Origin of the sequence: Winogradskyella sp. UBA3174 (assembly GCF_002364335.1) — a bacterium.
Taxonomy (GTDB): Bacteria; Bacteroidota; Bacteroidia; order Flavobacteriales; family Flavobacteriaceae; genus Winogradskyella.
Window position 1 is genome coordinate 1 of sequence record NZ_DEXW01000043.1, and the last position, 83,289, is coordinate 83,289.

General features: G+C 31.8%; 80 protein-coding genes, 6 tRNA genes and 1 other RNA gene. 59 read left to right on the forward strand and 28 right to left on the reverse strand.

Annotation, left to right across the window (positions count from 1 at the left end):
* A partial coding sequence (locus B2U95_RS07010; RefSeq protein WP_296314163.1) for a T9SS type A sorting domain-containing protein occupies positions 1-1,492 on the forward strand: 1,492 nt, incomplete at its 5' end.
* A gap of 1,279 nt (positions 1,493-2,771) precedes the next feature.
* On the opposite strand, the gene ssrA is transcribed toward B2U95_RS07010, so the two are convergent.
* The 3 genes from ssrA to B2U95_RS07025 form a co-directional block, all read right to left on the reverse strand.
* Positions 2,772-3,166: a transfer-messenger RNA gene (gene ssrA, locus B2U95_RS07015) on the reverse strand.
* Between the two features lie 91 nt (positions 3,167-3,257).
* A complete protein-coding gene (locus B2U95_RS07020; RefSeq protein WP_296314166.1) occupies positions 3,258-3,425 on the reverse strand; it encodes a hypothetical protein in 168 nt (55 codons plus the stop codon).
* A gap of 200 nt (positions 3,426-3,625) precedes the next feature.
* Positions 3,626-4,114 (reverse strand): hypothetical protein, encoded by a 489-nt coding sequence (locus B2U95_RS07025; protein ID WP_296314168.1) that lies wholly within the window; start codon positions 4,112-4,114, stop codon positions 3,626-3,628.
* Between the two features lie 132 nt (positions 4,115-4,246).
* On the opposite strand from B2U95_RS07025, the gene B2U95_RS07030 reads away from it, so the two are divergent.
* On the forward strand, positions 4,247-5,452 hold the full coding sequence (locus B2U95_RS07030) for an NAD(P)-dependent oxidoreductase (RefSeq protein WP_296314169.1): 1,206 nt from the start codon (positions 4,247-4,249) through the stop codon (positions 5,450-5,452).
* A gap of 48 nt (positions 5,453-5,500) precedes the next feature.
* Here the strand turns inward: B2U95_RS07030 and B2U95_RS07035 are convergent, their stop codons facing one another.
* The 9 genes from B2U95_RS07035 to B2U95_RS07075 are packed head-to-tail and all read right to left on the reverse strand — an operon-like array spanning position 5,501 to position 12,374.
* A complete protein-coding gene (locus tag B2U95_RS07035) occupies positions 5,501-7,378 on the reverse strand; it encodes a TlpA family protein disulfide reductase (RefSeq protein ID WP_296314171.1) in 1,878 nt (625 codons plus the stop codon).
* A gap of 49 nt (positions 7,379-7,427) precedes the next feature.
* Complete coding sequence (locus B2U95_RS07040) at positions 7,428-8,099, reverse strand: DUF1361 domain-containing protein (RefSeq protein WP_296314173.1); 672 nt, start codon at positions 8,097-8,099, stop codon at positions 7,428-7,430.
* Positions 8,087-8,494, reverse strand: coding sequence for a DUF2809 domain-containing protein (locus B2U95_RS07045; RefSeq protein WP_296314176.1), 408 nt, complete (start codon positions 8,492-8,494; stop codon positions 8,087-8,089). Before B2U95_RS07045 ends, B2U95_RS07040 begins: the two co-directional genes overlap by 13 nt.
* A gap of 13 nt (positions 8,495-8,507) precedes the next feature.
* Positions 8,508-9,131: a SanA/YdcF family protein gene (locus tag B2U95_RS07050; protein WP_296314178.1), complete on the reverse strand. Its 624-nt coding sequence runs from the start codon at positions 9,129-9,131 to the stop codon at positions 8,508-8,510.
* Positions 9,131-9,649, reverse strand: a complete 519-nt coding sequence (locus B2U95_RS07055) for a Coq4 family protein (protein ID WP_296314179.1) — start codon at positions 9,647-9,649, stop codon at positions 9,131-9,133. Before B2U95_RS07055 ends, B2U95_RS07050 begins: the two co-directional genes overlap by 1 nt.
* Positions 9,646-9,978 carry a hypothetical protein gene (locus B2U95_RS07060; protein ID WP_296314181.1) on the reverse strand — a complete coding sequence of 111 codons (333 nt, stop codon included), beginning with the start codon at positions 9,976-9,978 and terminating at the stop codon, positions 9,646-9,648. The genes B2U95_RS07055 and B2U95_RS07060 overlap by 4 nt, the downstream gene beginning before the upstream one ends.
* Position 9,979: 1 nt before the next feature.
* Positions 9,980-11,365, reverse strand: coding sequence for a DUF4153 domain-containing protein (locus B2U95_RS07065; protein ID WP_296314183.1), 1,386 nt, complete (start codon positions 11,363-11,365; stop codon positions 9,980-9,982).
* 55 nt (positions 11,366-11,420) lie between these two features.
* Positions 11,421-11,714 carry a winged helix-turn-helix domain-containing protein gene (locus B2U95_RS07070; protein WP_296314184.1) on the reverse strand — a complete coding sequence of 98 codons (294 nt, stop codon included), beginning with the start codon at positions 11,712-11,714 and terminating at the stop codon, positions 11,421-11,423.
* A 48-nt stretch (positions 11,715-11,762) separates the two neighbouring features.
* Complete coding sequence (locus tag B2U95_RS07075) at positions 11,763-12,374, reverse strand: hypothetical protein (protein WP_296314185.1); 612 nt, start codon at positions 12,372-12,374, stop codon at positions 11,763-11,765.
* Positions 12,375-12,482: 108 nt separating this feature from the next.
* Here B2U95_RS07075 and B2U95_RS07080 point away from each other — a divergent pair, with 108 nt between their 5' ends.
* Together B2U95_RS07080 and B2U95_RS07085 are read left to right on the forward strand one after the other, a co-directional pair.
* Positions 12,483-12,836 (forward strand): hypothetical protein, encoded by a 354-nt coding sequence (locus tag B2U95_RS07080; RefSeq protein WP_296314187.1) that lies wholly within the window; start codon positions 12,483-12,485, stop codon positions 12,834-12,836.
* Positions 12,799-13,227, forward strand: a complete 429-nt coding sequence (locus B2U95_RS07085; RefSeq protein ID WP_296314189.1) for a DUF1801 domain-containing protein — start codon at positions 12,799-12,801, stop codon at positions 13,225-13,227. The genes B2U95_RS07080 and B2U95_RS07085 overlap by 38 nt, the downstream gene beginning before the upstream one ends.
* A 248-nt stretch (positions 13,228-13,475) precedes the next feature.
* Here the strand turns inward: B2U95_RS07085 and B2U95_RS07090 are convergent, their stop codons facing one another.
* The 3 genes from B2U95_RS07090 to B2U95_RS07100 form a co-directional block, all read right to left on the reverse strand.
* Positions 13,476-14,021 (reverse strand): hypothetical protein, encoded by a 546-nt coding sequence (locus B2U95_RS07090; RefSeq protein ID WP_296314192.1) that lies wholly within the window; start codon positions 14,019-14,021, stop codon positions 13,476-13,478.
* 102 nt (positions 14,022-14,123) lie between these two features.
* The gene (kdsA, locus tag B2U95_RS07095; RefSeq protein ID WP_296314507.1) at positions 14,124-14,927 is read right to left on the reverse strand and encodes a 3-deoxy-8-phosphooctulonate synthase; all 804 of its coding nucleotides are present in this window, start codon (positions 14,925-14,927) and stop codon (positions 14,124-14,126) included.
* 141 nt (positions 14,928-15,068) lie between these two features.
* The gene (locus B2U95_RS07100; RefSeq protein WP_296314194.1) at positions 15,069-15,428 is read right to left on the reverse strand and encodes a hypothetical protein; all 360 of its coding nucleotides are present in this window, start codon (positions 15,426-15,428) and stop codon (positions 15,069-15,071) included.
* 193 nt (positions 15,429-15,621) lie between these two features.
* Here B2U95_RS07100 and typA point away from each other — a divergent pair, with 193 nt between their 5' ends.
* The 12 genes from typA (at position 15,622) to B2U95_RS07160 (ending at position 29,697) form a co-directional block, all read left to right on the forward strand.
* The gene (gene typA, locus B2U95_RS07105) at positions 15,622-17,424 is read left to right on the forward strand and encodes a translational GTPase TypA (RefSeq protein WP_296314196.1); all 1,803 of its coding nucleotides are present in this window, start codon (positions 15,622-15,624) and stop codon (positions 17,422-17,424) included.
* Positions 17,425-17,539: 115 nt separating this feature from the next.
* Entirely contained in the window at positions 17,540-17,779 is a 240-nt protein-coding gene (locus tag B2U95_RS07110; protein ID WP_296314198.1) for a uroporphyrinogen decarboxylase, read from the forward strand.
* 70 nt (positions 17,780-17,849) lie between these two features.
* Complete coding sequence (locus B2U95_RS07115) at positions 17,850-19,340, forward strand: hypothetical protein (protein WP_296314200.1); 1,491 nt, start codon at positions 17,850-17,852, stop codon at positions 19,338-19,340.
* Between the two features lie 99 nt (positions 19,341-19,439).
* Positions 19,440-19,637 (forward strand): hypothetical protein, encoded by a 198-nt coding sequence (locus tag B2U95_RS07120; protein ID WP_296314201.1) that lies wholly within the window; start codon positions 19,440-19,442, stop codon positions 19,635-19,637.
* 1 nt (position 19,638) lies between these two features.
* A complete protein-coding gene (locus tag B2U95_RS07125) occupies positions 19,639-21,021 on the forward strand; it encodes a class I SAM-dependent methyltransferase (protein ID WP_296314204.1) in 1,383 nt (460 codons plus the stop codon).
* 313 nt (positions 21,022-21,334) lie between these two features.
* Positions 21,335-22,507 (forward strand): sulfatase-like hydrolase/transferase, encoded by a 1,173-nt coding sequence (locus tag B2U95_RS07130; RefSeq protein WP_296314206.1) that lies wholly within the window; start codon positions 21,335-21,337, stop codon positions 22,505-22,507.
* 89 nt (positions 22,508-22,596) lie between these two features.
* The gene (locus B2U95_RS07135) at positions 22,597-24,042 is read left to right on the forward strand and encodes an MBOAT family O-acyltransferase (protein ID WP_296314210.1); all 1,446 of its coding nucleotides are present in this window, start codon (positions 22,597-22,599) and stop codon (positions 24,040-24,042) included.
* 2 nt (positions 24,043-24,044) lie between these two features.
* Positions 24,045-24,962 (forward strand): hypothetical protein, encoded by a 918-nt coding sequence (locus B2U95_RS07140; protein WP_296314213.1) that lies wholly within the window; start codon positions 24,045-24,047, stop codon positions 24,960-24,962.
* 157 nt (positions 24,963-25,119) lie between these two features.
* Positions 25,120-25,992, forward strand: coding sequence for a GNAT family N-acetyltransferase (locus B2U95_RS07145; protein ID WP_296314215.1), 873 nt, complete (start codon positions 25,120-25,122; stop codon positions 25,990-25,992).
* On the forward strand, positions 25,989-27,086 hold the full coding sequence (locus B2U95_RS07150; protein ID WP_296314217.1) for a DegT/DnrJ/EryC1/StrS family aminotransferase: 1,098 nt from the start codon (positions 25,989-25,991) through the stop codon (positions 27,084-27,086). The genes B2U95_RS07145 and B2U95_RS07150 overlap by 4 nt, the downstream gene beginning before the upstream one ends.
* Positions 27,087-28,394 (forward strand): O-antigen translocase, encoded by a 1,308-nt coding sequence (locus B2U95_RS07155; protein WP_296314220.1) that lies wholly within the window; start codon positions 27,087-27,089, stop codon positions 28,392-28,394. It begins immediately after the preceding gene.
* 13 nt (positions 28,395-28,407) lie between these two features.
* Positions 28,408-29,697, forward strand: coding sequence for an O-antigen translocase (locus B2U95_RS07160; RefSeq protein ID WP_296314222.1), 1,290 nt, complete (start codon positions 28,408-28,410; stop codon positions 29,695-29,697).
* Between the two features lies 1 nt (position 29,698).
* Here the strand turns inward: B2U95_RS07160 and B2U95_RS07165 are convergent, their stop codons facing one another.
* Complete coding sequence (locus B2U95_RS07165; protein ID WP_296314225.1) at positions 29,699-30,841, reverse strand: glycosyltransferase family protein; 1,143 nt, start codon at positions 30,839-30,841, stop codon at positions 29,699-29,701.
* Positions 30,842-30,965: 124 nt separating this feature from the next.
* Here B2U95_RS07165 and B2U95_RS07170 point away from each other — a divergent pair, with 124 nt between their 5' ends.
* Both B2U95_RS07170 and B2U95_RS07175 read left to right on the forward strand, forming a co-directional pair.
* On the forward strand, positions 30,966-32,057 hold the full coding sequence (locus B2U95_RS07170; protein WP_296314228.1) for a glycosyltransferase: 1,092 nt from the start codon (positions 30,966-30,968) through the stop codon (positions 32,055-32,057).
* Between the two features lie 13 nt (positions 32,058-32,070).
* Entirely contained in the window at positions 32,071-32,475 is a 405-nt protein-coding gene (locus B2U95_RS07175) for a sugar 3,4-ketoisomerase (RefSeq protein WP_296314231.1), read from the forward strand.
* On the opposite strand, the gene B2U95_RS07180 is transcribed toward B2U95_RS07175, so the two are convergent.
* The 5 genes from B2U95_RS07180 to B2U95_RS07200 are packed head-to-tail and all read right to left on the reverse strand — an operon-like array spanning position 32,461 to position 36,732.
* Entirely contained in the window at positions 32,461-33,402 is a 942-nt protein-coding gene (locus tag B2U95_RS07180) for a glycosyltransferase family 2 protein (protein WP_296314235.1), read from the reverse strand. The genes B2U95_RS07175 and B2U95_RS07180 overlap by 15 nt on opposite strands.
* On the reverse strand, positions 33,399-34,292 hold the full coding sequence (locus tag B2U95_RS07185) for a glycosyltransferase family 2 protein (RefSeq protein WP_296314240.1): 894 nt from the start codon (positions 34,290-34,292) through the stop codon (positions 33,399-33,401). Before B2U95_RS07185 ends, B2U95_RS07180 begins: the two co-directional genes overlap by 4 nt.
* Positions 34,293-34,310: 18 nt before the next feature.
* A complete protein-coding gene (locus B2U95_RS07190; protein ID WP_296314243.1) occupies positions 34,311-35,045 on the reverse strand; it encodes a class I SAM-dependent methyltransferase in 735 nt (244 codons plus the stop codon).
* 5 nt (positions 35,046-35,050) lie between these two features.
* Positions 35,051-35,734 carry a cell division ATP-binding protein FtsE gene (locus B2U95_RS07195; RefSeq protein WP_296314246.1) on the reverse strand — a complete coding sequence of 228 codons (684 nt, stop codon included), beginning with the start codon at positions 35,732-35,734 and terminating at the stop codon, positions 35,051-35,053.
* 17 nt (positions 35,735-35,751) lie between these two features.
* Positions 35,752-36,732: a class I SAM-dependent methyltransferase gene (locus B2U95_RS07200; protein ID WP_296314250.1), complete on the reverse strand. Its 981-nt coding sequence runs from the start codon at positions 36,730-36,732 to the stop codon at positions 35,752-35,754.
* A 180-nt stretch (positions 36,733-36,912) separates the two neighbouring features.
* Here B2U95_RS07200 and B2U95_RS07205 point away from each other — a divergent pair, with 180 nt between their 5' ends.
* Complete coding sequence (locus B2U95_RS07205) at positions 36,913-39,936, forward strand: tetratricopeptide repeat protein (protein ID WP_296314253.1); 3,024 nt, start codon at positions 36,913-36,915, stop codon at positions 39,934-39,936.
* A gap of 60 nt (positions 39,937-39,996) precedes the next feature.
* On the forward strand, positions 39,997-41,724 hold the full coding sequence (locus B2U95_RS07210) for a TonB-dependent receptor (RefSeq protein ID WP_296314256.1): 1,728 nt from the start codon (positions 39,997-39,999) through the stop codon (positions 41,722-41,724).
* An 88-nt stretch (positions 41,725-41,812) separates the two neighbouring features.
* Here B2U95_RS07210 and B2U95_RS07215 read toward each other — a convergent pair whose 3' ends face one another.
* The gene (locus B2U95_RS07215; RefSeq protein WP_296314260.1) at positions 41,813-42,508 is read right to left on the reverse strand and encodes a class I SAM-dependent methyltransferase; all 696 of its coding nucleotides are present in this window, start codon (positions 42,506-42,508) and stop codon (positions 41,813-41,815) included.
* 53 nt (positions 42,509-42,561) lie between these two features.
* Between B2U95_RS07215 and B2U95_RS07220 the strand changes: the two genes are divergently transcribed.
* The 5 genes from B2U95_RS07220 to B2U95_RS07240 all read left to right on the forward strand — a co-directional run bounded on the left by B2U95_RS07220 (position 42,562) and on the right by B2U95_RS07240 (position 45,934).
* Positions 42,562-43,056, forward strand: a complete 495-nt coding sequence (locus B2U95_RS07220) for a YkgJ family cysteine cluster protein (protein ID WP_296314262.1) — start codon at positions 42,562-42,564, stop codon at positions 43,054-43,056.
* Positions 43,057-43,108: 52 nt separating this feature from the next.
* Positions 43,109-44,005, forward strand: coding sequence for a hypothetical protein (locus tag B2U95_RS07225; protein WP_296314265.1), 897 nt, complete (start codon positions 43,109-43,111; stop codon positions 44,003-44,005).
* 225 nt (positions 44,006-44,230) lie between these two features.
* Positions 44,231-45,073 (forward strand): sterol desaturase family protein, encoded by an 843-nt coding sequence (locus tag B2U95_RS07230; protein WP_296314268.1) that lies wholly within the window; start codon positions 44,231-44,233, stop codon positions 45,071-45,073.
* A 165-nt stretch (positions 45,074-45,238) separates the two neighbouring features.
* Positions 45,239-45,382 carry a hypothetical protein gene (locus B2U95_RS07235; RefSeq protein WP_296314272.1) on the forward strand — a complete coding sequence of 48 codons (144 nt, stop codon included), beginning with the start codon at positions 45,239-45,241 and terminating at the stop codon, positions 45,380-45,382.
* 120 nt (positions 45,383-45,502) lie between these two features.
* Entirely contained in the window at positions 45,503-45,934 is a 432-nt protein-coding gene (locus B2U95_RS07240; RefSeq protein ID WP_296314276.1) for a hypothetical protein, read from the forward strand.
* On the opposite strand, the gene B2U95_RS07245 is transcribed toward B2U95_RS07240, so the two are convergent.
* Positions 45,931-47,214 carry an exo-beta-N-acetylmuramidase NamZ family protein gene (locus B2U95_RS07245; RefSeq protein ID WP_296314279.1) on the reverse strand — a complete coding sequence of 428 codons (1,284 nt, stop codon included), beginning with the start codon at positions 47,212-47,214 and terminating at the stop codon, positions 45,931-45,933. The two genes, B2U95_RS07240 and B2U95_RS07245, sit on opposite strands and share 4 nt — an antisense overlap.
* 8 nt (positions 47,215-47,222) lie before the next feature.
* Here B2U95_RS07245 and B2U95_RS07250 point away from each other — a divergent pair, with 8 nt between their 5' ends.
* Positions 47,223-48,455 carry an ABC transporter permease gene (locus B2U95_RS07250; RefSeq protein ID WP_296314281.1) on the forward strand — a complete coding sequence of 411 codons (1,233 nt, stop codon included), beginning with the start codon at positions 47,223-47,225 and terminating at the stop codon, positions 48,453-48,455.
* A gap of 169 nt (positions 48,456-48,624) precedes the next feature.
* Positions 48,625-49,605, forward strand: coding sequence for a PLP-dependent cysteine synthase family protein (locus B2U95_RS07255; RefSeq protein WP_296314283.1), 981 nt, complete (start codon positions 48,625-48,627; stop codon positions 49,603-49,605).
* Here the strand turns inward: B2U95_RS07255 and B2U95_RS07260 are convergent.
* Positions 49,602-50,441, reverse strand: a complete 840-nt coding sequence (locus B2U95_RS07260) for a helix-turn-helix domain-containing protein (protein ID WP_296314285.1) — start codon at positions 50,439-50,441, stop codon at positions 49,602-49,604. The genes B2U95_RS07255 and B2U95_RS07260 overlap by 4 nt on opposite strands.
* A gap of 97 nt (positions 50,442-50,538) precedes the next feature.
* On the reverse strand, positions 50,539-51,099 hold the full coding sequence (locus tag B2U95_RS07265) for a YbhB/YbcL family Raf kinase inhibitor-like protein (protein WP_296314510.1): 561 nt from the start codon (positions 51,097-51,099) through the stop codon (positions 50,539-50,541).
* A 174-nt stretch (positions 51,100-51,273) separates the two neighbouring features.
* On the opposite strand from B2U95_RS07265, the gene B2U95_RS07270 reads away from it, so the two are divergent.
* On the forward strand, positions 51,274-52,335 hold the full coding sequence (locus tag B2U95_RS07270) for a methyltransferase (RefSeq protein WP_339614605.1): 1,062 nt from the start codon (positions 51,274-51,276) through the stop codon (positions 52,333-52,335).
* A 278-nt stretch (positions 52,336-52,613) separates the two neighbouring features.
* On the opposite strand, the gene B2U95_RS07275 is transcribed toward B2U95_RS07270, so the two are convergent.
* Positions 52,614-52,742 carry a hypothetical protein gene (locus tag B2U95_RS07275; RefSeq protein WP_296314287.1) on the reverse strand — a complete coding sequence of 43 codons (129 nt, stop codon included), beginning with the start codon at positions 52,740-52,742 and terminating at the stop codon, positions 52,614-52,616.
* 503 nt (positions 52,743-53,245) lie between these two features.
* Between B2U95_RS07275 and B2U95_RS07280 the strand changes: the two genes are divergently transcribed.
* The 25 genes from B2U95_RS07280 to B2U95_RS07400 all read left to right on the forward strand — a co-directional run bounded on the left by B2U95_RS07280 (position 53,246) and on the right by B2U95_RS07400 (position 77,621).
* Positions 53,246-54,373: an FIST signal transduction protein gene (locus B2U95_RS07280; protein WP_296314291.1), complete on the forward strand. Its 1,128-nt coding sequence runs from the start codon at positions 53,246-53,248 to the stop codon at positions 54,371-54,373.
* Positions 54,367-56,097, forward strand: a complete 1,731-nt coding sequence (locus tag B2U95_RS07285) for a PAS domain-containing hybrid sensor histidine kinase/response regulator (RefSeq protein WP_296314293.1) — start codon at positions 54,367-54,369, stop codon at positions 56,095-56,097. The genes B2U95_RS07280 and B2U95_RS07285 overlap by 7 nt, the downstream gene beginning before the upstream one ends.
* Before the next feature lie 34 nt (positions 56,098-56,131).
* Complete coding sequence (locus B2U95_RS07290) at positions 56,132-57,403, forward strand: DUF2851 family protein (RefSeq protein WP_296314296.1); 1,272 nt, start codon at positions 56,132-56,134, stop codon at positions 57,401-57,403.
* Between the two features lie 13 nt (positions 57,404-57,416).
* On the forward strand, positions 57,417-57,644 hold the full coding sequence (locus tag B2U95_RS07295) for a PspC domain-containing protein (protein WP_296314299.1): 228 nt from the start codon (positions 57,417-57,419) through the stop codon (positions 57,642-57,644).
* A 3-nt stretch (positions 57,645-57,647) separates the two neighbouring features.
* Complete coding sequence (locus B2U95_RS07300) at positions 57,648-58,670, forward strand: potassium channel family protein (RefSeq protein ID WP_296314302.1); 1,023 nt, start codon at positions 57,648-57,650, stop codon at positions 58,668-58,670.
* Between the two features lie 95 nt (positions 58,671-58,765).
* On the forward strand, positions 58,766-60,361 hold the full coding sequence (locus B2U95_RS07305) for an alanine/glycine:cation symporter family protein (protein ID WP_296314303.1): 1,596 nt from the start codon (positions 58,766-58,768) through the stop codon (positions 60,359-60,361).
* 18 nt (positions 60,362-60,379) lie between these two features.
* Entirely contained in the window at positions 60,380-61,258 is an 879-nt protein-coding gene (locus tag B2U95_RS07310; RefSeq protein ID WP_296314306.1) for a ComEA family DNA-binding protein, read from the forward strand.
* A 13-nt stretch (positions 61,259-61,271) separates the two neighbouring features.
* Positions 61,272-62,438, forward strand: a complete 1,167-nt coding sequence (locus tag B2U95_RS07315; protein ID WP_296314310.1) for an acyl-CoA dehydrogenase family protein — start codon at positions 61,272-61,274, stop codon at positions 62,436-62,438.
* A 107-nt stretch (positions 62,439-62,545) separates the two neighbouring features.
* Positions 62,546-63,436, forward strand: a complete 891-nt coding sequence (locus B2U95_RS07320) for a tyrosine-type recombinase/integrase (RefSeq protein WP_296314312.1) — start codon at positions 62,546-62,548, stop codon at positions 63,434-63,436.
* A 73-nt stretch (positions 63,437-63,509) separates the two neighbouring features.
* Positions 63,510-63,812, forward strand: a complete 303-nt coding sequence (hpf, locus tag B2U95_RS07325; protein WP_296314314.1) for a ribosome hibernation-promoting factor, HPF/YfiA family — start codon at positions 63,510-63,512, stop codon at positions 63,810-63,812.
* Positions 63,813-63,926: 114 nt separating this feature from the next.
* Positions 63,927-64,000: transfer RNA gene (locus B2U95_RS07330), tRNA-Thr, on the forward strand.
* A 60-nt stretch (positions 64,001-64,060) separates the two neighbouring features.
* A tRNA-Tyr gene (locus B2U95_RS07335) sits at positions 64,061-64,142 on the forward strand.
* A gap of 157 nt (positions 64,143-64,299) precedes the next feature.
* Positions 64,300-64,372, forward strand: a tRNA-Gly gene (locus B2U95_RS07340).
* Positions 64,373-64,429: 57 nt separating this feature from the next.
* A tRNA-Thr gene (locus tag B2U95_RS07345) sits at positions 64,430-64,501 on the forward strand.
* A gap of 66 nt (positions 64,502-64,567) precedes the next feature.
* Complete coding sequence (gene tuf / locus B2U95_RS07350; protein ID WP_296314317.1) at positions 64,568-65,755, forward strand: elongation factor Tu; 1,188 nt, start codon at positions 64,568-64,570, stop codon at positions 65,753-65,755.
* Positions 65,756-65,819: 64 nt separating this feature from the next.
* Positions 65,820-65,892 (forward strand) — tRNA-Trp (locus tag B2U95_RS07355).
* A 59-nt stretch (positions 65,893-65,951) separates the two neighbouring features.
* Positions 65,952-66,146 carry a preprotein translocase subunit SecE gene (secE, locus tag B2U95_RS07360; RefSeq protein WP_296314320.1) on the forward strand — a complete coding sequence of 65 codons (195 nt, stop codon included), beginning with the start codon at positions 65,952-65,954 and terminating at the stop codon, positions 66,144-66,146.
* A 19-nt stretch (positions 66,147-66,165) separates the two neighbouring features.
* Positions 66,166-66,723: a transcription termination/antitermination protein NusG gene (nusG, locus tag B2U95_RS07365; protein ID WP_296314323.1), complete on the forward strand. Its 558-nt coding sequence runs from the start codon at positions 66,166-66,168 to the stop codon at positions 66,721-66,723.
* Between the two features lie 71 nt (positions 66,724-66,794).
* A complete protein-coding gene (gene rplK / locus B2U95_RS07370) occupies positions 66,795-67,235 on the forward strand; it encodes a 50S ribosomal protein L11 (RefSeq protein ID WP_296314327.1) in 441 nt (146 codons plus the stop codon).
* Positions 67,236-67,245: 10 nt separating this feature from the next.
* Positions 67,246-67,935 (forward strand): 50S ribosomal protein L1, encoded by a 690-nt coding sequence (rplA, locus tag B2U95_RS07375; RefSeq protein ID WP_296314330.1) that lies wholly within the window; start codon positions 67,246-67,248, stop codon positions 67,933-67,935.
* A gap of 19 nt (positions 67,936-67,954) precedes the next feature.
* A complete protein-coding gene (gene rplJ, locus B2U95_RS07380) occupies positions 67,955-68,470 on the forward strand; it encodes a 50S ribosomal protein L10 (protein WP_296314333.1) in 516 nt (171 codons plus the stop codon).
* A gap of 68 nt (positions 68,471-68,538) precedes the next feature.
* Complete coding sequence (rplL, locus tag B2U95_RS07385) at positions 68,539-68,913, forward strand: 50S ribosomal protein L7/L12 (RefSeq protein ID WP_296314335.1); 375 nt, start codon at positions 68,539-68,541, stop codon at positions 68,911-68,913.
* 120 nt (positions 68,914-69,033) lie between these two features.
* On the forward strand, positions 69,034-72,846 hold the full coding sequence (gene rpoB, locus B2U95_RS07390; RefSeq protein WP_296314336.1) for a DNA-directed RNA polymerase subunit beta: 3,813 nt from the start codon (positions 69,034-69,036) through the stop codon (positions 72,844-72,846).
* 69 nt (positions 72,847-72,915) lie between these two features.
* On the forward strand, positions 72,916-77,217 hold the full coding sequence (gene rpoC / locus B2U95_RS07395; RefSeq protein WP_296314339.1) for a DNA-directed RNA polymerase subunit beta': 4,302 nt from the start codon (positions 72,916-72,918) through the stop codon (positions 77,215-77,217).
* An 86-nt stretch (positions 77,218-77,303) separates the two neighbouring features.
* A complete protein-coding gene (locus tag B2U95_RS07400) occupies positions 77,304-77,621 on the forward strand; it encodes a DUF3467 domain-containing protein (RefSeq protein WP_296314341.1) in 318 nt (105 codons plus the stop codon).
* Between the two features lie 164 nt (positions 77,622-77,785).
* Here the strand turns inward: B2U95_RS07400 and B2U95_RS07405 are convergent, their stop codons facing one another.
* Both B2U95_RS07405 and B2U95_RS07410 read right to left on the reverse strand, forming a co-directional pair.
* A complete protein-coding gene (locus tag B2U95_RS07405) occupies positions 77,786-78,016 on the reverse strand; it encodes a (4Fe-4S)-binding protein (protein ID WP_296314344.1) in 231 nt (76 codons plus the stop codon).
* 142 nt (positions 78,017-78,158) lie between these two features.
* Positions 78,159-79,748: a peptide chain release factor 3 gene (locus tag B2U95_RS07410; RefSeq protein ID WP_296314347.1), complete on the reverse strand. Its 1,590-nt coding sequence runs from the start codon at positions 79,746-79,748 to the stop codon at positions 78,159-78,161.
* Positions 79,749-80,126: 378 nt separating this feature from the next.
* Between B2U95_RS07410 and B2U95_RS07415 the strand changes: the two genes are divergently transcribed.
* From B2U95_RS07415 to B2U95_RS07440, 6 genes are all read left to right on the forward strand, one after another.
* Positions 80,127-80,660 carry a DUF7507 domain-containing protein gene (locus B2U95_RS07415; RefSeq protein WP_296314349.1) on the forward strand — a complete coding sequence of 178 codons (534 nt, stop codon included), beginning with the start codon at positions 80,127-80,129 and terminating at the stop codon, positions 80,658-80,660.
* Between the two features lie 265 nt (positions 80,661-80,925).
* Entirely contained in the window at positions 80,926-81,450 is a 525-nt protein-coding gene (idi, locus tag B2U95_RS07420) for an isopentenyl-diphosphate Delta-isomerase (protein ID WP_296314352.1), read from the forward strand.
* Positions 81,447-81,857, forward strand: a complete 411-nt coding sequence (locus B2U95_RS07425; RefSeq protein ID WP_296314355.1) for a 6-pyruvoyl trahydropterin synthase family protein — start codon at positions 81,447-81,449, stop codon at positions 81,855-81,857. The genes idi and B2U95_RS07425 overlap by 4 nt, the downstream gene beginning before the upstream one ends.
* 8 nt (positions 81,858-81,865) lie before the next feature.
* Positions 81,866-82,837, forward strand: a complete 972-nt coding sequence (locus B2U95_RS07430) for a type I phosphomannose isomerase catalytic subunit (RefSeq protein WP_296314358.1) — start codon at positions 81,866-81,868, stop codon at positions 82,835-82,837.
* 72 nt (positions 82,838-82,909) lie between these two features.
* Positions 82,910-83,179, forward strand: coding sequence for a hypothetical protein (locus B2U95_RS07435; protein ID WP_296314360.1), 270 nt, complete (start codon positions 82,910-82,912; stop codon positions 83,177-83,179).
* Positions 83,180-83,194: 15 nt separating this feature from the next.
* A tRNA-Thr gene (locus B2U95_RS07440) sits at positions 83,195-83,268 on the forward strand.
* The last annotated feature ends 21 nt before the right edge of the window (positions 83,269-83,289 follow it).

An 83,289-nucleotide genomic window follows, 5' to 3' on the forward strand; every position in this document is an offset into this window, starting at 1 on the left:
GAGTCCATCAAGTGTGCAACAAGGTTCTACAGGGACTTTGACTGCTACTGTTGGTAATTATGGAAACAAAACTATAGTTGCAAATTCATTAAAAGCTACGATTAGTGTTGGTGCCAATACTGAAATTCTAGAAATTGCTCCAGGAAGCGGCTGGGATCTATTGAGTTTAACATCTGGTTCTGCAAACACAATACAATTAATAAACACAAGAGATTATGATCAGTTTGAGCTTGGCCGCATTTTGCTGACTGTAAGAGGTAATATGGTTAGTGAAGCCGATGTAATTTTAGGACATATTGTATATGTCACAGCGAAAAATCAATTGTTATGCGAAGATTGTCCTTCAGATTCAGCTCCACTAAATGCTAACCAAGGAAATGCTAATAGTACAAATGATTTTGATGTAGAATTGCCTCAAAATATGAATAACGCACAAACAAGTTTGGCTGTAACCTGTGATCAAGATTTAGATAGTTTGGTTTCTATGTTACCTAGTAAAGTGACCGTAACTACGACTGCAAAACCAGGCGACGATGCTTATTTTAATTTAACAATAAACGACAGTTCTGGTTTTTTATCTGGCACAGAGATACCTGCATGGTGCGCTGACCAAGATTTAGGCTTGGACAATAACGAAACAGCAAGTTTTGACGTGTACTCAAGTTACGATGAATTACCAGAAGGTAGATTTGAAAAACCAGAGAATTTTGATAAAGTAAATTGGTTATTAAACCAAACTATTATTGGTGAAGTAAGTCCTAACGGCTTAGGTGAATATACATTTGGTCATTTTCAGTATGCTATTTGGTTATTAATTGATGACTCTGTTTGCCAAGTTTGTACTTTTTTAACAGATCCTACAAGCACTTGGAATAACGATGGAAATGATATTGCACAGGCAGAAGAAATTAGAGATTTAGCATTAGCTCAAGGTGGCGGTTTTACACCAGATGTAGGAGAGTTATTGGCTATTGTACTTGTGCCTGAAGGAAGGCAATCTGTTATTATTGGTAAAGAGTTTGAAGAAGTTCCTTGTGACGATTGGTTGAATAAAACATTAGCCACTGAGACCAATGAAAGGTTATATATAGAAAATTGTGGTAGTTATTTTTGGGAATTAGATGGAGAAACTTACAAAAAGAGTGGTGTTTATAAACACGAAACTATAAATAATGAAGGTGACACACATACTACGTATTTAAATTTAACAATTGATAAAGAGAAATTCGTGATGTATCCAGTTCCTTTTAATCAAGAAGTATTTGCTAGTTATAATTTTTGTTATGATACTAATGTTAAAGTTGAAATACTTGATGTAAAAGGTACTTTAATCAGAAGTTATATTGATAGTAATTATATCAAAGGTAGCAAAGGTGTTATACGAATTGATTTATCTAATGAAGCTAATCAGTTGTATATTGTAAAACTTACAACAGCAGAAGAAATTTTATTTAAGAAAATCGTTTCATCTTCAACTCAACGTAGGAACTAATTACTTTAAGTTAATTAAGTTATAAGAGGCTGTCTGAAAAGACAGCCTCTTTTTTAATTGGAGTTACTACATTTACTTAGACAGATATGTTAAGACTGTTTAGCTTAAAGCAAATATATTGGAATAATAAAAATGAGTTTTTGTTACTCAATTTGAATCAGAAATATTATTATAATGTTTTCATTATTTTTTTGTTATCATTTAATTTGAATTAGTTAAAGAATTGAACAATTTGGTTATCAAGCCACAAAACGTATCAAAAAGGTAAACGAGACTTTGATTTGACTTTTATTTTTGAATGAACAAAAAACACATTATGGGAATCTTCAATATAAACTTTGGTTTTTTTCTTAAACTTGATGTTCAATAATAACTATTTAGATGATTTAGTAGATAAATTCCTTACTTATTAAATCGCTTAAAACTTGTTCTAATCTTAACAACCGCAATACTTTTTATCTCTTGTTCTTAATCGGATGATAATGATGATAATAATACTTCACAACTAAACCCACCGATTTGGATTCTAGGAACTTAGGCAAGAGTATTTGGTGACCTAGAAATAATCCAACCAGCTTTCAGATTTGCACAACACGATATTTGTAACATAGCATCTAATAAAGAATTTTGTTTAGCAGAAGCAATAGAAATGGGAAGCTCTGAAGTAAGTGAAACTATAACTGAAACAAATTATAGTTTCTCATATTCTTCATTAGGACAGACAACAAGTTTTAGCTTTATAAAAATATGAAACACAGAAATTGAATATTTGAATCCTACTGCAGGTTTGCCAAATCTAGCATTACAAAAGTAATAAATTTTAGTAAAAACTAAATTCTAAGTATTTGACACTTTACGAGTTTAACCTACTAGAACTTAACGAACGAATGGATGCTGTTAATCAGCATCGAGCTTTCATAGATAACTATTAACCAAAACAGAACGTTGCAACCTCTACGCAATAGATATGTTCTTTGTTGAGGTAGTTCTTGACGGTGAGCATAATACAGTTAAAGAATTAAGAAGTTTTAAAACTGGTTGTTTGTTGGATAAGTATTCTGTAAACTTTGATTAATCAACTTTTTTTCAAATCAGTCATAATCTTTTTTAATTATCACGGATGCAGGCAATGCAACAAATGCATCCGAAAAAACATCTTTATTTTTTCATTAAAAAAGTACGGATAATAAGGCAATAAATACTTTGTAATACAATAATCGTACAAATCAAAGTGTAAAAAACCTCAACTAATTGAAAAACAATTAACTAAGGTTTTTTAGAGTGGAGTCGGAGAGAATCGAACTCTCGTCCAAACAAGTAACGAAATAGCTTTCTACACGTTTATTCTTTTCTTGGGTTTTCGATTATAAGCTGGTTAAAGACAACCCATTTATAACTTATCTTTTTTAGTTTCACATATACATCAAAGCATTATATATGCTATATTAACTTTTACGATGCCTCTAATCGAACGCCGTTAATCAAGGCTTTCAGGAGACATTTAGCATTCCTACCTAGTAGGACGTGGCTTAATCTTACTATAATTCAGATTATGCAGCTAAAGCGTAGTTATTCTCGCCGTTTAAAATTTGGTCTAGCCTTTTACGTGTTTCAATGCCATTACACGACGTGCTTACCATCTAATTAATCTCGCTGTCAAAACCAGTCGACCCCATTAAAATGATAATTTCCTTTTGTTTAAAAAGGACTGCAAAGTTAGTAAATATTACACACTTCTAGTTAAATACTTCAAAAAGTATACCAGTTACATTGGTGGAGGTGGCGGAGGAATTAAGTTCTTTGAAGTCTTATTTTTAAAGGATTTAGATATCGGTTTGTAATCTTCTAAATAAACAATCATTTGAGAGGCTTTTCCAAACACCTTTTCAATTGTTCCGTTTTCATTTATAATAACATGTGTCGGATATGCCATTAATTTTAGTTTATTCTGAATTAAATCTCTTTGTTCTGCAATTACAGCATATGAAAACTGTTTTTTTCTAAAAAACTGTTCAACGCTTCTTTAGTGTCTAAAGCCAAACTCAAAAATTGAATAGCGTTATTATTTTTATATTCTGTAACTAGAGCATTTAATTCTGGGAATTCTGCAACACAAGGTGCACAAGCGATAAATCACGTTTTTAACACTGTGGTTTTTCCTTTTAAAGTTTCAATATTATGGATTGTACCGTTTAAACCTTGAGCTTTAAAATTAGGAAATACTAGGCCTTCCATTTTAAAATGTTCATAGATAACTGATGATGTGCTTTTAATAGTTGCTACAATAGGTTTATCAATATCTTCTGGTAGTTTAAATAGTTTGTAGTATGTGAAATCGTCTTCATACTTTAGTTCTATGGTAATATGCTTACCTGTAGTTAGTTTTTGAAGAAATAGGTCTTTTGTTATCTTATTATCATTTTCACCAATAGCTATAAAATCTAAAGTTAAATTAATTTTATAGTAATGGTAAGACCACCAGGTTTTGTAGTCTGTTACTATATCCTCAAAAGGAATTAAAGGTTTGTTAGTATTAATAATTTCACTTTGTGGTTTAGAAGTTTTATTGTCATTGCAAGAGTAACTGTTTATGACTAAAAGTAGTATTAATATTTTTTTCATTATAAATAAGTTTAAAACTAAATTATAGGACGAAATTGACTACGATTATAAAACTTTTTATATCTAAAAAATCTATTGGTATTACTCTTAAATTCCAATATCTTCGGGCAAAATTCCTAATCGTATAAAGCTATGAAATTCGCTATCATTAAAGAACGTAAAAATCCACCAGATAGACGTGTTGTGTTTTCACCAGAAAAACTAGCGGAAGCTAGAACACAATTTCTTGATGCGGAATTTATTGTAGAATCTTCGGATATAAGAATATTTTCTGATGAAGCTTATAGAGCTAAAGGTTTTAAGGTTACTGATGATGTATCTGATGCAGATGTAATGATAGGAGTTAAGGAAGTGCCTATTGAAAATCTTATTCCGAATAAAAAATATTTTTACTTCTCACACACTATAAAAAAGCAACCTTACAATAGAGGATTGCTCGAAGCTATGCTCAATAAAAATATTGAGATGTTAGATCATGAAACTATTGTTAAAGAGAACGGAGCCAGGCTTATTGGTTTTGGTCGCTATGCTGGTTTAGTTGGTGCTTATAATGGTTTTAGAGGATTGGGTTTGCGCGATGGATTATTCGTTTTACCTAAAGTAGAAACACTTGCAGATTTAGATGCTGTTAAAGCTGAACTCGATAAAATCACATTGCCAAATATTAAGATTTTACTTTCTGGTACTGGTAAAGTAGCCTTTGGTGCAAAAGAAATATTAGATCATTTGGGTCTTAAAGAAGTAGGTGATGCGTTGTATTTAACATCGCAATTTACTGAGCCAGTATATTGTATGGTAGATGTTATGGAGTACTCAAAAAGAACTGATGGTAAGGTTGGTGATAAGTGGGAATTTTATAAAGACCCTACAGATTACGAAAGTAATTTTATGCCGTATGCAAAAGAAACAGATTACTTTATAGCAGGCCATTTTTATGGGAATGGTGCACCTTATTTATTTAATAGAGAAGATGCTAAACATATAGATTTTAAGATCAACTTAGTAGCAGATATATCTTGTGATGTAGATGGTCCTGTGGCATCTACATTAAGAGCCTCTACTATAGCTGATCCATTTTATGGTTATGATGCTAAAACTGAAAGTGAAGTGGCTTTTGATGCTGAAAATGCTATTACAGTTATGGCTGTAGATAACTTGCCATGCGAATTACCAAAAGATGCGAGCGAAGGTTTTGGTGATTCGTTTTTAGAACATGTGATACCTGCCTTTTTTAATGATGATAAAGACCGTGTTTTAGAACGTGCACAAATGACCACCAATGATGGTAAACTTACCTCTAGATTTTCTTATTTGCAGGATTTTGTTGATGGAAAATAAAGAAAGGAAAACAAGTTTTTGCTTTTCTTTATTTTAAAATTGTTCTTATTATTTTAATAATTCTACCATAGTGTCAATTTCTGAAACAATTTTTTCAGCAGAACCACTAAAGCCTATAGATTTAAAGTTAATTCTTCCACTCGGCCCTATAATTATTTTTGTAGGTATACCAGTTATACCGTATTTATCCGCAACTAAGTGCTTGCTGCTATTTTCTTTTACAGGATCAATTAAAACATTAAAATCGTAGTTATTATCCTTAATAAACTTTAAGACTTTGTCTAACCTTTCTTCTCCATCTTCAAATGTATCTATAAAGAAAAATTCTACATTTTCGTCATCTTTATATTTAGTCACTACCTCTTGCATTCCTGGAAACGAAGCTATACAAGGCCCACACCAAGTAGCCCAAAAATCTAAGACAACAGTTTTACCTTTTAAAGAAGCTAATGTTACTTCTTTTCCTTCTAAATTTTTTAAAGTAAAATTTGGTGCTTCTTCATCCAAAAGTGACTTTCTTAAATTTTCAAATTCTTTGGCTTTTGCTTTTTCTTCAAACTCTGCTATCCTAGAGTCAACATCAATTTTAGGATCTACTTTTTTAGCAGCTTCTTTGAAGTAGGCTTTTATTTTTGAAGTGCTATTACCATTTTTAATAAATTTAGAGGCGTTTTCCATAGCTGTTTGGTTTTGATTGTCAGCTATTAAAAATTCAATATAGCGTTCATTCATCTCTGGGTTAGCACCTTTTTTTACTGCTATGGCTTGGTACTTAACTGCTTCTTTAATATCACCTTTTTTAAATGATATTAAGGCATAAGTATCTGCATACATATTATAAGTACTCTCTAAGCTATTTTTATATTGGTTAAGACTGTAAAACTCTGGCTTTTCTTTTAAGGCATTTTGTTCAGCTTTGGTTAATTCTAATGATTGTTTTGAAATAGTCGCTGCCATATCTAAATCCTCACCCTTTTCTGCTTTAGGCCAGGCAATAGAATTATAAAGTGATGCTTTACTTGTGTTGTCTTTAAACATTTCTGCATACATCTCAAAAGACTCCATATTACTAGCGTTATAACTTTCCATGGCTAGGGTCTGTATAAAAAAACTTGCGTCTTTAGAATTTAAAATTGAAGCCTTATTATCATTAAAAATTTTTTCTTTATCGGTAAGACTTTTTGCTTCATAAATATGACCGTATAATTTATTAACTGCTATATTACTGTAAGGATATTTTGCTGTAATTATGTCACCAATGCTATCTGCCTTAGGTTTATTTTTTACGGTGTTGTATAAGCTAGATAAGTTTTCGTAGTCTTTATATGATTTGTCTTTTTTATTTATTATTTCTGCTATGTAAGCTTCACTCAATATTTGTCCTTTTTCTACATCAACTTCTTCGGCTACATAAATATGATTAGTGATCCAGTCTTCATTTAATTCTGGACTTGTCTCTAAGAATTTTTCTAAAGTCATTAAAACGGCTTTAGGATCTACTTTTAAACCATAGTTCTCTCCATAAGTCATAGCGTAGAATTGTTTAGAAGCTTCTGCACTAGTATGGGCTTCTCCTTTCTCGTTAACAACAGAAAATAAGTAACCTTTTTCCTTATTATTATCGTATTTACTATCTACTTTAAAATTGAATGCTACGCCTGTAATACTATCTGGAACCGTAATAGTGGCATTATTCTTTTCAAAATTTACATCAAAAGGATAAGATCTATTTTTATGTAAGTTTGAATAAAAACTTTCCTCAAGATTACCACTACCATTATAAGTAATAGTAAATGGCTGATTTGAAGTTATATTTTTTGAAGAAAAACTAAAGTCTCCAATTTCTATAGTCTGTTCTGCTTTCGTTTCATTTTTACAAGAATAAAGTACGAATAATAGTAGTGTAATAAAACCAAATATTTTCATCCGATACATTTTTATTAAAAATTACGCTTAAAGATAAATAATAATTGTATCAATATATTGTCTTATCAGCAGAAAATAAATTCTTAAACATCCAAAAACCAACCACTAAAAACAGTCCAAAACCCAATGTAAACAGCCAAGCTTCTAAATTTTGGAAAGGTGAAATGATGATGGATATAATATCTGATATAAGATGTTGAGGTCCACTGACAATTTCCCAAGAATTATAGCGTAAAAAACGACCCAAATAGACTCCGAATCCACATAAAAACAAAATGATAGTTGTTACTGTTCCGATAGAAATACGTTTAAAACTTTTAGAAATTAAGTGTTGCATATCTATAATCGAGAGGTAGAAGAGGAGCAAACCGCTCAACGCAAAAGACAAAACAACTAAGACATCTAACCATAAGAATGAGTCGTTACCTAATCTTATATGTATAAGATCTGTTATAATATAAGGTGCATTTGGCAAAAAGGCTAACCAAGCGATAAACCATAATCCTAATTTGAATTTACTAAGATTTGGTTTTGTACTAAGATACATGGTTATGGAGTACGGAATTATGGCTAGAAAAACATTCCACACTAAAAACAGAAAGAAAAAGGACTTGTTTAGTTTCATTCTTACCATAAGAACAATAACACTAAAGGCTAATGCGACTGTAATTAGTGTTAATGTTTTAAACTTGGTTTGTATAAGTGATTTTAGTGTTTCCATGATCTTATATTTTGAGTGTTTTGAAATTTTTTAATTGACATTTCAGTTAATAAAACTGTGATGATTCCTAATGTATAGGCTAGTAGGTCGGTTAAACGAAATGTGCTTCCAAAAAGTAACTTAGCGGTAAAACTATCATGTAAATTAAAATAGGTTAAGAATGGTGTGAGTTGAAGCAGCTCAATACCATAAGCAATAAAGAGGACGATGAAAGCTGAAGCCCTCACTGATAGCCTTGTACATCCTCTTATAATTGCATATAGTAAAATTACCACGAGATAATCGCCAAATGTGTAGCGAATAAATCCTGTTTTTATAATGAAAGCGATTGCTAATTCTATTAAGAATAACGAATGCGCTAGTGTTAAGTAGTATTTATTAAAATGTAGTTTCATCTGATTTGCATTTTTATGGGATTGAGATGGGTTCTCCCAAAAATTTTGGTGAGACATTAAAGACTAAATCTAAGCTTGCTTTTGAGCGTGCTAAATATTCTCGCAGATGTGTTATTTTTCCTCTTATTGGATCTTTCGCATTAAAACCTATGGCATTAATGTTAAAATGACTGGCGAGATAAATAGCACGTTCGTTATGAAATTTTTGAGAGATTACCGTAATAGATGTTTGTCCAAATATTTCCTTAGCTCTAACCATAGAGTCTAGCGTTCTAAAACCTGCATAGTCTAAGAAAATCTTAGCTTCAGGAATACCTCTAGCAATTAAATCATTTTTAAAATCAGTTGGCTCATCATAGTCAGTTCTGCTATTATCGCCACTTATTAATAGGTAGTCTATTTTTTGTGCTTTGTATAAATCTACAGCAGCATTGACACGGTATTTATAATATTGTTTAATATTACCACTTGGAGCATATTTCCCTGTGCCTAAAACTAAACCGACTTTGTTTTTTGGAATTGAATCTGTATCACTGTAGATGTAGTCTTTAGATTTAAAACTCATCCAATGGTGGGTTATAAAGACACCTAAGGTTATAAATACAAAAATTAGAATTAATATTTTTAGTTTTTTCATTACGCGTATAGGTTAAGTTTTATTAATTCTGCTTTCGGAAATATGACACTTCTAAAGTCTGCTATAGATATGTTTAAAATTTTCTTATAATCGAAATGATGAAACGGGTTTGCAGACTTTCCTGTTTTGTAAGATTTATAATAGTAGGTATAGTAATCGGGTAGAATAGTCACTCCAAGAATTATAGCACCATATAAATACGGACTACGTTTGCCGTTGCCATAACAAAGACATTGTAATGCTATTTCATCTTCAACGTCAGTATTGTAACCACATAAAACATGGTAACAATCGTGACGCTCAACTTTAGGAATTAATTCAAAATTATTTTCGTCTAAAAATTCACCAAGGTGTCTTCCGAAAGTAGGTTCTGGTAGATTTAGTAAATCGTTTTTTGTAAGATTCCAAGACTCATGATTTTTAAACAAAGACGTGTATATGCGTTGCGAATGTTCAAAAAGCCAAATAATAAGTTGTTTTCGCAACGATTTTATTTTATTAAAGAATAGAGTGTTCATGGTAGATTTTTAATATCTGGGTTATTGTATTTTTTAATGGTGTGTTTGCGCTTTAAATCTTTTTTTAAATCGCGATTCCAAACTATCAAAGCCGTCGTGTAAAGCATACTGAAATAGAGAATAGCGAACGGATCGAGGTCAGATTTTATTATAAATGCAATACATATCCCAAAAAGGATGATGATGTAATACGGAAAGTAAATCCTAAAAGCCCACGCCTTATCTTTAGGGTCGCTTAATGACCAATAGATTGCCGATATGCTAATTCTGATTACTACAAAATAAATTAAACACGCAAATAAAAATCCGAAAATTGCTAATGCTACCATGCTATTTAGAACCTAGTTTAAAATTATCATATTGAAGTTCTTGCCAATCATTTGCTCTGAGTTCAGTAATGTATTTTCTATATTTCTTTATTACTAAACGCGTAGTATCGTCATCTAATGGTTTTGATTTCATCTGTTCTTTTAATAGAATTGTATTGTTGTTTGAAAGTTCAATCAGGTATTTAAAATCCATCGATTGCGCATAGTTTAAATTGTAATTGGTGATGTGATTATCCCAATTGATAGTGCTAGATATAATTAGAATAGCAAAAGCAGTTTGTGTATTCACTCTGAGCAAATACCAAATATTTTTGATATTGCTAATTTTTAAAAGCGTTGTAATAAGACCTACGATTGATAATATGAGATAGATGTGTACACCAATTCTCTTATAGGTTAAGCCGAAGTAATAGATATACTGACTATTTTTAGCTGCTATACTTAGTACGAGTAGTAAGTTTAGAATTATCCAAGTAATTGCTAATTTCTTTAAAGTGCTATTGGCTTTGTAAAAGTTTAAATCCCCTCTAAAAACATAGAGTAAAATAATTATGGCGATAACAATTGAAGCTATTAAAGCATTAATACCATTATGAACTTGCGCAGAAAATATTGACGCTCTTAAGTCTACGGTAGAAGTGAGGAATGATACATCTGTAATTAAGAACAGAACAATTAACAAATTAAGCATAGCAATTAGTATAATGCCTAATTGGTTCTCTTGCTTTAATTTTGGAATTGAAAATGTCTCACTCTTGTTTAAAATATTACCTGTTTGTAAATCTAATTCCGTCGCAGGTTCAACTTCTATAGGTTTATGAATATTTGAAAAAAGATAGTAGCCTAAACCTGCAAATAAAACCCATTGTATATTAATAAAACTAAAATCTATTTTTGAAATAAGGTCATTAAAAACAGGATTACCATTTTTATAAAGTCCAATGAAAATTATAAAAATGACTAAAGGAATTACAATGATTTTTATAAGATGAAAGTAATCTGTAGTGCTTTTTTCTTTAACAACTTTTTGCTGTTTATTTATAGAAAAATTACGATGAAAAAGTCCAGCAATAGTAGTGTAAAGTCCATTAAGCCAATTGATATAAATAGATGATTTGTTTTCAGAGAGTAAGCCAATTAATGTAAAGAATGAAACACAGTTTGCTATTATAGCCAATGAAGAGTCGTGAAAGAATACGGCAATACCAGTAATAACATAAAGTCCAGAATAAATTATTGTTTTCCTGTTCTTAAAATCATCTTTATTATTAATTAATAGTACAACGATTGTGAGTAGGCTAAATAATAATAGGTTGAGACCAATTGTTTTGCCATAGAATAGTGTGCTGAATAAAAATGCTCCGATGAATATTATTATTTTTTTCATAATTTATTATTTAAAAGTACTTTGTTTTTCAAAGTAAAAGATTAAAAAAATAGATTTAAGTTTTGTTTATTAATTTTTCTAAAGCGTTAATGTGTTTTTTAAATTCAGCTTTACCAAGCTTAGTAGTGCTATATCTTGTGTTAGGTTTTTTACCTATAAATTGTTTTTCTACTAAAATATATTCAGCTTTTTCTAGGGCTTTAGTGTGGCTTGCTAAATTACCATCTGTTGCTCCTAATAATTCTTTTAGCATATTAAAATCAGCATACTCATTCACCATAAGAACAGACATAATGCCTAGTCTTATTCTGTGATCAAAAAGTTTATTTATGTTGGTTATTATACTCAAAATTTAAATTTATGCTCAAAGTTACTGAAAACTGCGACTGAGAACTGTTTACTTGCTCACATCATATTTAAAATGCATCCAAGTGCCATAAATAATATGCATTATTCCAAAACCAATTACCCAAAGCCAGAAACCATATCCAGGATATATTGCAGCTATTAAACCCAATGCAATTTGAATAAAACCCAAATATTTAATATCACCAATACTATACTTTGAGGCATTTACCAATGCTAATCCGTAAAAAATAAGCATCAATCCACCTGTTTGTCCATATTTACCTTGACTTAATATAATCAGTGTATATAGTCCACCACTTGCTAGAGGTATTAGGAAATTAAATAATAAACGACGCGATGAGTTATCCCAAATTTTCTCACTATTTTTTTTAGCCTTTCTAGTTGTAAGAAAGATACCAGTAACAGCACTTAAGAAAGCAATTAGAAATAAAATAAGCATTACCGTTCTAAAAACCCAACCGTCTAAAATAAGTCTGCCATCGCTATATTCTATAACAATCCAATAAGCTGCAGCTGCACCAATTAAGGCGTAAACTCCTGCTAATATTCCAGATAAGCCACTTAACGAAATAAAACGAGACGATTTATTCATTAGATTTTTAATCTCGTTGATGTCTTTTAAATAATCCTCATTGCTCATAATAAAAAGTACTTTGAATTACAAAGTAAAATAAAATAATTGAATTGAGCAACTTTATTTTGCAGATATAGTTAAATTTATAATCTATGAACTAATATTTAAATTATTATGATTGGATTACTACTAATAATATTTAGTATCTCTGGAGGAGTCTTACTTGGATTAGCTACACTAGATAAATGGGATGGTGATAAAAACTTTTTTAATAAAATTGCTGGTGTGCTTGCTCCATTTCAAACTGTAATTGGTGGTGCACTAATTGTTTTAGCAATTATTACATTTAGAGGTCAAATACTTTTTAATGTTCTACGTATTTTAGGTGGACTTTTATTATTGACTCACGTATTTGTTAAAGTACCTGCTTTAGAAGAGAGTTTGCATAAAATTTCAGATAAATTAATGCCGTTTAAAGCTATAATAGGTATTGCACTTATTGTTGTTGGTGTATTGGGAATATTCTAAATTGATTTTGAATCCTGCTGAAGCTTACATATTAAAACAAGAAGAACCGTTTAGGTCTATGTTTTTTCATCTTCAAGCGATAATAGAAGCAGTAGCACCTAATACAGAACTGTTGTTTAAATGGCGAATCCCTTTTTATTACTGTAATGGTATTCCGTTATGTTATCTCAATCAGTCTAAAGACTATGTTGATTTGGCTTTTTGGCATTTCGATAAAATGAATGAGTTTACTGAGCATTTTGTAGATGCCAACCGAAAATCTATACGCTCATTACGGTACAAGGCTGTTGAAGATATTAATGATGCCGTGGTGGTTTATGTGATTCAGAAACAACTACAAATTAACACCAATCCGTTTAAGTTAATTTTAAAACCTAAAAGACGATCTTAAATTTTCAACTTTAATAGTGCTTCTGATTTCTACAGTAAGTTTTCTGTAAAAGTAATTGTTCTGACCTGTTTTGAATTTTGATAAAATTTGTCTACTCGAGGGAATTTTAAGATTGAAACTGAGTAGAATTTGTATCGAGAATAGAATTTGTTACTCTAATTGGTTCTCGATACGATTTTTCATCCCTCAAAATCACTCGAACTGAACTTGTAATATGCTTTTAATTTAAAAATTCAGAATCGGTTCGTTTAATTAGATATAAGGGATCTTCCAGATACTGTTTTGGTACACTTACCTCCATTTGCACAAGGTGTGCAAGTGCCTATACCCTCTTGACCTGCCGGAGTAATATCGTACTTTGGTATGCATCCTAACGGTTCTTGCGTACATTCTGAGGTTGTGCAAACTGTTGTTGCTGCAGCTCTCAAAATATTACTATCCTTACTTTTTTGCACATAAAAAGTCACTCTTTGCTTATCGCTTGTAAATAATAGATAAAAGAAATCTTCAATCCTTTCTAGTGAAACGTCAGTCATTCTTGTACTCTTGCCAGTAGTTACAAAAAGATTCTGGTTAAGTGAATTAATCAGATTATTTTTATCTGCCGTTAATACTGCAACACCGTCTTCTATTTTCCCAACTTCTACCCAATTCTTATAGGTATCTTCCGTAATTTCATTTTGTTGTATGTTCTCTACTTTACTTGCAGATGATTCTTCAGAATCACTTTCATTTGTACAGGATAAAGAAAGAAATAGCATTAAAACTAAACAGAACACTAAATACTTTTTCATAATTTGTTTTTTTGATTATGATAATAAAATTAAAAATTTAAATTAAAAATAATTTAACACTTAATTATTTGTTCGTCATGTGTTTAGGTGCTTATTTAGTTTTTATAATACGTTTATTGTTTTACGAATAGCTACTAAATTAGAAAGTAAACCTTCCAAATTATCTAAGTGCAACATATTAGCTCCATCACTTTTAGCATTTGCAGGATCGAAATGTGTTTCAATAAATAAACCATCAACATTATTTACAACACCAGCTCTGGCAATTGTTTCAATCATATCTGGTCGTCCACCAGTAACACCAATACTTTGGTTGGGTTGTTGTAGCGAATGTGTTACGTCTAAAACTGTTGGTGCATATTGGCGCATGGTTGGTATACCTCTAAAATCTACAATCATATCTTGGTAGCCAAACATAGTACCTCTGTCTGTAATCCAAGCTTGGTCATTACCAGCATCTTTTACTTTTTGTACCGCATGTTTCATGGCTTCTGGACTCATAAATTGTCCTTTCTTTAAGTTGACTACTTTGCCCGTTTTGGCGGCTGCCACTACTAAATCTGTTTGTCTTACTAAAAACGCAGGAATTTGTAAAACATCTACATATTCTGCAGCCATAGCAGCATCAGAAGCTTCGTGAATATCTGTCACTGTAGGTACATCAAAAGTTTCAGAAACCTTTCTTAATATTTTTAGTGCTTTCTCATTGCCAATTCCCGAAAAACTATCTATTCTGCTTCTATTGGCTTTTTTAAAACTGCCTTTAAAAACATAAGGGATATGAAGTTTATCTGTAATAGTGATAACTTTTTCGGCAATACGTAATGCCATATCTTCTCCTTCAATGGCACAAGGGCCACAAAGCAAAAAGAAATTATCGGAATCTGTGTGTTTTAATTTCGGAATAGTAATCAAAGCTTTAGACTTAAAAAGTTAAGCCACAAAGATAGTATTAATCTTTGTTCTTTTTTTAATACATATTTTGTTATGAAAAAGCGAATCAGTCTTCGTTCTTGGTTCTAAAAGCAAAGCGGTCTAGTATCTCTTTTAAAACACCTTTTTTATACTATTTCTAACAATCCAAAGTGACATTACAAAGTTGCCGATAACAAGCAGTCCTCCATAAAATAAAAAACGTTTAGAGGATTCTGTCCAATTCACAATATTTAGCAAGTCAGATAAATAAGCTAGAATTAAATAAGAGGATAGGCAGACAAATATAATTCCTAGAGAAAAATTCAGTTTTCTATTAGGCTTAATAAGTTGCCATATAAGAGGAATAGCAAATAATAGAATTGGATATGCAGAAATACCTTCATGTCTATTAATATCTGTAAACCAATAACTGATTACCGATAAAAAATAAAGGTATGGAACAAACTTTGTGTATTTACTAATGGAATTCATCTGTTATAATTTTAAAGGTTCAGATGTAAATAGCCCAATTAGCGGTTGGTTTTTAAGGATAGGCTTTTACTATTAATAAGTTCTACAACGTTAAGTTACGTATTCAAATTGCTAAACAATTAAATTATAACATATAATTAACGAAATGAGGATAATATGAGTTACCTTTGCGCGCTTAAAATCAGCATCAATTATGGCTAAGATTAAAAATATTGCAATCATTGCACACGTCGATCACGGAAAGACAACATTGGTAGATAAAATTATGTATCACTGTCAATTATTTCGCGAAAATGAAAATACTGGAGACCTAATTCTAGATAATAACGATTTAGAACGTGAGCGTGGTATTACAATCACATCTAAAAACGTTTCAGTTGTATATAAAGGTACTAAGATCAATGTTATTGATACTCCTGGTCACGCCGATTTTGGTGGTGAAGTTGAGCGTGTTTTAAATATGGCTGATGGTGTTTTGCTTTTAGTTGATGCCTTTGAAGGTCCAATGCCTCAAACACGTTTTGTACTTCAAAAAGCCATTGATCTAGGTTTAAAGCCTTGTGTAGTTATAAACAAAGTAGATAAGGAAAATTGTACGCCAGATGAAGTACATGAAAAGGTGTTTGATTTAATGTTTGAATTGGGTGCAGAAGAATGGCAATTAGATTTTCCAACAGTTTACGGTTCTGCAAAGAACAATTGGATGAGTGATGATTGGAAAGATGAAACTGACAATGTAGAGCCATTATTAGACATGGTTATTGAGCATATTCCTGAATTAAAAATTGTAGAAGGAACAACACAGATGTTAATTACATCATTAGATTTCTCTTCATTTACAGGTCGTATTGCCATTGGTCGTTTAACTCGTGGTGGTTTAAAGATAGGGCAGCAAATTTCTTTAGTAAAAAGAGATGGTTCTATTGTTAAAAACAGAATTAAAGAATTACATACGTTTGAAGGTCTAGGCCGTTTAAAAGTAGATGAAATACAAACAGGTGATATTTGTGCAATCGTAGGTTTAGAAGGTTTTGAAATTGGTGACACTGTTGCAGATTTTGAAAATCCAGAAGGACTTAAGACAATAGCCATTGATGAGCCAACAATGAGTATGTTGTTTACAATTAATGATTCACCTTTCTTTGGTAAAGATGGAAAGTATGTAACATCTCGTCATATTAAGGATCGTTTAACTAAAGAGCTTGAAAAGAATTTAGCGCTTAAAGTTGAAGAAACTGATAGTGCAGATAAATTCATGGTATTTGGTCGTGGTGTATTACACTTATCAGTTTTAATAGAAACGATGCGTCGTGAAGGTTATGAGCTTCAAATAGGACAACCACAAGTAATCATTAAAGAAATTGATGGTGTTAAATGTGAGCCTTTTGAAGAAATGACTATAGATTTACCAGAGAGCGTTTCGGGTAAAGCTATTGAAATGGTAACGATGCGTAAAGGTGATATGTTAAGTATGGAAGCTAAAGGTAACCGTATGGTATGTGAATTTTTAGTACCATCTCGTGGTATTATTGGTTTACGTAATCAATTACTAACAGCTACAGCTGGTGAAGCTATTATGGCGCACCGCTTTAAAGAATATTTACCTGTAAAAGGTGGAATTCCAGAACGTCAAAATGGATCTTTAGTATCTATGGAAAACGGACAAGCGATTCCTTATTCTATTGATAAATTACAAGATAGAGGTAAGTTTTTTGTTGATCCAGGTGAAGATATTTACGGAGGTCAGGTAATTGGCGAAAACTCTCGTGGAGATGATATGGCGGTTAACGTCACCAAAACAAAGAAAATGAGTAATGTACGTTCTTCTGGTGCAGATGACAAGGCTAAGATCGTACCTGCAATTAAATTTTCTTTAGAAGAAGCTTTAGAATACATTCAGAAAGATGAATACGTTGAGGTAACACCTAATCATATTAGATTACGTAAAGTCTTCTTAAATGAAGTAGATCGTAAACGTAATAAGCACATGTTATAACATAATTGTTTGTTAATCTGAACTTGCTTCAGAATCTAAACGATTAACGTTATTTATAATTTATAAAAAAAGAAATACTGAAAAGTGTTTCTTTTTTTTGCCTAAAATAAAAATTATGGAATTATTTGGAATCACAGCAACAGAGTATATTGGTTACTTAGCGTCATTAATGGTACTGATATCATTTACAATGAAGGATGTAAAAAAATTAAGACTTGTTAATATGACGGGATGTGTTTTGTTTATTACGTATGGTTTTTTAATGCCTACACTTCGCATAGGTTTACCAATAATTATAGCGAATGCAGCTATCTTTATAGTTAATATTTATTATTTGACTAAAAAGAAGAAATAAAAATTATGCTTTGATTAAATGATAACTGAATTTATTATTTTAAGCTATTGAAAATTATTATTTCATTCTAATGTTAGAAAACTTAAAGAAAATTATTTTTAAGGGCAGCCGTATTCATCCGCTATTAGTTGTTTTAGCATCAGGCTTATATCCACTTTTATATTACTATGATAAAAATTATGCGATTATAAATTCAAAACCACAATTCCTCTTTTTTGTGTTTTGCTATATAATTTTACCTATAGTTTTTTATTGTATCATCTTATTTGTTTGCATCAGTTTTAAATCATTACATAAGTTTAAAGGCTTAGTGCTCCCAATATGTAATAGTATTAGCTTTTTTTTACTCATCGTAATTACACTCTATGGTTTTGATACTATAAAAATTATAATTGCCCTTTTTTTAGGTTTGGTATTAGGAAAGTTGCTAGCGACTCACATTAATAAATTAGTTGTGTTTCAGTTTATTTTGGCTTGTCTAGTATTACCTAAGCTTATGCCAGATTTATACAGAGAATTGGTTTATTCTAAAGAATGGGCTATTCAACCTGATGATATTGACGTAGTTAAATTTAAGCAAAAACCCAATGTTTATGTTATTCAACCAGATGGCTATACCAATTTTTCTGATTTAAGTAATTCAATTTATAATTTCGACAATAGTGCATTTGAAACATTTCTAGCTAATGAAGGTTTTACTGCTTATCGTGATTACAGAAGTAACTATTCATCAACATTGAGTTCTAATAGCTCAATGTTTAATATGAAGCACCATTACTACGGTAATAAAACTTTAGGAATTAATCCTTCTCACAATAGTAGAGATGAGATTGTAAGTAGTAATCCGGCTTTAAGAGTATTTAAAAATAATGGTTATAAGACATTTCTTATGTTACAAGTGCCTTATTTACTAGCCAATAGACCAGCTATAGATTTTGACTACTGTAATATATCAATAGACGAAGTTTCTTATATTTCTAGAGGATTTAGTTTGCAAAAAGATTTATTAAAAGACACCAAAACAGCTATAACGACTAATAAAACAACTCATAATTTTTTCTTTATAGAGTCAATGCTTCCAAGTCATATTGTAACACATTATGATTCTTCAACCACTGTAGAAGACGAGAGAACACTTTATTTAAATAGAATTAAAGCTGCCAATACTTGGTTAAAGGAACTTGTAGAATTTATAACAAAGGAAGATCCTAATGGACTTGTAATTATTGCCGCTGACCACGGAGGTTATGTAGGTCTCGATTTTATGAAGCAAAACCAAACGAAACAAACCGATCCGTTACTTGTGAAATCGATGTTTTCTTCAGTTTTAGCAATCAAATGGACAAATGAAAAACACGAATATTTTGATAAGGATTTAAAGACGTCTGTAAATCTATTTAGAGTATTGTTTTCGTATCTAAGCGATGATAAAACATACTTAAAAAACCAACAGGAGGATAAGAGTTATCTTATCATTAGAAAAGGCGCACCAACTGGTGTTTATGAATTTATTAACGAGAATGATGAGACTGTATTTAAAGACTTAGAGCCTAAAGAATAGATGTATAAGATCTATTATTTTCGATGATGTCTCTTAAGTAAAAGTCACTCTTTTTTACAGTAGCGTCTAAGAAAGTTATATATTTACAAAAAAATTATAATGCATTTTCTTTATTTCGATCCAGGTTTAGGAGCCATGATAATACAGGCAATAATAGCAGCTGTTGCTGGCTTTATATTATTTTCTAAAAATGTTATGTATAAAATTAAGTTACTTCTAGGACTAGCCAAAGAAGATAAAGATGATGTTTTTGATGATATTGAGATTAAAGATTCTGATGTAGAAAACAAAAACTAAAGTGCAATCCAAAAACGCTCACTCTTCCTCTTTTAGAGATCCTTCAGGTTATATTTTTACAGATAACAATACCATTAAAAGGGTTATAAACCCTATATATTTTAAGCAATACAAAGCTTTAATGTCTTCTGGTTTTTTTGATAGCCTCATTAAAAATAAATTATTAATCAGTCATACTGAAGTTTCTAATACAGATGATGAAATAATTATTGAGCCAGAACAAATTTCATTTATAACGTATCCTTACGAGTGGAGTTTTAATATGTATAAAGAGGCTGCTTTGCTAACGTTAAAGATTCAGAAGTACTCTTTAGAACATGGGTTTTCATTAAAAGACGCTTCAGCATTTAATGTGACGTTTTATAAAGGTAAAGCTGTATTTATAGATACGCTATCTTTTGATTTTTATACAGAAAATTCACCTTGGAGAGCTTATAAACAATTTATAACACATTTTTTTGGCCCATTACTCTTAGCAAGCTATCATGGCTCGCAACAGCTAAAATTGTTGAGTAACTTTATAGATGGTATCCCAGTAAAAATGGTGAGCTCTATGTTGCCTTCTAAAACAAAATTAAGTCCATTGTTATATACCAATATTCACCTTTTGGCAAAATTAGAGGACAAGCATAATGAAGATTATGAGGGTAAAACAAAGACGGCTACCTTATCTAAAAAAGGACAACTAAATATTATTATGAGTCTTTATGACTATATAAAAAAGTTAGAGTTAAAAGAGACCTCAGAATGGGGAAATTATTATAATAAAACCAATTATACAGATTCAGCTTTTAAGACAAAAGCAACTGTTATTAATAATTGGATATCCGAAATAAAACCTTCTAACTTAATTGATATAGGCGGAAATGATGGCACATTTGTTAGGCAAATTAATTATCCGTATACCGAATCTTTAGTTTGTGATATAGATAATAATGCTGTTGATTTTAATTACAAAACAATTAAACGAAATAAAGAGGATAGAATGCTTCCTTTTGTTTTAGACGTTTTAAATCCATCTGCAGCTATAGGGTTAAATAGTAAGGAACGCTCATCTTTTTTAGAACGTATGGCGTCTTATTCTCCTGATGTTACTTTAGCTTTAGCAGTGATACATCACATGTCATTATCAGGTAATGTACCATTTAAAGAATCAGCTAAATTTTTTGCATCTTTTTCTAAATACCTAATCATAGAATTTCCAAAGCGAAATGACTCTTGGGTGCAACGCCTTTTAAAGTCTAAAGCCGATTTTGAAGATTACTTTGGTTTCTATACTATTGAGAATTTCGAAAGTGCATATAGCGAGCTATTTGTTGTAAAGGAAAAAATACATATCGAAGATTCGGATCGAGTTATGTACTTATTGGAAACTAAAAATTAGAAGACTGAAAGAATCGAACAAATCATATTTAAATAGTCAATATGGTTTAGCTATTACAGCAGCTTTATCAGCAGGTTTATACCCATTAATTTACTTATACACATCTAATCATACATTAATTGCATCTTGGGGTCAGTTACTTTACATAACTCTGCTATTTATTGTTTTGCCTGTAATTGTGTTTTTTGTTTTCTCAATGCTATCTAAGCAGGTATCTATTTTAAAAATATATAATTCTCAGATTTTATTGTTTTTAAACTTTTCTGTATTTACTGGTTTATTAGTTTATAGCGGTTACGGTTTGAAAAAGAAAATGTTACTATTAACTTTTTTTATCGCATTTGTTTTAGGCTTTTTGCTTTTTAAGTATTTAAAAAAAATTATAAAATTTCAATTTTTATTAGCTATTGTTGGCTTCATTTTTCTTATACCTATACTATTAAAATATACCTCATATAATAACGATTGGCAAAAGCAACCAGACGCTATAGAAGCTGTGAAACTTAAAAATAGACCAAACATTTATGTTATTCAGCCAGATGGTTATGTTGGGTTATCCGAAATAGGAGGAGATAATTATAGAAAGGAAAACAAAATTTTTAATTCATTTTTATTAGAAAATAACTTTAAACTTTATCCTAATTATAGGAGTAACTATTATTCGACATTAAGCTCTAATAGTTCTATGTTTATGATGAAGCATCACTATTACAATCGAAGAGCAGAGGTTGGTTCAGAACTTTTATTTGCAAGAGATGTTATTATATCAGATAATTCTGTTCTGTCAATTCTTAAAAAGAATAAGTACTCAACATCTTTAATTTTAGAGAATTCTTATTTACTTACGAGCAGACCTAAAATGGGATTTGATTTTAGTAATATAGATTATAATAATTTACCAGTAGTTTCAAGAGGTTTTGAATTTAAAAAAGATGTTCTTAAAGACTTACAATCTGCATTAAAAAAGAATAAAGAAGGTCCTCATTTTTACTTTATAGAAAGAATTCTTCCAGGTCATATTACTACTCAAAAATCGTCTTCAGGAGGTAAGCAGTTAGAGCGTTCAAAATATATGGAGCGTTTAGATGAAGCGAATATTTGGTTAACGGAAACGGTTAATCTAATTAATAAAAATGATACTAATGCATTAATTATTATTGTGGCAGATCACGGTGGTTTTGTGGGTTATGATTACTCTGGTCAATCGCACGAAAAACCAAAAAGTAGAGATAACACATTTTCAATGTTTTCATCGCTCTTAGCTATTAAATGGCCAGAGCATACAGATATAATTGATAAAGATATAAAGTCTAGTGTTAATTTATTTAGAACTATTTTTTCTGTTTTAAGTGAAGATAAATCGCTTCTAATAAATGCTCAAAGTAATGCAAGTTACTTAACGGTTAACGAAGGTGCTCAATTAGGTATTTATGAGGTGATTGACGAGGATAATAATGCGGTTTTTAAACCGTTTATAACAGATTAATTTATTCAACAGAAACATCTATCTGCTATAAGTTTTATTATAACCGTTAGTTGTTTTATATTTCACAGGTTATTTATTAAAGCGATTCAATGCTATTCAATTCTATAGATTTTGCAGTTTTTCTTCCTATTGTATTTATACTATACTGGTTCGTATTTAAAACCTTAAGATCTCAAAATGTTTTATTAATAGTTGCTAGTTATGTATTCTATGCTTGGTGGGATTGGCGCTTTTTAGGATTAATAGTTGCTAGTACATTAATAGATTATTGTATCGGCCTGGCTATTGATAAAGAAGAAAGAAAGACCTCGAAAAAATTACTGCTCACTTTAAGTGTTTCGCTCAATCTAGGTATTCTTGGTTTTTTTAAATACTACAACTTCTTTATTGATAATTTTAACGAAGCGTTTATGCTCTTTGGAAGAGTATTAGATCTTAATTATCTTAATATTATTTTACCAGTTGGGATAAGTTTCTACACATTTCAAACTATGAGTTACTCTATTGATATTTATAGAGAAAAAATAAAACCCACAACCAATCTCATTGCATTTGCTTCATTCGTTTGTTTCTTTCCGCAGTTGGTGGCAGGCCCAATAGAACGTGCTTCTAGTTTTTTACCTCAGGTACAAAAGCGACGTATTTTTGATTATTCAAAAGCAACAGACGGACTAAAACAGATACTTTGGGGATTATTCAAAAAAATGGTAATTGCAGATAACTGCGCAGTTTTTGTCAATGATATTTTCGAAAATTATGGAACCTATTCTGGAAGTACTTTGGTTTTTGGAGCCTTTTTATTTACCATTCAGATTTATTGCGACTTTTCCGGTTACTCAGATATCGCTATTGGTGTGTCTAGATTGTTTGGTTTTAATTTGAAGAAAAACTTTGCTTTCCCCTATTTCTCAAGAAACATTGCAGAATTCTGGAGACGTTGGCACATTTCGTTAACCACATGGTTTAAAGATTATTTTTATATTCCTATTGGTGGCAGTAGAGGTAGTAAATGGATACAATTAAGAAATACATTTGCCATATTTTTGGTAATAGGGCTTTGGCATGGTGCACACTGGAAATTTGTAGTCTATGGCTTTATAAACGCACTTCATTTTGTGCCTTATATCATACGAGGAAAAAATACCAAGTATACCACGTTAATAGCTAATAATAGATATTTACCTAATGCAAAAGAATTTTTTGGTATGTTTCATACCTTCTTGTTTTTAGTGTTTGCTAGAATATTTTTCAGGGCAGATTCTTTAACAATAGCTATTGACTATCTTAATACTATATTTTCGTCATCCTTGTTTACACTGCCCAGATTTCCGAATATGTCTGAGGCTTTAGTACTACTTATTCTTATTGCATCATTTTTTATAGTTGAATGGTTTGGTAGAGACAAAGAACATGCGTTAGAACAATTATTTTCTAAATCGAAGCGATTGTATCGAGTAGCATTTTATTACGCTATTGTAGTTTTAATATTCTACTTTAATGGTGAAGAACAACAATTTATTTATTTTCAATTCTAGGTATGAAAAAGTTTATAACACAAACAATTGCTTTCCTAGTACCACTACTAATTATTGTTGCTGTATTAGAAGCCACAATAAGACATATTCCTAATGATTATAGGTTCAAAAACACACAGATTCAATTAGATAAGGAATCTATTAAGACGATAATCTTAGGCAGTTCTCACAGTATGTATGGCTTTAACCCAGATTATTTTTCAGATAAGGCTTATAATTTGGGTCATGTGTCACAAACTATAGATTTAGATTATTATTTGCTCAAAAAGTATATTGAAGAATTACCACAATTAGAAACGGTCGTTTTGCGTTTGTCTTATACGACTCTACACGAGCAAATTGAAACAGGTTTAGAATCATGGAGATTAAAGGATTACAATCTTTATTACGATTTACATATTTCTAATAAATTGAAATATAAAAGTGAAGTACTAAGTGTTAAATTGAAGAATAACGTTGCTAGAATTAAAGACTATTACTTAGATAATACTAATATGATTACAGTAGAAAACACGGGTTGGGCTAGTTTTGACGAGCCTCATGCCAATAAATCTATTGATGTTTTAGGACCAATAGCTGCGAAAAGACATACAGCAGATGATGATGCATTAGTAATTGAAAATATTAATCATCTAGAAAATATAGTTAAGTTGTGTAACGAAAAAGGCATTGCTTTACTCTTAATTACATTGCCAGCACACCAAAGTTATGTAGCTCATTTAGATCAGTACCAACTAGAATTGGTCATCAGTTCAGGTGAGAAAATGAAATCTAAATACGATAATTGCATCTATTTAAATTTGTTAGAAGATCCAAATTTTAATGATGCAGACTTTTATGATGCAGATCACCCTAACGCTAACGGAGCAAAGAAATTAAGTATTTTAGTTGATGATTTAATTTCTAAACCTTTGAATTGATTTAAAAAAAATCAAAATTTGTACCTTCACACTATAGAACCAATTAAAAGTTATAATTATTTTTAAGATTCAGCCATATCAGAACAATCATAAGTCCCTTTGGGATGATTTTGTAAAGAAAAGTAATCAAGACACTTTTCTTTTTCAACGTGACTTTATGGACTATCACAGCGATAGATTTCGCGATTTTTCATTGATGGTTTATAAGAAAGAAAAGCTTGTAGCAGTAATGCCTATAAATAGAAATGGTGAGTTGGCATACACACACCAAGGTTTAACTTATGGTGGATTGGTGTGTGCAAAAGATCTAAAAACAATTGATGCTATTAGTGCATTCAGTAGTATTTTAAAGTACTTAAATAAGCAAAGTATCGCTAGCTTAACTATTAAAGAATTACCACATATTTATCTTTATAATCAGGTCAATAATCCGTTAAACTATCTATTGTTTAAATGTAATGCGGATTTGAAAAGAGTGGATATGCATTCGGTTTTAGATTTAAAGCACAAAAAATACTCTAGTAGCCGAAAAGAAGGCTTTAAAAGAGGTGCGAAGCACAATTTAAAAGTTAAAGAATCTAATGAATTTGATGTATTTTGGAATACCATTCTTATTCCGAATCTGCTAGGTAAACACAATGTTAAGCCTGTTCACAGTCTTGAAGAGATTACACTTTTAAAGTCAATATTCCCGCAACATATCAGACAATTTAATGTGTTTTATAATAATGAAATTGTTGGTGGTACTACAATATTTGAAACTGATAACGTTGCGCATTGTCAGTATATATCTGGTAACGCTGATAAAAATGAATTAGGAAGTTTAGATTTTTTACATCATTTTCTTATTGAAAACGTATTTAAAAATAAATCGTATTTTGATTTTGGAACGTCTAATATTAAAGAAGGAGAGCATATTAACGAAGGGTTACAATTTTGGAAAGAAGGGTTTGGTGCACGCTCTATAACCCAAGGGTTTTACGAAGTGCCAACACTAAATTATAAATTAATGGAAGATATATTGGTATGATTAAATTTTTAGATCTACATAAAATCAATCAACGCTTTCATACCGAATTTGAAGCAGCTTTTAAGCAATCTTTAAAGGAGTCTCATTATATATTAGGTAAAAACGTTACCAAGTTTGAGAATGCTTTTGCTAATTATTGTGGTACGCAATACTGTATTGGTACAGCCAACGGATTAGATGCATTAACCCTTATTTTAAAGGGATACATTCATTTAGGGAAATTAGAAAAAGGTGATAAAGTTATTGTGCCAGCAAATACGTTTATTGCTACAGTGCTTTCAGTTATTCATGCAGGTTTGGAGCCTGTTTTTATTGAGCCTAATTCACAGACTTATAATTTGTCATTAGAGAATATAAAACAACATTACACCTCAAAGATTAAGGTGGTTATAATGGTGCATTTGTATGGGCAAATAGCAGATGTGGAAAATATTTCTGAGTTTGCTAGGCAAAATAATCTATTACTTATTGAAGATGCAGCACAAGCACATGGTGCAGAATCAGTTACTGGTAGAACTGGTAATTTATCTAATGCCGCAGCATTTAGTTTCTATCCAAGTAAAAACTTAGGTGCGCTTGGTGATGGTGGAGCGGTTACAACAAATGATAGTACTTTAAATGATGCTATTAGGCTTTTAAGAAACTATGGAAGTAAAGAAAAATACAATAACCAGATTGTTGGTTTTAATAGCCGATTAGATGAAATCCAAGCGTCTTTTTTAAATATAAAACTATCCACTTTAGATTCAGATAACCAAAGGCGCAGACATATTGCAAAAACGTATTTAGACAGTATAATAAATCATAAAATACAATTGCCAAATTATAATGGTTCTAAGAATCATGTTTTTTATGCCTTTGTTGTAGAAGTAGATGATCGCGCTGATTTTAGTAAATATTTAGATAATAATGCAGTAGAGTGGTTAATACATTATCCAATCCCACCACACAAGCAAAGAGCCTTAGTATCATTTTCTCACTTAAATCTTCCAATTACAGAGAAGATTCATAAAAGAATTATAAGTTTGCCAATCAGTCCAGTAATGTCTAATGAAGATGTTCAGAATGTTATACAAGTTTTAAATAAGTATTAATTGAAACGTTTAATTCATTATATAAATACCGAAGTTTTAGTAAAGGCAGCACGTCTTAATACTGCTAATATTACGATTAAAATTATTACAGGTATACTTATTTCTAAGTTTATTGCGGTTTATATTGGGCCTTATGGTATGGCACTAATTGGGAATTTACGAAACTTTATGAGTGCTATACAATCTTTAGCTATAGCAGGTTTGTATAAAGGTGTTGTAAAGTTTATTAGCCAATGTAAAAATGATGCTTTAGAGCTTTCAAAAACTTTATCTACAGTCTTTTATTCAGGTTTTTTTTCATCTCTGATTTTGGCATTTCTCTGCTATTACAATGCAGAGTTTATTAATGATTTAATTTTTTCATCTAATTACAACTACACCTACATTATAAAAGTTTTGGCTATCGTGTTACCGTTTTATGCGTTAAACATGTTTATTTTTTCTATAATGAATGGCTTTTCTAAGCATAAAATTCTACTGATTATAAATATTATAGGCCAGGTTTTAGGGTTGCTGGTGACATTAGTACTCATAAAACAAGAAAATATTGATGGAGCATTAATAGCTATAGTAATAACACCAGCTTTAACCTTATTAATTACTATAGTTGGTATTTTGTATAGAAAGAACTTAGTCTCATTTATAAAAATATCTAATGTTAGCTTTTCTATTTTAAATAAATTAAGTCCTTACATGATTATGGCGTTAGTATCTTCTATTGCCTTACCAATTGTAACGATAATAATTAGAAATTATATCATTGATGAAATAGGAATTAAAGAAGCTGGTTATTGGGAAGCTATAAACCGTGTTTCAAACTATTATTTAATGTTTATTAATTCGTTATTAGCACTTTATATTTTACCTCGTTTTACTCAAATTAACACCAAAAAAGCATTTAGAAAAGAAGTCTTTGGTTTTTATAAAACGATAATGCCTCTGTTTGCAACTTTATTGTTAATTATTTATTTAACAAGATCATTGTTAGTACCGTTTTTATTTACCGAAGAGTTTACACCTGTAGAAGATTTATTTGGATATCAAATTCTTGGAGACTTCATTAGGGTATTGTCTATGGTGATTGCGTATCAGTTTTTAGCCAAGAAAATGTTTAGTCATTTTATTATACTAGAGATATTCTTGTTTGTAATTATGTATTTATCGAGCATTTATTTAATTGATATTTTTGGGCTAAAAGGAGCCGTTATGGGACATTGTATCAGCTATTTAATGTATTTCAGTATAATATTGTTAATCTTTGGAAGTTCTTTATTTGGTGTGCTAGGTGAAGAAACCACAGACGACTAATAAACCCTAATACGTGAAGCTTCCAAAATTTCTAAGTGGCAATATTGTACTAAAGATTACATCGCTTAATGCAGCTGTGATTAGTGTAAGACTTGTCGTTTCGTTTTTTGTACAAAAACTATTAGCTGCGATGGTCGGTGATGCTGGCTATGCTTTAGTAGGGCAGATACGAAACCTTACCGCTATGTTAACCAGTACGTCTACTTTAGGCGTTTTTAATGGAGCGGTCAAATATGTTTCTGAGTTTAGAGATAACAAAAGTGAACTTCAGAAAATATTTTCTACTATATCAGTATTCATTTTAATAGGAAGCTTCATTTCTGGTGCTATATTATACTTTTTTGCAGAACCACTATCTGTTAGTTTATTTAAGGATGAATCTTATGATTATGTTTTAAAAATATTAGCGCTCATTATTCCTTTTATTGCTGTAAACCGAGTTTTTAGCGGAGTCATTAATGGTTTGTCGGATTATAAAAGTTATGCAAAAGTTGAGTTGGTATCTTACCTATTAAGTACTGCAATTTTACTTTATGGATTATTCAATTTTAATTTAGATGGTGTATTGGTCGCCCTTGCTATTGCACCATTAATACAACTTATTATTTTATTAGTTGTTTTTGGTAAAAGACTTGTTCTATATGTACAACCTTCAAAACTAAAATTCTCTTTAATTTATAAAAATCAGTTGTTGGCATTTACGATAATGTCTTTTGTCTCTACTTTCTTACTTAATTATATTGAAATTGAACTAAGAAATCTCATCTCTAATGAAATTAGTTTAGGAGAAGCAGGAAACTGGACAGCCGTTATGTTTATTTCAAAAAATTATATGGTATTTGCCTCAGGACTATTTTCTTTATATGTGATACCAAAATTTGCAAGTATCCACAATAAAAAGGATTTTAAAACTGAAGTATTAAATATCTATAAAACAATTTTACCAATATTTGCATTGGGAATGTTAGTTGTTTATTTAGTTAGAAATTATATTATTCAATTTGTATATCCTGAATTCACAGGTATGGAGCCTCTGTTTAAATGGCAACTATTAGGAGATTTTATAAGACTATTAGCTTTGGTTTTAGCACATCAATTTTTGGCAAAACGTTTAGTAAAGAGTTTTGTAATAACTGAGATTATTTCTTTGGTTTTATTTTTTGTGCTTTCTCAGGTATTTATTCAATATTATGGGACAGAAGGTGTTGTAATAGCTCATTTTGTGCGCTACATTATTTACTTCATTATTGTTGTTTTTGTGGTTAGAGCATATTACAGTAATACAGATGATAGTAAAGCTTAGTCTAAGCGTTTACTTTCCAAGTTTCAAGATACTTTTTAGCACTTTTAATATAGTTGTGATGCGTGTCTATAAAGTCTTTGGCATTGCGAGAAATCTCAGTCACTTTATCTGGGTTCAAAATAAGCCACTCTAATTTTTTGGCGATTGTACTAGCATCTGGTAACGCATTTATCGCAACCGTATCTTCCTTTACATTATAATAGTCTAACCACTCTTTTTCTGCGCCAGTAAATACAACCTTCCCTTTTGCCATAGCTTCTAAGGCATTATAGCCTTGGTCATATGCATAAACCTGGTCCAGCAAAATATGAGCTCTATTATACGAGGTAATATAGTCTTTATAAGGCAAGCTTCTTATGGTTAATATTTCAACTTTATCTTCAAATTTCAATCTAATGATATCTAGAGCTTGTTCAAAAATATCATTTCCTTTCTTGTAATAATTGGTTGAATTAATACCATGAAAGATTATGATTTTACCGTTAACTTTTAACTCCTCAAATTCTAATTTAGTAGTGTTTATAGGGTTAGGAATTAAACCTAAATATTTAGGGTGATCTAGTAAAGGCATCTGATAATCTATATCAGATGCAATGACTCCTTTAATTGTCTTAAAAACATAATGATGAAGTGCTTCAAAATCTTTTTGCAAGTATTTTAAACCATAAGCACTCAGAAAAGTTTTGTCTTTTCCTTCTAGATAAGGTGTTAATATGGAATATCTAAATTCACCTTCAAAAGCATGTTTTATGCTAATATGATCTGTGCCACAGGACAGTAAGAATGTATCTTTATTCCAATTAGAAATCATTTCAAAAATATCTTTTTCAATAGTTGCGGTACAACCAAAAGGTGCTTCGTTTATAAACTGAACGATGTCAAAATTGCTGATTTTTGATTTAAAATTAATAATCTGCTTTTTGGAATGGAGTGACTCTAAATCAACTCCGCTTACTTTGTAAAGTAAATTTTTAAAATGCTTTAAAAAGCCACTACGATATTTCTTTGTTATAAGATAGTCAACGTCATAATTTTTAAAGCCATCCGCATTAGCAACAATTTTCACCTCATGGCTTAATTGTTCTAATCCTTCTTTCAAAGAATTATGCAACCTACTATATTCGCCAACCAATAAAATTTTCATTAGTTAATTTTTATTGTTTTATTCTGAGACATAGAACATCTTAATAATACTTCCAATAAGTGATAATATTTCAAATATAGATGTTTCATTTATATCGTTACATTTGCTTCAAAGATACTAGTTAATGACAAAAGCCAATAAAAAAAAGATTTGTATTGTTGCGTCTTCCTTAGGTAAAGGTGGTGCAGAGAAATCTTCGGCATTATTGTCTATCATCTTAAGTGATTTAGGTTACGAGATTTTTATAGTCACAGTTTTAGATCATATAGATTACGATTATAAAGGCAGCTTGTTTAACCTTGGTGAAATAAAGAAAAAAAATGACACCATATTTGGTAGATTTAATAGACTATTAATCTTTAAAAAATTCTTAAAAACAAACAATATAGACCTTGTTATTGACGGAAGAACACGCATACAAGCTTATAAAGAAATTATTATAAGTCAACTGGTTTATAAAGTACCAGTCATTTATGTGATTCATAATTATAATAGAGAGAAAGCATTTACAGCCTTTAGTTGGTTGAATAAAACGCTGTATAAAAATAAACCGATGATTGCTGTTTCTAAAGAAGCTGAAGCCAAGTTTAAGGACTTATATCAACTTAATAATACCAGAACTATTTATAATGCATTCGATTTTGATGCTATTGCAGTTAAAGCAAATGAACCTATAGATTTTGAAACTGAAAATTATGTTATCTTTTATGGAAGATTAGATGATGATCACAAAAATTTGAAACTTCTTTTTGAAGCTTATAAACTGTCAGATCTTCCAAAACATGATGTTAAGTTATTAATCTTAGGAAATGGACCAGACGAGGCGCAGTTAAAATTATATGCAAAAGAATTAGAGCTTTTAGATGTAATTGTATTTGAGGGATTTCAGAAAAACCCATATCCATACGTAAAGCATAGTTTGTTTATGGTTTTAACGAGTAGATTTGAAGGTTTTCCAATGGTAATACCAGAGGCATTATCACTAAGTATTCCTGTTGTTTCTGTAAATTGCAAGTCTGGTCCTAGCGAAGTTATTGTAAATGAACATAATGGATTATTAGTAGAAAACCATAAGCCTATAATTTTTGCAGAAGCCATGAATACAATTTATAATGATAAAGAATTATATCTAAAGTGTAAGCAGAATGCTAAAGCTAGTGTAGAACAATTTTCTAAACATAGAATTGCTGAACAATGGCAATCTTTATTAAAATGATAATACGATTTTTATGAATACGATTAACGATGTAAGTATAACTGAAATCCCTAAAGTACACGATGAGCGAGGTGTTTTGGCAGTGATAGAAAAAGACATTATCCCTTTTAATATAAAACGTGTTTACTATTTATACGATGTGCCAAGTGATAGTTTCAGGGGTGGTCATGCACATAAAGATCAGCAATCCGTAGTTATTGCTTTAAGTGGTAGTTTTGACGTTATTGTAGATGATGGTAAGTCGAAAAAGCGAATTATGCTGAACAAGCCAAATCAAGCCCTATATATTCCAACCAATATTTGGCGAGAAATAGACAATTTCTCATCTGGTGCTGTTTGTCTAGTTTTAGCATCTACAACCTATGATGAAAACGAATACATAAGAGATTACAAAGATTTTATTTTATCTGTAAGGTGAGTTGTATAATCGTTTTTTTAGTAAAATAAATTTCAACTTTTTAAGTCCAATTAAAACTGACTTTGGTAGCATTAAAAGAAATTTTAATTTTGAATTTAAGTTTTCAAAATCTATATCTTTTTTAAGTAACTTGTAGTTGGTATAATCACCCAATATTTTAGCTTCTAATGCAGCTGCATATCTATTCTGGTCTAAGTAGTGTTTTAAGGAATTATTGATGCTTTCATCTCCTTTGTGTTTATCCATCATTTTAATTAAATCAGGAATATTTTTAGTCAAAGACAAATGGTTATCCTTAGCATGAATCATTTTATGGGCTGTGACTTTAGCTGAAAATGCAATATCAAAATTTTTACCAATAGAAACCCAAAGGTCTATATCTTCTCCACAACCCAATTCTTTATCAAACATATAACCTTGGTTAATAATAGATTTTGGAATTACAACGGCAGATGTCCATAAAATATTATCAATAATACTTGTGTTAAAATAGTCCGCTACAATCCCAAAAAAGGGAGGTTCTACATTCTTAAATTTTGGTGAAGTCGTATAGCTATTAAAGAATTTCTTTACATACGATGTTGCATAAATCCCACAATCAGGAAACGATTCTATAAGCGATTCTAGTTCACTTAAGTGATTTGGTAGCCATATATCATCTCCATCTGATAATGCAACATAGTTAGCTCTTGCTTTTAGCATTCCGAAATTACGAGCTGCAGAAACACCTTGATTTTTAGTTGGTAATATGGTAATACGTTCGTCTTTGAAACTACGAAGAATTTCGAGACTATTATCAGTACTACCGTCATCTACGATTAGCACTTCAAAGTCAGTAAAATCTTGAGATAAAATACTATCCAAAGTTTGTGCAACAAAATGGGCTTTGTTGTAAACTGAAATTACGACAGAAAAAAAAGGAATCATATGTTGTTAGACATTGTGGTGCAAAGGTAGCCTAATTTATAAAATTGGAGTAATTTTAAATTGGGCTTAGCACCTAAGAGTTGTCTTTTAATTGCTGATTTAGACAGGTTAAAAACCCATGCGATAGGTATAGAAAGCCCCATTGATTTTGTTTTTTTATAAACCTCTAAGAGAGTGTTTTCAGTAGTTAAATCCCTATAATTTTCATTTAGTTGAACAACGGTGTCAACTGCTCTTTCTACTTTATTTAAAAACACAGTATTGGTGTCTAGGCCATTATGAATAACATTATTGTTAATATGAAATACGTTGATGTTATTTAATTTCATTAAGGCACCTAAATAATTATCATAACCATAACCATCATTTTCTATCTGAGAATTTATCTCTAAAAAAATCTGTTTTTTTATTAAGAAATTACCAGATATAATAATTTTATAGGGGTTTTTATTACGTTTTTTAGCCTCTACTTGTTCGTGGTTTTTACCATAATGCCATCGCAAAGAAAACTGCTTTTCCGGTGGAGATAAATTATAAAAATAACCACCATAAATAGTATCATAATTACTATTTAAGTATTTTGAATACGCTTGTAAAAAGGATGAGTTTTTCGGAATAACATCAGCGTCAAGGAATAGTAACCAATCGTATCTTGCCATATTAGCAAGAGATTGACGTGTGGTTATTCTCCCTTTATTTTCTTTGGATATAATATGTTCTGCATGTTTAATTGAGGAAGCTATAGCGCTGTTTTCTTCTACATATTTTGAAGAACCATCTTCATAACATAGGATTTCATATATTAATTTCGACACATCTAACTCAACTTTCAGAGCTTTAAGAAGTGCTGTAATATTATAGTTATATGTTGGGATTAAGATAGATATCACTTTGAAATTTCTAAGTATTTATTCTTGTTTTGTTGCTTTTATAAATGTTTCAGGTTTAAATCCATTATAAGAATTAGCCTCATTTTTAAATTCAACTAATTCCGTTTTAAAGCCTACAGATTGTAAACGTTTGTTTAGGACATCAGCAGAATATATACGTACATGGTCTTCTTGCCCAAAAGCAACCTTCCGATCTTCCTCAGAAATAATACTGTAGTCTTCGTAAATATCACCTTGCTTAAACGGAGTTTGTATAAAAGTGGAGCCACCTGGTGTTAAAATACGATACAACTCTTTCATCGCTTTTATATCATTTTCAATATGCTCTAAAACATGATAACATATAATAGTGTTAAATGTATTATCTACTGCAGAAATAGCTGTTATATCATAATGATAATCAGCTTCAAATTCTCCAGCAAAATCTGATGTGCAATAGTCTATAGATTTTATGTCTTTTAGTTTTGAAGAAAAGCGTTTTGGTGGAGAAAAGTGAAGTACTTTTCCGTTTAATGGTAACTCAGTAAGTGTTTGATATAAACGTCTCGTTCTAGATAAACTTCCGCAATTAGGACATAATAAGTCGCCATTAGCACGAGTCACAAAATGCTTTAGTTTATAATCACAAATATTACATTGTGCCTTATTACCAGTATATTTTGAGGCTATTATTCTTCTGAGAAAATGTTCGTTTTTTTGTAGAAATTTTTCAGGAATAATGCCTTTGGCTAATTTTTTTAAAGTTGTGTACACGTTAATTAGTTTTTTCGTTGTACAACTTCAAATACCTTATTCTCATCACATTTAAGCGTTTTGCTTGGATATTTTAAAAGCAAAGCATAATCGTGTGTAGCCATTAAAATAGTGTTACCATTTTTATTAATGTCTTGTAAGACTTCCATAACCTCAATACTTGTTTGCGGATCTAGATTTCCTGTAGGCTCATCTGCAAGAATAAGTTCTGGGTCATTAAGTAAGGCTCTAGCTATGGCGATGCGCTGTTGTTCTCCTCCAGAAAGTTCATGTGGATATTTAAAGCCTTTAGTTTTCATGGCAACTTTATCAAGTACTTTTTCGATCCGTTCTTTAATCTCGCTTTTTTCTTTCCAGCCAGTTGCTTTTAGTACAAATTCTAAATTTCCATTAATCGTACGATCTGGTAATAACTTAAAATCTTGAAAAACAATACCCAATTTTCGTCTTAAAAATGGAATGTCTTTTTCTTTGAGTGTTCTTAAGTCGTAATCTACAATAGAACCTTCGCCTTCAGTCAATTCTAGATCTCCGTAGAGAGTCTTCATAAAACTACTCTTTCCACTTCCTGTTTTACCAATGAGATATACAAACTCACCCTTTTGTATTTCTACATTAACATTAGAAAGTACCATACTATCACCTTGGTAAATGTTAGCATCTTTAAGTTTTAAAATTGAGTCAGACATATTTTAGCGTAGTAATTTTAAGCGTTATTAGGTTTGTATATACCAAAGATATGGTCACTTGGGTGTTTTTTCAAATAATTATCTTCATATTCAAATAAACGGTTTAGAATCTCTGCCTTTTCATCATTTAATTCAATAAAATGATGCGCAATATCTTTTAATGCTAAAGTTAAGATGTTGCCTCCATAACCAACCTCATAAACCGTAGAGTAATGCTTATGTAATGTTGGCATTATACTAGCTGAGTCGATACATTCAGAAGGATCTGCTAAAATCATTCGAGCTAAACCTGGTCCATAGACTTTGTTTTTGTATAAGTTAAGTTTATAACGTTTGCGATAGGGTTTTGGTATGCCTTTAAGCGCTTTGTTAATTGCTTTTAATTGGTGTTTAGGAAATTGTAGTCTTGTTGGACCAACATATTCATTAATAATTAAAAGCCCATCTGGTTTTAATAGTTGTTTAATATGGGTTCCTAAAAGAGATTCTATAGACTTAAAATGATGCAACGACGCTTTAAAGTAGACAATATCATAGGTTTCTTTTAAAGATGCTAAGTCATTGGCATCTTGTATTTCAAAGCGTATGTTATTTAAACCTTTTTCTTTAGCAATTTGCTTCGCTTTATTTAGACGCTTATCTGCAATATCTGTGCAAAGTATATCTTTAAAATTTGGATGTTTAGCAAAAGCCAATTCAGATGAACAGTCTCCACTTCCAAGAGATAACATTCTAATATGTTGTTGGTCATTTAAAAAACGCTTAACTGTAAAGTCTTCAATGTTAGTGATGCTTGTTCTTGTAATTAGTTTGTGCCAGCGTTCAGTAACTTTTGGTATTATCCACCAATTAGCAGCAGATATATTAGAATGATTGAAAGCCGTTTTTGCACGCGCTATGTCATTAAGGTTAAATTTAGAAGTAATAAAATTTAAACCACGTTGCTGTAACTTGGTATAGGTTTCTATAAAGTCATCTAACGTTATAATACGCTTCATATATATGTTCTTTCGATAGCGTAAAAATATTATTTAAATAGAGGTTATACTTTAAAATTAGATATTATTTATACAATCAATTTTAACATTTAGTACCTGTGTTTATAATTATAGAGAATTTCTATCGTTATAGGTTTTGTATTGAATTATATTTGAATCATCAATAATAAAACGAAACTAATGCTAGTACTAAAGAAACAATTCATCATCGTTTTTCTTATGTTTTCATTACTTGGTATTGCTCAGAAATCAGCAGTTTACACCAGTGATTTACAAGACTATCAGAAAGCATTAACCTTATACAATAACAAGCAGTATAAAGCAGCGCAGTCGTTATTTGACGATATTAAATATAACACGGAAGATGTTACAATTAAGTCAGATTGCGCCTATTATATCGCTAATTGTGCAGTACGTTTAAATCAGAATAATGCAGATGATTTAATCGCTGATTTTGTAGAAGATTATCCTACAAGCACCAAACGAAATACAGCCTATTTAGATGTTGCCGACTATTATTTTGAAAATGGTAAATATAGTTACGCGCGCAAATGGTATCAGAAAGTTGATGAGCTGAGTATAGCACGTTCTGAACGCGATCGCTATAATTTTAATTATGGGTACAGTTTGTATTCTACAAAAAGTGAAAAGCAAGCTACTAAATACTTAAACCGTGTTCTAAGTTCTAAGGAATACGGTTCGCAAGCCAAATACTATATTGGTTTTATGGCTTATGAGGGTGATGATTACGATAAAGCTAATGAGTATTTTGAACAAGTTAGCGATAACGAAAAGTATAAAGAGAAGTTATCGTATTACCAGGCTGATTTAAATTTTAAACTAGGAAAATTTGAAAAGGCTATAGAGCTCGCAGAAGAACAGTTGCCAAAGGCTAGAGGAGTTGAAGAATCTGAACTCTCTAAAATCATTGGTGAGAGTTATTTTAACCTTCAGAAATATGCAGAAGCTATTCCTTATCTAAAAGCTTACAAAGGAAAGAAAGGGAAGTGGAATAACACTGATTACTATCAATTGGGTTATGCGCATTACAAGCAAAACGGTTTTGAAGCTGCCATTTCTGAATTCAATAAAATTATAGATGGTAATAATTCTGTGGCACAAAATGCCTATTATCATTTGGGAGAAAGCTATATCAATTTAGATAAAAAACAAGAAGCTTTAAATGCGTTTAGGAATGCGTCTCAGATGGATTACGATTTGAAAATTCAAGAAGATGCATGGCTAAATTATGCTAAGATTAGTTATGAAATTGGTAATCCGTACCAATCTGTACCACAAGTATTGGCTGGTTATTTAGATAAATATCCTGAAACAAGTTACAGAGAAGAGGTAGAAACCTTATTAATAGATTCTTATATTACGTCTAAAAATTATAAAGAAGCTTTAGTGCTTTTAGAAGGAAAGAACAGTTTTGAAAATAAAGTAGCCTATCAGAAAGTTGCTTTTTTTAGAGGAGTTGAATTGTATAATGAAACGAAGTATAACGATGCTTTAGATTTGTTTAACAGTTCCCTTAAAGAACCAAGAGACCCTATTTTTGTAGCTAAGGCAACGTTTTGGAAAGCAGAAACTGAATATAATTTATCAAATTATAATGATGCTTTAATTGGCTTTAAGCAGTTTAATGGGTTGTCAGAAGCTTCAAGTTTACCAGAGAATGAGAATCTAAATTATAATTTAGCTTACACTTATTTTAAGTTGAAAGATTATGCAAGTGCCTCAACTTATTTTGAAAAATTTATAGACAAGAATTCGGATGATAGATTGCGTAGAAATGACGCATATTTAAGATTAGCAGATGGTTTTTTTGTGTCTAGCAACTATCAAAGTGCTATAAATGCTTATAATAAAGCAATTCAACTCAATGAAATTGAAACCGACTATGCAGCATTTCAAAGAGCAATGAGTCAAGGGTATTTGGGGAAAGGTTCAGCTAAAATATCAGAACTAAATACATTTATTGAAGGTTATCCTAAATCGGCTTTGCGAGACGATGCAATGTATGAGTTGGCAAACTTGTATGTAAAGTCTAATGATACAGATAAAGCAATGCAGATGTACGACCGATTAAATTCCGAACACAGTCGCAGTGCATTCACATCTAAATCACTCTTGCGCCAAGGTTTGGTGTATTACAATGGTAATGATAATGAGCGTGCTTTAACTAAATTTAAAAAAGTAGCTAAAGATTTTCCAGGTTCTGGTGAAGCTGTACAATCCGTCTCTACAGCACGTTTAATTTATATAGATTTAGGTCGTGTAGACGATTATGCGGCTTGGGTAAGAACATTAGATTATGTTGAGGTTACAGATGTAGAATTAGATAACACAACGTATTTAGCAGCAGAGAAACCCTATTTAGATAACGATACAGACAAAGCTATCCGTCAGTTTAATAAATATCTCAATCAATTCCCAAATGGTATTCATGCTTTAAAATCGCATTTCTATTTGGCACAGATGTATTATAAAAAAGACTTATTTGATAATGCGCAACCGCATTATAAATATGTTGTAGATGGGTCTAAAAGTGAATATACAGAACAGGCAACAGTTAAGTTGTGTGAGATTTATTTAACCAATTCAAATTGGTCTAAAGCCATACCAGCTTTAGAAAAGCTAGAAGCTGAAGCTGATTATCCTCAAAATGTATTGTATGCAGAATCTAATTTAATGAATGCTTTTTATCAAACGGAAGATTATAATAAAGCAGAAGGGTATGCTGAGAAAGTTTTAGCCAATTCAAACTTAGACAATAAGGTGAAAAGTGATGCACAATTAATTATTGCACGTTCAGCGATTAAAACAGGAAATGAAACCAAAGCAAAATCCGCTTATGCTGTTGTTGAGAAAATAGCAACTGGCAGTTTGGCAGCAGAAGCCTTATTCTACAATGCTTATTTTAAAAATAAAGATGGCAAATACAAAGCTTCAAATAGTACGATTCAGAAATTAGCAAAAGATTATAGCAGTTATAAATACTACAGTGCAAAAGGACTCGTTGTTATGGCAAAGAATTTTTATGCTTTGGGTGACGCGTTTCAAGCCACATATATTCTAGAAAGTGTTATTTCCAATTTCCCAGGTTTTGATGATGTTGTAACAGAAGCTAAAACAGAATTAAATAAAATTAAAGCTGAAGAAGCTAAAACAAATTCATCAATCGAAACTGACGATAACTAGAATCTCTTTAAAAAAAGAATCTAATAAATTGTCTAAATATTTTTAATCAAAATATTACTTATGAAAATCAAATTTCTAATTTTTATAATCACCATATCAAGTTCTTTCTTTTTTGTGAATGCACAAGAGCGCACAAAAGATACTATCGATGACCAAGTGGTAAATGTTATAAAACCATATACTCCTATAATTTCAGATGCCTTTAAAATAAAGGATACACCAAAATTGTCTGATTCTAATTCGGCTAAGAAGAAGGCAGTTAAGTATAATATCTTTTCAATACCTGTGGCATCAACATTTACGCCTGCAAAAGGAAAAGCAGCTACTGTAGATAAAGCAAAAACGGTTAAATTATATGACAACTATGCGTCATTAGGCTTTGGTAGTTATACAACAATTTTAGGTGAAGTTTATCTCAACCATGAGTTAAGTAGTAATGAAAATGTAGGTGGTTATTTTAGTCATCATTCTTCTGCTGGTGGAATTGAAGGTTTATTGCTAGATGACGATTTTACAAAAACAAGCTTAAATGCACATTACTCTCAAAAGCTAAGAGATTTTTCATGGAAAGTAGATGCAGGTTTCGATTTGCAAACTTATAACTGGTATGGGCTTCCTCAAAATTTCTTTGGACAAGCAGAGGCAGATATGATCGATCCTGGTCATTCTTTTACTAGTTTTAATGTAGGTGGGAAGCTAAGGTTTGAAGATGCTATAATAAAAGACGGTAGTGTTAGATTTAGACGTTTCGGAGACAACCAAGATTCTGGAGAAAACAGATTTATAGCAAAGGCTAATTTTGATATTCCTATCCGAGATGAGTCCATAAATACTGAAATTTTAATTGATTATATAGGTGGCAGTTTTGATAAAAATTTTAATGATGTAGGTGAAATTAATTACGGCAATGTCATCTTCGGTTTGGCACCTAGCTATCAATTAAAACAAGATGACTTAACAGTAGATTTAGGCTTAAAGTTAGTCTACCTTAATGATACCGAGTTAGGCGATAATAAATTTTTTATCTATCCTAATATAGAAGCATCTTACCGTTTAGTAGATGAAATTTTAATTGCTTATGGTGGTGTTAAGGGAGATTTAATTCAGAATTCATATTATGATTTTGTTAATGAAAATCCATTTGTATCTCCAACATTATTTATTGCTCCAACAGATCAAACTTATAGAGGATTTTTAGGATTAAAGGGAAAGCTTTCTAATAATGTAAGTTATAACGTTAAAGGAAATTACTACGCTGAACAAGGTAAAGCATTATTTAAAGCTAATGATGCGCAAACTTTTGCAACAGAAGATTATCAATTCGGTAATTCATTTGGTGTGGTTTACGATGATGTTACTACGTTTTCAGTAGCAGGTGAGTTAAACATAGATATTAATAGGAATTTTACTTTAGGAATTAAAGGAGAGTATTTTAATTACTCAACAGATACGCAGGCAGAAGCTTGGAATTTACCAGATGTTACAGGTTCTGTATTTTTAGATTTTCAAATTTCAGAGAAATGGTATGCTGGTGCTAGTGCCTTTTATGTTGGTGAACGTAAAGATCAGCAATTGTTAGTTGGTGCTTTGGTTTTTCCAGATCCAACACCTATAACGTTAGATAGTTATTTTGATGCTAATGCGCATCTGGGTTACAAAATAAATGATAAAATTTCTGCTTTTGCTAAGGTTAATAATATAGCCAACCAAGATTATGATCGGTTTTTAAACTTCCAAGTACAAGGTATTCAGTTTTTAGCAGGTGCTACGTATCAGTTTGATTTTTAATTCCTGCGAAAGCAGGAATCTCTTTTCTCTTTTTTTATTTAATGCGGAATCAATTTGAGATTCTGAATCAAGTTGAGGATAACAAATTTTATGACAGTTTAGCCAAATAATCAAAATGCGCACCATCCATAACTTTCTCGCATTGTAAACCGACAGTTAAACAAGCGGTTTTTAAAGTTTCAAAATCGAGGTAGAGCCACTTCATTGGTATTTCTTTTTCGCCTTTGTAGCTGAGGTAATAATCGAGTTCACCAGAATAACCACTATTAATATCTAACCACATACCACCATCGTCATCTTGGTACATGTATGAAATATCTGAAGAGTCAATTAGTAGTTGTCCATTAGGTTTTAAAAGTGACTTTAAATGCTTCAAATAGTTAGAAACCTGAGTTAATTCTTGAAAAATCCCTGTGCCATTCATTAAAAGTAAAATAGTGTCAAAGGTTTCGGTCTCTTCTAAAAGGGGTTTTAATTCAACATTTAAGACACCACGTTTTTTGGAAACTTCAACAGCTCCTTTAGAACTATCTATAGCTTTTACCTTAAAGCCTTTTTCTTGTAACCAAAGCGAGTGATTACCTGCGCCACAACCAACATCTAAAATAGATTCTTTAGCTAATTGCAATGCTTTTTGCTCAAGCTTTGGCATTTCATCATACCCTCTAAATAAATAGGGAAGTGGTAAGGTGTCTTCATCCGAAATATTGGTAGCAGTGATGAGGTCTTCAGAATAATGTCCTGATTGGTAATCTAATAATGCTTTCCCGAAAAGGTCTTTCATGTTTTGATATTAATTGAGTAGTAACCTAATACAATTTTTATTAATTTTACTTTATGCAAAATCAAATTAATAATATTTCAAAGCTCGCCAAAGATAAGCATAAGGAAAACAAAAGCTTTTTTACTAAACTTAAAAAAAAGCCACCAAAGCAATTAGATTATTTAATGCAAGAGTTGCATGAAGAAGAATTTAAGCGCACAGATTGTTTAGAGTGTGCAAACTGCTGTAAAACGACTGGGCCTTTGTTTACAGATAAAGATATTCAGCGGATTGCAAAGCATTTTAAAATGAAAGCGCAGCAGTTTATAGAAACGTATTTGCATTTAGATGAAGAAAATGATTATGTACTAAAATCTGTGCCGTGCACGTTTTTAGGTAATGATAATTATTGTTCTATTTACGATGTACGACCAAAGGCTTGTAGTGAGTTTCCGCATACAAATAGAAAGAAGTTTCAGCAAATTTCTAATTTAACCATGAAGAATGTAGCTATTTGTCCTGCAGCTTATAATATTGTTGAAGAAATGAAAAAGAGAATTCAATTGTAATTATGCTATGTTCGGAATAATTTTTGATACTAAATTATATAAAAAAACAGTTATGAAAAACGTCATGCTTGTTCTATTTACATTGTTGATTTCAGTTGTGAGTTATGCTCAGGAGTGGATGACTTCATTACCTATTGCTCAAGATTTGGCTTTGGTTCAAAATAAAATGGTACTTATGGTATGGCAAGAAACTACAAAATATCCGTATCCAGTATCTGTAAATGACGATAAGGGTAATACCATAATTATTAAAAATTTATTTGAAAATGAATATATAAGTCCTCTCATTTGGAAACATTTTGTGCCTGTTATTGTAAGTGAAGATAGGTATGGTGAAATGTATGACAAAATAAAAGGAAGACGACCAGTTAATTATATCGATAAATTTAATGATGATTCTATTAAAATTATGGATGTAAATGGTAATATTTTAAATAGGTCAATAGTTTATACAAATTTTATTAATATAACAGAGCTTATTGAGAATTATGCTTTAAATACAGTGTTAGTTACACCAGAGTTAACAGGTTATAGAAAGGAAAAGAATTTTTATTCGGCATTTTATTTGGCTTCAAAATATATGGATTTAGCGCTTTATTCTAGATCTAAAGTAAGATCTAAAGTAATTGGTTTAGGTAATATTTATATAAACGAGGCTAAGGGTTTTCTAAAAGATGAAAAAGAAGAAGACTTGCCTAAGTTAAGTCAGAGATTAGAATTGTTAGAACTACACCAATATTTAATTTATAATAAACCAAAAAAGGTGATTAGGCAACTAAAGCGCATGGAAAAAGACTCTATTATAGATGTTAATAGGCCTTATATTAATTTTTTGTATTTCACTGCATATGCATTACTAAAAGATAGGGAGAACATGAATGCATTTAAATCTAAAGTTTCTTCTGTAAATTTGAATAAAGCACAATGGATTATTAATCTTAATGATTAAGAAAAGTTAGCTTATGAAAAAAGTAATTTTATTTTCAATGATAATGACGGCTGTAAGTTGTTCTTTTGATGATGAGAATGTTATACCTAGATTTATTATATGGTCAATGGTATAGCGTAGATTTATGTCAAGAACAAAAATAGTTTGTTACTTAATTCATAATAATACTTATGAGGTCAATGGTAATAACATTATTACCATTTTTGGAGAATACGAACATTAGATATGGAAACAATTATTAATTATTTTGAAACCATTCCTTCATCACACAGAAGTTTAATTCTTGTTGGTGGACTTACATTTTTTTTGCTCTTAGAAAGTGGTTTACCTTTATTTAAGTTTAAGTATATAAAATGGAAGCACGCTTTACCTAATTTGTTTTTTACACTAACTACGATAGTTATCAATTTTACATTGGCTTTTTTACTTTTAGGTACTGCAGATTGGGTAAATGTAAATAATTTTGGTGTTATAAATTGGTTGCCAACAATGCCTTTATGGCTCTATGCTTTATTGGGTGTGCTGTTATTAGATTTCTTTGGTGCCTATTTAGCGCATTATGTAGAGCATAAAGTAAAACCACTTTGGATGGTGCATTTGGTCCATCACACAGATCATAATGTAGATACCACAACAGCAAATAGACATCATCCTATCGAGAGTTTAATAAGATTTTCGTTTACACTTCTTGGTGTATTTGTTATAGGTACACCAATAGCATTGGTAATGTTATACCAAGCCATATCATTAATATTTACACAATTCACACACGCGAATATTAAAATGCCAAAAGGCTTAGATAAAGCTTTAAGTTATTTTATTGTATCACCAGATATGCATAAAATTCATCACCATTACAGATTACCCTATACAGATTCTAATTTCGGAAACATATTTAGTATTTGGGATCGTATGTTTGGGACTTATATGTATATGAATCGTGAGGATTTGGTTTATGGTGTTGATGTTTTTCCAGATGAAGAAAAGAATAGTAGCATTAAAGAATTACTTAAGCAACCTTTTCAGAATTATGAAAAACCAACATTTTCTTCTAATATTGAAAGTTAGACTTATTGTTTTATTAGCTATAATATTAATGAGTTAATACAAATGTACACCATTAGGCTTTTTAGGCCACAGAGGTTTACTGCTATAAATTATCAGTCCCTATTTTAAACTCTTAACGTCAGAGATTATTAATAATTACCATGATGACGGTTTTAAAATTATTACATGGATGGTGAATCTGAACAAAATATGAGACGTTTGTTGCGTTGGGCAATAGAAGGCATTATTACAGACTACTCAGGTAAATTAAATAAATCAGAAGAAATTAAGTTTTCAACAATCTTATTAACAATTAAGTCGTTCCTCTAATTTTTATGTAGTTGATAGGTTTTCTTATTTGATTCAGTCAAATCCACTTATGTTTATTTCGGATTAATTAATTACTGTTGCGGAAATAACTAAACGTTTAACCTAATAATAACCGCTACATTGAAAAATTTGTTACGTATTTGCCTAGTAGTTATTCTTGTATTTTTATTGAGTTTTACACTCAACGCACAAGAGCATTATGCAAAACTCGAAAAGAATAGAAATATTCAAGCTAAAGGCTTAATTCACGAGCTAAATAAAACACGCGATACACTTACACTTAGAAGCGATAAAAAAATCAACTACCTCTATTCTATCAATCAAGAATATGGAAGAGAATTTGATTTTTATATAGATACTACCTATTATAGGCTTCCACTTAACAAGCTAACTAAAGGTAAACATGTATTAGTTGCTGTTCAATCACCTAAACGTATAATCTTTGTGGTTAGGGTTTTAAAAGATATTCCAAAAGAAAAGCCAGCAGAAGTAGCAAAAGAAGAAATTGTAGCAATAGAAACGGTTAAAGTGGTTGCTATAGGGAATAATTAATCATAAATCAAATACCCTTTACGCATTTTTTTATAAGCATCTAAACCGTCTTGCCAACTTTCTCTAATTTCTGCTTCACTAAGTCCAGATTCAATTTGTTGCTGTAATTTCGTGGTTCCTGCATGTTTAGTAAAGTTAGCGGTATTAAAAACCTTAGACTTATCAGTGGCATTATTATAAGCATCCATTATGTACTTTAGCGTAAAACGTCTATCTGCTTTTATCGAAGATAAATCAACACCATAGCAAACTTCATCCTTATGTTTTGGATACTTAGCACCAAAGTTTGCAACAGGAGTATAACTAAATTGATAGTGATTCTTATCTAAAAATGGTGCGCCATAGCGTTGAAACTGAAATTCAGTACCTCTACCAGCATTAATGTTTGTGCCTTCAAGCAAACCTAAACTAGGATATAATATTATAGCTTTGTCGTTTGGTAAATTTGGAGAAGGTCTTATAGGTAAGCTATAAGTACTATCATGATTATAGTTTCTCATTTCAACAATAGTAATGTTACAAGTCATACCATTGTTTAACCAAGCTTCACCATTAATCATTTTTGCATATTCACCAATTGTCATTCCATGGACTAGAGGAATAGAATGCATGCCTAAAAAACTACTATATTCTTTTTCTAAAACAGGACCATCAATATAAGAGCCATTTGGGTTTGGACGATCTAAAATTAAAAGGGGTATATTATTTTCTGCACAAGCTTCCATTACATAGTGTAATGTAGAAATGTATGTGTAAAACCGTATACCAACATCTTGTATGTCAAAAATCATTATATCTAAACCTTTAAGCTTTGCATTGGTGGGTTTTTTATGTTTTCCATGCAGTGATAAAATAGGTAAATCTGTTTTGGTGTCTTTCCCATCTTTAACAAGTTCTCCTGCATCAGCATTACCTCTAAAACCATGCTCTGGAGAAAATACTTTTTTGATATCTATATCTAGATTTAAGAGTGAATCTACTAAATGCGTATATGAAACTTCGTTTTTAGACGTCTCTGAAACGACAGCAATCTCTTTAAAAATCACAGAAGTCTGATTCGCTACAACACCAACGCGCTTTCCTTGCAATAATGATAAATACTGTTCCGTTCTGTTTGCACCAACAATAATTGATTTGTAATACTGAACTTTATTAAAGATCTCATTAGAAGACTGCTTTTCAAGCTTCGAGCTTAAAACTTCCTGCTTCACCTGATTCCCACAAGAAATCGCTATTAAGACAAATAATAAAACTGTATTTTTGAAAACTTTAAAACGCATATATAGGTTTGAATTTTGAGTTGTTTATAGCTAAACGCATTATTGGCAATAAAGCGTATAAAAGTAGTGTTTCAGCACCAATAATTAAAATTGGTATTGCTGCAATTGCTATTGGTGTTATTGTAATGCTTATCGCAATTGCTACTGGTTTAGGCCTGCAACAAAAAATTAGAGATAAAGTTGTTGCATTTAATGGTCACATAGAAATTACCAACTACGACAATAATGCATCAGACGAATCTCTAGTTCCAATTTCTACCAATCAAGATTTTTATCCAAAATTTAATAACGTTGAGGGAGTTAAACATATTCAAGGTGTTGCCACTAAGTTTGCTATAATTCGTACAGAAACAGATTTTGAAGGTGTAGTTATAAAAGGTGTTGGAGCTGATTTTAATTGGGAGTATTTTGAAGAATTTTTAATAGATGGCCGTTTGCCTGATTTTACCCAACAACGCAACGAAGAAATTTTAATTTCTAAGTATTTGGCTAATCGCTTAGGGTTTAAGGTTGGTGAAAAATTTCAGACCTTGTTCAGTGAAAATTTGAATAAATTACCACGACAACTTAACTATGAAATTGTAGGTGTTTACAATTCAGGTTTTCAAGAATTAGACGAGAAATTTTGTTTAGCAGATTTAAGGCATATTCAGCGTCTCAATAAATGGCAAGCAGACCAAGTTGGTAGTTTTGAACTTTTTATTAATGATTTTAGAGCTTTGCCCGAAACTTATGCAGCTGTCTATAAAGAAATCCCATCAGAGTTAGATGCCACTCCAATAGATGAAAAATATAGTGCTATTTTTGAGTGGATTAAGATTTTTGATAATAATACCTATGGTATTATTGCCATTATGATTCTTGTTGCTGGCATTAATATGATTACCGCATTATTAGTTCTTATTTTGGAAAGAACCACTATGATTGGCGTTTTAAAAGCACTTGGAAGCTCTAATTGGACGATAAGAAAAGTCTTTCTATACAACGCCTCTTATCTTATCGGATTAGGTTTGTTTTGGGGAAACCTTATAGGATTAGGATTACTGTTTACTCAGAAGTATCTCAAGTTATTTCCACTCAATCCAGATACCTACTATGTTACAGAAGCACCTGTTTATATTAGTTTAGATTATATATTAGTATTAAACATAGGTACTTTTATAGCGTGTCTACTTATGTTGTTGATTCCTTCAGTAATTATTTCAAAAATTTCACCAGTTAAAGCGATTAGGTTTGATTAAGCTTAGAGCTTTTAATAAACATAACTAACTTTTAAGTTTCAATTCTTTACAATTCACTTAAATTTGCAGCGAAAACAATACTATGAAACTAGCCTAAAAAAGGCTTAGTAATTAGGGGAATGTTTTAAAGGCGAACATATTTCACCTTTAAAAATAATAATAAATTGAAATGAACTATTCAGAAAATATATTAGGTACAATAGGGAACACACCAATGGTTAAAATGAACAAATTAGTGGAAGACTTACCTTGTTTAGTATTGGCTAAATACGAAACATTTAATCCAGGGAATTCTGTTAAAGATCGTATGGCATTGCAAATGATAGAAGATGCAGAAGCAGATGGTCGTCTAAAACCAGGAGGAACTATTATTGAAGGTACCTCTGGTAATACTGGTATGGGATTAGCTTTAGTTGCAGTGATAAAAGGTTATAAATGTATTTTTGTAATGGCAGATAAGCAATCTCAAGAAAAGGTAGATATTATGCGTGCTGTAGGTGCAGAAGTTATTGTTTGCCCAACAGCAGTAGAGCCAGACGATCCTCGTAGTTATTATTCTGTATCTAAGCGTTTAGGTGAAGAAACTCCAAATTCTTGGTATGTAAATCAGTACGATAACCCTAGTAATTGCAAGGCACATTTTCAAAGTACAGGACCAGAAATTTGGGAACAGACTGATGGTAAAGTAACACATTTTGTTGTTGGAGTAGGAACTGGTGGCACTATCTCTGGTGTAGGGAGCTATTTGAAAATGAAAAATCCTAACGTTAAAATTTGGGGAGTAGATACTTATGGTTCAGTATTTAAAAAATACCATGAAACAGGTGAGTTTGATGAGAATGAAATATATCCATACGTAACCGAAGGTATCGGTGAAGATATTTTACCTCTAAACGTAAATTTTGGTGTTATTGATGGTTTTACTAAAGTAACCGATAAAGATGCAGCGGTTTATACCCAAAGGCTGGCCAAAGAAGAGGCTATGTTTTTAGGTAATTCTGCAGGTGCTGCAATTAAAGGAGTTTTACAGTTAAAAGAGCATTTTAAACCAGAAGATGTTGTAGTAGTTTTATTTCACGATCATGGTAGTCGTTATGTAGGTAAAATGTTTAACGACGAATGGATGAAAGAAATGGGTTATATAGATTAATCTCTTTTGTACTGTTTCGGTGTTACACCATATTTTGCCTTAAATGCTTGTATAAAGCTTGATAGGGTTTTATAACCAACCTCATTATATACATCTGAAACTCTCTGTTTTTTTTGCAACAATAAATAGGCAGAATGCTCTAATCGTCTATCCAAAAACCATTTACTTGGTGACTCACTAAAGTGATTACTGAACGCTCTTTTAAAAGAAGAAATACTCATAAACGATAGAAAAGAGAGTTCTTTTAAACTTAACTTATTAAGTTTGTTTCTTTCTACGACACTTATAAATTTGTTTGTAATAGTAGCATTATCCATAAAGAATGAGGACATATATTCAGCACCTTTAGTGTTTATTAAATAAAGTATTAACTCTTCAAATTTAACTTGTAACATCTTTTTTTGTGTACCCATAGTTAACTTACTAATCTCTAATAGACTTTTTACTATAGCATTGGTATAGTTATCATAATCAATAGGTGTAACTGAGTGTGATTGTTCTTTTTTCTTTTTAAAAATGTTATGTTTTTTCATGAATTGTGAAATAGCTTCATCAGAAAAAAATAAAAGTATACTACGGTAATTCGCTTCGGAGGAAGATAGTTTTTCTGTCATTAGGCAGTGGTCTTTTTTAATGATTAAAAAACTCGAATTTTCGATATGAATAGGCGTATTTTCTGAAGTGACTTCTTTAGCGCCTTCAACTAAAAAACTTATTACATTTTGAGTTAAGCTAATTTTCTGCTTAGTAGACGATTTGCTTGTATTATAAGCGAACACCTGAATATCTAAGTTGTCATCTAGATTTAATGATTTAGGTAAGTAGTTAATATCCATTACCTAATAATTAATACGGAATCGAGTAAGTTATAAAAGTATAAAAAAGCATAAACTTAAAATACCTACGCTTTAATTTACTATTAAATGTGTGCCATTATTTATCTTTCTTGCGCTGGTAATAATTGATAATGCTAGCTTTTGCTAATGTGTTATTCCATAAATTATAGCCTACAATAGCTGCATTTGTATCTGCATTTAGACCCAGTTTGTCTGTCTTTAGTGCATAAATAGTTATTATGTATTGATGTAAACTATGTCCTTTTGGTGGACAAGGACCACCATAGCCTTTAGAGCCATAATCTGTGATACTTTGTATAGCTCCCTCTGGTGTTAAGTTAAGGTTTATGTTGCCAGCATTTGCAACTAATTGTGTCGCTGTTGTTGGAATGTCAAATAAGACCCAATGCCACCAACCACTGCCTGTTGGTGCATCTGGATCATACATAGTAATAGCATAGCTTTTTGTGCCTTCTGGTGCATTAGCCCAAGATAGCTGTGGTGATTGATTGTCACCCGTACAGCCAAATCCGTTAAATTCTGTTATTTTGGTTGCTTCACCACCAAGGTCTGAGCTCTTTAGTGTAAAGGTGTTTTGTGCCGTTATTAAAGTTGATGTTAATAAAAATACTAATAAAGTAATTTGTAGTTTTTTTATGATTTATAGATTTATATTCTATGCAAATTTATGTCTAATCTTTGCCTAAAAGTGTCTTCTTTGGCTCAAAAAGTGTCGAAAAGAGATCAAGTTCATTCTGTTATTTAGCAAGCCCTCTTTGCAATTAGGTCAATCAATTGTTTACCTTCGCCAAAAAGTAAGATACCTCTAATAATGACTGATATAAAAGTAAATAAGCCTGTGCCATTTTTGTCTACAGAAAAAATGGCGATTTATAATCGAGCAGAAGATATTAAAAGTATTATAAAAGTTTTAGAGGCTGGTAATCCTGTACTCATAACAGAATTTTATAATAATGGTTCCGTATTACTTAAAGAATTACAACGCCATCTTAATAAAAAATTACCCAATGATACTTTTAAGGAGCAGCGCGCATATCGTGCAGCTTACCATAAGCTTTCTAATCTTATTATTATAGAGATTGAAGCATACCAGCTAGTTGTAAAGAAATCTCCAAACATAGGTTGGTTTTCAAAATTATATCCTGATACCAGTGATTTTTTATTGACATTTCCGCAAGTTCAAGGCTTAAATAGTGCTTGGCAATGGTATGAAAACGGTATTGCTATTCCTGTATTGCGAAACAAAATTCATCCCTATTATGGTGTTTACTTCCCTACACGTTTTGAGCATTTAGAACTTTTTGATAATTGGATAAAACGTTATGAGGGTGCTAAAAAGAATGCTATAGATGTTGGTTTTGGTAGCGGTATATTGGCATTGCAAATGGTTAAATATGGCTTTCAAAAAGTATTTGGAACAGATACAAACCCGAACGCTATTATTGGTTTAACAGAATCTATGGGTGACACAAAGATTTCTCGAAAAATTGAATTAGATTTTGGTTCACTCTTCGGAAAGTGGAATAAACCAACTGAGTTAATCGTTTTCAATCCGCCTTGGTTACCAGAAACACGTCACTCAGAAAACTTAGACGAAGCTATTTATTACAACAAAAATTTATTTCCTGCTTTTTTTGAAGCAGCAAAAGAAATGCTTTTACCAGAGGGTAAGTTAGTACTCATCTTCTCTAATTTAGCTCAAATTACAGGTCTATCTAAGACGAATCCAATAGAGGAAGAATTAGCTGAAGGAGGGCGTTTTCAATTAGAACGTTGTTATAAGAAAAGTGTTAAGCGCGCTTCGGAAAAAACAAAACGCGATTTGCATTGGCGTACAACAGAAGAAGTAGAGCTTTGGATTTTAACACATTAATAGCTGTTTTTTCTTATTGTTACAGGGTAAATTTCTTTTAAATAAAGCAATTATTTATTGTATTAGTTTTTTAGCCTCGCTCAAAGCAGGTGTTTATCTCTTAAAGTTATTAGGTGATACTAACGAGATAATCACTAAAAGTTAATCAAAACTTAGTGTCTAAAAAAGGTGAAATATAATATGTGCTTCACCTTTAATTTAAAATTACCGATAATTTTATTTTTAGTACAGCTTCAATGGGGTTTCAATATGTTCACCAATCTGAGGTAAAACGCTTGTTATAGAACTTGCATAGTTAACATCTTTAGAATAACTATGTTTGTTGGGTAGCCATTAATGTCAGTTAAAGAAAATGAGGATGCTTCTGTGTCTTTTACGTCAGATTTGTTTAATTGTTCTGACATCATTTCCTTCTCTTCTTCTGAAGATTTTCTTAGCTGTATTTAGCTGTTGCCTTTATCTTTAGTTTTTGGTTTAGCATCCACTCAATACTATTCATTAATTTGCTAAACTTCTCGATGTTTATTGTTTTTCCGTCAACACCTTTAATTATAGTTTTTTTATTTATTTCTAAATTTTGCCCAGCAATAGTTTGTGCAGAGATAGCTATTAACAATACGATTAGTAGAAGTAATTTTTTTAATATAAATGGTGTTTACTAATTAATCTTTTCCAAATATGAAATAAAATAGTAGAAACTACTAATTATTAAAGTTAACGAGTATTAATGACATATTTGTGTGATTAAAATAAATATATTATTAACATAGGTTAATTTTTAAAGCTTTAAACACGTTATTTCAACTTTTTTCTTCTATAAATATCGATTACTTCAAAAAAAAGAATATCTTCATTTAAATGCGTATTTATTCGATAAAGCGCATTTATCCCCTAATTGAAAGTTAACCTTATGAAACTAGAACAGTTATCTCTTACACATACTAGATGGAGACATTCAATATCTAAACTTGAGTTTTTACCTAATATTATCTTATTATTTGTATCCCCTTTATTTTTAGAAAAAAAGATATTAATATCAGAATTTATTCGACGTTTTCCTGAGGCTACAATTTTAGGTTGTTCTACAGCTGGGGAAATATCTGGAATTAATGTAATTGATGAATCTGTTTCGATGACAGCAATAAAGTTAGAGAAAACAGCTAGTAAACTAGTAAAAGTAGACGTAAAGTCTATGGATGATAGTTTTAATTCTGGTGTAGCCTTAGCTGAAAATCTACAAGCTCATAACCTTAAACATGTTTTAGTATTTAGTGATGGCCTTAATGTAAATGGAGCAGATTTGGTTTCTGGTTTAAAAAGTATTTTGCCAGAAACAAGTATTACTGGTGGTTTAGCAGGGGATGGTCCAGATTTTAATGAAACATTTGTTATTGCAAATGGTTTAATTACCGATAGGATAATTGTAGGATTGGGTTTTTATGGGGATCATTTAAAAATTGGCTATAGCTCAAAAGGTGGTTGGGACAGTTTTGGAATTGACCGATTGGTTACCAAATCTGATAATAATATTTTGTTTGAGTTAGATGGTTTACCAGCCTTAGAGCTTTATAAATCATTTTTAGGAGATAATGCTAAGAACTTACCAAGTTCAGGTTTACTATTTCCCTTAAATATGCGCGTAAATGAACATGACGCTCCTGTTGTAAGAACTATTTTGAGTGTAGATGAGGATAATCAAAGTTTAACCTTTGCTGGCAATATACCAGAAGGTGCGTTCGTAAGATTAATGAAAGCTAATGTAAATAGATTAATTTATGGAGCAGAAGATTCAGCAAGAAAGGCCTTTAATGCAACCAATGAAAATGCAGAATTAGCTATTTTAATTAGTTGTGTAGGGCGTAGATTAGTGCTTAAACAGTTGGTAGAAGAAGAAGTGGAAGTTGTTAGAGATATTATCGGTGACAAACCCAAAATTACGGGTTTCTATTCTTATGGCGAAATCGCCCCTTTCGGTGAGTTTTCTCCTTGTGAACTGCACAACCAGACAATGACAATAACAACGTTATCTGAATGTTAGACGCTAAGCTACATAGATTATTACGAAGGCAAATCTCAAATGCAGGATTTGACTCTTCGGATATAGAAAAATTTAAATCTTTTTTTGAAAATGTAGATGACGCTTACAAGAGTTTTGATGAAGATGTAAAACATATTGAAATCATATTTGAAGAAAGTTCTAATGAATTATATAAAATAAATAAAGCTTTAAAGTCTAAGGTAGATAATGTAGAAAACAAGTTAAATACTATTGTGAATACTATTGAGGGTGTTATTTTTCAGACAGATATGGCTGGTAATTTTAAATACCTTAACAAAGCTTGGGAAGAGCTAACGGGAATGCCTGTTGAGAAAGCACTTCATAAAAATTACAGGGATTTACTATTTGGTGTAAATAATAAGGAAAAAGGGAACGTCAGTAAGTTTTTGCGAGAAAAAAAGAAAAATTACAACACTTTATTTAAGTATTATAAATCTAATGGAGAAAAAATATGGGTACAATTACGTTTAGATTTAACTTACGATGTACAGGGTATACCTACAGGTACCGTTGGGACAATGTCTGATGTGACATTGCTTAAAGAAACAGAGATACAATTAAACCAAGCTAATAAAACTAAAGATGAGTTTTTGTCAACAATGTCTCACGAAATTAGAACACCGTTGAATGCAGTAATTGGCATGTCTGATATTTTGTTAATGGAAAAATTCTTACCAGAGCAGTTAGAAAACTTAAAAGTTTTAAAGTACTCTAGTGAGCATTTATTAGCTTTAATTAATGATTTATTGGATCTCAATAAATTTAAATCTGAAGAAATTAAAATTGCTGAAGATGATTTTAGCCTTTCTGAATTAACTCAGAACATTCAGTTGCACTTTAAACAAATTGCATTAAAAAAAGATTTAAATTTTGAAACTGTAATGGATAGCACTGTTCCGGCAGTTCTAAGAGGTGATAGTCTCAAGCTAACGCAGGTTTTAAAGAATTTATTGAGTAATGCATTTAAGTTTACCCATGTTGGTAGTGTCACCTTTCAGGTAGAGGTTATAGAACCGAAAATAAATAGTACTAGAATTAGGTTTAGTGTAATAGATACAGGTATAGGTGTGTCTTACGATAAACAAAAAGATATATTTAAAAGTTTTGTTCAAGCTAGTGATAAAACATCAACATTATATGGAGGTTCAGGGTTAGGATTATACATCAGTAAAGAGTTATTGAAAATTCAAAAAAGCAATTTAAAACTAGAAAGTAATGTTGGTGAAGGTTCTAAGTTTTGGTTCGATATTTCATTTAAGCATTCTAACCAAGAGTTAATTAATACACAAAGTTATGTTTCTAATACAGAGCCAATTGATTTGAAAGTATTGGTCGCAGAGGATAATACACTTAACGCATTATTATTAGGGAAGTTATTTAAAAAATGGAATGTAGATTATGTAATAGCTAAAAATGGAGAAGAACTGTTAGATGTTTTTTCTATGACGGATTTTAATTTAATTTTAATGGATTTACAAATGCCAATTTTAGATGGTTATGATACGACTAGAGTTATAAGAAAAATGAAAGATAGTTGTAAATCAATGATTCCTATTGTTGCCTTAACAGCTTTTTCAGAATCTGAAGTAGGTGATAAGATTAAACGTTATAAAATGAATGGCTATTTAAGCAAACCATTTAATGTAAACGAATTACACAAATTACTTACTTTTTATAGTAAAAAGAAACAGCAAGTAATATAAATAGTTTCTTCAAAGTTTTTATTATTTTCGGTGGATGCAAGAAGACTTTCTTCATTATATTTGGAAACATAAAGCTTTTAACGCTATAGACCTCAAAACTACAAATGGTGAGGTTGTTATTATAAGCCAATTAGGCCAACATAATCACAGTGCAGGACCAGATTTTTTCAACGCGACATTGACTATTAATAATCAACTATGGGCTGGTAATGTAGAAATTCATATAAAATCATCGGATTGGTATGTCCATAACCATCAAGTAGATTCTGCTTATGATAATGTTATTCTTCATGTCGTTTGGGAACACGATACAGAAGTGTTCAGAAAGGATAATACAGAAATTCCGACATTAGAGTTAAAGCATTATGTTAACCAAGATTTACAAAATAATTATCAAAAGTTAATTCAATCTAAGTCTTGGATTAATTGCGAAAAAGATTTTTCAGACGTTGATGATTTCTTATTAAATAATTGGTTAGAACGTTTATTTATAGAACGTCTAGAGAAAAAAGCAAAGATTATTGATTCATTTTTGAAAAGTTCTAATAATAATTGGGAGTTTGTAATGTTTAAAATGTTACTAAAAAATTTCGGACTAAAAATTAATGGTGAATCATTCTTAAGCTTAGCGAATTCAATTGATTTTTCTGTAGTAAGAAAACTTCAAAAAGATGCTTTTGACATGGAAGCTTTGCTATTTGGTCAATCAGATTTGCTTAAAGATGATATTGAAGATAGTTATTTTATAAATTTAAAGCAGCATTATGGGTTTTTAAAGCAGAAGTTTAAGTTAAACAATCAAGGTGTATTGCCTATGCAGTTCTTTAGGTTAAGACCTCCTAATTTTCCAACAATTCGTTTATCTCAGTTTGCTAACCTCTATAAAATAGAGCATCAGTTGTTCTCTAAAATCATGAGTTTAAACAAACGAGATGAGTTTTACAATTTATTTAAAAACGGTACATCCAGTTTTTGGATGACGCATTATACATTTTCTAAGACGTCTAAAGTGTCTAAAAAACTTTTAACAAAGTCATTTATAGATTTGTTAATCATTAACACAATTATTCCTTTAAAGTTTAGCTATGCTAAATCATTAGGTAAATCCATTGATGAAGATTTGTTTAACCTCATTAAAGAATTAAAAATTGAAAATAATAGGGTTGTTTCTAAGTTTTTAGATCTAAAGCCTATTGATAAATCTGCATTGAGTTCACAAGCATTATTGCAATTAAAGCACCATTATTGTGATGTAAATAAGTGCTTACAATGTGCTATAGGCAATAGTCTAATCGTTAAAAAATAAGTAACTTGCCATCATGAATCTTTTTTACGCTTTACTACATTACTTCCAGAAGCGAGGCTATTATGTTTGTCAGCGAATTGCAGAACGTTTTGGTATAAGAGCTAAGATTGTTAGAACCTCTTTTATGTATCTTACATTTGTAACTGTTGGCTTTGGATTTGCCTTATATTTATTTTTTGCTTTTTGGATTAGGATAAAAGATATCATTTACACCAAACGTTCATCAGTATTCGATTTATAACTTATGGGTAACTCGTTATTAAGACTTTTTAAATCAAAAATATATACCGCACTCATCCTACTTTTATTTGTACTCTGTGTAGGTGTTATTGGTTATAGAACCATAGCAGGTTATGAGTGGGTAGATGCTGTTTACATGACGGTAATAACCATAACGACTGTTGGCTTTGCAGAAGTTACTCCTTTAGATACTCAGTCTAAGATATTTACAATCTTCTTAATATTGGCTAGCGTTGTAATTGTAGGTTACGCCATAACAATTATTACAGAACACATTTTAAGTAAAAATAATTTTGAGGATATAAAACAACGAAAAATGCAAAAGAAAATTGATGCTATGTCTAACCACATAATCATTTGTGGATATGGGCGAAACGGAAAGCAGGCAGCCAAAAAATTATTGGCATATAATAAGCCTTTTGTAATTGTAGATAGAAACAAAGAGCTTATTGATAAATTTCAAGAAGATAATTTCCCTTATGTTTTAGGTAATGCTAATGAAGATGAAACACTTTTTGAGGCTGGTATTGAGCGTGCAAGCACTTTAATTTGTGCGTTACCAAGCGATGCAGATAATCTATTTGTAGTACTATCTGCAAGGCAAATAAATAGTGGAATGTGTATTATTAGTAGAGCATCTCAAGAGACCTCTTATGAGAAATTAAAATTAGCTGGTGCAAACAACGTTATTTTGCCAGACAGAATAGGTGGTGATCATATGGCATCTTTGGTAGTTATACCTGATTTGGTAGAGTTTATTGATAATTTAGGTATTGTTGGCGAACGTAATATTAATATAGAGGAAGTCAAAGTAGAGCAACTCTATAATTCCCGAGAGGTCAAAACCATAAAAGATTTAGATTTAAGAAAAAAAACAGGTTGTACTGTTATCGGATTTAAGGATGATAAAGGTGAATACATTGTTAATCCTGAAGCAGATACAAGGCTTATAGCTGGTTCTAAAATTATTGTTTTAGGTAGGCCAGAGCAGATAGAACGGTTAAATTCTCATTATAACATAGAATAATTGCGATATCCATTTTAACGCATAAGGCTTTAAAAACTCATTTTTTTTTAGCATCTTGTCGCCTTAAGATTATAAACTAACTAATAACTATTCCCATGAAGAAATATCTTCTATCAACCTTTGCATTATTATTACCTTTATTAAACTTTGCTAAAGAAGCTCAAGAAGTTGGTATTGACCAAAAAATAGATGAAGCTTTTGGCAGTGCAACAGGATGGTTTGTTGAATTTATTTTTTATAAAATTGATTTTGGTGGTGGTGTAGAAATCTTTTGGGTATTATTTCCATTAATTCTAGGTGCTTTATATTTTACCTTTTATTTTAAGTTTATAAATTTTAGAGGATTTTTCACCTCAGTAAATATTGTAAGAGGAAAATATGATGAATTAGATCATCACGAATCTTTAGTTGCTGCAGGTGACTCTACACCTGGTGGAGATAATATAGAAACAATTGCTGTAGAAGGCCATGATGGTGAAGTGTCGCATTTTCAAGCTTTAACAGCTGCGCTTTCAGCAACAGTAGGTCTAGGGAATATAGCCGGAGTGGCGATAGCAGTATCAATTGGTGGAGCAGGAGCAACATTTTGGATGATTGTTGCGGGCTTTCTTGGTATGGCTTCTAAGTTTGTAGAATGTACACTAGGAGTAAAGTATAGAGATATTGATGAAAACGGAACTGTCTTTGGTGGTCCGATGTACTATTTAACTAAAGGATTAAAATCTAAAGGCTTAGGAGGTTTAGGAAAAGTTTTAGCAGCTGTATTTGCTGTATTTGTTATTGGTGGCTCTTTTGGAGGCGGTAATATGTTCCAAGTAAATCAGGCAGCGCAATTATTTGAGCATATGACTGGTGGAGAAGAATCATTTATAAATGGATACCGTTGGGTATTTGGTTTGGTGATGGCAGTTCTAGTTGGTATTGTAATTATTGGAGGCATAAAGAAAATCGCGAAAGTTACAGATAAGATTGTACCATTCATGGTTGTTATATATGTTGCAGCTTCACTCTTTGTAATCATAGCTAATTATGATATGGTCGGAGATGCTTTTGCACAAATATTCAATGGAGCTTTTAACCCAGAAGGTGTTGCAGGTGGAGCTATTGGTGTTTTAGTTCAAGGATTTAGAAGAGCAGCTTTTTCAAACGAAGCAGGTGTAGGTTCAGCATCTATAGCACACTCAGCAGTAAAAACTAAATATGCAGCTTCAGAAGGCTTAGTAGCTTTGTTGGAGCCGTTTATTGATACTGTTGTGGTTTGTACTATGACGGCTTTAGTCTTAGTCATAACAGGAAATGTAACTTCAGCTAATGCAGGTTTAAATGATGCTGATGCGATCTTACTTACTTCAGGAGCGTTTGAGTCTGTTATATCATGGTTTCCGTACGTACTTACTATTGCAGTTGTATTATTTGCATTTAGTACTATGATTTCTTGGTCGTATTACGGTTATCAAGGTTGGGCTTATTTATTCGGAAGAACAAAAAAAATGGAGTATACATATAAAGTTTTATTTTGTTTATTTGTAATTGTAGGAGCTTCAATTAGCTTAGGTTCTGTAATAGGATTCTCAGATGCAATGATTTTTGCGATGATGGTGCCAAATATGATAGGTCTAGTAATTCTTGCACCTAATGTAAAAGTAGAATTAAAAAAATATATGGATGCTATAAAAGCGAGAAAGTCTTAAGCATAAAAATAAAGTTATATGAAATCTCACTTCCAGTTTACTAATAAACAACGAAGTGGGATTTTTTTATTACTGCTTATTATTGTAGCTCTGCAATGTTTTTATCTGTACGGTTTTAATTTCTCTAAAGATTTAGTTCCTAATAATGAGGATGAATTAAATATATTTAAAAAGGAATTAGATTCTTTAAGGCTAATAGAAATAGAAAATTCTAAACCAAAAATTTATCCCTTTAATCCAAATTACATAACAGATTATAAAGGTTATACTCTAGGTATGACCAATGAAGAAATAGATAGGTTGCATAAATTTAGAGCTACTAATCAATGGGTTAATTCTTCAAAAGACTTTCAGAAGGTTACTGAAGTTTCAGATTCACTTTTAACTAAGATTTCACCGTATTTTAAATTTCCAGAATGGGTAACAAACCCAAAACCAAAGTCTCAAGGTTATAGTAACTCTTATTCAAGCTCCAAAACGCTAAAAACTTATGCTCAAAAAATTGATTTGAATATTGCCACAGCAATTCAATTGAAGAAAGTCTATGGAGTAGGAGAAAAACTCTCTGAGCGTATTATTGTTTATAGAAATAAATTTAAAGGAGGTTTTGTTTCAGAGGCACAGCTTATTGATGTTTACGGTTTAACAACAGAAGTTATTGAGCGTATTAAAAATGACTTTACTGTAAAAACACCAAGAGTTATTAAAAAGTATAATTTAAACACTGCCACTCGCGACGAGTTGGTTACTATTCAGTATATAGATTACGAAATTGCTAAGAACATTATCGAAGAAAGAACACTTAGAAGTGGTTTTAAAAAGTTGAATGATTTAACAAAAGTTGAAGATTTTCCAATCAATAAAATCGAGATAATTAAGTTATATTTGCATCTATAACAAACTACAATAGATGTCTAATTTATATTTCACAGAAGAGCATAATTTATTTAGGGAAAGTCTAAGAGATTTTCTTCAAAAAGAGGTTGTTCCACATATTGATAAATGGGAAGAAACAGGTCATATAGAACGTTTTATCTGGAAGAAATTCGGTGATATGGGCTACTTTGGTTTGGCAACACCAGAAGATTATGGTGGATTAGACTTAGATCTATTTTACACTGTAATTTTTCTTGAAGAAATGCAACGTATCAATTCTGGAGGCTTTGCTGCAGCTATGTGGGCACATGCTTATTTAGCAATGACGCATTTGAATAAAGAAGGAAATCATGAGCAGAAAGAAAAATATTTAACACCAAGTGCGTTAGGTGATGCAATAGGATGTCTTTGTATTACAGAGCCTTTTGGTGGTAGTGATGTTGCAGGTATGCGAACAACGGCTGTAAAAAAAGGAGATACTTACGTCGTTAATGGTTCTAAAACATTTATAACTAATGGTGTCTACAGTGATTACTTAATTGTAGCTGCTAAGACAAGTCCAGAATTAGGAAATAAAGGGATTAGTATTTTTGTTATGGATAGAGATACACCAGGTATTTCTGCAACAAAATTAGATAAGTTAGGTTGGCGAGCTTCAGATACTGGAGAGATTGCTTTTGATAACGTAAAAATCCCAGCTTCAAATTTAATGGGAGATGAAGATCAAGGTTTTCCATACATAATGCAGCATTTTGCTTTAGAGCGTTTAATTATGGGCGTTAATGCACATGCAAGAGCTGAATATGCTTTAGAGTATGCAAAACAATACATGAGTGAACGTACAGCTTTCGGTAGAACGATAAATAAATTTCAAGCATTAAGACATACATACGCTGATTGCGAAACGCAAATGGAAATTTGTAAGCAATTTAACTACTATGTTGCTAAACGTCTAGATATGGGTGATTATGTTGTAAAAGAAGCAACAATGTCTAAATTACAATCTACTAAAATGGCTGACGATGTTATTTATCAATGCCTTCAGTTTTTAGGTGGTTATGGTTATATGGAAGAATATCCATTAGCGCGTATGGCTAGAGATAGTCGTTTAGGGCCAATAGGTGGTGGTACTTCAGAAATCTTAAAAGAGATTATTGCCAAGATGGTAATTGATGAAAAGGATTATAAGCCTGCGACTTAGTATTATAAATTTTAAAATAAAAAATCCTGCTCAAAGCAGGATTTTTTATTTGTAATTCTGTTTAGTCTAGGAACAAATTACTACTTTTAATAAGTTAAGCCAATTAAATGAATCTAAAAGCATTTTCTGATTACTTGTTATTAGAGAAAACATACTCTAAACATACCGCTTTGGCATACATTAGAGATTTAGAATCATTTCAAGATTTTTTAAACAATAATCACAATTCAATAAGTATTTTTAAATCAGGTTATTCCGAAATAAGACAATGGATTGTAGGATTGGTTAATACTAAAATATCAAATAGAACCATCAATAGAAAAGTATCTTCATTAAATGCATATTATAAGTTTTTATTAAAAATAGAAGTAATAAAAGCGAATCCATTAAAACAGCATAAAGCCCTAAAAGTCAGTAAAAAAGTACAGTTACCTTTTTCTGAGGAAGAATTGAGACAAGTGCTTAACGAATCTATTGAAATATATGATTTTGAAAGTGCTAGAGATCATTTAATCATTGAGTTATTTTATGCAACAGGAATAAGGCGCATAGAGTTAGTTAATTTAAAGCTAGAAGATATTGATTTACAAAGTAAACAACTTAAAGTTTTAGGTAAGCGAAATAAAGAGCGTTACATTCCTATAATAGATGTTTTGTTAAATTCTATACTAGTATATATAAACTATCGTTCACAGTTAACGATTATTAAAGACGAGGATAGTCTGTTTTTAACAAAAATTGGTCTTAAAATTTACGAAAAACTTGTTTACAGAATTATAAATAAGTATTTTAGTGTAGTGTCTTCAAAAATTAAATGTAGCCCTCATGTTTTAAGGCATTCGTTTGCTACACACTTATTAAATGGAGGTGCAGATTTAAATGCAGTAAAAGAACTTCTTGGTCATACAAGTTTGGCGGCAACTCAGGTATATACGCATAACAGTATAGAAGAACTGAAAAAGGTTTACGCTAAATCTCATCCAAGAAATGAAAGTTAGCTTATTGTATATAATATAGAGTGGTATTTAACTGACCGGTTATTACTAATTTTTAATTTAAATTATAAAGTCTATGAAAGTAAACACCCAATCCGTAAATTTTTCGGCAGATCAGAAGTTGATTGATTTTATTCAAAAGAGAATGGATAAACTCGATATGTTTTATGATAAAATAATTCAGTCAGATATTTATTTAAAGGTTGAGAACACAAGAGATAAAGAAAATAAAATTTTTGAAGCTAAAGTAAGTGTTCCAGGCGACAGCTTTGTGGTAAAGAAACAATGTAAAACCTTTGAAGAAGGTGCTGATTCTGCGATTGCATCACTAGAAAGACAAATCAAAAAAAGAAAAGAAAAATTAAGAGCACATAGCTAGATAAAATTTTTTCAAAAATGTTTTGAATAATTAAATAAAACACTACATTTGCAGTCCGTTAGAAATAGCGGACTTTTTTATGGTCATTTTTTGACTGCTAAAAAGTAAATAAAAGCCGATGTAGCTCAGCTGGCTAGAGCAGCTGATTTGTAATCAGCAGGTCGTGGGTTCGAGTCCCTCCATCGGCTCTTTAAAGTTTTTTTTTTAATAACTAAAATTGACTTTAAAATTTGAAATATTGATAAATTGGGGAGATACTCAAGCGGCCAACGAGGGCAGACTGTAAATCTGCTGACTACGTCTTCGCAGGTTCGAATCCTGCTCTCCCCACTAATATTTTGGAAATCTTACCTTTTTAGGGAGGTAAATCAAAATATATAATTGAAGAGTCATCTTCATAAACTTGCCTAGTTTTAAGAGTGAGTTGAAAAAAATATGAAATTTGAAATATTGAAACCATTAATTAAGGTGACTTAATTATAAATAAGCGAGAGTAGCTCAGTTGGTAGAGCGTCAGCCTTCCAAGCTGAATGTCGCCGGTTCGAACCCGGTCTCTCGCTCAAATTTTTGCGAAGGCAGAAATCTCATTATTGATAATGAGAATTTAAACACTTTACGCCGGTGTAGCTCAGGGGTAGAGCGTTTCCTTGGTAAGGAAGAGGTCACGAGTTCAAATCTCGTCATTGGCTCTTTTTTCTAAGAAGATTAGAATTAATAATTGAACACTAATATAAATAAGATTAAATAAATTAAACATGGCAAAGGCAACTTTCGATCGTTCAAAACCACACTTAAACATTGGTACTATTGGACACGTAGATCACGGTAAAACAACTTTAACTGCTGCTATTACTAAAGTATTAGCTGATGCAGGTTTTTCTGAAGCAAGATCATTTGATCAAATTGATAACGCACCAGAAGAAAAAGAAAGAGGTATAACAATTAATACTTCGCACGTAGAATATGCAACAGCAAATCGTCATTACGCCCACGTTGACTGTCCAGGTCACGCGGATTACGTAAAGAACATGGTTACTGGTGCTGCTCAAATGGATGGAGCTATATTGGTTGTTGCGGCAACAGATGGACCTATGCCACAAACTCGTGAGCACATTTTACTTGGTCGTCAGGTAGGTATTCCTCGTATGGTTGTATTCATGAATAAAGTGGATATGGTTGATGACGAAGAATTACTTGAATTAGTAGATATGGAGATTAGAGATTTATTATCATTCTATGAGTATGATGGTGATAATGGACCTGTAATAGCTGGTTCTGCTTTAGGAGCACTTAACGGTGAGAAAAAATGGGTAGATACGGTATTAGAATTAATGGAGTCTGTTGATACATGGATTGAAGAGCCAGTACGTGATATGGACAAGCCTTTCTTAATGCCAATTGAAGATGTATTCTCAATTACTGGTCGTGGTACTGTTGCAACTGGTCGTATTGAAACTGGTGTTGGTAATACCGGTGATCCAGTTGAGATTATTGGTATGGGTGCTGAGAAATTAACATCTACTATTACTGGTATTGAAATGTTCCGTCAAATTTTAGATAGAGGTGAAGCTGGTGATAATGCAGGTATCTTATTAAGAGGTATTGAGAAGTCTCAAATATCTAGAGGTATGGTTATTTGTAAGCCAGGATCTGTAACACCACATGCTAAATTTAAAGCAGAGGTTTACGTTCTTAAGAAAGAAGAAGGAGGTCGTCACACACCATTTCATAATAACTATCGTCCACAGTTTTACGTTCGTACAACTGATGTAACAGGAAATATAATGCTCCCTGATGGAGTTGAAATGGTAATGCCAGGTGATAACTTGACAATTACAGTTGATTTAATTCAAGCGATTGCAATGAATGTAGGTTTGCGTTTTGCTATCCGTGAAGGTGGTAGAACAGTAGGTGCAGGTCAGGTTACTGAGATTTTAGACTAAACAAATTATAGATAAATAATTATTTAAGGTGTCCCGAAAAATCGGGATGCCTTGATTATTATTTACGGGTTTAGCTCAGTTGGTAGAGCACTGGTCTCCAAAACCAGGTGTCGTGAGTTCGAGTCTCGCAACCCGTGCTACAAAAAAATATATTAAAAGATCTAATGTGTCTTTTTAATTAGAATAATTTAATCAAATGGCAGGAATAATAACATACGTAAAAGAATCTTTTGGAGAATTAAAGAATAATGTTTCATGGACTCCTTGGCCAGAAGCGCAGAGACTAACTGTTGTTGTAGCTGTGTTTTCAATTATTTTTTCGTTAGCTATTTGGGGTGTTGATACTGTATTCAGTAGAGCTGTAAAAGCTTATTTTGCTTGGATTAACTAAACAATATATTAACAAAGATATGTCTGATAAAGCAGAAAATAAGAAGTGGTATGTTGTTAGGGCTGTTAGCGGTCAAGAGAATAAGATAAAGGCTTATATAGAAAATGAAATTTCTAGATTAGGACTAGAGGATTTTGTTGATCAGGTTTTGGTGCCAACAGAGCGTGTAGTTCAAATTCGAAAGGGTAAGAAGGTACATAAAGAAAAAGTGTTTTTCCCAGGATATATAATGGTTCAGGCTAATTTAGCTGGTGAAGTTCCTCATATAATTAAATCTATTACTAATGTAATTGGATTTTTAGGTGAAACAAAAGGCGGTGATCCTGTGCCTTTGAGACAATCTGAAGTTAACAGAATGTTAGGTAAAGTAGATGAGTTAGCAATAGAAGCTGATGCTAATGTTGCAATACCATTCACAAAAGGAGAAACTGTGAAAGTTATTGATGGACCGTTTAATGGTTTTGATGGAACTATCGAGAAGATTAATGAAGAAAAACGTAAGCTTGAAGTAATGGTTAAGATTTTCGGTAGAAAAACACCATTAGAATTAAGTTACATGCAAGTAGAGAAATTATAATAATTGTTACAATAAATAAAGAGTTACTATCTAAGCTTCAAAAATTAGTTAGTAGCATTAAATTTTAAAAAATGGCAAAAGAACTAGACAAAATAGTTAAGTTACAAGTTCGGGGAGGTGCAGCGAATCCATCGCCACCGGTTGGACCCGCTTTAGGTGCCGCTGGAGTTAATATCATGGAGTTCTGTAAGCAGTTTAATGCTAGAACTCAAGATAAACAAGGTAAAATTTTACCTGTGGCAATCTCAGTTTACAAAGACAAATCTTTTGAATTTGTAATTAAGACTCCACCAGCAGCAGTACAATTATTAGAAGCGGCCAAAGTAAAGAAAGGATCAGGAGAACCAAACCGACGTAAAGTAGCAAAAGTAACTTGGGATCAAGTAAAAACTATTGCTGAGGACAAAATGGTAGATTTAAATGCGTTCGAAATCGGATCAGCTATGAAAATGGTTGCCGGTACAGCAAGATCTATGGGTATCACTGTTAAAGGAGGAGAAGCTCCAAACTAAATTTTTAGAAATGGCAAGATTAACAAAGAAGCAAAAAGAAGCGAGAGCTAAAGTTGATAAAAACAAGGTTTATTCGGTAGAAGAAGCTACAGCTTTACTAAAAGAAATTACATACACAAAGTTTGACGCTTCAGTAGATTTAGCAGTTAGACTAGGTGTAGATCCACGTAAAGCCAATCAAATGGTACGTGGTGTTGTTTCTTTACCACACGGAACAGGTAAAGATATGAAGGTTCTTGCATTGGTAACTCCAGACAAAGAAGAAGAAGCTAAAGCAGCAGGCGCTGATTATGTTGGGCTAGATGAATACTTACAGAAAATAAAAGAAGGTTGGACAGATGTTGACGTTATCGTTACTATGCCAAGCATTATGGGTAAGTTAGGACCATTAGGTAGAGTATTAGGACCAAGAGGTCTTATGCCAAACCCTAAGACTGGTACGGTAACTATGGATGTAGCTAAAGCAGTTACAGAAGTTAAAGCCGGTAAAATTGATTTTAAAGTAGATAAAACAGGTATCGTTCACGCACCAATAGGCAAGGCGTCATTTACTGCTGATAAACTATTAGATAACGCTAACGAGTTGTTAACTACATTGATGAAGTTGAAGCCTACTGCGTCAAAGGGTACTTATGTAAAAAGCATTTACATGTCTAGTACAATGAGTCCAAGTATAGCAATAGACACAAAAATAGGATAGTAGTTAAACTTAGAATATTATGACAAGAGAAGAGAAATCCGTAGTAATTGGAGAGTTGACTACTCAATTGGCAGATAATGCAAATATCTATTTAACAGATATTTCAGGATTAGATGCAGCGACGACTTCAAGATTAAGAAGAGCATGTTACAAATCTAACATTAAGTTAGCCGTAGTTAAGAATACACTTTTAGAGAAGGCAATGGAAGCATCGGACAGAGATTTCGGTGATTTACCTACTATTTTAAAAGGAAATACATCAGTAATGTATTCTGAAACAGGTAATGGTCCAGCTAAAGTAATTAAAGAATTCCGTAAAAAATCTGATAAGCCCTTATTAAAAGGTGCTTTTATAGAGGAGTCTATTTACATTGGTGATGATTTACTTGATGCATTAGTTGATATTAAGTCTAGAGAAGAACTTATTGGCGAAATTGTAGGTTTATTACAGTCACCAGCTAAGAATGTAATCTCAGCACTTAAATCTAGCGGAGGAACAATCGCTGGTATCGTTAAAACATTATCTGAGAGATAAGGATAATTTAGAAGCACACACACACTAGAAAATTATATTATAACACACATTATTAAAACATTAAAAAAATGGCAGATTTAAAAGATTTCGCAGAACAATTAGTTAACTTAACAGTTAAAGAAGTTAACGAGTTAGCAACTATATTAAAAGATGAGTACGGTATTGAGCCTGCTGCTGCTGCAGTAGCTATGGCTGGTCCTGCTGCAGGTGGTGGAGACGCTGTTGAAGAGCAAACTGAATTTGATGTAATCCTTAAAGCCGCTGGTGGTTCTAAATTAGCAGTTGTAAAATTAGTTAAAGAATTAACAGGTTTAGGATTAAAAGAAGCTAAAGGTTTAGTTGATGATGCACCAAGTGCTATCAAAGAAGGTGTTTCTAAAGATGAAGCAGAAGCTTTAAAGTCTTCTTTAGAAGAAGCTGGAGCTGAGGTTGAGCTTAAGTAAGCTTACTTAAGCTACAACATATGGTTTAGGTCTAGAGTAATACTCTAAGACCTAAACCCTTTTGTGTATATAAACGTTATATGCATTTATTAGTTTTTTTAATAAAAATCTCGTTCATCAATGTTAGCAAAAAAGGCTGAAAGAATTAATTTCTCTTCTATTGTAAATAGGACAGATTACCCCGACTTTTTGGATATCCAAATTAAATCCTTTCAGGATTTTTTCCAATTAGATACAAAGTCAGAAGAAAGGGGTACTGAAGGTTTATACAACACCTTCATGGAGAACTTCCCAATTACAGATACACGTAATCAATTCGTACTAGAATTTTTAGATTACTTTATTGATCCACCAAGATACTCTATAGAAGAATGTATCGAAAGAGGATTAACTTACAGTGTGCCTCTAAAAGCAAGATTGAAGTTGTATTGTACAGATCCAGAACATGAGGATTTCGAAACAATCGTTCAAGATGTTTATTTAGGTACTATTCCATACATGACTCCGAGTGGCACATTTTGCATCAATGGTGCAGAACGTGTTGTGGTTTCTCAATTGCACAGGTCACCTGGTGTGTTTTTTAGCCAGTCTTTTCATGCAAATGGGACAAAGTTATATTCAGCAAGAGTAATTCCTTTTAAAGGATCTTGGATAGAATTTGCTACTGATATTAATCAGGTAATGTATGCTTACATTGATAGAAAGAAAAAGTTACCAGTAACTACGCTTTTTCGTGCAATTGGATTTGAGCGTGATAAAGATATTTTAGAGATTTTTGACCTTGCTGAAGAAGTAAAGGTTTCTAAATCTGGATTAAAGAAAGTTATCGGTCGTAAACTAGCTGCACGTGTTTTAAATACATGGCACGAAGATTTCGTTGATGAAGATACAGGTGAAGTTGTATCTATTGAGCGTAATGAAATTGTTTTAGATCGTGATACAGTAATAGATAAAGATAATATAGAAGAAATTCTTGAAGCTGAAGTAAAAACTATTCTTTTACATAAAGAAGGTGCACAGCAAGGGGATTACGCAATTATTCATAATACATTGCAGAAGGATCCAACAAACTCTGAAAAAGAAGCTGTTGAACATATCTACCGTCAACTACGTAATGCTGAGCCGCCAGATGAGGAGACAGCGCGTGGTATTATTGACAAGTTATTCTTCTCTGATCAACGTTACTCTTTAGGTGAAGTAGGTCGTTATAGAATGAATAAGAAACTACAGTTAGATATCGGAATGGACAAACAAGTTTTGACCAAACTAGATATTATAACGATTATAAAATATTTAATTGAACTTATCAACTCTAAGGCAGAGATAGATGATATTGATCACTTATCTAACCGACGTGTACGTACTGTTGGTGAGCAACTATCATCTCAGTTTGGTGTTGGTTTAGCGCGTATGGCACGTACTATTCGTGAACGTATGAATGTTCGTGATAACGAAGTTTTTACTCCTATTGATTTAATTAATGCTAAGACTTTATCGTCTGTTATTAATTCATTCTTTGGTACAAATCAGTTATCTCAATTTATGGATCAAACGAATCCTCTTGCAGAGATTACACACAAGCGTCGTCTTTCAGCATTAGGACCAGGTGGTTTATCTAGAGAAAGAGCAGGTTTCGAAGTACGTGATGTTCACTATACACACTATGGGCGTTTATGTCCTATTGAAACACCTGAAGGGCCAAATATTGGTTTAATATCATCTTTATCTTGTTTTGCGAAAGTGAATCCTATGGGCTTCATTGAAACACCATATAGAAAAGTTGAAAATGGTGTTGTTGATATTAAAAACACACCAATATATCTAAGTGCCGAAGAGGAGGAAGATATGTTAATTGCTCAAGCAACTATTAAAGTTGATGAAAAAGGTAAAATATTAGCTGATAAAATTATCTCTCGTCAAGAAGGTGATTTCCCAGTAATTGAACCTACAAGTGTAAATTATACGGATGTTGCTCCAAATCAAATTGCATCGATTTCTGCATCTTTAATTCCATTCTTGGAACATGATGATGCCAATCGTGCATTAATGGGGTCTAACATGATGCGTCAGGCTGTACCATTATTACGTCCTGAAGCACCAATTGTTGGAACTGGTTTAGAACGCCAAGTAGCATCAGATTCTAGAGTATTAATAAATGCTGAAGGAGCTGGTACTGTTGAGTATGTAGATGCTGAAAAAGTAACTATTAAGTACGAACGTACTGAGGAAGCAGGAATGGTAAGCTTTGAAAGCGATACCAAAACTTATCCTTTAGTAAAGTTTAGAAAAACAAACCAAGGAACGTCTATCAACTTAAAGCCAATCGTTGAGAAAGGGGATAAAGTCGCTAAAGGTCAAGTACTTTGTGAAGGTTATGCTACAGAAAATGGTGAGTTAGCTCTTGGTAGAAATATGAAAGTAGCCTTTATGCCTTGGAAAGGGTATAACTTTGAGGATGCAATTGTAATTTCTGAAAAGGTAGTTAGAGAAGATGTATTTACATCTATACATATCGATGAGTATTCATTAGAAGTTAGAGATACTAAATTAGGTAATGAAGAATTAACTAATGATATTCCTAACGTTTCTGAAGAAGCAACTAAAGATTTAGATGAAAATGGTATGATTCGCATTGGTGCAGAAATCAAACCAGGTGATATTTTAATCGGTAAGATTACACCAAAAGGTGAATCAGATCCTACACCAGAAGAAAAACTTTTACGTGCTATCTTTGGAGATAAAGCAGGTGATGTAAAAGATGCATCTTTAAAGGCATCCCCTTCATTAAACGGTGTTGTTATAGATAAGAAATTATTTGCAAGAGCAGTTAAAGACAAAAGAAAGAGAGCTCAAGATAAAGAAGATATCGAAGCATTAGAAAATGCATATGATAATCGTTTTGACGAACTACAGGTAGTTTTAGTTGATAAACTGTTTGCTATCGTAAACGGAAAAACGGCTCAAGGTATCTATAATGATCTAGGTGAAGAAATTATACCAAAAGGAAAAAAGTATACTTTAAAGATGTTAAATGCTGTAGATGATTACACGCACTTAACTTCAGGAAAATGGACAACTGACGATCACACCAATGAAATGGTGGCAGATTTAATCCATAACTATAAAATCAAAGAAAATGATCTTCAAGGTTCATTAAGACGTGAGAAGTTTACGATTTCTGTAGGTGATGAGTTACCAGCAGGTATTATTAAATTAGCTAAGGTTTATATCGCTAAAAAGCGTAAACTTAAAGTTGGTGATAAAATGGCAGGACGTCACGGTAACAAAGGTATTGTTGCTCGTATTGTTCGCCAAGAAGATATGCCTTTCTTAGAGGATGGAACTCCAGTTGATATTGTGTTAAATCCCCTTGGTGTACCTTCTCGTATGAATATTGGTCAGATATATGAAACCGTTTTAGGTTGGGCTGGTCAAGATTTAGGAAGAACATATGCAACACCAATTTTTGATGGAGCTACTTTAGATCAGATTAATGAATATACAGATGAAGCTGGTATTCCTAGATTTGGTCATACGTATCTTTATGATGGTGGAACGGGTGATCGTTTTGATCAACCAGCAACAGTTGGTGTGATTTATATGATTAAACTTGGTCACATGATTGATGATAAGATGCACGCGCGTTCTATCGGACCATACTCATTAATTACGCAACAACCATTAGGTGGTAAAGCACAATTTGGTGGTCAGCGTTTTGGTGAAATGGAGGTTTGGGCACTTGAGGCTTATGGAGCATCTAGTACACTACGTGAGATCCTAACTGTAAAATCAGATGATGTTATTGGTAGAGCTAAAACTTACGAAGCAATCGTTAAGGGAGAGCCAATGCCAGAACCAGGACTACCAGAATCGTTCAACGTACTTATGCACGAATTGAAAGGTTTATGTTTAGATATTAGATTAGAAGAATAAATTTAGGTGAGCACGTAACAGTTTTGGTTTTTCTAAAACTGTTGCTGCTAACTGAATACTTTAAAGAACATGGCAAGAAGACAAGATAAGAATACAATTCAGAAATTTAACAAGATTTCTATCGGTTTAGCATCACCTGAGTCAGTATTAGGAGCATCTCGTGGCGAAGTTTTAAAACCGGAAACAATTAATTATCGAACACACAAACCAGAACGTGACGGTTTGTTTTGTGAGCGTATTTTTGGTCCTGTAAAGGATTTTGAATGTGCTTGTGGTAAATATAAAAGAATACGTTACAAGGGAATCGTATGTGACCGTTGTGGTGTAGAAGTAACAGAGAAGAAAGTACGTAGAGATCGCGTAGGACACATCAATCTAGTTGTGCCTGTAGCTCATATCTGGTATTTCCGTTCGTTACCAAACAAAATTGGTTACCTTCTTGGATTACCATCTAAGAAATTAGATATGATTATCTATTATGAGCGTTATGTAGTTATCCAACCAGGTATAGCTATGAATGCTGAAGGTGAACCAGTACAAAAAATGGATTTTTTAACAGAAGAAGAGTATCTAACTATATTAGAAACTATTCCTCAAGAAAATCAATATTTAGATGATAAAGACCCTAATAAATTCATCGCAAAGATGGGTGCTGAGTGTCTTATCGACTTATTAGCAAGAATAGATTTAGATCAGTTATCATATGATTTAAGACATAAAGCTAACAACGAAACATCTAAGCAACGTAAAACTGAAGCTTTAAAACGTTTACAAGTTGTTGAAGCGTTTAGAGATTCTAACTTAGTTAGAGAGAACAGACCAGAATGGATGATTGTGAAGGCTGTTCCTGTAATTCCACCAGAATTAAGACCTTTAGTGCCTTTAGATGGTGGTCGTTTTGCAACTTCAGATTTAAATGATTTATACCGTCGTGTAATTATTCGTAACAACCGTTTAAAGCGTTTGGTAGAGATAAAAGCACCAGAGGTGATTTTACGTAATGAGAAACGTATGTTACAAGAATCAGTAGATTCATTATTTGATAACACACGTAAATCATCTGCTGTAAAAACAGATTCTAACAGACCTTTAAAATCATTATCAGATTCACTTAAAGGTAAGCAAGGACGTTTCCGTCAAAACTTACTAGGTAAACGTGTTGATTATTCTGCACGTTCTGTAATTGTTGTTGGACCAGAATTGAAATTATTTGAATGTGGATTGCCTAAAGATATGGCAGCAGAGCTTTACAAGCCTTTTATCATCAGAAAATTGATTGAAAGAGGGATTGTTAAAACTGTAAAATCTGCAAAGAAAATTATAGATAGAAAAGAACCTGTAGTTTGGGATATCTTAGAGAATGTTTTAAAAGGGCATCCAGTGCTTTTAAACCGTGCCCCTACGTTACACAGACTTGGTATTCAAGCATTTCAACCTAAGCTTATTGAAGGTAAGGCGATTCAGTTACACCCTTTAGTGTGTACTGCATTTAATGCCGATTTCGATGGTGACCAGATGGCTGTGCATTTACCATTAGGACCTGAAGCTATTTTAGAATGTCAATTATTAATGTTGGCTTCACATAATATATTAAACCCAGCAAATGGTGCACCAGTTACTGTTCCTTCTCAGGATATGGTACTTGGCTTATATTATATGACTAAGCTTAGAACATCTACTAAAGATATACCTGTTAAAGGTGAAGGTTTAACGTTCTATTCTCCAGAAGAAGTAACAATTGCTTACAACGAGAAGATGGTAGATCTTAACGCTGGTATAAAGGTAAGAACTTTCGACTTTAATGAAGAAGGAGAGCTTACTAAGCAAATTATAGAAACAACTGTAGGACGTGTGCTTTTCAACGAAAAAGTACCAGCTGCAGCAGGATATATTAATGAGGTATTAACGAAGAAATCTCTTAGAGATATTATTCACGGTATTCTTAAAAAGACAAGTGTGCCTGAAACGGCTGATTTCTTAGATGAAATTAAAACACAAGGATATAAGTTTGCATTTCAAGGTGGATTATCATTTAGTTTAGGTGACATTATTATACCTAAAGAGAAGCAAGGAATGATTGATGCTGCTAATAAGCAAGTTGATGGTATTATGGGTAACTATAATATGGGACTTATTACCAATAACGAACGTTATAACCAAGTTATTGATATTTGGACATCTACGAATGCAGAATTGACTGAATTGTCAATGAAGCGTATCCGCGAAGATCAACAAGGATTTAACTCGGTGTTTATGATGCTAGATTCTGGTGCTCGTGGATCTAAAGAACAGATTCGTCAGTTAACTGGTATGCGTGGATTAATGGCTAAGCCTAAAAAATCGAATGCAGGTGGTGGTGAAATTATTGAAAATCCAATTCTCTCTAATTTTAAAGAAGGTCTTTCAATTTTAGAATACTTTATTTCTACACACGGTGCACGTAAAGGTCTTGCAGATACAGCTCTTAAAACGGCAGATGCAGGTTACTTAACACGTCGTTTGGTAGATGTTTCACAAGATGTTATCGTTTACGAAGAAGATTGTGGTACACTAAGAGGTATAGAAGTTTCTGCACTTAAGAAGAATGAAGAAATTGTTGAAAACTTAGAAGCTAGAGTAGTAGGTAGAACATCTCTTAATGACGTTTATAATCCATTAACTGAAGAAATTATTGTAGAAGCTGGTGATCATATTGATGATATCATCGCAAAGAAAATTGGAGATTCACCAATAGAGTCTATAGAAGTACGTTCCCCATTATCATGTGAAGCCAAAAAGGGTATTTGTGTGAAATGTTACGGTCGTAACCTTGCAACTGGTAAGCTGGTTCAAAGAGGTGAGGCTGTTGGTGTAGTTGCTGCTCAATCGATTGGTGAGCCAGGTACACAGTTAACATTACGTACATTCCACGTAGGTGGTATTGCAGGTAATATTTCTGAAGAAAATAAGTTAACTGTCAAGTTTGATGGTGTAGCTGAGATTGAAGATCTTAAAACGGTTAAAACTAAAGATAAAGAAGGAAAAGAAGTAGATGTTGTTATTTCTAGAACTTCAGAATTAAAATTAGTTGATGCTAAAACAGGAATTGTTTTAAGTACAAATAATATACAGTACGGTTCGCATATTTTTGTTAAGCCAGGTGCTAAAGTGAAGAAAGGTGCTACGATCTCTCAATGGGATCCATATAACGGTGTAATTATTTCAGAATTTGCTGGTAAAGTGAAGTATGAAAACATCGAACAAGGTATCACATACCAAGTAGAGATTGATGAGCAAACTGGTTTCCAAGAGAAAGTAATTTCAGAATCTAGAAATAAGAAGTTGATTCCAACGTTATTGATTGAAGATTCTAAAGGAGAAACTATCCGTTCTTATAACTTACCAGTTGGAGCACATATAATGATTGATGATGGAGATAAAATTGGTATCGGTAAGATTTTAGTTAAGATACCGCGTAAATCTGCTAAAGCAGGTGATATTACTGGTGGTCTTCCTCGTGTAACAGAATTATTTGAAGCGCGTAACCCGTCTAATCCTGCTGTAGTTAGTGCGATTGATGGTGTGGTTTCATTTGGTAAAATTAAGCGTGGTAACCGTGAGATTATCATCGAGTCTAAATTAGGTGATGTTAAGAAATACTTAGTGAAATTATCTAATCAGATTCTTGTACAAGAAAATGATTATGTAAAAGCTGGTATGCCTTTATCTGATGGTTCTATTACACCCAACGATATCTTAAATATTCAAGGCCCTTCAGCGGTACAACAATACTTAGTTAACGAAGTACAGGAAGTATATCGTTTACAAGGTGTAAAGATTAATGATAAGCACTTCGAAGTTGTTGTAAGACAGATGATGCGTAAAGTTAGAATTATTGATTCTGGTGATACAATCTTCTTAGAAAATCAACTCGTTCATAAATCAGATTTCATTGAAGAGAACGATAAGATGTTCGGAATGAAAGTGGTTGAAGAAGCTGGTGATTCTGAGAATTTTAAATCAGGTCAAATCGTATCGCCTAGAGATTTAAGAGACGAAAACTCTAGCTTACGTAGAGAAGATAAGAATCTTGTAACTGCAAGAGACGTGAGTCCTGCAACTGCAACTCCAATTTTACAAGGTATTACAAGAGCATCATTACAAACTAAGTCGTTTATATCTGCGGCATCGTTCCAAGAAACAACTAAAGTTCTTAACGAAGCGGCTGTAAATGGTAAAGTCGATACGCTTGAAGGACTTAAAGAAAATGTAATTGTTGGTCATAGAATACCAGCAGGTACAGGTGTTAGAGAGTACGAACATATCATTGTAGGTTCTAAAGAAGAGTTTAATGAAATGATGAAAGCTAAAGAAGAAATGAATTTTAATTAATTTAGGTTTCATTAAGTACATATAATAGAAATAAAAGCCTTCAAGTTAATGACGAGAAGGCTTTTATATTAACAAAAATATAGATTATGGCAGACGAAAAAAATAATCCTAAAAAAGGACAAATTAATATTGAACTAGACGAGAAAGTGGCAGAGGGTATATATTCTAACCTAGCAATTATAAATCACTCAGTATCTGAGTTTGTAGTTGATTTTGTAAGTGTTATGCCTGGTACACCAAAGAGTAAAGTAAAGTCTCGTATCATATTAACACCACAACACGCTAAACGCTTATTAAAAGCATTAGGAGATAATGTGGTAAGGTTTGAAAAGGCACATGGAGAAATTAAAGATTACGAGCAACCTCCAATACCTCTTAATTTTGGTCCTACAGGTCAGGCCTAATTGGTGAATTGAGATACTATTGTAAATCTATATAGACTTGCTCGACATGTTTTTTAAGGAGTAACCACTTATTCATTTAAACTTTGGGACATCAGGTCTGTCTTAAAAAATAAACCCTTTGTAGTAAAATCTACAAGGGTTTTTTTATGCGATTCAGTTATTACTTACGCAACATCTTTTTGGTTAAAATAATATTGTAATGCACCAGATGGGCATTTATTAATTTGATTAATAATGGCATCAGTCTGTTCTCCTTCTAGGTCAATCCAAGGAATTACTGAATTTCTAAATACGTTTGAAAGTTGCTTTGCACAAATACCTGCATTTGTACAACAGCAAGGTTTGTAGGTAACAGTAATTTCTTCGTTACTGAAAACGTTTGCGTTAATATCCATAATAAGTAGATTAGTTTGGGGTTAATCTTAGTCTCAATGTATAGATAGCAATTCAAGATCAACTAAAAAGATCGATAAAAAACCAAATAAACCGATTAAGTGTTGTTTTTTTAAGTGCTATTCGATGAACGACTTACTTATTTTATTCAAATTCAGAAGTCAAATGAAAGACAATGTTAGGATATTTTTGCTGTGTCATTTGTAATGAGAACGTAGAATCTGCTAAAAACACCAATTGATTTTGCTTATCTCTAGCTAAAAAGCGTTGCTTAACTCTCAAAAATTCTTTAAACTCTTCACTCTTTTCATTTTCAGCTTTTACCCAACATGCTTTGTGAACATTTAAATTTTCATAAGTACACTTAGCTCCATATTCATGCTCTAGTCTATATTGAATCACTTCATATTGCAGCGCACCAACAGTCCCTATTACCTTTCTGCCATTTAGGTCTAAAGTAAATAACTGTGCAACACCTTCATCCATTAATTGATCTATACCTTTATTAAGTTGTTTAGATTTCATCGGATCAGCATTATTGATATATCTAAAGTGTTCTGGTGAAAAACTAGGAACACCTTTATAGTTTAGTACTTCGCCTTCTGTTAAGGTATCTCCAATTTTAAAACTTCCGGTATCTTGTAATCCAACGATATCACCAGGATAAGAAATATCTACTATTTCTTTCTTTTCTGCAAAGAAAGCATTTGGACTAGAAAATTTTAGTTTTTTATTAAGTCTTACATGGAGGTATGGTGTGTTACGTTTAAATTCTCCTGAAACAATTTTTATAAATGCTAATCGGTTTCTGTGATTAGGATCCATGTTGGCATGTATCTTAAATACAAACCCAGTAAATTTATCTTCGTCTGGTTTTACCAATCGTTCTTCACTGTACTTAGGTCTTGGTTTAGGGGCAATGTCTACAAAACAATCCAGTAATTCTCTAACTCCAAAATTATTTAATGCCGAACCAAAAAAGACGGGTTGTTGCGCACCATTTAAATAATCGTCTTTATTAAATTGAGGATAAATACCTTCTACCAATTCAATTTCTTCTCTTAGGGTACTTGCTGCAGTTTCACCTATAAGTTTGTTTAATTCTGGTGATGATAAATCTGAAATTTCAATCGTTTCTTCAATATCTTTTCTACTATCTCCACTAAAAAGATTCACATTTTTTTCCCATAGATTATAAATACCTTTAAAATCGTAACCCATACCTATAGGGAAACTTAAAGGGACAACCTTTAATCCTAACTTTTGTTCAATTTCATCTAAAAGATCAAAAGCATCTTTACCTTCTCTATCCATTTTATTGATGAAAACAATTATTGGAATTTTTCGCATTCTGCAGACTTCAACCAATTTCTTGGTTTGTTCCTCAACACCTTTAGCAACATCAATAACAACAATAACACTATCTACAGCAGTTAAGGTTCTAAATGTATCTTCGGCAAAGTCCTTGTGACCAGGAGTATCTAGAATATTAATTTTAATACCATTATACTCAAAAGCTAATACTGAAGTCGCAACAGAAATACCACGCTGACGTTCTATTTCCATAAAGTCACTCGTAGCACCTTTCTTAATCTTATTACTCTTTACGGCACCAGCCTCTTGTATAGCTCCGCCAAACAAAAGTAATTTTTCTGTAAGTGTAGTTTTACCTGCATCTGGGTGAGAGATAATACCAAAGGTTCTCCGTCTGTTTATTTCTTCTAAAAAAGCCATATAGATAAATTATAAAAGGATTGCAAATATAGTAGTATTAAACACATATAAATAAAAGCAATTTATAATAAATGCATTAAATTACTTAAAACGGTATTAATCTTTTTTGTAATTTTTCATTAAGATAATTTCTTACTATTTTTTGAAGTTGATTATTAGCAAATCTCTTCAATAATAATCTATTTAGTCAGTTTATTTTAAATGTGACATTAAGACATCCTAACGTGTCTTAAGTTTATTAAAGGATAAGATATTTTATTTTTATATTGAATAATCTTACAAAAAATTCGCCATTTACACTTTACGAAGATATTCTTACTTTATCGATAAGCGTAACTTATCTTATATATATGAATTATACATCAACTACATAATAATATGAATATCTCTACTCGATTTTTGCTTAATAGAAATTATTCTATTTTCTTAGTATTGTTTGCATTAATAATCACAACACAGATATCGTTTTCTCAAACCACAGCAACTCCTTGTGATACTACTGCAATTAAATCTTCAAACGAATCTACTTGTAGTGATAACAGTATATATTCAGATATAACTGACGATATATTTACGGCAGATATTACAGTCACTTTTACTGATACACCTATAACTGGCACATTAGATTTAACAGGATGTGGTACAGCAACTGTTTCATTAGTTGGTTTAACATCACCACATACGTTTCAAGATGTATTACTAGGATTAATTTTAGTTGGTGGTCCTATAGCTCAATTAATTCCGGGTCAAATTTTTACTGCCACATACCAAATTGCACAAGCAGATTTAGATGCAAGTATTGTAATAAATTCGGCAACAGTTAGTGGTGAAGAGCCAGCGTCTTACAACGAAAAATTATCTGGCATAAGAGCACAATCAACCCGTAAATATTTAATAAACGGAATTTTATAAGAACGTTTAACAGCTAAGGGTTATGGTGAGTCTAGATTAATTAACGATTGTGGTTGCGAACCTACTAATTATTCAAGTTGTTCAGAAGAAGAACACCAGCTAAATAGACGAAGCGAATTCATTATTACAAGTATTAATGGAAAAACGTGTCCTGAAGACTAATCCTTGTTTCAATTAAACAAAAAAAACCCGTTTATTTATTTAAACGGCTTTTTTTTATGAAATCCTTTACTATTTTTTCAGCTTTAGGTGTTAATTTTGCTTTATGACAGAAGAACAAGTCATCTTAGTAGATGAAAATGATAACCAAATTGGTTTAATGCCAAAAATGGAGGCACATGAAAAGGCCTTATTACATCGTGCGTTTTCAGTATTTATCTTTAACGATAATAATGAGTTAATGCTTCAACAGCGCGCTATGCATAAGTACCATTCACCAGGTTTATGGACTAATACATGTTGCAGTCACCAACGTAACGGTGAGACTAATCTGCAAGCAGGTAAACGCAGATTACAAGAAGAAATGGGCTTTGTAACCGAGTTAAAAGAATCTACTTCTTTTATATATAAAGCACCTTTTGACAATGGGTTGACAGAGCACGAATATGACCATGTAATGATTGGGAGTTATAATGAAGATCCAATTATAAACCCAGACGAGGCTGCAGATTGGAAATGGATGCCTTTAGAAGGTGTAAAAGTTGATATGGCTTTAAATCCTCAATATTACACAGCTTGGTTTAAGATTATATTCGAAAAATTTTATGAATTTATAAATATTAACAAATGAAAGTAACTGTTCACAGAAAAGCACATTTTAATGCAGCACATCGGTTGTACAGAAAAGATTGGAGTTTCGAGAAGAATGACGCTATTTTTGGCAAGTGTAATAATCCTAATTTTCATGGTCACAATTATGAACTTATAGCTAGCGTTACGGGAGATATAGATCCAGAAACCGGTTTCGTTATAGATGTTAAGATTCTTAAAGATATTATTAAAGCTGAAGTTGAAGATGCATTTGATCATAAGAACTTAAATGTTGAAGTACCAGAGTTTAAAGACCTAAATCCTACTGCTGAAAATATTGCTGTTATAGCCTATAATAAGGTAAAGGCGAAATTAAATCCTAAATTTCACTTAGAGATTACACTTTATGAGACACCTCGTAACTTTGTAACTTACTCAGGAGAATAAAATATAATATGAAAGCAGCTCTTTATCCTTTTAAGTTTCAGCCGATTTTAAAGGATAAAATTTGGGGTGGAGAAAAATTAATTAACAAGTTTAATAAGAATTCTGATTCTAGAGAATTAGGTGAGAGCTGGGAAGTTAGTACAGTTCCTGGAAGTATTTCTTTAGTATCTAATGGTGCTTTAAAAGGGACATCATTACAGGCACTTTTAAATACTTACAAATCTGAACTTTTGGGAACAGACAATTTTAAGCGCTTTGGTAAAGCATTTCCACTACTTATAAAGTTTATAGATGCAAAAAAAGACTTAAGCATACAGCTACATCCTAATGATGACTTAGCTAAAACACGCCATAATTCTTTTGGTAAAACCGAAATGTGGTATGTGATGCAGGCAGATAAGGATGCGAATCTTATTGTAGGCTTTAATCAAAGCGTTGATAAAGAGACCTATCTGCATCATCTAGAAAATAAGACACTAACCAAGATTTTAAATTTCGATAAAGTTAAAGAAGGTGATGCTTATTTTATTGAAGCTGGTCGAGTCCATGCTATTGGCGCTGGTGTATTATTAGCAGAAATTCAGCAAACTAGTGACATAACTTATCGTATTTATGATTGGGATAGAGTAGATTCTAAAGGCAATGAGCGTTCGCTTCATAATGATATTGCTATTGATGCTTTTGATTTTAATATGAAAGATGATTTTAGAGTAAATTATAAAAAGTCTTTAAACATTTCAAATAAAATGGTGAGTTGCCCATTTTTTACCACCAATTATGTTGATGTAAAATCGAAAATTGAAAAGAAAAATACACAAGATTCCTTTGTGGTATACATGTGTGTATATGGCTCAATTGAAATAACTACAGATACCTCTTGCGAAGTAATTTCAAAAGGAGAAACAATTTTAATTCCTGCTTCAGTCACTAATTATTCTATACAATCAGAAGACGCAAAACTTTTAGAAGTTTATGTTTAAAATTTCAAAATAAAATTCGATCTAATAACCATTTTGATTTAGTACTTTTGCAATTATAAAATATTTTTAATTATGGCAAATAAAAGAGATTTAAAGAAAGATATAAACTATGTATTAGGTGATATCATTGAAGCAGTTTATGTATGGGAACTTGCGAATGCTGAAAAGCCAACTAAAGAGAGTGAAGCTGTTATAGATGAAGCTATTACTACTTTTGATGAGTTAATTACACGTGTAAATGATAGAAGTGTAGAAAATAAGAAAACACACTTTAAAACTATTGGCAATGATCTAGAATCTAAGGGTAGAGGTCTTATTGAAAAAATAAACAAACTGAAGTAAGTTTGTAAACTTTTTGCCGATGTAGCTCAGCTGGCTAGAGCAGCTGATTTGTAATCAGCAGGTCGTGGGTTCGAGTCCCTCCATCGGCTCTAAAAACTAAAAAATCCAAT

Coding starts and splice junctions, on each gene's coding strand:
- B2U95_RS07020 (WP_296314166.1), bottom strand. CDS start 3,425: ATGGCATATCCGACACATGTTATTATAAATGAAAACGGAACAATTGAA.
- B2U95_RS07025 (WP_296314168.1), bottom strand. CDS start 4,114: ATGAAAAAAATATTAATACTACTTTTAGTCATAAACAGTTACTCTTGC.
- B2U95_RS07030 (WP_296314169.1), top strand. CDS start 4,247: ATGAAATTCGCTATCATTAAAGAACGTAAAAATCCACCAGATAGACGT.
- B2U95_RS07035 (WP_296314171.1), bottom strand. CDS start 7,378: ATGAAAATATTTGGTTTTATTACACTACTATTATTCGTACTTTATTCT.
- B2U95_RS07040 (WP_296314173.1), bottom strand. CDS start 8,099: ATGGAAACACTAAAATCACTTATACAAACCAAGTTTAAAACATTAACA.
- B2U95_RS07045 (WP_296314176.1), bottom strand. CDS start 8,494: ATGAAACTACATTTTAATAAATACTACTTAACACTAGCGCATTCGTTA.
- B2U95_RS07050 (WP_296314178.1), bottom strand. CDS start 9,131: ATGAAAAAACTAAAAATATTAATTCTAATTTTTGTATTTATAACCTTA.
- B2U95_RS07055 (WP_296314179.1), bottom strand. CDS start 9,649: ATGAACACTCTATTCTTTAATAAAATAAAATCGTTGCGAAAACAACTT.
- B2U95_RS07060 (WP_296314181.1), bottom strand. CDS start 9,978: ATGGTAGCATTAGCAATTTTCGGATTTTTATTTGCGTGTTTAATTTAT.
- B2U95_RS07065 (WP_296314183.1), bottom strand. CDS start 11,365: ATGAAAAAAATAATAATATTCATCGGAGCATTTTTATTCAGCACACTA.
- B2U95_RS07075 (WP_296314185.1), bottom strand. CDS start 12,374: ATGAGCAATGAGGATTATTTAAAAGACATCAACGAGATTAAAAATCTA.
- B2U95_RS07080 (WP_296314187.1), top strand. CDS start 12,483: ATGATTGGATTACTACTAATAATATTTAGTATCTCTGGAGGAGTCTTA.
- B2U95_RS07090 (WP_296314192.1), bottom strand. CDS start 14,021: ATGAAAAAGTATTTAGTGTTCTGTTTAGTTTTAATGCTATTTCTTTCT.
- B2U95_RS07100 (WP_296314194.1), bottom strand. CDS start 15,428: ATGAATTCCATTAGTAAATACACAAAGTTTGTTCCATACCTTTATTTT.
- typA (WP_296314196.1), top strand. CDS start 15,622: ATGGCTAAGATTAAAAATATTGCAATCATTGCACACGTCGATCACGGA.
- B2U95_RS07110 (WP_296314198.1), top strand. CDS start 17,540: ATGGAATTATTTGGAATCACAGCAACAGAGTATATTGGTTACTTAGCG.
- B2U95_RS07115 (WP_296314200.1), top strand. CDS start 17,850: ATGTTAGAAAACTTAAAGAAAATTATTTTTAAGGGCAGCCGTATTCAT.
- B2U95_RS07120 (WP_296314201.1), top strand. CDS start 19,440: ATGCATTTTCTTTATTTCGATCCAGGTTTAGGAGCCATGATAATACAG.
- B2U95_RS07130 (WP_296314206.1), top strand. CDS start 21,335: ATGTTACTATTAACTTTTTTTATCGCATTTGTTTTAGGCTTTTTGCTT.
- B2U95_RS07135 (WP_296314210.1), top strand. CDS start 22,597: ATGCTATTCAATTCTATAGATTTTGCAGTTTTTCTTCCTATTGTATTT.
- B2U95_RS07140 (WP_296314213.1), top strand. CDS start 24,045: ATGAAAAAGTTTATAACACAAACAATTGCTTTCCTAGTACCACTACTA.
- B2U95_RS07145 (WP_296314215.1), top strand. CDS start 25,120: ATGGACTATCACAGCGATAGATTTCGCGATTTTTCATTGATGGTTTAT.
- B2U95_RS07150 (WP_296314217.1), top strand. CDS start 25,989: ATGATTAAATTTTTAGATCTACATAAAATCAATCAACGCTTTCATACC.
- B2U95_RS07165 (WP_296314225.1), bottom strand. CDS start 30,841: ATGAAAATTTTATTGGTTGGCGAATATAGTAGGTTGCATAATTCTTTG.
- B2U95_RS07170 (WP_296314228.1), top strand. CDS start 30,966: ATGACAAAAGCCAATAAAAAAAAGATTTGTATTGTTGCGTCTTCCTTA.
- B2U95_RS07175 (WP_296314231.1), top strand. CDS start 32,071: ATGAATACGATTAACGATGTAAGTATAACTGAAATCCCTAAAGTACAC.
- B2U95_RS07180 (WP_296314235.1), bottom strand. CDS start 33,402: ATGATTCCTTTTTTTTCTGTCGTAATTTCAGTTTACAACAAAGCCCAT.
- B2U95_RS07195 (WP_296314246.1), bottom strand. CDS start 35,734: ATGTCTGACTCAATTTTAAAACTTAAAGATGCTAACATTTACCAAGGT.
- B2U95_RS07200 (WP_296314250.1), bottom strand. CDS start 36,732: ATGAAGCGTATTATAACGTTAGATGACTTTATAGAAACCTATACCAAG.
- B2U95_RS07205 (WP_296314253.1), top strand. CDS start 36,913: ATGCTAGTACTAAAGAAACAATTCATCATCGTTTTTCTTATGTTTTCA.
- B2U95_RS07210 (WP_296314256.1), top strand. CDS start 39,997: ATGAAAATCAAATTTCTAATTTTTATAATCACCATATCAAGTTCTTTC.
- B2U95_RS07215 (WP_296314260.1), bottom strand. CDS start 42,508: ATGAAAGACCTTTTCGGGAAAGCATTATTAGATTACCAATCAGGACAT.
- B2U95_RS07220 (WP_296314262.1), top strand. CDS start 42,562: ATGCAAAATCAAATTAATAATATTTCAAAGCTCGCCAAAGATAAGCAT.
- B2U95_RS07225 (WP_296314265.1), top strand. CDS start 43,109: ATGAAAAACGTCATGCTTGTTCTATTTACATTGTTGATTTCAGTTGTG.
- B2U95_RS07230 (WP_296314268.1), top strand. CDS start 44,231: ATGGAAACAATTATTAATTATTTTGAAACCATTCCTTCATCACACAGA.
- B2U95_RS07235 (WP_296314272.1), top strand. CDS start 45,239: ATGGATGGTGAATCTGAACAAAATATGAGACGTTTGTTGCGTTGGGCA.
- B2U95_RS07245 (WP_296314279.1), bottom strand. CDS start 47,214: ATGCGTTTTAAAGTTTTCAAAAATACAGTTTTATTATTTGTCTTAATA.
- B2U95_RS07255 (WP_296314283.1), top strand. CDS start 48,625: ATGAACTATTCAGAAAATATATTAGGTACAATAGGGAACACACCAATG.
- B2U95_RS07260 (WP_296314285.1), bottom strand. CDS start 50,441: ATGGATATTAACTACTTACCTAAATCATTAAATCTAGATGACAACTTA.
- B2U95_RS07270 (WP_339614605.1), top strand. CDS start 51,274: ATGACTGATATAAAAGTAAATAAGCCTGTGCCATTTTTGTCTACAGAA.
- B2U95_RS07275 (WP_296314287.1), bottom strand. CDS start 52,742: ATGATGTCAGAACAATTAAACAAATCTGACGTAAAAGACACAGAAGCA.
- B2U95_RS07280 (WP_296314291.1), top strand. CDS start 53,246: ATGAAACTAGAACAGTTATCTCTTACACATACTAGATGGAGACATTCA.
- B2U95_RS07285 (WP_296314293.1), top strand. CDS start 54,367: ATGTTAGACGCTAAGCTACATAGATTATTACGAAGGCAAATCTCAAAT.
- B2U95_RS07290 (WP_296314296.1), top strand. CDS start 56,132: ATGCAAGAAGACTTTCTTCATTATATTTGGAAACATAAAGCTTTTAAC.
- B2U95_RS07295 (WP_296314299.1), top strand. CDS start 57,417: ATGAATCTTTTTTACGCTTTACTACATTACTTCCAGAAGCGAGGCTAT.
- B2U95_RS07300 (WP_296314302.1), top strand. CDS start 57,648: ATGGGTAACTCGTTATTAAGACTTTTTAAATCAAAAATATATACCGCA.
- B2U95_RS07305 (WP_296314303.1), top strand. CDS start 58,766: ATGAAGAAATATCTTCTATCAACCTTTGCATTATTATTACCTTTATTA.
- B2U95_RS07310 (WP_296314306.1), top strand. CDS start 60,380: ATGAAATCTCACTTCCAGTTTACTAATAAACAACGAAGTGGGATTTTT.
- B2U95_RS07315 (WP_296314310.1), top strand. CDS start 61,272: ATGTCTAATTTATATTTCACAGAAGAGCATAATTTATTTAGGGAAAGT.
- B2U95_RS07320 (WP_296314312.1), top strand. CDS start 62,546: ATGAATCTAAAAGCATTTTCTGATTACTTGTTATTAGAGAAAACATAC.
- hpf (WP_296314314.1), top strand. CDS start 63,510: ATGAAAGTAAACACCCAATCCGTAAATTTTTCGGCAGATCAGAAGTTG.
- tuf (WP_296314317.1), top strand. CDS start 64,568: ATGGCAAAGGCAACTTTCGATCGTTCAAAACCACACTTAAACATTGGT.
- secE (WP_296314320.1), top strand. CDS start 65,952: ATGGCAGGAATAATAACATACGTAAAAGAATCTTTTGGAGAATTAAAG.
- nusG (WP_296314323.1), top strand. CDS start 66,166: ATGTCTGATAAAGCAGAAAATAAGAAGTGGTATGTTGTTAGGGCTGTT.
- rplK (WP_296314327.1), top strand. CDS start 66,795: ATGGCAAAAGAACTAGACAAAATAGTTAAGTTACAAGTTCGGGGAGGT.
- rplA (WP_296314330.1), top strand. CDS start 67,246: ATGGCAAGATTAACAAAGAAGCAAAAAGAAGCGAGAGCTAAAGTTGAT.
- rplJ (WP_296314333.1), top strand. CDS start 67,955: ATGACAAGAGAAGAGAAATCCGTAGTAATTGGAGAGTTGACTACTCAA.
- rplL (WP_296314335.1), top strand. CDS start 68,539: ATGGCAGATTTAAAAGATTTCGCAGAACAATTAGTTAACTTAACAGTT.
- rpoB (WP_296314336.1), top strand. CDS start 69,034: ATGTTAGCAAAAAAGGCTGAAAGAATTAATTTCTCTTCTATTGTAAAT.
- rpoC (WP_296314339.1), top strand. CDS start 72,916: ATGGCAAGAAGACAAGATAAGAATACAATTCAGAAATTTAACAAGATT.
- B2U95_RS07400 (WP_296314341.1), top strand. CDS start 77,304: ATGGCAGACGAAAAAAATAATCCTAAAAAAGGACAAATTAATATTGAA.
- B2U95_RS07405 (WP_296314344.1), bottom strand. CDS start 78,016: ATGGATATTAACGCAAACGTTTTCAGTAACGAAGAAATTACTGTTACC.
- B2U95_RS07410 (WP_296314347.1), bottom strand. CDS start 79,748: ATGGCTTTTTTAGAAGAAATAAACAGACGGAGAACCTTTGGTATTATC.
- B2U95_RS07415 (WP_296314349.1), top strand. CDS start 80,127: ATGAATATCTCTACTCGATTTTTGCTTAATAGAAATTATTCTATTTTC.
- idi (WP_296314352.1), top strand. CDS start 80,926: ATGACAGAAGAACAAGTCATCTTAGTAGATGAAAATGATAACCAAATT.
- B2U95_RS07425 (WP_296314355.1), top strand. CDS start 81,447: ATGAAAGTAACTGTTCACAGAAAAGCACATTTTAATGCAGCACATCGG.
- B2U95_RS07430 (WP_296314358.1), top strand. CDS start 81,866: ATGAAAGCAGCTCTTTATCCTTTTAAGTTTCAGCCGATTTTAAAGGAT.
- B2U95_RS07435 (WP_296314360.1), top strand. CDS start 82,910: ATGGCAAATAAAAGAGATTTAAAGAAAGATATAAACTATGTATTAGGT.